At 36.9% G+C, this 115,343-nt stretch carries 116 protein-coding genes, 1 tRNA gene and 1 riboswitch (2 of these 118 cut by a window edge); of the genes, 36 read left to right on the top strand and 81 right to left on the bottom strand.

The features are described from left to right. The 6 genes in view from nqrF to ACZ1GR_RS14450 are tightly spaced (at most 10 nt apart) and all read right to left on the bottom strand, a layout consistent with a single transcriptional unit that may run on beyond the window. Positions 1-547, bottom strand: partial view of an NADH:ubiquinone reductase (Na(+)-transporting) subunit F gene (gene nqrF / locus ACZ1GR_RS14475; protein ID WP_377767143.1) — the start only. The gene continues 761 nt to the left of window position 1, outside the view; the window shows 547 of its 1,308 coding nt (coding positions 1-547); it begins with the start codon at positions 545-547; its stop codon lies off the left edge, out of view. A 3-nt stretch (positions 548-550) separates the two neighbouring features. Further along, positions 551-1,288: an NADH:ubiquinone reductase (Na(+)-transporting) subunit E gene (gene nqrE, locus ACZ1GR_RS14470; protein WP_377767144.1), complete on the bottom strand. Its 738-nt coding sequence runs from the start codon at positions 1,286-1,288 to the stop codon at positions 551-553. Positions 1,289-1,298: 10 nt separating this feature from the next. Further along, positions 1,299-1,946: an NADH:ubiquinone reductase (Na(+)-transporting) subunit D gene (locus tag ACZ1GR_RS14465; RefSeq protein WP_377767145.1), complete on the bottom strand. Its 648-nt coding sequence runs from the start codon at positions 1,944-1,946 to the stop codon at positions 1,299-1,301. Between the two features lies 1 nt (position 1,947). Continuing rightward, a complete protein-coding gene (locus ACZ1GR_RS14460) occupies positions 1,948-2,700 on the bottom strand; it encodes a Na(+)-translocating NADH-quinone reductase subunit C (protein WP_377767146.1) in 753 nt (250 codons plus the stop codon). A gap of 1 nt (position 2,701) precedes the next feature. Beyond that, positions 2,702-3,961 carry an NADH:ubiquinone reductase (Na(+)-transporting) subunit B gene (locus tag ACZ1GR_RS14455; RefSeq protein ID WP_472609617.1) on the bottom strand — a complete coding sequence of 420 codons (1,260 nt, stop codon included), beginning with the start codon at positions 3,959-3,961 and terminating at the stop codon, positions 2,702-2,704. A gap of 2 nt (positions 3,962-3,963) precedes the next feature. Continuing rightward, positions 3,964-5,316: a Na(+)-translocating NADH-quinone reductase subunit A gene (locus tag ACZ1GR_RS14450; RefSeq protein ID WP_472609616.1), complete on the bottom strand. Its 1,353-nt coding sequence runs from the start codon at positions 5,314-5,316 to the stop codon at positions 3,964-3,966. A 152-nt stretch (positions 5,317-5,468) separates the two neighbouring features. On the opposite strand from ACZ1GR_RS14450, the gene ACZ1GR_RS14445 reads away from it, so the two are divergent. The 6 genes from ACZ1GR_RS14445 (at position 5,469) to ACZ1GR_RS14420 (ending at position 11,429) form a co-directional block, all read left to right on the top strand. Beyond that, entirely contained in the window at positions 5,469-6,713 is a 1,245-nt protein-coding gene (locus ACZ1GR_RS14445; RefSeq protein ID WP_472609615.1) for a type IX secretion system plug protein, read from the top strand. A gap of 27 nt (positions 6,714-6,740) precedes the next feature. Further along, positions 6,741-7,952, top strand: coding sequence for a DUF3667 domain-containing protein (locus ACZ1GR_RS14440; protein WP_472609614.1), 1,212 nt, complete (start codon positions 6,741-6,743; stop codon positions 7,950-7,952). Positions 7,953-7,954: 2 nt separating this feature from the next. Beyond that, a complete protein-coding gene (gene apaG, locus ACZ1GR_RS14435; RefSeq protein WP_377767151.1) occupies positions 7,955-8,341 on the top strand; it encodes a Co2+/Mg2+ efflux protein ApaG in 387 nt (128 codons plus the stop codon). 62 nt (positions 8,342-8,403) lie between these two features. Continuing rightward, positions 8,404-10,032: an L-glutamate gamma-semialdehyde dehydrogenase gene (gene pruA, locus ACZ1GR_RS14430; RefSeq protein WP_472609613.1), complete on the top strand. Its 1,629-nt coding sequence runs from the start codon at positions 8,404-8,406 to the stop codon at positions 10,030-10,032. Positions 10,033-10,416: 384 nt separating this feature from the next. Then, positions 10,417-10,929 carry a DinB family protein gene (locus ACZ1GR_RS14425; protein ID WP_472609612.1) on the top strand — a complete coding sequence of 171 codons (513 nt, stop codon included), beginning with the start codon at positions 10,417-10,419 and terminating at the stop codon, positions 10,927-10,929. A 125-nt stretch (positions 10,930-11,054) separates the two neighbouring features. Beyond that, the gene (locus ACZ1GR_RS14420; RefSeq protein WP_472609611.1) at positions 11,055-11,429 is read left to right on the top strand and encodes a hypothetical protein; all 375 of its coding nucleotides are present in this window, start codon (positions 11,055-11,057) and stop codon (positions 11,427-11,429) included. Between the two features lie 24 nt (positions 11,430-11,453). Here ACZ1GR_RS14420 and rsmG read toward each other — a convergent pair whose 3' ends face one another. Next, positions 11,454-12,095 (bottom strand): 16S rRNA (guanine(527)-N(7))-methyltransferase RsmG, encoded by a 642-nt coding sequence (gene rsmG, locus ACZ1GR_RS14415; protein WP_472609610.1) that lies wholly within the window; start codon positions 12,093-12,095, stop codon positions 11,454-11,456. 117 nt (positions 12,096-12,212) lie between these two features. Between rsmG and ACZ1GR_RS14410 the strand changes: the two genes are divergently transcribed. Together ACZ1GR_RS14410 and ACZ1GR_RS14405 are read left to right on the top strand one after the other, a co-directional pair. Beyond that, a complete protein-coding gene (locus ACZ1GR_RS14410) occupies positions 12,213-13,313 on the top strand; it encodes a fatty acid desaturase family protein (protein ID WP_472609609.1) in 1,101 nt (366 codons plus the stop codon). 15 nt (positions 13,314-13,328) lie between these two features. Further along, on the top strand, positions 13,329-14,516 hold the full coding sequence (locus ACZ1GR_RS14405) for a pyridoxal phosphate-dependent aminotransferase (protein WP_472609608.1): 1,188 nt from the start codon (positions 13,329-13,331) through the stop codon (positions 14,514-14,516). A gap of 3 nt (positions 14,517-14,519) precedes the next feature. On the opposite strand, the gene ACZ1GR_RS14400 is transcribed toward ACZ1GR_RS14405, so the two are convergent. Both ACZ1GR_RS14400 and trkA read right to left on the bottom strand, forming a co-directional pair. Next, complete coding sequence (locus tag ACZ1GR_RS14400; protein WP_472609607.1) at positions 14,520-16,010, bottom strand: TrkH family potassium uptake protein; 1,491 nt, start codon at positions 16,008-16,010, stop codon at positions 14,520-14,522. After that, on the bottom strand, positions 16,010-17,359 hold the full coding sequence (gene trkA / locus ACZ1GR_RS14395; protein ID WP_472609606.1) for a Trk system potassium transporter TrkA: 1,350 nt from the start codon (positions 17,357-17,359) through the stop codon (positions 16,010-16,012). Before trkA ends, ACZ1GR_RS14400 begins: the two co-directional genes overlap by 1 nt. A gap of 205 nt (positions 17,360-17,564) precedes the next feature. Between trkA and ubiE the strand changes: the two genes are divergently transcribed. Together ubiE and porT are read left to right on the top strand one after the other, a co-directional pair. Then, entirely contained in the window at positions 17,565-18,293 is a 729-nt protein-coding gene (gene ubiE, locus ACZ1GR_RS14390) for a bifunctional demethylmenaquinone methyltransferase/2-methoxy-6-polyprenyl-1,4-benzoquinol methylase UbiE (RefSeq protein WP_472609605.1), read from the top strand. A gap of 4 nt (positions 18,294-18,297) precedes the next feature. Then, complete coding sequence (gene porT, locus ACZ1GR_RS14385; protein WP_472609604.1) at positions 18,298-18,993, top strand: type IX secretion/gliding motility protein PorT/SprT; 696 nt, start codon at positions 18,298-18,300, stop codon at positions 18,991-18,993. Positions 18,994-19,008: 15 nt separating this feature from the next. On the opposite strand, the gene ACZ1GR_RS14380 is transcribed toward porT, so the two are convergent. Next, positions 19,009-19,734: a TrmH family RNA methyltransferase gene (locus tag ACZ1GR_RS14380; RefSeq protein ID WP_472609603.1), complete on the bottom strand. Its 726-nt coding sequence runs from the start codon at positions 19,732-19,734 to the stop codon at positions 19,009-19,011. Positions 19,735-19,759: 25 nt separating this feature from the next. Between ACZ1GR_RS14380 and tamL the strand changes: the two genes are divergently transcribed. Genes tamL through accD form a run of 3 tightly spaced genes read left to right on the top strand, consistent with a single transcriptional unit; the run spans position 19,760 to position 24,373 of the window. Continuing rightward, a complete protein-coding gene (gene tamL / locus ACZ1GR_RS14375; RefSeq protein ID WP_472609602.1) occupies positions 19,760-22,357 on the top strand; it encodes a translocation and assembly module lipoprotein TamL in 2,598 nt (865 codons plus the stop codon). A gap of 58 nt (positions 22,358-22,415) precedes the next feature. Beyond that, positions 22,416-23,483: a class II fructose-bisphosphate aldolase gene (gene fbaA / locus ACZ1GR_RS14370; RefSeq protein WP_472609601.1), complete on the top strand. Its 1,068-nt coding sequence runs from the start codon at positions 22,416-22,418 to the stop codon at positions 23,481-23,483. An 11-nt stretch (positions 23,484-23,494) separates the two neighbouring features. Continuing rightward, positions 23,495-24,373: an acetyl-CoA carboxylase, carboxyltransferase subunit beta gene (gene accD / locus ACZ1GR_RS14365; RefSeq protein ID WP_472609600.1), complete on the top strand. Its 879-nt coding sequence runs from the start codon at positions 23,495-23,497 to the stop codon at positions 24,371-24,373. Positions 24,374-24,397: 24 nt separating this feature from the next. Here the strand turns inward: accD and ACZ1GR_RS14360 are convergent, their stop codons facing one another. After that, the gene (locus tag ACZ1GR_RS14360; RefSeq protein ID WP_472609599.1) at positions 24,398-25,270 is read right to left on the bottom strand and encodes a hypothetical protein; all 873 of its coding nucleotides are present in this window, start codon (positions 25,268-25,270) and stop codon (positions 24,398-24,400) included. A 234-nt stretch (positions 25,271-25,504) separates the two neighbouring features. Between ACZ1GR_RS14360 and rpsO the strand changes: the two genes are divergently transcribed. The 9 genes from rpsO (at position 25,505) to ACZ1GR_RS14315 (ending at position 33,537) form a co-directional block, all read left to right on the top strand. After that, positions 25,505-25,774, top strand: a complete 270-nt coding sequence (gene rpsO, locus ACZ1GR_RS14355) for a 30S ribosomal protein S15 (RefSeq protein ID WP_377767169.1) — start codon at positions 25,505-25,507, stop codon at positions 25,772-25,774. A 202-nt stretch (positions 25,775-25,976) separates the two neighbouring features. Then, positions 25,977-28,205, top strand: a complete 2,229-nt coding sequence (locus ACZ1GR_RS14350; protein ID WP_472609598.1) for a polyribonucleotide nucleotidyltransferase — start codon at positions 25,977-25,979, stop codon at positions 28,203-28,205. Between the two features lie 169 nt (positions 28,206-28,374). Beyond that, positions 28,375-29,238, top strand: coding sequence for a sigma-70 family RNA polymerase sigma factor (locus ACZ1GR_RS14345; RefSeq protein WP_377767172.1), 864 nt, complete (start codon positions 28,375-28,377; stop codon positions 29,236-29,238). Between the two features lie 213 nt (positions 29,239-29,451). After that, positions 29,452-29,673, top strand: a complete 222-nt coding sequence (locus ACZ1GR_RS14340; RefSeq protein WP_377767173.1) for a VF530 family protein — start codon at positions 29,452-29,454, stop codon at positions 29,671-29,673. Continuing rightward, on the top strand, positions 29,674-30,132 hold the full coding sequence (locus ACZ1GR_RS14335) for a tRNA (cytidine(34)-2'-O)-methyltransferase (protein ID WP_472609597.1): 459 nt from the start codon (positions 29,674-29,676) through the stop codon (positions 30,130-30,132). Between the two features lie 131 nt (positions 30,133-30,263). Next, on the top strand, positions 30,264-31,046 hold the full coding sequence (locus ACZ1GR_RS14330) for a leishmanolysin-related zinc metalloendopeptidase (RefSeq protein ID WP_472609596.1): 783 nt from the start codon (positions 30,264-30,266) through the stop codon (positions 31,044-31,046). Between the two features lie 58 nt (positions 31,047-31,104). Further along, positions 31,105-31,761 carry a ribulose-phosphate 3-epimerase gene (gene rpe / locus ACZ1GR_RS14325; RefSeq protein ID WP_472609595.1) on the top strand — a complete coding sequence of 219 codons (657 nt, stop codon included), beginning with the start codon at positions 31,105-31,107 and terminating at the stop codon, positions 31,759-31,761. Beyond that, on the top strand, positions 31,761-32,729 hold the full coding sequence (locus tag ACZ1GR_RS14320; protein ID WP_472609594.1) for a YpdA family putative bacillithiol disulfide reductase: 969 nt from the start codon (positions 31,761-31,763) through the stop codon (positions 32,727-32,729). The genes rpe and ACZ1GR_RS14320 overlap by 1 nt, the downstream gene beginning before the upstream one ends. Positions 32,730-32,784: 55 nt before the next feature. Beyond that, complete coding sequence (locus ACZ1GR_RS14315) at positions 32,785-33,537, top strand: hypothetical protein (protein WP_472609593.1); 753 nt, start codon at positions 32,785-32,787, stop codon at positions 33,535-33,537. Here the strand turns inward: ACZ1GR_RS14315 and ACZ1GR_RS14310 are convergent. The 18 genes from ACZ1GR_RS14310 to ACZ1GR_RS14225 form a co-directional block, all read right to left on the bottom strand. Continuing rightward, positions 33,534-34,100: a hypothetical protein gene (locus ACZ1GR_RS14310; RefSeq protein ID WP_472609592.1), complete on the bottom strand. Its 567-nt coding sequence runs from the start codon at positions 34,098-34,100 to the stop codon at positions 33,534-33,536. The two genes, ACZ1GR_RS14315 and ACZ1GR_RS14310, sit on opposite strands and share 4 nt — an antisense overlap. Before the next feature lies 1 nt (position 34,101). Beyond that, positions 34,102-35,148: a D-alanine--D-alanine ligase gene (locus ACZ1GR_RS14305; RefSeq protein WP_472609591.1), complete on the bottom strand. Its 1,047-nt coding sequence runs from the start codon at positions 35,146-35,148 to the stop codon at positions 34,102-34,104. Beyond that, entirely contained in the window at positions 35,148-35,870 is a 723-nt protein-coding gene (locus tag ACZ1GR_RS14300) for an NRDE family protein (RefSeq protein ID WP_472609590.1), read from the bottom strand. The genes ACZ1GR_RS14305 and ACZ1GR_RS14300 overlap by 1 nt, the downstream gene beginning before the upstream one ends. Next, the gene (locus ACZ1GR_RS14295; protein WP_377767183.1) at positions 35,858-36,343 is read right to left on the bottom strand and encodes a DinB family protein; all 486 of its coding nucleotides are present in this window, start codon (positions 36,341-36,343) and stop codon (positions 35,858-35,860) included. The genes ACZ1GR_RS14300 and ACZ1GR_RS14295 overlap by 13 nt, the downstream gene beginning before the upstream one ends. Before the next feature lie 3 nt (positions 36,344-36,346). Further along, positions 36,347-37,000, bottom strand: coding sequence for a LysE family transporter (locus ACZ1GR_RS14290; protein WP_472609589.1), 654 nt, complete (start codon positions 36,998-37,000; stop codon positions 36,347-36,349). A gap of 30 nt (positions 37,001-37,030) precedes the next feature. Continuing rightward, positions 37,031-37,474 (bottom strand): YHS domain-containing (seleno)protein, encoded by a 444-nt coding sequence (locus ACZ1GR_RS14285; RefSeq protein WP_472609588.1) that lies wholly within the window; start codon positions 37,472-37,474, stop codon positions 37,031-37,033. Between the two features lies 1 nt (position 37,475). Beyond that, the gene (locus tag ACZ1GR_RS14280; RefSeq protein ID WP_472609587.1) at positions 37,476-38,261 is read right to left on the bottom strand and encodes a hypothetical protein; all 786 of its coding nucleotides are present in this window, start codon (positions 38,259-38,261) and stop codon (positions 37,476-37,478) included. Positions 38,262-38,263: 2 nt separating this feature from the next. Continuing rightward, entirely contained in the window at positions 38,264-39,292 is a 1,029-nt protein-coding gene (locus ACZ1GR_RS14275) for a Rieske 2Fe-2S domain-containing protein (RefSeq protein WP_472609586.1), read from the bottom strand. After that, entirely contained in the window at positions 39,292-39,648 is a 357-nt protein-coding gene (locus tag ACZ1GR_RS14270; protein WP_472609585.1) for a hypothetical protein, read from the bottom strand. Before ACZ1GR_RS14270 ends, ACZ1GR_RS14275 begins: the two co-directional genes overlap by 1 nt. Then, positions 39,645-39,857, bottom strand: a complete 213-nt coding sequence (locus tag ACZ1GR_RS14265; RefSeq protein WP_377767191.1) for a hypothetical protein — start codon at positions 39,855-39,857, stop codon at positions 39,645-39,647. Before ACZ1GR_RS14265 ends, ACZ1GR_RS14270 begins: the two co-directional genes overlap by 4 nt. Position 39,858: 1 nt before the next feature. Next, positions 39,859-41,811 (bottom strand): thiamine pyrophosphate-binding protein, encoded by a 1,953-nt coding sequence (locus ACZ1GR_RS14260; protein WP_472609584.1) that lies wholly within the window; start codon positions 41,809-41,811, stop codon positions 39,859-39,861. Between the two features lie 18 nt (positions 41,812-41,829). Then, entirely contained in the window at positions 41,830-42,372 is a 543-nt protein-coding gene (locus ACZ1GR_RS14255) for a hypothetical protein (protein WP_472609583.1), read from the bottom strand. After that, positions 42,353-43,969, bottom strand: coding sequence for a glutamate synthase-related protein (locus ACZ1GR_RS14250; protein WP_472609582.1), 1,617 nt, complete (start codon positions 43,967-43,969; stop codon positions 42,353-42,355). The genes ACZ1GR_RS14255 and ACZ1GR_RS14250 overlap by 20 nt, the downstream gene beginning before the upstream one ends. An 85-nt stretch (positions 43,970-44,054) precedes the next feature. Next, on the bottom strand, positions 44,055-45,206 hold the full coding sequence (locus ACZ1GR_RS14245; RefSeq protein ID WP_472609581.1) for a glycerate kinase: 1,152 nt from the start codon (positions 45,204-45,206) through the stop codon (positions 44,055-44,057). A 10-nt stretch (positions 45,207-45,216) separates the two neighbouring features. Beyond that, on the bottom strand, positions 45,217-46,821 hold the full coding sequence (locus ACZ1GR_RS14240) for a sodium:solute symporter family protein (protein ID WP_472609580.1): 1,605 nt from the start codon (positions 46,819-46,821) through the stop codon (positions 45,217-45,219). Further along, positions 46,818-47,411 carry a GNAT family N-acetyltransferase gene (locus ACZ1GR_RS14235; protein ID WP_472609579.1) on the bottom strand — a complete coding sequence of 198 codons (594 nt, stop codon included), beginning with the start codon at positions 47,409-47,411 and terminating at the stop codon, positions 46,818-46,820. Before ACZ1GR_RS14235 ends, ACZ1GR_RS14240 begins: the two co-directional genes overlap by 4 nt. A 3-nt stretch (positions 47,412-47,414) precedes the next feature. Beyond that, positions 47,415-48,731 (bottom strand): MGH1-like glycoside hydrolase domain-containing protein, encoded by a 1,317-nt coding sequence (locus ACZ1GR_RS14230; protein WP_472609578.1) that lies wholly within the window; start codon positions 48,729-48,731, stop codon positions 47,415-47,417. Between the two features lie 90 nt (positions 48,732-48,821). After that, a complete protein-coding gene (locus ACZ1GR_RS14225) occupies positions 48,822-51,488 on the bottom strand; it encodes a TonB-dependent receptor (RefSeq protein ID WP_472609577.1) in 2,667 nt (888 codons plus the stop codon). Between the two features lie 183 nt (positions 51,489-51,671). On the opposite strand from ACZ1GR_RS14225, the gene ACZ1GR_RS14220 reads away from it, so the two are divergent. Beyond that, positions 51,672-52,697: a LacI family DNA-binding transcriptional regulator gene (locus tag ACZ1GR_RS14220; protein ID WP_472609576.1), complete on the top strand. Its 1,026-nt coding sequence runs from the start codon at positions 51,672-51,674 to the stop codon at positions 52,695-52,697. A gap of 32 nt (positions 52,698-52,729) precedes the next feature. Here ACZ1GR_RS14220 and ACZ1GR_RS14215 read toward each other — a convergent pair. The 16 genes from ACZ1GR_RS14215 to ACZ1GR_RS14140 all read right to left on the bottom strand — a co-directional run bounded on the left by ACZ1GR_RS14215 (position 52,730) and on the right by ACZ1GR_RS14140 (position 69,097). Then, positions 52,730-52,803 (bottom strand) — tRNA-Arg (locus ACZ1GR_RS14215). Continuing rightward, complete coding sequence (locus tag ACZ1GR_RS14210; protein WP_472609575.1) at positions 52,781-53,047, bottom strand: GIY-YIG nuclease family protein; 267 nt, start codon at positions 53,045-53,047, stop codon at positions 52,781-52,783. Before ACZ1GR_RS14210 ends, ACZ1GR_RS14215 begins: the two co-directional genes overlap by 23 nt. A gap of 68 nt (positions 53,048-53,115) precedes the next feature. Then, complete coding sequence (locus tag ACZ1GR_RS14205) at positions 53,116-53,568, bottom strand: GatB/YqeY domain-containing protein (protein ID WP_472609574.1); 453 nt, start codon at positions 53,566-53,568, stop codon at positions 53,116-53,118. 102 nt (positions 53,569-53,670) lie between these two features. Then, entirely contained in the window at positions 53,671-55,626 is a 1,956-nt protein-coding gene (gene ftsZ / locus ACZ1GR_RS14200; protein ID WP_472609573.1) for a cell division protein FtsZ, read from the bottom strand. A 25-nt stretch (positions 55,627-55,651) separates the two neighbouring features. After that, the gene (gene ftsA / locus ACZ1GR_RS14195) at positions 55,652-56,989 is read right to left on the bottom strand and encodes a cell division protein FtsA (RefSeq protein ID WP_472609572.1); all 1,338 of its coding nucleotides are present in this window, start codon (positions 56,987-56,989) and stop codon (positions 55,652-55,654) included. Positions 56,990-56,992: 3 nt separating this feature from the next. After that, the gene (locus tag ACZ1GR_RS14190; RefSeq protein ID WP_377767222.1) at positions 56,993-57,712 is read right to left on the bottom strand and encodes a cell division protein FtsQ/DivIB; all 720 of its coding nucleotides are present in this window, start codon (positions 57,710-57,712) and stop codon (positions 56,993-56,995) included. Then, a complete protein-coding gene (gene murC, locus ACZ1GR_RS14185) occupies positions 57,702-59,054 on the bottom strand; it encodes a UDP-N-acetylmuramate--L-alanine ligase (RefSeq protein ID WP_472609571.1) in 1,353 nt (450 codons plus the stop codon). The genes ACZ1GR_RS14190 and murC overlap by 11 nt, the downstream gene beginning before the upstream one ends. Further along, on the bottom strand, positions 59,051-60,181 hold the full coding sequence (murG, locus tag ACZ1GR_RS14180; protein WP_472609570.1) for an undecaprenyldiphospho-muramoylpentapeptide beta-N-acetylglucosaminyltransferase: 1,131 nt from the start codon (positions 60,179-60,181) through the stop codon (positions 59,051-59,053). Before murG ends, murC begins: the two co-directional genes overlap by 4 nt. Further along, on the bottom strand, positions 60,168-61,370 hold the full coding sequence (locus ACZ1GR_RS14175; RefSeq protein WP_377767225.1) for an FtsW/RodA/SpoVE family cell cycle protein: 1,203 nt from the start codon (positions 61,368-61,370) through the stop codon (positions 60,168-60,170). The genes murG and ACZ1GR_RS14175 overlap by 14 nt, the downstream gene beginning before the upstream one ends. 6 nt (positions 61,371-61,376) lie before the next feature. Further along, the gene (gene murD / locus ACZ1GR_RS14170) at positions 61,377-62,711 is read right to left on the bottom strand and encodes a UDP-N-acetylmuramoyl-L-alanine--D-glutamate ligase (protein ID WP_472609569.1); all 1,335 of its coding nucleotides are present in this window, start codon (positions 62,709-62,711) and stop codon (positions 61,377-61,379) included. A 1-nt stretch (position 62,712) separates the two neighbouring features. Continuing rightward, complete coding sequence (gene mraY / locus ACZ1GR_RS14165) at positions 62,713-63,933, bottom strand: phospho-N-acetylmuramoyl-pentapeptide-transferase (RefSeq protein ID WP_472609568.1); 1,221 nt, start codon at positions 63,931-63,933, stop codon at positions 62,713-62,715. 7 nt (positions 63,934-63,940) lie between these two features. Further along, positions 63,941-65,404 carry a UDP-N-acetylmuramoyl-L-alanyl-D-glutamate--2,6-diaminopimelate ligase gene (locus ACZ1GR_RS14160; RefSeq protein WP_472609567.1) on the bottom strand — a complete coding sequence of 488 codons (1,464 nt, stop codon included), beginning with the start codon at positions 65,402-65,404 and terminating at the stop codon, positions 63,941-63,943. Beyond that, positions 65,401-67,410 carry a penicillin-binding protein gene (locus ACZ1GR_RS14155; protein WP_472609566.1) on the bottom strand — a complete coding sequence of 670 codons (2,010 nt, stop codon included), beginning with the start codon at positions 67,408-67,410 and terminating at the stop codon, positions 65,401-65,403. The genes ACZ1GR_RS14160 and ACZ1GR_RS14155 overlap by 4 nt, the downstream gene beginning before the upstream one ends. After that, entirely contained in the window at positions 67,411-67,731 is a 321-nt protein-coding gene (locus tag ACZ1GR_RS14150; RefSeq protein ID WP_472609565.1) for an FtsL-like putative cell division protein, read from the bottom strand. Between the two features lie 12 nt (positions 67,732-67,743). Then, positions 67,744-68,652, bottom strand: a complete 909-nt coding sequence (gene rsmH / locus ACZ1GR_RS14145; protein WP_472609564.1) for a 16S rRNA (cytosine(1402)-N(4))-methyltransferase RsmH — start codon at positions 68,650-68,652, stop codon at positions 67,744-67,746. Next, entirely contained in the window at positions 68,639-69,097 is a 459-nt protein-coding gene (locus ACZ1GR_RS14140) for a division/cell wall cluster transcriptional repressor MraZ (RefSeq protein WP_377767232.1), read from the bottom strand. Before ACZ1GR_RS14140 ends, rsmH begins: the two co-directional genes overlap by 14 nt. A 234-nt stretch (positions 69,098-69,331) precedes the next feature. Between ACZ1GR_RS14140 and ACZ1GR_RS14135 the strand changes: the two genes are divergently transcribed. From ACZ1GR_RS14135 to ACZ1GR_RS14120, 4 genes are all read left to right on the top strand, one after another. Beyond that, positions 69,332-70,096, top strand: a complete 765-nt coding sequence (locus tag ACZ1GR_RS14135) for an alpha/beta fold hydrolase (protein WP_472609563.1) — start codon at positions 69,332-69,334, stop codon at positions 70,094-70,096. Between the two features lie 5 nt (positions 70,097-70,101). After that, complete coding sequence (gene yihA, locus ACZ1GR_RS14130; RefSeq protein ID WP_472609562.1) at positions 70,102-70,719, top strand: ribosome biogenesis GTP-binding protein YihA/YsxC; 618 nt, start codon at positions 70,102-70,104, stop codon at positions 70,717-70,719. Between the two features lie 90 nt (positions 70,720-70,809). Beyond that, a complete protein-coding gene (locus ACZ1GR_RS14125; protein ID WP_472609561.1) occupies positions 70,810-71,937 on the top strand; it encodes a helix-turn-helix transcriptional regulator in 1,128 nt (375 codons plus the stop codon). A 115-nt stretch (positions 71,938-72,052) separates the two neighbouring features. Beyond that, entirely contained in the window at positions 72,053-72,442 is a 390-nt protein-coding gene (locus ACZ1GR_RS14120) for a hypothetical protein (RefSeq protein ID WP_472609560.1), read from the top strand. A 48-nt stretch (positions 72,443-72,490) separates the two neighbouring features. Here ACZ1GR_RS14120 and ACZ1GR_RS14115 read toward each other — a convergent pair whose 3' ends face one another. Continuing rightward, positions 72,491-72,865, bottom strand: coding sequence for a GTPase (locus ACZ1GR_RS14115; protein ID WP_472609559.1), 375 nt, complete (start codon positions 72,863-72,865; stop codon positions 72,491-72,493). An 89-nt stretch (positions 72,866-72,954) separates the two neighbouring features. On the opposite strand from ACZ1GR_RS14115, the gene ACZ1GR_RS14110 reads away from it, so the two are divergent. After that, entirely contained in the window at positions 72,955-73,434 is a 480-nt protein-coding gene (locus ACZ1GR_RS14110) for a hypothetical protein (protein ID WP_472609558.1), read from the top strand. A gap of 2 nt (positions 73,435-73,436) precedes the next feature. Beyond that, positions 73,437-74,021: a DUF1287 domain-containing protein gene (locus ACZ1GR_RS14105; protein ID WP_472609557.1), complete on the top strand. Its 585-nt coding sequence runs from the start codon at positions 73,437-73,439 to the stop codon at positions 74,019-74,021. A gap of 1 nt (position 74,022) precedes the next feature. On the opposite strand, the gene gldC is transcribed toward ACZ1GR_RS14105, so the two are convergent. Together gldC and gldB are read right to left on the bottom strand one after the other, a co-directional pair. Further along, positions 74,023-74,358 carry a gliding motility protein GldC gene (gene gldC, locus ACZ1GR_RS14100; protein WP_377767242.1) on the bottom strand — a complete coding sequence of 112 codons (336 nt, stop codon included), beginning with the start codon at positions 74,356-74,358 and terminating at the stop codon, positions 74,023-74,025. Beyond that, positions 74,358-75,329, bottom strand: coding sequence for a gliding motility lipoprotein GldB (gldB, locus tag ACZ1GR_RS14095; protein WP_472609556.1), 972 nt, complete (start codon positions 75,327-75,329; stop codon positions 74,358-74,360). The genes gldC and gldB overlap by 1 nt, the downstream gene beginning before the upstream one ends. A gap of 65 nt (positions 75,330-75,394) precedes the next feature. Between gldB and nadE the strand changes: the two genes are divergently transcribed. After that, positions 75,395-76,198 (top strand): NAD(+) synthase, encoded by an 804-nt coding sequence (nadE, locus tag ACZ1GR_RS14090; protein ID WP_472609555.1) that lies wholly within the window; start codon positions 75,395-75,397, stop codon positions 76,196-76,198. A 151-nt stretch (positions 76,199-76,349) separates the two neighbouring features. Beyond that, positions 76,350-76,979 (top strand): response regulator, encoded by a 630-nt coding sequence (locus ACZ1GR_RS14085; protein ID WP_377767246.1) that lies wholly within the window; start codon positions 76,350-76,352, stop codon positions 76,977-76,979. A 53-nt stretch (positions 76,980-77,032) separates the two neighbouring features. Here ACZ1GR_RS14085 and dnaG read toward each other — a convergent pair whose 3' ends face one another. Beyond that, a complete protein-coding gene (gene dnaG / locus ACZ1GR_RS14080; RefSeq protein ID WP_472611824.1) occupies positions 77,033-79,009 on the bottom strand; it encodes a DNA primase in 1,977 nt (658 codons plus the stop codon). Positions 79,010-79,081: 72 nt separating this feature from the next. Between dnaG and ACZ1GR_RS14075 the strand changes: the two genes are divergently transcribed. After that, positions 79,082-79,324: a zinc-ribbon domain-containing protein gene (locus ACZ1GR_RS14075; RefSeq protein WP_472609554.1), complete on the top strand. Its 243-nt coding sequence runs from the start codon at positions 79,082-79,084 to the stop codon at positions 79,322-79,324. Here the strand turns inward: ACZ1GR_RS14075 and ACZ1GR_RS14070 are convergent, their stop codons facing one another. The 10 genes from ACZ1GR_RS14070 to rsgA all read right to left on the bottom strand — a co-directional run bounded on the left by ACZ1GR_RS14070 (position 79,325) and on the right by rsgA (position 88,287). Next, positions 79,325-80,404 carry a coiled-coil domain-containing protein gene (locus ACZ1GR_RS14070; RefSeq protein ID WP_472609553.1) on the bottom strand — a complete coding sequence of 360 codons (1,080 nt, stop codon included), beginning with the start codon at positions 80,402-80,404 and terminating at the stop codon, positions 79,325-79,327. An 81-nt stretch (positions 80,405-80,485) separates the two neighbouring features. Next, the gene (locus ACZ1GR_RS14065) at positions 80,486-81,226 is read right to left on the bottom strand and encodes a hypothetical protein (RefSeq protein ID WP_472609552.1); all 741 of its coding nucleotides are present in this window, start codon (positions 81,224-81,226) and stop codon (positions 80,486-80,488) included. Between the two features lie 38 nt (positions 81,227-81,264). Then, entirely contained in the window at positions 81,265-81,828 is a 564-nt protein-coding gene (locus ACZ1GR_RS14060; RefSeq protein ID WP_472609551.1) for an RNA polymerase sigma factor, read from the bottom strand. 85 nt (positions 81,829-81,913) lie between these two features. Continuing rightward, positions 81,914-82,891, bottom strand: coding sequence for a polyprenyl synthetase family protein (locus tag ACZ1GR_RS14055; RefSeq protein WP_472609550.1), 978 nt, complete (start codon positions 82,889-82,891; stop codon positions 81,914-81,916). A gap of 135 nt (positions 82,892-83,026) precedes the next feature. After that, entirely contained in the window at positions 83,027-84,067 is a 1,041-nt protein-coding gene (gene rlmN, locus ACZ1GR_RS14050; protein WP_377767254.1) for a dual-specificity RNA methyltransferase RlmN, read from the bottom strand. An 82-nt stretch (positions 84,068-84,149) separates the two neighbouring features. After that, the gene (queA, locus tag ACZ1GR_RS14045) at positions 84,150-85,199 is read right to left on the bottom strand and encodes a tRNA preQ1(34) S-adenosylmethionine ribosyltransferase-isomerase QueA (protein ID WP_472609549.1); all 1,050 of its coding nucleotides are present in this window, start codon (positions 85,197-85,199) and stop codon (positions 84,150-84,152) included. 85 nt (positions 85,200-85,284) lie between these two features. Continuing rightward, positions 85,285-86,514 (bottom strand): 3-phosphoshikimate 1-carboxyvinyltransferase, encoded by a 1,230-nt coding sequence (locus ACZ1GR_RS14040; protein WP_472609548.1) that lies wholly within the window; start codon positions 86,512-86,514, stop codon positions 85,285-85,287. 44 nt (positions 86,515-86,558) lie between these two features. Further along, positions 86,559-86,885: a nucleotide pyrophosphohydrolase gene (locus ACZ1GR_RS14035; protein WP_472609547.1), complete on the bottom strand. Its 327-nt coding sequence runs from the start codon at positions 86,883-86,885 to the stop codon at positions 86,559-86,561. Continuing rightward, complete coding sequence (dtd, locus tag ACZ1GR_RS14030; protein WP_472609546.1) at positions 86,885-87,337, bottom strand: D-aminoacyl-tRNA deacylase; 453 nt, start codon at positions 87,335-87,337, stop codon at positions 86,885-86,887. The genes ACZ1GR_RS14035 and dtd overlap by 1 nt, the downstream gene beginning before the upstream one ends. A 2-nt stretch (positions 87,338-87,339) precedes the next feature. Continuing rightward, positions 87,340-88,287, bottom strand: a complete 948-nt coding sequence (gene rsgA, locus ACZ1GR_RS14025; protein ID WP_472609545.1) for a ribosome small subunit-dependent GTPase A — start codon at positions 88,285-88,287, stop codon at positions 87,340-87,342. Between the two features lie 106 nt (positions 88,288-88,393). On the opposite strand from rsgA, the gene ACZ1GR_RS14020 reads away from it, so the two are divergent. Next, on the top strand, positions 88,394-89,206 hold the full coding sequence (locus tag ACZ1GR_RS14020) for a hypothetical protein (protein ID WP_377767263.1): 813 nt from the start codon (positions 88,394-88,396) through the stop codon (positions 89,204-89,206). Positions 89,207-89,273: 67 nt separating this feature from the next. Here the strand turns inward: ACZ1GR_RS14020 and ACZ1GR_RS14015 are convergent, their stop codons facing one another. The 4 genes from ACZ1GR_RS14015 to ACZ1GR_RS14000 all read right to left on the bottom strand — a co-directional run bounded on the left by ACZ1GR_RS14015 (position 89,274) and on the right by ACZ1GR_RS14000 (position 93,349). Next, entirely contained in the window at positions 89,274-90,356 is a 1,083-nt protein-coding gene (locus ACZ1GR_RS14015) for a chorismate mutase (protein WP_472609544.1), read from the bottom strand. Positions 90,357-90,480: 124 nt separating this feature from the next. Continuing rightward, positions 90,481-91,341 (bottom strand): prephenate dehydrogenase, encoded by an 861-nt coding sequence (locus ACZ1GR_RS14010; protein WP_472609543.1) that lies wholly within the window; start codon positions 91,339-91,341, stop codon positions 90,481-90,483. A gap of 38 nt (positions 91,342-91,379) precedes the next feature. After that, a complete protein-coding gene (locus ACZ1GR_RS14005) occupies positions 91,380-92,525 on the bottom strand; it encodes a pyridoxal phosphate-dependent aminotransferase (protein ID WP_472611823.1) in 1,146 nt (381 codons plus the stop codon). Next, complete coding sequence (locus ACZ1GR_RS14000) at positions 92,522-93,349, bottom strand: prephenate dehydratase (RefSeq protein WP_472609542.1); 828 nt, start codon at positions 93,347-93,349, stop codon at positions 92,522-92,524. The genes ACZ1GR_RS14005 and ACZ1GR_RS14000 overlap by 4 nt, the downstream gene beginning before the upstream one ends. A gap of 327 nt (positions 93,350-93,676) precedes the next feature. On the opposite strand from ACZ1GR_RS14000, the gene ACZ1GR_RS13995 reads away from it, so the two are divergent. Together ACZ1GR_RS13995 and gldA are read left to right on the top strand one after the other, a co-directional pair. Continuing rightward, entirely contained in the window at positions 93,677-94,237 is a 561-nt protein-coding gene (locus tag ACZ1GR_RS13995) for a porin family protein (protein ID WP_472609541.1), read from the top strand. Between the two features lie 58 nt (positions 94,238-94,295). Beyond that, positions 94,296-95,189, top strand: coding sequence for a gliding motility-associated ABC transporter ATP-binding subunit GldA (gldA, locus tag ACZ1GR_RS13990; RefSeq protein ID WP_472609540.1), 894 nt, complete (start codon positions 94,296-94,298; stop codon positions 95,187-95,189). A 240-nt stretch (positions 95,190-95,429) separates the two neighbouring features. Here the strand turns inward: gldA and ACZ1GR_RS13985 are convergent, their stop codons facing one another. From ACZ1GR_RS13985 to ACZ1GR_RS13910, 16 genes are all read right to left on the bottom strand, one after another. Beyond that, positions 95,430-95,837: a group III truncated hemoglobin gene (locus ACZ1GR_RS13985; protein ID WP_472609539.1), complete on the bottom strand. Its 408-nt coding sequence runs from the start codon at positions 95,835-95,837 to the stop codon at positions 95,430-95,432. Position 95,838: 1 nt separating this feature from the next. Next, positions 95,839-96,924: a serine hydrolase domain-containing protein gene (locus ACZ1GR_RS13980; RefSeq protein WP_472609538.1), complete on the bottom strand. Its 1,086-nt coding sequence runs from the start codon at positions 96,922-96,924 to the stop codon at positions 95,839-95,841. A gap of 58 nt (positions 96,925-96,982) precedes the next feature. Beyond that, positions 96,983-97,795, bottom strand: coding sequence for a head GIN domain-containing protein (locus tag ACZ1GR_RS13975; protein ID WP_472609537.1), 813 nt, complete (start codon positions 97,793-97,795; stop codon positions 96,983-96,985). A gap of 8 nt (positions 97,796-97,803) precedes the next feature. Then, entirely contained in the window at positions 97,804-98,904 is a 1,101-nt protein-coding gene (locus ACZ1GR_RS13970) for an acyloxyacyl hydrolase (RefSeq protein WP_472609536.1), read from the bottom strand. Positions 98,905-98,964: 60 nt separating this feature from the next. Next, on the bottom strand, positions 98,965-99,918 hold the full coding sequence (metF, locus tag ACZ1GR_RS13965) for a methylenetetrahydrofolate reductase [NAD(P)H] (RefSeq protein ID WP_472609535.1): 954 nt from the start codon (positions 99,916-99,918) through the stop codon (positions 98,965-98,967). Between the two features lie 160 nt (positions 99,919-100,078). Then, positions 100,079-102,826 carry a methionine synthase gene (metH, locus tag ACZ1GR_RS13960; RefSeq protein ID WP_472609534.1) on the bottom strand — a complete coding sequence of 916 codons (2,748 nt, stop codon included), beginning with the start codon at positions 102,824-102,826 and terminating at the stop codon, positions 100,079-100,081. A gap of 3 nt (positions 102,827-102,829) precedes the next feature. Further along, positions 102,830-103,825, bottom strand: coding sequence for a homocysteine S-methyltransferase family protein (locus tag ACZ1GR_RS13955; RefSeq protein WP_472609533.1), 996 nt, complete (start codon positions 103,823-103,825; stop codon positions 102,830-102,832). A 103-nt stretch (positions 103,826-103,928) separates the two neighbouring features. Continuing rightward, positions 103,929-104,069, bottom strand: a riboswitch (SAM riboswitch). 150 nt (positions 104,070-104,219) lie between these two features. Next, positions 104,220-105,281, bottom strand: coding sequence for an NAD(P)/FAD-dependent oxidoreductase (locus ACZ1GR_RS13950; RefSeq protein WP_472609532.1), 1,062 nt, complete (start codon positions 105,279-105,281; stop codon positions 104,220-104,222). Positions 105,282-105,293: 12 nt separating this feature from the next. Continuing rightward, entirely contained in the window at positions 105,294-105,872 is a 579-nt protein-coding gene (locus ACZ1GR_RS13945; RefSeq protein WP_472609531.1) for a precorrin-2 dehydrogenase/sirohydrochlorin ferrochelatase family protein, read from the bottom strand. After that, entirely contained in the window at positions 105,872-106,639 is a 768-nt protein-coding gene (gene cobA / locus ACZ1GR_RS13940) for a uroporphyrinogen-III C-methyltransferase (RefSeq protein ID WP_472609530.1), read from the bottom strand. The genes ACZ1GR_RS13945 and cobA overlap by 1 nt, the downstream gene beginning before the upstream one ends. Next, positions 106,632-108,722: a nitrite reductase gene (locus tag ACZ1GR_RS13935; RefSeq protein ID WP_472609529.1), complete on the bottom strand. Its 2,091-nt coding sequence runs from the start codon at positions 108,720-108,722 to the stop codon at positions 106,632-106,634. The genes cobA and ACZ1GR_RS13935 overlap by 8 nt, the downstream gene beginning before the upstream one ends. Positions 108,723-108,795: 73 nt before the next feature. Continuing rightward, positions 108,796-110,043, bottom strand: a complete 1,248-nt coding sequence (locus tag ACZ1GR_RS13930; protein WP_472609528.1) for a sulfate adenylyltransferase subunit 1 — start codon at positions 110,041-110,043, stop codon at positions 108,796-108,798. 48 nt (positions 110,044-110,091) lie between these two features. Then, positions 110,092-111,003 (bottom strand): sulfate adenylyltransferase subunit CysD, encoded by a 912-nt coding sequence (cysD, locus tag ACZ1GR_RS13925; protein WP_472611822.1) that lies wholly within the window; start codon positions 111,001-111,003, stop codon positions 110,092-110,094. Between the two features lie 123 nt (positions 111,004-111,126). Further along, a complete protein-coding gene (locus tag ACZ1GR_RS13920; protein WP_472609527.1) occupies positions 111,127-111,744 on the bottom strand; it encodes a phosphoadenosine phosphosulfate reductase domain-containing protein in 618 nt (205 codons plus the stop codon). Positions 111,745-111,750: 6 nt separating this feature from the next. Then, positions 111,751-112,014 (bottom strand): DUF2061 domain-containing protein, encoded by a 264-nt coding sequence (locus ACZ1GR_RS13915; protein ID WP_472609526.1) that lies wholly within the window; start codon positions 112,012-112,014, stop codon positions 111,751-111,753. 162 nt (positions 112,015-112,176) lie between these two features. Next, positions 112,177-112,587, bottom strand: a complete 411-nt coding sequence (locus ACZ1GR_RS13910; RefSeq protein WP_377767285.1) for an RrF2 family transcriptional regulator — start codon at positions 112,585-112,587, stop codon at positions 112,177-112,179. 174 nt (positions 112,588-112,761) lie between these two features. Here ACZ1GR_RS13910 and ACZ1GR_RS13905 point away from each other — a divergent pair, with 174 nt between their 5' ends. Further along, entirely contained in the window at positions 112,762-113,595 is an 834-nt protein-coding gene (locus ACZ1GR_RS13905; protein ID WP_472609525.1) for a sugar phosphate isomerase/epimerase family protein, read from the top strand. A gap of 42 nt (positions 113,596-113,637) precedes the next feature. Here the strand turns inward: ACZ1GR_RS13905 and ACZ1GR_RS13900 are convergent, their stop codons facing one another. Next, positions 113,638-114,804 (bottom strand): trans-sulfuration enzyme family protein, encoded by a 1,167-nt coding sequence (locus ACZ1GR_RS13900; RefSeq protein WP_472609524.1) that lies wholly within the window; start codon positions 114,802-114,804, stop codon positions 113,638-113,640. Positions 114,805-114,896: 92 nt separating this feature from the next. After that, positions 114,897-115,343, bottom strand: the end of a protein-coding gene (gene thrA, locus ACZ1GR_RS13895) for a bifunctional aspartate kinase/homoserine dehydrogenase I (protein ID WP_472609523.1). The gene runs 2,940 nt beyond the window's last position; only the last 447 of its 3,387 coding nucleotides appear in the window; the start codon falls outside the window, past its right edge; it ends in the stop codon at positions 114,897-114,899.

Genomic DNA, 115,343 nt, shown 5'->3' with positions numbered 1-115,343 from the left:
CGAATTTCACTTCACATTTTGGAACTTCAATTTGAATATACCCCCCAGCTTTATAGCCCATATCTTCAGGAATCTCAACAACAAATTCCTTAATAAAAGATGCCACGTTATAATTACGAACAACTTTAGCAGGCCACTTTTTAATACCGAAAACTTCTTCAGGAATGGTAATCTCCATATCCTGCTTTACTTTTACTTGGCAAGCCAAACGCGCTCCGTGCTGTAATTCTTTTCTTGAAAAATGTGGTGTTTCAGTTGGTAAAGCTTCCCCACCTCCAGAAAGCACGTGACACTCGCATTGGATGCAGGTACCCCCTCCTCCACAAGCAGAAGGCAGAAACACTTTTTGATTTCCTAGGGTAGATAATAACGTACCCCCTGAGGAAACCTCTATTTTCTTTTCACCATTGATAGTCAGTGTAACAGGGCCAGATGGTGATAATTTTTCTTTTGTAAACAATAGCAATGCAACTAGCATTAATAATAAAACTAGAAACGCAACTACTGTAATTAGTATAGTACCTCCCGTACTTGTAGCTAAAATCATTTGTTATTTGTTTTTAACCTCGTTATAAGAGATTGCTTTTTCATCTTCAATCTCCTTTTTAATTTCTTTTTCTTCAATTTTTTCTGCTGTAGTAGGGGCTGTTTCTTCAGGTGGCTCATTGTCACCAGTCAACATTCCCCCAAAACTTTGAAAACCGATACCCATTAATCCAGTAATGATAAAGGTGATTCCCAATCCTCTTAAAGGTGCAGGAACATTTGAATATCTAATTTTCTCACGAATAGCGGCGATAGCCAGAATCGCTAAAAACCATCCTATACCTGAACTAACACCATAATTAAAAGCTAAGCCCAAAGTTGGTATTTCTCTTGCCTGCATAAACAAAGAACCTCCAAGAATAGCACAGTTTACAGCAATTAATGGTAAGAAGATACCTAAGGAATTGTATAATGATGGCGAAAACTTCTCTACTACTATTTCTACCAATTGCACCATTGTGGCAATGGTCGCAATAAATAATATGAAAGATAGGAAGCTTAAGTTGTAATCTGCATATTCAGGGCCTAACCAAGCTAATGCACCATCTTGCAACAAATACTGATCAAGCAACCAATTTAAAGGCACCGTAACGGCCAATACAAAGATTACCGCGGCACCTAAGCCGACTGCGGTACTTACTTTTTTGGAAACCGCCAAATAAGAACACATTCCCAAGAAGACAGCAAAAACCATGTTGTCTATGAAAATGGATTTGAAAAATAATTCTACATGCTCTAACATAGTTCTTTATTTATGCTTCTTCGATTAATGCTTTATTTCTTGAACGTTGTACCCAGATAATAATTCCAACTACAATTAAGGCGGCAGGAGGAATAATCATAAAACCATTATTCTCATATCCGGTAGCGTACAATCCTGTTTTGGCAATTGGGTCACCGAAAACGGGATAACCAAGTAAAGTTCCGGTACCGAATAATTCCCTAAAAAAACCAACTATAATTAGTATTACCCCATAACCCAAGGCGTTACCAATACCATCCAAGAATGATTTCCAAGGACCGTTACCTAAAGCGAAAGCCTCAAAACGCCCCATAATAATACAGTTTGTAATTATAAGACCCACAAATACAGAAAGTGTCTTACTTAATTCGTAAGCAAAGGCTTTTAATACCTGGTCTACTATAATTACGAGGGTTGCAACGACGATTAATTGTACAATAATCCTAATTTTTGATGGTATAATGTTGCGCATCAAGGAGATAACAACATTACCTACACCAAGTACGAATATTACCGATATCGCCATTACGATTGAAGCTTTAAGCTCTGCCGTAATTGCTAAAGCCGAACAAATACCTAAAACTTGAATAGTAATTGGGTTATTATCGGCTAGTGGATCTAATATAAGATTTGCATCTTTTTTTGAAAGTAGCGCCATATTAATTGGTTCTAATCGTTTCTAGATAGGGTTTATATATGTTCAGTGTCTCTTTAATCATTGCAGCAACGCCATTACCTGTAATCGTTGCGCCTGCCAAAGCATCGACCTCGTTGTCTTCTTTATCATTATTCAACGGATCGTTGTTTCCTTTGGCAACAGCTATACCAGCGTATCGATTACCGTCTAATACTGATTCACCGATAAAATCATCCATAAAGTAGCGAAGCTTAATATTAGCTCCCAGACCTGGCGTTTCTCCTTTATGGTCAAAATAAGCGCCTTGAACAATCATATTCTCATCAAGGGACATAAAGCCCCAGATGGCATCCCAAAGCCCTTTTCCATACATTGGTAATATATAGAACTTTTTACCATTCTTTTCTCCAACAAATAATGGAAATTGAGCATCTCCACCATTCTTTAAAGCTGATAGTTGCTTTTTCATATCTATCAGATAGGCATCATTTTGCTCTTCTACACTACCATCGGGCGAAACCACCAATTGCTTTGTGATGAACTTCGTGAACTCACCTTCAACCTCGGTTGTAGGGATAAAATTAACACCACTGTCCTCAGTATTCTCGTTTACGCCCATGGCGTAAAGAATATTTTGTTGCTTTTCAAAACGTTCGTTTTCTCCAATCTTATCTTTTAAGCCAGAGGCCAAAAAGGCAAGAATAGACCCAACAACCACAACCATAATTATTGCAAAAATTACGGTATACGTGTTTTTCTCTGTGTTTACTGCCATGTTATACTGTTTCTACTTTTAACTCTTCTGCCTTACCATCAGATGGTTTTGGAAGAATAGTTGCGTTCTTTAATCGTTTCAAACGTTTTTTAACATTACCCTGAACCACGTAGTGGTCAATTGTTGGTGCAAAAACATTCATTAATAATATTGCCAAGAATACTCCTTCTGGATATCCAGGATTAAATACCCTAATCATTACCGAAATTAATCCTATCAAAAATCCATAAATCCATTTTCCTTTATTGGTCTGTGAACCAGTAACCGGATCCGTCGCCATATAAACGATACCGAAAGCGAGCCCCCCCACAATCAAGTGTTTCCAAAAATCGAAACTCATTAAGCCATAGAACTTGCTGTATTCAGGAATCCACTCCCAAGCAACCGCTCCATTAAATACTAGCCCCATAACCAAAGAACCGATAACAGCACTAAGCATAATCCTCCAACTGGCAATTTTGCTAAAGATTAAGAACAAACCTCCAAGAAGTATTAAAAATGTCGATGTCTCGCCAACGGAACCAGGAATAAAGCCAAAGAACATATCTGAAATAGAATATGAAAACTCACTTGTATTACCGGCCGCTAAATACCCTAATATGGTCTCACCAGAAATGGCATCGGGAGTACCTGCGAGATTAACTGCATCGTGTACCCAAACTTTGTCACCACTCATCCATGTTGGGTAAGCAAAGAACAAAAATGCCCTAATGGTCAATGCAGGGTTAAGGATATTCATACCTGTACCCCCAAAAACTTCTTTACCAATTACAACCCCAAAAGCAACGGCTACGGCCAGCATCCAAAGCGGTGTATCTACAGGTATAATAAGTGGCACTAGCATTCCGGTTACCAAATAGCCTTCTTCAACTTCATGTCCTTTTATTACTGCAAATATGAATTCAATCAATAAACCGACACCATATGAAACGACAACTAAGGGTAAAATGGTTATTGCGCCCAACCAGAAATTATCCCAAATAATAAAATGTTCGAATAAGGAAAATTCAGCCGGAAAGCCATTGATTGCCGAGTAATGCTGGTAGCCAGCGTTGAACATACCAAAAAGCAAACATGGCACCAAAGCCAAAATAACGGTATTCATCGTTCTTTTTAAATCATCCACAGCACGAACATGCCCCCCAGAATGGGTGGTTTCGTTCGGTGTGTATAAAAAGGTATGAAGGGCATTAAAGGCCGGAGCCATTTTTTTACCCTGATATTTTAATTTAAGCTGATGTAATTTTTCTTTCATGCCCATTTTTATCCAATTTCTTGATACATTAAATCGAGTCCTTCTCTGATTATCTGCTGGTGCGGTTGTTTAGAAATACAAATGAATTCAGTAAGTGCGAAATCTTCTGGAGCCACTTCATAGAGCCCCAATTGCTCCATTTCATCTAAGTCTTTAACCATACAGGCCTTTAAAAGCTGTAACGGGTAAATATCCAATGGAAAGACTTCCTCATACCTGCCTGTGACCACAAAAGCTCTATGCTCTCCATTGGTATTGGTATCTAAATCGTACTTCTTATTCTTGTTCAACCAAGAGAATGTTAATGCTCTTGTTGATGATATTTTATTAAAAACCGGTTTGTTCCATCCAAAGAATTCGTAGTCGTCACCTTCTGGGATAGCCGTAACCGTATTGTTATAAAAACCTAGGTAACCTTCTGGAGTCGTTTTTGCACCCGTAAGTACGTCTCCGTTTATTAGACGAAATTTATCTTGATTGACACCACTTGCGTACAAGAAGGTAGAAATTTCAGCACCTATTTTAGTGGTATAATATTTTGGCGCTTTTACCGATGAACCTGCAAGAGCGACCGTACGCTCAGCATTGAATTGCCCTGTCAAAAGATACTCTCCGATGATTACCAAATCTTGTGGTGCAACGGTCCAAACCGTTTCTCCTTTATTGATAGGATCGATTTTATTAATTTGGGTTCCTACCAAGCCTGAAGGATGAGGACCAGATACTTTATGTAGCGTAATACCGTTAACATTTGTAAAAGGCGATGTTTCGGTATTGCCAACCGAAACATGAACCTGCCCAGGCGTCATTTTAGCAAGTGCAGTGATTGCCGCTTGTATCTCCTTCTCTTTACCTCTTAGCACATAATCGGTTTCAGCAGCCAATGGTGCAGTTGCGTATCCCGAAATAAAAATTGCTTTTGGAGTAGCATCAGGATTAGCAACAATATCATAAGGACGTTGCTTTACAAATGCCCAACAACCTGATTGAAGCAGCACTTTTTTAATGGATTCGCCATCAACAGCATTCACATCGATGGCAGTGTCTTTTTGAAAGCTCTGTTCTTTATCTGCAAGAATCTTTATTGTCAATATACGCCGTCTAGCACCCCTTACAATCTCAACTATTTCTCCACTAACCGGAGAAACGAAGCGCATGTCTTCAATATTCTTGTTGTAAAAAATAGCTTCGCCAGCCTTTACCTCAGCTCCTTCTTTAACCAACATTTTTGGGGTAACTCCGTGAAAATCTTCTAGATTAAGGGCATAAACGTTGCTTAAAACAGCCTTAGATGTAGTTTGTTCAGCAGCCCCGACGAGGTTGATGTTCAACCCTTTTTTAATTCGGATGTCTTTAGACATATTATTGTGGACCTTTTGTTAACAAAATTGCATGCAAATTTACTACTAAAACAATAATTATTATAATTAATCGGCTATAAAATTGGTATTACATCGACCGAAATTTGTTGGGCATGCTTTTTGTTTACCTTTACCACCAAAATATGCTTTTAATGCGCTTTTTCATTAAACAGCTTTTGCTGATTTTTTTTACTTTAAATCTGGTTGCCCAAGTACAAGAAGAGGTCGAACCTCCCTATAACATCAAAACAATAGTCTTTAAAGGCCCAACAGAGGATCAATTTCCGGTGATTGAGTTGGGGGAACAATTACTTTTAGAGTTTGATGATATTACGGCCAACGAACAAGATTACTATTTTAAAATAGTACATTGCGATTATGATTGGACACCTTCCGAACTTTTAAAATCACAATACCTTATTGGCACCGACAACCAAAGGATCATAGACTATGAAAATAGTTTGACAACATTACAGCCCTACTCCAACTACAGGTTAACATTACCAAACGACCAGCTTAAATTCAGGGTTAGTGGCAATTATCTATTAGAAGTTTATAACATGGTGGGTGAATTACAGTTTTCACGAAGATTCATCATATACCAAAATGCAGTTACGGTCGGGGGTGTTGTAAAACGTTCTAGGGACTTTAATTTTCTGAACGAAAAACAGGTAGTTCAATTCAATATTAATACTTCGGGATTTGAAGTTGTAAACCCAAAAAAAGAGGTGAAAGTTGCTATTATTCAAAATTATTTTTGGCCAACGGCTATTTATAATATTAAACCTCAGTTTACTTTAGGCAATGAGCTTGTGTACAAATACGACCAAGAAACCAGCTTCTATGGCGGTAACGAGTATTTGAATTTCGACACAAAAGACCTAAGAGCTCCGTCAGCAGCGATTTCAAGAATAGATTTCAAAGAGCTGTACAATCATTATCTTTTCACCAATCAATATCGCTATGATAGGGAATATACCTATTTCCCAGATGTTAACGGTGATTTTGTGGTAAGAACCTTGCAGGGTGAAGATGTCTCTAGAGAAGCCGAATATACCAAAGTACATTTTAGTATTCCTTATAACCCAGAATTTGGTTTAGATGATGTCTATGTATTCGGAAAATTCAACAACTATGATTTAAGTGACGAGAATAAGATGGTTTACAATGAGGATACTGGGAATTTAGAACTGATGTATCCTTTTAAACAAGGTTTCTACAACTATAAATATGTTACGAAAAACAAAGAAGGTGTTGTAGACCTAAATAGCATTTCGGGCAACTCGCATTTTACCGAAAATAGTTATCTGATTTTGGTCTACTATCGAAACTTTGGCGATATGTACGATAGCATTATTGGTATTGGCACAGCAAATTCGAGAAATATCAGTAATTAAATTATCTTTAATCCCAGAACCAACCAAATGGACGAAGGGGAAGAAAAAGGCCTAATCAGCAGAGGGCGTTACGAACTGAAATTTAGGGGCACCGAATGTCTTAATTGCGGACATCCGTTGGGCATGAGCGATAAATACTGCCCAAATTGTGCTCAGGCCAATAGCACCAAAAAATTGACCATCAAAGACTTTTTTGACGAGTTTTTGTGCAACCTCATTAATTACGATTCTAAACTTCTTGCAACGCTTTACGCCCTGTTGGTCAAACCTGGCACCATAACACGAGATTATATAAAAGGGAAAAGAGTTTCGTATACCAACCCGTTTCGGTTTCTTTTAAGTTTGGCTTTTCTATATTTTTTAATGGTGAGTTATGGTGGGGCATTCTCGAATTTAGATGACCTAAAATTAGATGAGAAAATAAATCAAACTGGTCCTTTATCTTTTTCTTTTGATGGGGATAAGACGGCAGAAGAACGGAAAAAGGACAGTATTGAATCTGAAGTGAAATTGGATAAGCTTTTTAGGGGCTTAGATTCCATAAAAACAAATAATCCAGAAATCGACAAGGGCATACAGGGTCTGGATACCTTAGAATATTTTATCAAAGCGCAAGAACTAAAAGAAAAACAGAAAGATTCTTTTATGACTGCTGACCCGCGCAGTTATTTTCAAAGACTTAAGGAAGATCCAGATAGTGGCTTTTTAAAAAGAATGGAATTCTTTTTTGTTCAACTTCGTAATGATTCTATAACCAGTTATGCCGAAGCAAAAGCTAAATATGATATAGATGATTCTTGGAAAACAAAATTGGCCTTCAATGCTTCAAAGAGTAGTTTAAGGGCTTGGAGGCAACCCGGAACTTGGTTAAATGATACAATCGCAAAACTACCTTTTGTCATATTTTTCTTTTTACCCATCTTCACAATTTTCATTTCTGTGGTTTACATCCGTAAAAAATATACCTATACCGATCATTTGATCTTCAGTTTTCACAACCAGTCCTTATTATTTATCTTGCTCATCCTTAGTTGGATAATAGATTCAATTTTTGATTGGTCAACAGCGATAATATTCCTTTTAATTTTTGGAGTCTATCTTTTTCAATCAATGCGAAAGTTTTACAACCAAGGATTTTTTAAAACAAGCATCAAGTATTTATTTCTAAACTCGGTATTTACCTTTTTAGCCATAATTACGGTGTTATTATTAGGAATAGGAAGTGTATTTACATATTGAATATGATCACACAAGTAACCAAAGGAATTAAAGTTTCAGTGCAAACAACTTTTGAAGGCACCTTCTTCAAAAATTATAAAATGCACTATGCTTTCGGGTATACCATTACAATTGAAAATCAGAGTAAAGAAAGCGTTCAATTAACAGCACGCCATTGGGATATTTTTGACTCTCTAAAGGAAATGGAAACCGTAGATGGCGAAGGGGTCATTGGCAAAAAACCGGTAATTCAACCAGGTAAAGCGCACACTTATAGTTCTGGTTCACTTTTGGCTTCACCGATAGGTGCGATGAAAGGTTTTTACCAAATGGTAAATTTAAGTTCTACGGAAGAATTTCTAGTTGAAGTACCTACCTTTAAATTCGCTGCTCCTTTCGCGCTTAACTAGTCGCTTTTTAGCTTACCGTTTATTACCTTTGCCGGTATTATTTAATACTTAAATTTTCCGAAATGGGTAAAGGTTTTTTTCAAGTTCCAACCGCAATTAATGAACCGATAAAAAGCTACGCTACAGGAAGTCCTGAGCGCGAAGCTGTTCTTAAACAATACAAAACATATTACAATGGCCAAGTAGAAGTCCCATTATACATTGGCTCAGAGGAGATAAAGACGGGGGCAACAAAACCTATGTCTCCCCCTCATGACCATAAACACATTGTTGGCCATTACCATACTGCCGAAAAAAAACATGCAGAAAAAGCCATCGCCAACTGTTTGGCATCAAGAGAAGCTTGGGCTAACCTAACTTGGGAACAACGGGCGGCCATTTTCTTGAAAGCAGCTGAACTAATCGCAGGACCTTACCGTGCAAAAATAAATGCAGCTACGATGATGGCGCAGTCGAAGACCATTCATCAAGCCGAAATTGATGCCGCATGTGAGTTCATAGACTTTCTACGTTTTAATGTGGAATATATGAGCCAGATTTATGAGGAACAGCCAGATTCTGCAGAAGGTATCTGGAACAGGGTAGAATACCGCCCATTAGAAGGTTTTGTATATGCCATCACTCCTTTTAATTTTACCGCCATTGCTGGGAATTTACCTGCTAGCGCAGCAATGATGGGTAATGTTGTAGTATGGAAGCCAAGTGACAGCCAAGTATTCTCTGCCAAAGTAATTATGGACGTGTTTAAGGAAGCTGGGCTTCCCGATGGTGTTATTAATATGGTTATGGGCGACCCAGTTATGATAACGGATACGGTATTAGCCAGTCCTGATTTTTCAGGACTTCACTTCACAGGTTCTACCCATGTGTTCAAAGAATTATGGAAACAAATCGGAACGAACATCCACAACTATAAAACCTACCCAAGAATAGTTGGTGAAACAGGGGGGAAAGATTTCATCATTGCCCATCCATCTGCAAAACCTGCTCAGGTTGCAACGGCTATCACCAGGGGAGCATTCGAATTTCAAGGACAAAAATGTAGTGCAGCCTCAAGGGTGTATCTTCCAAAATCCACTGCTGACGAGATTCTAGGTCTGGTTAAAAAAGATATTGAAAGCTTCAATAAACCTGGCTCACCAGAAGATATGAGTAACTTTATCACTGCCGTCATACATGAAGGTTCTTTCGATAAGCTAGCGAGTTTTATAGACCAAGCCAAAGCGGACCAAGATGCAACAATATTTGCTGGTGGTAGTTACGACAAATCAAAAGGGTATTTTATAGAACCGACCGTAATCGTTGCAAATGACCCAAAATATACGACCATGTGCACCGAGCTTTTTGGCCCAGTAGTAACGGTTTATGTATATGAAGACAAAGATTGGCCAAAAACGCTACAATTGGTAGATGGCACATCTGAGTACGCACTTACAGGAGCCGTGCTCTCTCAAGACAGATATGCTATCGATGAAGCAACTAAAGCGTTGCAAAATTGTGCCGGCAACTTTTATATCAACGACAAACCTACTGGCGCCGTTGTTGGTCAACAGCCTTTTGGAGGTGCAAGAGCATCAGGAACAAATGATAAAGCTGGTTCTGCACAGAACTTGTTGCGTTGGGTATCGCCCAGATTAATAAAAGAAACTTTTGTAACACCCGTAGATTATAGATATCCGTTTTTAGGATAGTCAATTAAAAATCAACACATTTAAAAGTGCATTTGACACCTAAACCAGAAGGCTGTTAAATGCATTTTTTTTGTTTTTAATTAGGTTAAACACAATTCATATGTAAATTTAACGTTAATTAATTGTTTACTAATTATTATTAACTTAAGTTTATTGCTATTATGACGTCATTGGGAAACATATTTATTGGCCTTGGAAACGCAATCGATAAGCTTTGGTACCGCCTAAAAAACTATGCATACAAGTGCCGATTGGTATATGCCAATGTATTTTTTAGCTAAAACTTCTACCACAGTGAGACACCTGGTGTAATCACTAAAAATTTTCATTACTTTTAAGCTTATGCTAAGTTTTAGATACTTAGTACAACCTTAATCCATAACAATGAAAAAAATAGTAACACTATGTATTTTGATAACAACAGTTATCACGTATGCACAAGACAATTTGGCCCAAAACACCATAAAAGGGGTTTTGGCAGGTAACCAAGGGCAGGTTATACAACTAGCCGAGGCCTTTTCTGAAGAACAATATGATTGGAGGCCTGCTGAAGGTGTAAATTCCGTCGGGGAGGCACTTTTACACGTAGCTGGTGGCAATTATTATCTGGCAATGAAAATGGGCTTTCCACCACCTGAAGATGTAGATATGATGAATTTGGGTAAAATTTCTGGCAAGGAAAATATTATTGCCACGCTTAAGAAATCAAATGAATTTGTTCTTGAAAAGATAATGGAAGTCAAGACCGAAGACTTAACCACAGAGGTAGATTTTGGCTTTGCCAAAATGAACAAAATGGGTGGTCTTTTAGCCATGATGGAACACAATGGAGAACACAAAGGGCAACTTATTGCCTATGCACGTTCAAACGGGGTTGTACCACCTTGGAGCAAATAAAAAACACTACTTAAAATTTTAAAAGCGCTTTACAGCGCTTTTTTTTATGAACTGATTTAACCCTAAAGAAACATAGACACAAGCAACCTATTTCATACAAAACCATCCATTAAAAAAATGGTATCATGAAAAAGGCAATTTTAGTGTTAAGTTTTTTGAGTTTAATAGGATGCGGAGATGACGACAATGATTTTACCATTATTGCAGCTTGTGAGGTAAATAACCCTATTGAAGCGTTACCTTGGTTAAAAAACCAAGTAGATGATATAGAAAATAATGAAGGTGATATCGCAAAATATTTCTTCATTGAAATAGCCGACTATAATAGTCAGACAGTTTTTATTTCAAACAATTGTTGCCCCGTCTGTAATACGGTAGTTCCGGTATTCGATTGTGAAGGGCAATCATTAGGTTTATTAGGCTCAGATATTTTACCAAACGAACTTTCAAATACCCGTATTATTTTTAAACGTGAAGACTTTTCATGCCAAGGCAACTAAAACACAGTACCTCTAAAACTTTTCTCACAAGTTAGCTTTATACTTCTGGGGTAGGTAGACCACTTTTTTGGTTTCAAAAAAATCCTCTTCAAAAAATTCAGTCAGGTCAAAAACCTGTGCGTTCTTGTAGTCTTTCAATTCATCGGTCAAATCACCCCCCTTAAGGTAAAGAATACCGTTTTTTCGCTCATGAAAAGAATCTTTTTTTATTTTGCCCTTGGTCCAATGCACGAATGTAGGCATAGCTGCTACGGCCCTACTAACGATAAAATCAAACTCCCCAGGCAAATCTTCAACTCTTGAATGATGTGCACTTATATTCTCAAGTTGAAGTCCATCTATGACTTCTTGCACCACCTTAATTTTTTTTCCGATTGCATCAACCAGCGTGAACTTGGTTTCTGGGAATAGAATGGCCAACGGTATTCCTGGAAAGCCCCCTCCTGTTCCAACGTCCAAAACCTGAGCACCCTCATTAAATCGTTGAATTTTGGCTATTCCCAAAGAATGAAGTACATGCCTGATATAAAGCTCATCAATATCTTTTCTAGAAACCACATTAATTTTTTGATTCCAATCTTGATAAAGGCTATTTAATCGTATAAATTGCGCTCTTTGGATTTCTGTAAGATCTGTAAAGTATTTAAAGACAATTTCGGCAGTCATCGATGTATGTTAAACTCGGTAAAAATAATACTTTTAAGACCTTAAAAACGTTTTCACAAAACACTAACTTTTCAGACTTTCAATTTAGTTACCTTTGTAATGTAAAATTTTTAGTAAATGGAGAAGGATACAATCAGGTTTTCAAGAAAAGATTCCGCACAATTCTTTAGAACGCTTAATAAAAGAGTCAATCAATATTTCAACGAAAATAAGATCAAGAAAACTGGTAATTGGAGACTTCATTTGAAGACAATCGTGATGTTTTCACTGTTTCTAACACCATATTTTTTAATACTAACCCTTGACCTTCCTTTTTGGGGCTACTTGCTTTTATCCATAGTTATGGGCGTAGGTATGGCCGGTGTTGGAATGAATGTAATGCATGATGGCAACCACGGTGCATATTCGAACAAAAAATGGGTAAATAAGCTGATGGGCAGTAGCATCTATATTCTGGCCGGTAATGTTTACAACTGGCAAGTTCAGCATAATGTTCTGCATCACACGTATACCAATATTCACGAACATGACGAAGATATGGAAGCTGGTAGAATACTGCGATTCTCAAAACATGCAGAGTGGAAAAAACATCATAAATTTCAACACTTCTATTCTATCTTTTTATATGGTTTATTAACCTTTAACTGGGCAATAACAACCGATTTTCAGCAGATGTACCGTTACATGAAACGTAAGCTTTCCTATGGAAAATTACCTAGCCCAGTTATTAATTGGAGTACATTGGTTATTACCAAGATATTATATGTTACGATTTGGATCGTACTTCCGCTAGTTCTTGTTGATATTCCATGGTGGCAAGTCTTATTGGGCTTTTTTATTATGCATTACGTAGCCGGGGTAATTTTGAGCGTTGTATTTCAATTAGCACATATCGTTGACGATGCCCAAACTCCTTTACCAGACGAAAGTGGAACCATGAAAAACACTTGGGCAATTCACCAGTTGTTCACGACAGTAAATTTCGGCACTAAAAATAGAATTATCAATTGGTTTACAGGTGGTTTAAACCATCAAGTCGAACATCATATTTTTCCAAATATCAGCCATGTACATTACACAAAAATCTCTAAAATTGTGAAACAAACGGCTAAGGAGTTCGATTTGCCTTATAATGAATATAAAACTACAAGAAAAGCAATAATTTCGCACTTCAAACATTTGAGAGAACTGGGCAAACAACCTTCTTTACAATATTAGAAATTACATCATATAATGAGCAACCAACTTTCGGACAGGATAAATAGCGTTACTCCTTCCGCTACCCTTGAAATGGCCGCAAAGGCACGTGAATTAAGAGCTTCAGGTAAAGACATAATCGGTTTGAGTTTAGGGGAACCGGACTTTAACACGCCAGATTATATAAAAGATGCGGCTATTCAAGCCGTTAATGATGGGTATAATTCTTATACACCTGTTGATGGTTATGTTGAACTAAAACAAGCTATCATTACAAAGTTCAAAAGAGACAATTCAATAACGTACGAACCTTCGCAAATTGTAGTTTCTACCGGGGCCAAGCAAGCTTTGTACAACGTTGCCCAAGTGAGCTTAAACAAGGGTGATGAAGTTATTCTGCCTTGCCCATACTGGGTAAGTTACAGTGATATTGTAAAATTAGCCGATGGTGTACCCGTTGAAGTGCCAACTTCAATTGAGAACGATTTTAAAATGACCGCTGAACAATTGGAAGGTGCCATCACTCCAAAAACCAAAATGTTATGGTATAGCTCACCATGCAACCCAAGTGGTTCAATTTATAGTAAAGAAGAACTTAGGGCATTGGCCGATGTTCTTCAAAAACATCCACAAATTATAGTGGTAAGTGATGAAATTTATGAGCACATCAATTACGGTGTTACTTCGCATGCTTCAATGGCGCAATTTGAGGATATGTACAATCGAACGGTAACCGTAAACGGTGTCGCAAAAGCCTTCGCTATGACTGGATGGCGTATTGGTTACATTGGCGCACCCTCTTACATCGCTCGTGCTTGTAATAAATTGCAAGGGCAAGTAACCAGTGGGGCTAACTGTATTGCCCAACGTGCCGTAATTACAGCATTGACAGAATCTCCTGACCGTGTTCAATATATGGTAGATGAGTTTAAGGTTAGAAGAAAATTGATTCTTGAATTACTTAATGGCATAGAAGGGTTCAAGTGCAACGAACCGGAAGGGGCGTTTTATGTGTTCCCAGATGTCTCTGCCTATTTCGGAAAAACCTTGAACGGCACTAAAATAAATAATGCTTCTGACTTTGCCATGTATATTCTCGAAAATGCCAATGTAGCTACTGTTACAGGTGATGCATTTGGCAATCCAAAGGGAATACGGATTTCTTACGCAGCGTCACAAGAAGAGATTAAAGAGGCTGTAGCTCGGATCAAAGCTGTGGTATAATACTCAAGTACGCTTCCAAAAGAAAGGCGTAAATAAAATTAGCACGGTAAATAACTCTAACCTTCCTAACAACATAAGGAAGCCGCACCACCATTTTCCGAACGCAGGTAATTCACTAAAATTCACCACTGGGTTTAAGTCACCTAAAGCGGGCCCTACATTCCCAAGAGATGACGCAGCACCTCCGATTGCAGATTCAAAGTCCAAACCTAAAAATGCCAAGACCAGCGCCCCAATGATAAAAAGTAACATATACAGCACAAAAAAGGCAATGATATTGTATACAATATGTTCTGTAACCGTTTTGTTGTTATATCTAACCGGTATAATGGCATTCGTATGAAGTGTTCTCTTAAACTCTAAAATTCCGTTCTTAATAATTAATAAATGACGCATTACTTTTATGCCTCCAGAAGTAGAACCAGCGGAACCCCCTAAAAACATTAAACCAAAGAAAAATACAGTAAGAAAAGGCGTCCAATTGGTGAAATCTGCAGTAACAAAACCTGTGGTAGTGACTATTGCCAACACCTGAAATAGGGCATGCCTAAAAGCACTTTCGGTCTTACCCCAAACTTGTGGATGATATTCTGAAATTTGAACATCTGCCTGAAGCAGTACGATAAAGAAAGCCACTAAAGTAAATCCGATTATAAAAAAAGAATAGACCTTAAACTCTTCATCTTTAATAACACGTTGTATTTTTTTGGTAAAAGCAAAGTAACTTATCACAAAATTAGTGCCCGCCAAAAACATAAATACAATGATAATATATTGAATTATGGGCTGATTGTTCCAGTATGCTACACTTGCATTTTTTGTTGAAAACCCACCTGTCGACAAAGTTGCCAATGCATGGTTCATCGCATCGAAAAAAGACATGCCCGCTAGTTTTAACAGAATAGTCTCCGCAACAGTATAACCAACATAAATAAACCAAAGTCGTTTTGCAGTATCGGTAATTCTAGGATGAAGCTTATCCCCTCCTGGGCCGGGAGCTTCAGCCGCAAATAATTGCATGCCACCAATACCTAATAACGGTAGTATTGCAATGGCCAGCACAATGATACCCATACCTCCTATCCAATGGGTAAGACTTCGCCAAAACAAAATACCTTTTGGCAAGCTCTCTATATCATTCAAAATTGATGCTCCAGTAGTTGTATAACCCGAAATAGTTTCAAAAAAAGCATCTGTAACCGAGGGTATCGCCCCAGAAAAAAGATAAGGTAGTACGCCAGACAATGACATGACCAACCATCCAAAAGTGACGATAATGTATCCTTCTTTACGTTTCACTTCTTTACGATGGCCACGGGTATAGAACATAGCCATTACTCCAACCAGTAAAGTAACAATTGCCGCCATTGCCAAATCTAAGGTTGCGCCATCCATATAAATACCACTTACCAAAGCGGCCACGAGCATAAAACCACCATTACATAGCAGCAATAAACCCATTATATGAACAATAATCCTTAGATTAAGTCCCATTATAAAAACAGTTTTTCAATTTTTGAAATTGCCTTTGGAAGACTACAAACGACTACCTTATCGCCTTGTAAAATCTTGAAATCTCCTAAAGCGATAATTCCTTTTCCATCTCTTATCACACCACCGATAATAGCATCTCTGGGAAAATCTAATTCTTTTATAATTTCTCCATTTACAAGGGATGTCGGCTTTACTTCGAATTCTAAAATTTCAGCATTTAAGTTGATCAACCTAGTCAAGGCCAAGACCTCGCCTCTACGTATGTACCTAAAAATATTGTTTGCGGCCAAAAGCTTTTTATTGATCAAAGTATCAATACCTATTGACTGCGAAAGCTGAAAGTAATCCATGTTTTCTACCAAAGCAATTGTTTTCTTGATCCCTTTGGACTTTGCCACTAGGCAAGACATAATGTTTGTCTCAGAATTACCGGTAACAGCTATAAACGCATCCATCGACTCAATACTCTCTTCGTCCAATAGCTCCACATTTCTACCATCACCGTTAATCACCAAGGCATTGGGCAAACTATCTACTATTTCAAAAGCTTTATCCTTATTTTTTTCGAAGAGCTTTACATTAAATCTTTTATTACAGAGGTAATGTGCGGTTTTACAGCCAACTTTACTGCCCCCAAGAATCATAACGTTTTTTATCTCTTTCTTTTTCATGCCAATGAGTTTGTACAACTCATCTACACCTTCGGCAGAGGTAATAAAATACAATTGGTCACCCTCTTTAAAAATAGTATCTCCTCTTGGTATTACCGTGTATTGCGTGCCCATTCTTTGCAAAGCAATGGGCATAAAATGAAGCTCCGGAAAAATATTGGCAGCCTCCTTCACCATCTTACCAACAAAAGGAGCGTTTTTAGGCAAGAACACGCCCACCATGGTCAATAAACCTTCTTCAAACTCGTACGTATCGTTAAATGCAGATTGGTTCAGCAACAACTGTATCTCCGTTGCTGCCAGTTCTTCTGGTGATATGAGCTCATCTACACCTAACTCATCAAATTTTATAAGCTCTTTATTATCTACAAATTCAGTATTCGAAATTCTAGCAATAGTTTTTTTACTGCCTAATTGTTTGGCCAAAAAACACAAGGTGAGATTGGTTGTCTCAGAAGCCGTAACCCCAATTACCAAATCAGAATTTTCAACATTGGCATCTTGCAATACGGAAACGGAAGTTGCGTCTCCTTTTAAAACTCTAATATCTAGGTGATTATCAGCATAAGAAAGACTTTCTTTATCCGTGTCGATCAAGGTGATGTCTTGAGACTCATAAGACAATAGTTTGGCCAAATGGAAGCCTACTTCTCCAGCACCTGCAATAATTATCTTCATTAACCTAAAATGATTTTTTTAACTATAAACAATTTCAATAAATTGAGCAGTTTGAGGAAAGGAATAGCTTGTTCGTTGGTCAAAACTTTCGCCCATACAGCGGGATAGTTTCAGATTTAAAGGCAAAATTACACATTTTATTTTGCTTCTAAACGATATCGGAGACTCTTCGTTCAAGTTGTATCTTTGCATCTCAATTTTCGAAATGGCAAAAAAAGTAATTCCATATAAAGATTCCGATTTAGACAAAAAGGCACAGGTAACCAAAATGTTCGATGCCATCTCAAAGAATTATGATGGGTTAAACAGGGTTATTTCTTTAGGCATAGATACCAAATGGCGAAAAAGAGTAGTAAAACTTGTCGGTAGTTCCAAACCAAATAGTATTCTCGATATTGCGACCGGTACTGGTGATTTGGCCATTGCAATGGTAAAGACCGGTGCAAAAAAAATAGTAGGCCTAGATATTTCTACCGGGATGTTAGAAGTGGGAATTGATAAAGTGAACGAAAAAAAACTAGATAACACTATTGAAATGGTTGTTGGGGATAGTGAAAATCTAGATTTCAAGGATAATGCTTTCGATGCCATAACAGTCGCCTTTGGAGTACGCAATTTTGAAAATTTAGAAAAAGGACTTCAAGAAATTTATCGCGTTTTGGCCCCAAATGGCACTTTAGCAATTTTAGAAACTTCCGTGCCTACCAAAACACCTTTTAAGCAAGGTTATACCATTTACGCCAAATATATCTTACCTGCCATCGGAAAGTTATTTTCAAAGGACAAAGTTGCCTACAATTATCTTTCAGAATCGGCAGCTATCTTTCCTCATGGTAAAGCTTTCAACAATATTTTGGCAAAAATCGGGTTTATAGGTATAGAGAACAAACCTCAGACATTTGGGGTGGCAACTATATACGTAGCGTCAAAATAAATAGATGAAAAACTTACTTGTCTTGCTGGCCCTAATTCTGGTCACAAACAATCTTCATGCGCAGTTTAAAAAAGACCCCATCATAAATCTTCAAAATGAGGATAAGACGCTATTGAACTGGGGGTACTACCTTGGTGTCAACCAATATGATTTTCAGTTTGAATATGAAAATGACATCGGTCAAGACGTACTTGTAGACAAAACTTTTGGTTTTAATGTAGGACTAATTGGCGAAATGCGCATCAATGAATTTGTTGATGTTAGATTTGAACCAGGTTTACTCTATTCACAGAGAATTCTTGGGTTTCCCGGCTTTACGACTGAGAATGAAGCTATAAGGGAAGTTCGATCCACTTACATTCGATTTCCACTATTACTAAAACTTAGCACAAAGCGTTTTAACAATTTTAAGCCTTTTATCATTGGAGGAGGCTATGCTGCCGTTAATTTAGGCGCCAATGAAGATAGCTTAGATGATAATAGCAGCGGCACTTTTAGAATGAAAAAGAATGTCTACGGTTACGAACTTGGGTTCGGCGTAGATTTTTATACAGAGTTTTTTAAGTTCACTCCATCCATCAGAGGTGTTTTTGCCTTGACCAATGAATTGGTAGCTGATGACGACCCTAACAGCCCATGGACAGGCAACCTTAATGCCGTTAGAACACGCGGAATCTTTATTAACTTTACTTTTGAGTAAGCCTGGCCGAAAAATTTAACTGTTACTCCTGATTTCGCTGAGTACAATTGCGGTCGCGGTGGCTACATTTAAGCTTTCCGTAGTTAGATTACCAAATTGTGGTATCGTTACGCTCTTATCTATACTAGCTTTAAGTTTTGGTGCTATTCCATTAGCCTCATTACCCATAATTAAAACTCCTGCTTTGGGAAAATCTTCTTTATAAATGGAAGCTCCTTGCATGTAAGTTCCGTAAACGGGCAAGCTAGCTTTCGCCAAAAACGGTTCTAAATCTTGATAAACTACATTTACTCGGGCGATTGAACCCATAGTAGCTTGAAGCACTTTAGGGTTAAACACATCTACTGTTTCATTAGAACATACGATATGTTCAATTCCGAACCAATCGCAAAGTCGTATAATGGTCCCGAGATTTCCTGGGTCTCTCACATCATCTAGCACCATCACCCAATTGCCAAAATCCACTTTTCTAGTTTTTGGCATCTGAAAAACTGCCAAAACACCACTCGGCTGGCGCAAAGCACTAATCTTTTTTAAATCGTTTTCAGTTATCTCATGAATATCCAATTCAAGAAAATCTCCACTGTATTGCTTTGTTGCATAAAGTTTAAAAAGGTTTAAATCTGAATTTAGAAGCTCTTTGACAGTCTTTAATCCTTCAACAAAAAAGAGACCGTGTTCATTTCGGTACTTTTTTTGATGTAAGCTCTTAATCAGTTTGAGTTGGTTTTTGCTAACCATGTTAAATCATGTAATTTTACCCCCAATGAAGATAATAAAGGTTCTTGGTCATTTCAGGGCAAAAATAGGAGTATTCTTGCTACTACTTATTTTATCTTCATGCAATGCTATTAAAAAAGTAGGTGAAAATGAATTTCTGCTCACAAAGAACACCATTTATGCAGATAGTATCAAAATAAGTGAAGACCAGGTCAAAAACCTTATTTCGCAAAAACCCAATAGCAGCCTTCTTGGTTATCCTCTTAGATTGAACCTATACAATCTTGCAAAAGAAAATCCTGATTCTTCTTATCAAAATTGGTTGCATAGAAAAGAAAAGCGCGAACAGCGGTTAAATTCTTTTTTATCAAAAAAGCAAGTCAACCGTTTAGGAGAATCTTTCTTTGTAAAAGGTTACAGTAATTTTTTGAAACGTGTTGGTGAGGCACCTGCAATTATAGATACCACTAAAACAAGAAAGTCTACAGAACGCTTACAGGCCTACTATGGCAGTAAAGGTTATTTTAACAACACCGCTTCTTATACCATTCTACCCAAGAAAAAAAGAAAGCGGGCCGAAATTGACTACAATGTTATTCTTGGCAAGCCCTACAGTGTCGATTCGTTATCCACCCGCATTCTGTCATCAGACATAGACTCTTTATATCTAGACAATAAAGAAGGCTCTTTTGTCAAAGAAAAAGAACAGTTTGATTTAGCTAATTTCAACAGAGAGCGCCAACGATTAACATCGGTCTTTAGAAATTCTGGTGTTTATAATTTTCAGGAAAGCTCAATAAGTTTTGACATTTTAAGAGACACTACAAAACTTAGGGATGACCAGAAAATGGATGTTCAGTTGAACATTAAAAACTTTGTCGGCTCCAATGACCAATCAAAATCACAAGAATACAAGGTTCATCGTTTCGAAAAAATAAATATTTACGCAGATTATTTGTTTAATCAAGACATAGACTCAATGCAGTCTATTGAACACGAAGGCTATACTATTTATTACAAAGATCGACTTCGATATAAGCCAAATGCCTTAACAGACGCTACTTTCTTTGAAAAAGATAGCATTTATAGGGATTTGGATAGAATTCGAACCCAAAGACAGATTACCAACCTCAATACCTTTAAGTATCCGAATATCGATTTTGAGCAAGACACAATGCAATCGCGTTTGATCACCAATATCTATTTGGCTGCAAGATCTAAATATTCTTTGGGGCTTGATTTTGATATTTCAAGATCCGACATTCAAGTAGTCGGCACGGCTTTAAGTGGCTCTGTTTTTGCCAGAAACGTCTTTGGAGGCGCAGAAACACTTAGTTTTTCAGTGAGGGGCTCTATTGGTGTTTTAAGTGATCAATCACTTTCTGAAGAAACGTTCACCTCAGAAATCGGAGGAGACATCAACCTTACTTTTCCTAGAATTTGGTTTCCACTGAATACAGAAAAGGTAATTCCATATTACATGTTGCCCCAAACACGATTATCTATCGGAACCAATTTTCAACAAAACATTGGTTTGGACAAACAGGTTTTTAACACTTCACTTGCCTACAATTGGTCACCATCCAACTTTGTAAAAAACACCTTAGAATTAATATCGATTGAGTTTGTTCGTAATACAAATGCCGAAAACTTTTTTAATGTTTACAATAATTCATATCAACAATTAGATGCAATTGCTGATAATTTTGATGACCCAACAGAGTTTCCTGAACTTGCCGATTTTTTTGTAGTCGATGCCGATAATTCTGAAAATCCATTTAGACTGGGCATTCCCAATGGTACAACTGGATTTATAAATTCGGTGACCGCAGCTGGTTTTCCCATTGATAATGAAGACCTTGGCAATGTAAGAAGTATTGAAGAACGCCAAAGGCGTTTAACGGAAAACAACCTTATTTTCTCTTCTAACTTCACTTTTCAGAAGAACAACCGTATCGACACCAATGACAATAGTTTTTATCAATATAGACTTCAACTAGAAAGTGCAGGAAACCTTTTGGCTGCCTTTTCTAGCTTTATTCCTTTTAACGCCGATGATAATGGCCAAAAGCTGGTTTACGGCATACCATTTTCTCAGTATGTCAAAACCGATATGGAATACATAAAACATTGGGACTTGGATAAAGGTAGCGTTTTGGCATTTAGAAGTCTTTTCGGTCTAGCTGTGCCCTATGGCAATTCAAGCAGTATCCCTTTTGTCCGTAGTTATTTCGGAGGAGGTGCAAATGATAATCGTGCATGGCAAGTATATTCTTTAGGACCTGGAAGAACTGAAAATGTAAATGACTTTAATGAAGCTAATTTTAAGCTTGGTTTTAACCTAGAGTACCGTTTCCCTATTGTAGGAGATATCAAAGGTGCTCTTTTTGCAGATGCAGGCAATATTTGGAATGTTTTTGACAATGTAAACGATACAGAAGCCACGTTCAATGGTTTTAGTTCTTTAGGGGATATTGCTTTAGGTACCGGTTTTGGACTTAGATATGACCTAAGCTATTTTGTTTTCAGATTTGATTTAGGCTTTAAGACCCACAACCCGGCGCGCATTGGTTCAGAAAGATGGTTTACCGATTTTAATCTCAATGAGTCCGTCTTCAATATCGGAATTAATTATCCTTTTTAAGCCTAATTATTTTATTACTTTTGTTTCTTACTTAAATCGCTAACTAACAAAAAATCATATGTCCCACAACATAAAACCAGGTGTTGCAACCGGTAAAGAAGTACAGAACATCTTTAATCACGCAAAAGCCAACAACTATGCATTACCTGCCGTTAACGTAATTGGATCAGACACTATAAATGGTGTTCTAGAGACGGCGAGAGATTTAAATGCTCCTGTAATAATTCAATTTTCGAATGGTGGTGCCCAATTCAATGCTGGAAAAGGTTTAAGCAATGATGGTCAAAAAGCAGCTATAGCAGGTGCTGTCGCCGGTGCAAAACATGTTCACACCTTAGCTGAGGCTTATGGTGTTTCAGTGATTCTGCATACCGATCACTGCGCAAAAAAGCTATTACCTTGGATTGATGGTCTATTGGACGCTAGTGAAAAACATTTTGAGGAAACGGGCAAGTCATTGTTCAGCTCACATATGATAGATCTTTCTGAAGAACCAATCGAGGAAAATATAGCTATCTGCAAGCAATATCTTGAGCGTATGAGTAAAATGGATATGACCTTAGAAATTGAATTGGGTATTACAGGTGGGGAAGAAGATGGTGTAGACAATACAGATGTAGATGATTCTAAATTATATACACAACCAGAAGAGGTAGCTTATGCATATGAAGAATTAAGTAAAGTTAGCCCTCAATTTACAATTGCCGCTGCTTTTGGTAATGTTCATGGCGTATACAAGCCAGGTAATGTAAAATTGACTCCAAAGATTCTAAAGAATTCTCAAGAGTTCATTTCTGAAAAATATGGAGTAGAACACAATCATATTGATTTTGTTTTTCATGGCGGGTCGGGTTCTACCGTTGAAGAAATTCGTGAAGGAATAAGTTATGGTGTTATTAAAATGAACATCGATACGGATCTGCAGTACGCTTTTATGAGCGGAATCAGAGATTACATGGGTACAAAATCGGAGTATTTAAAATCTCAAATCGGTAATCCAGATGGTGACGATGCTCCTAACAAAAAACACTATGACCCTAGGGTTTGGTTACGCGAAGGCGAAAAGACATTCGTTGCAAGATTGAAAAAGGCTTTTGAAGATTTAAATAATGTTAACACCCTTTAATATCTAACTTTATGACAGCTTGGTTTAAAAGAAAGGAAAAGGGAATACAAACAGCTACGGAGGAAAAGAAAGACACCCCTAAAGGACTTTGGTACAAGTCCCCTACCGGAAAAATTGTTGAATCTGATGATCTTGCTAAGAACTTTTATGTAAGTCCAGAAGACGATTATCATGTTCGCATCGGGAGTAAAGAATATTTTGAAATTCTTTTTGATGACAATAAATTTCAAGAACTTGATGAGAAACTCAGTTCAAAAGACCCTTTAAAATTCGAGGATACCAAAAAATACTCGGATCGATTAAAAGCGGCAAAAGCTAAAACCGGACTCAATGATGCAGTTCGCGCCGCTATCGGAAAATCTAAGGGTAAAGACTTGGTCGTAGCTTGTATGGACTTCAGCTTTATCGGAGGATCCATGGGAAGTGTTGTTGGTGAAAAAATTGCTCGCGCAATTGATGTTGCAAAAAAGAAGAAAGTGCCTTTTTTGATGATTTCGAAATCGGGCGGAGCACGTATGATGGAGGCAGCACTATCCTTAATGCAATTAGCCAAAACCTCTGCAAAACTAGCGCAGTTGGCTGAAGCCAAAATACCATACATATCGCTGTGCACGGACCCAACTACAGGCGGCACTACTGCTTCATACGCAATGCTTGGAGATATCAATATCTCGGAGCCTGGGGCCTTAATAGGTTTCGCAGGCCCAAGAATTGTCAAAGATACTACTGGTAAAGAATTGCCAGAAGGTTTTCAGACTTCGGAGTTCTTAAAGGAGCATGGTTTCTTAGATTTTATAGCACATCGACGCGATTTAAAGAACAAAGTCAATTTGTACATAGATTTAATTACCAATCAGCCGGTAAGAAAAGAAAAAGAGTTGGCTAGTTAGCCAACTCTTTTTTTTTAATATTTACTAATTTTTCAAAAACCTTCTCAAGAATATTTCTTCACTTGAACCATCTGGCGAGGTAAGAATACCTTTTGCATCGCAACTACCATCCCCAAAATCTAAACTCGCTGTAGCATCATTTCTTGTAATCTCCAATACACCACTTACAATAAATCGGCATGATAACTCTCGTCTTAAAGGAGTGATAATTTCTTTGGTAAAAGAATTTCCGGCTCGATTGGTAAAGGTTCTTTTTCCCGTTATTAAAAAAACATTATCTCCCCAAAATCCGCTACCATAACCTTCTATCCATTCTCGCGTTCTTGTACCTTCAAAAGAAGCTGTTTCCCCATCTGGCCATATAGCATTAAATGAGGCATTTGCAACTGCCTGAGGGTTTCCATTTTGGTTAGACCGCAAACGTAAAACATCGGCACCACCCTCTACGGCAACACCGTTGAATGTAAAATTTTCAAGGGATATTGCCAATGTTTTTTGGGCCAACTCCATATCTTTAGCATAACTCAAATTAATGGTTCCACTTAGAACATTGCCGTTTGGCAATTCGCAACCATCACCAAAATCAATAGTTTTTTCTTTGGTCGCATCTGTTACAACTGTTGTAATCGTAACACAATCGGGTAAGTAATCTGAAGAATAATTGAACTTTGAAGTACTTGAAATTTCATCTGCTGCGTAAACATCTTCCGCTATCGAAGAAATCTCTTCAGAAATCATTTCAGATTCATCACTATACTTTAATTCAACAGCGGTAATTACCGCTTCAGCGACAACTTCTTCTTCTATCGATACTTCATCTTTACTACAAGAAACTATTGTAAATGCAGCTAATACCAACACTTTTGCCAAATGCACTTTTCTACTATTCTTTTTCATCTTTTCTAATTTTAATGTTTGTTAATGAGGCTTAATCTGTAAATTTTAAAACGAACTAGTATTTGCTTAAAACCTACAACAACGCTAACAATTCTTTAACGTTTGTAGTTATGACAATACAAAAGCAAAAAGGTTTAATTTCAGGTTTGATTCTTTCTTTAAAAAAAAGAATTATCTTTGCGCCCTGATTGATAAACAGTCAGATACATAAAAATCATTTAAAATAATATTGGAATGTATTTAACAAAAGAAGTAAAAGCCGAAATCTTTAAGAAACACGGTGGCTCTGAAGGCAACACAGGTTCTACTGAAGGGCAAATCGCGTTATTCACACATCGTATCAACCACTTAACAACGCACTTAAAAAGAAATCACAAAGATTACAACACAGAGCGTTCTTTGGTTAAACTGGTAGGTAAAAGACGTAGTCTTTTAGACTATCTTAAAAAGAAAGATGTTGTAAAATATCGTGAGCTTATTAAAGAGCTGGGTATTAGAAAATAATAATTTACGGGGAAGCTTTTGCTTCCCCTTATTTTTACAAAGTCCTCTACGGAGGCAACACAAAAAGCTAGATTTCGAATCAAGTTCGAAACTATCGGTTTTTCATTGGTCAACACAACAACACAACCCGACCGTCCGGATGACGGTAGACCAAATGTTTAACAAGTCCTTCGCTATTTATTAGAGGGAAACACAAAATTTTATGATTCCAAAAACTTTTAAAGAGGTCATAGACCTCGGTGACGGTAGAGAAATTTCTATCGAAACTGGAAAATTGGCAAAACAGGCACACGGTTCTGTTGTTGTACAATCTGGCAAGTGTATGTTATTATGTACAGTTGTATCTAACTACAAGCAAGCAGACGTAGATTTTCTACCACTAACTGTAGATTACCGTGAAAAATTCGCTGCTGCAGGGCGTTACCCAGGTGGTTTTTTCAAAAGAGAAGCGAGACCAAGCGATGGTGAGGTTTTGACCATGCGTTTAGTAGATCGCGTATTGCGTCCGTTATTCCCAAAAGATTATCATTCTGAAACTCAGGTGATGATTCAATTAATGTCTCATGACGACGATGTTATGCCAGATGCAATGGCAGGTTTAGCCGCTTCAGCTGCTATTCAATTATCAGATTTTCCATTTGAATGCGCTATTTCTGAAGCAAGAGTAGGTCGAGTAAATGGTGAATTCGTTATTAATCCTACAAGAGCGCAATTAGCAGAATCGGATATCGACATGATGATAGGTGCCTCTGCAGACTCTGTGATGATGGTCGAAGGTGAGATGGATGAAATTTCTGAAGAAGAAATGACAGAAGCCATCAAATTCGCCCATGAAGCCATCAAAGTACAATGTGCTGCACAAATACGACTTGCCGAAGCTTTCGGAAAGAAAGAGGTGCGTGAGTACGAGCCAGAACGAGAAGATGAAGATTTGGCTAAAAAAGTACATGACCTTGCTTATGACAAAGTATATGCTGTAGCCAAAGCAGGTTCTGCAAAACATGAGAGAAGTGCTGCTTTCAGTGAAATTAAAGAAGAAATTGTTGCTTCTTTTTCAGAAGAAGAGCAAGAAGAATATGGTGGATTAATATCCAAGTATTTTTACAAGGCTGAAAAAGCGGCCGTTCGTGACCTTACCTTAAATGAAGGTTTGCGTTTAGATGGTCGTAAGACAGACGAAATTCGTCCTATTTGGTGTGAAGTTGATTATTTACCTTCTACACATGGTTCTGCAATTTTTACAAGAGGTGAAACTCAAGCTCTTGCAACGGTTACTCTAGGAACTTCTAGAGAAGCCAATCAAATCGACATGCCATCTTTTGAAGGTGAAGAACGTTTCTACTTACATTATAATTTCCCTCCTTTTTCAACTGGAGAGGCTAGACCTATTCGTGGAACATCTCGTAGAGAAGTTGGTCATGGTAACTTGGCACAACGTGCTTTAAAGGGAATGGTTCCTGAAGATTGTCCGTATACCGTAAGGGTAGTATCAGAAGTATTGGAATCTAATGGTTCTTCTTCTATGGCAACGGTTTGTTCTGGTACAATGGCCTTAATGGATGCCGGTGTACAATTGAAAAAACCAGTTTCTGGTATAGCCATGGGATTGATAACCGATACAGAATCTGGTAAATATGCTGTTTTATCTGATATTTTAGGTGATGAAGATCATTTAGGGGATATGGACTTTAAAGTAACAGGTACTGCAGATGGTATTACTGCTTGTCAAATGGACATTAAAGTAAAAGGGCTTTCTTATGAAATCTTGGTTAATGCTTTAAAACAAGCCCGTGATGGACGTTTACATATCTTAGAAAAACTTACAGATACGATTGCGGCCCCGAATGCAGACGTTAAAGATCATGCGCCAACAATGGTTACAAGACGTATTCCAAATGAATTTATTGGAGCTTTGATCGGACCTGGTGGAAAAGTGATTCAAGAACTTCAAAAAGAAACTGAAACGACCATCGTTATCAACGAAGACCCGGTAACCGAAGAAGGTATTGTTGAAGTACTTGGTGTAGGTAGTAAAGGTATCGACGCGGTAATGGCAAAAATAGATTCTTTACTATTTAAACCGGAAGTTGGTAGCGTTTACGAAGTAAAAGTAATCAAGATGCTAGACTTTGGTGCTGTTGTAGAGTATATAGATGCACCAGGCAACGAAGTATTGCTTCACGTTTCTGAACTGGCTTGGGAACGTACAGAAAATGTTTCCGATGTAGTTAACATGGGAGATGTTTTCGATGTAAAATACTTTGGTATTGATTCTAGAACAAGAAAAGAGAAAGTTTCAAGAAAGGCGCTTTTACCAAAACCAGAAGGTTATGTAGAACGACCACCAAGAAATGATAGAGGTGGAGATAGAAGAGGTGGTGACCGTCGCGGCGGAAGAGATAATCGCGATAGAAAACCAAGAAGAGACTAGTACTGTTCTCTTAAAATATAAAAAGCCCTTGCATGTATTTTTTCATGCAAGGGCTCTTAGTTACAAAAAATAATTGAAATAAATTTTACCAAATTGTAACTTTTTACGTTTTCTTACGTATAAGTATATGAGCGCAAGCTTTTGAACTTAATTTGAAGGAGAAATTTAGATGAGACAGTTAAAAATTACAAAACAGGTAACCAATAGGGAAACCGCATCGTTAGACAAGTATTTACAAGAAATCGGAAAGGTAGATTTAATTACTGCCGATGAAGAAGTAGAATTGGCACAACGAATAAAAGCTGGTGATCAAATTGCCTTAGAGAAGCTAACAAAAGCGAATCTAAGGTTCGTAGTTTCGGTTGCTAAACAATATCAAAATCAAGGATTAACCTTACCAGATTTAATCAACGAAGGTAACCTAGGGCTAATAAAAGCTGCACAACGTTTTGATGAAACAAGAGGTTTTAAATTTATCTCTTATGCCGTTTGGTGGATTCGTCAATCTATTTTGCAGGCATTAGCAGAGCAATCACGTATTGTACGATTACCATTGAACAAAATTGGTTCTATCAATAAAATCAATAAAACTTTTGCCTTTTTAGAGCAAGCGCACGAACGTATGCCTTCTCCTGAAGAAATTGCAAAAGAGTTGGATATGACCGTTGAGGATGTTAAGCAATCTTTGAAGAATTCTGGGCGTCACGTATCGATGGATGCGCCACTTATCGATGGAGAAGATTCTAACCTTTATGACGTACTTCGTAGCGGTGAATCTCCAAATCCCGACAAAGAATTGTTACACGAATCATTACGTACCGAGATAGAACGTGCCTTAGAAACCTTAACACCTCGTGAGGCAGATGTTATTCGTTTATATTTTGGTCTTGCTGGTCAACATTCTATGACTTTGGAAGAAATTGGCGAAACTTTTGATTTAACTAGAGAACGTGTTCGTCAAATCAAGGAAAAAGCAATTAGAAGATTAAAACATACTTCAAGAAGTAAGATTTTAAAGACATATTTAGGTTAAAACCGAATAAATTACAGTTAAATAAAGCTTAAATTTTTTTTTTGGCAAGAATATTGTAATTTAGTATACTACAACAGTTTATCATGACTGTTCGTTTTTTGATTGATGAATAAACTCCGGCTGATTACCGGAGTTTTTCATTTTATAAACTTAGGCTTAGTCCTTACAAGAAAATATTTCTGGGCTATTCACCTTACTCATTTTAAGTAAAAAATGGAACAACCTAACAATCCGCTACATGGGGTTAAACTGGCTACCATACTAGAAGAACTTACTAAGGCTTATTCATGGGAGTATCTGGCCAATCAGATTAATATAAATTGTTTTAAAAGCAATCCATCTATAAAATCGAGCCTAAAATTTTTAAGGAGAACCCCCTGGGCAAGAGAAAAGGTAGAGCAGTTGTATCTTCACTTGAAATCAAAAGAAAGTTAAATGGCTTTTAATGTTGTTCTTGTCGAGCCTGAAATACCAAATAATACAGGTAATATTGGTAGGCTATGCCTTGCCTCTGGTGCTGATTTACATTTAATTAAACCATTCGGGTTCGAATTAAACGATTCAAGGCTTAAAAGGGCCGGATTGGATTATTGGCAGCATCTATCCGTCTTTATTTATGAAGATTTGGCAGCATTTATGACCGAACATACCAATAAAAATCTTGTCTATTTTTCTAGTCATGCGACCAAAAGTCATTGGACAATTCCCTTTGAAAATGATATGTTTCTAGTCTTCGGAAAAGAATCTGTTGGCCTACCCCCTACTCTTACAGAAAACAATACGAATGAGCTATACAAAATCCCTATGTATAGTGAGCATATCCGCAGTTTAAACCTAGCAAATGCCGTGGGCATCATCGTCTATGAAGGATTAAGACAGCTAGATAGTATTTAATACTGAAGGTTATTCTGTTAAAGTTTTAATCTGTTAAAACTTAAATCTATTTTTTACTCGTAAATATTCAGCATTGTTCTATTGTCCGGTAAATATCAGACCTGTAAAATTTAATTTTAAATCGCGTAATTATGAGCTTTACCATTGAAATTCGGTTTTTAGGTGGTCTAACCCCTAGTCAAGAAATAGTATTTGCAGAGGCAAGTACTAGATGGTCAGAGCTGATTGTAGGAGAGCTGCCTAGGGTTCAATTGGCAAATGGTGAAATCATAGAAAATGTACGTATTGATGCCCAAGCGGTTAATATTGATGGTGCTTTGGGAATTTTGGGTCAAGCCGGACCCACCCAACTTAGAGCAGGAAGTTTTTTGCCCGCTACAGGAATCATGCAATTTGATACTTCGGATTTAGCACGATTAGAGGCAGAAAATAGTTTAAAAGATGTGATCATTCATGAAATGGGGCATGTTTTAGGCTTTGGCACCCTCTGGTCATCTCAATTTTTGAATTTGATTTCAGGTTCCGGTTCTGAAAATCCCATTTTTACCGGAACAAATAGTATTCGTGAATATCAACTACTGACCAATGATGAAAGCCTATCAAGTGTTCCGTTAGCCAACACGGGTGGAGCGGGCACACGCGATGGACATTGGAGGGAACAAGTATTTGTCAATGAATTAATGACAGGGTTTATCAATACTGGTACCAACCCCATAAGTCGCTTATCGATAGCTGCTTTTGAGGATATGGGCTATACGGTAGACTATTCTATGGCAGACACTTATAATTTACCAATCCCTTCCACGCTAAAACAGCTAAAGGCCTTAAATGAAAATAACCAATGTAAAATGTGCAGCAGCAAGATATTACGATGCGACCCTATTGTTCTTCCAAAATCTGCGTTTATAGATTAATAAAATTGGGAGACGAGCCAAAATCCATTTCCTTATTTTTGCAGTATACAATGCACTAATGAGTAAAAAAATAGCACCTTCTTTACTAGCCGCAGATTTCGGAAATCTGCAACGGGATGTTGAAATGGTCAATAATAGTCATGCTGACTGGCATCATATTGATGTTATGGATGGCGTTTTTGTACCGAACATATCATATGGTATGCCTGTAGTTAAATCCATTGCCAAACATGCAACAAAACCACTTGACGTACATTTAATGATCGTAGATCCTGACCGCTATATTAAAACTTTTGCCGAACTGGGGGCCAATATTCTTTCTGTTCATTATGAAGCCTGCACACACTTACATAGAAGTTTACAGGCTATAAAGGCAGAAGGAATGAAGGCAGGTGTTGCTTTAAATCCACATACATCTATAAAGCTGCTGGAAGATACCATCCAAGATATCGATATCGTTTGCTTAATGAGCGTAAACCCAGGTTTTGGTGGGCAATCTTTTATTGAAAATACTTATCAGAAAGTTGCTGATTTAAAAGAACTCATTATTAGGAAAAATGCAAACACCCTTATCGAAATCGATGGCGGGGTTAACGCTAACAATGCCAAAAAACTGGTAGATACAGGGGCAGACGTTTTAGTAGCTGGTAGTTTTGTTTTCAAAAGCGAAAACCCAACTGAAACCATTAAAGATTTGAAGCAAATTATAGCTTAATGCAAAGATTTGATGTAATCATAATAGGTGGAGGCCCTATTGGCATAGCTTGTGGGTTGGAAGCCAAAAAAGCTGGACTCTCTTATCTTATTATTGAAAAAGGGCCTATTGTAAATTCCCTCTTCAACTACCCCATAAATATGCAATTTTTTTCCTCTTCGGAAAAGTTGGAGATTGATGAGATTCCGTTCATCAGCAAAGAAGCAAAACCTAAACGAAATGAAGCACTGGAGTACTATCGCAGAATAGTAACTTCGAATAAATTGGCAGTTCATCTTTTTGAAGAAGTAAAAAGAGTGGAACAACGAGATAATAAATTTATTGTAGAAACCACTAAATCTACTTACGAGACTTCAAACGTTATAGTGGCTACCGGGTTTTACGATTTACCCAATAAAATTAATGTGCCCGGCGAAGACCTAGCAAAGGTGTCGCACTATTATAAAGACCCCCATTTTTATGCTAGTCAAAAACTTGCAGTAATCGGGGCTAGTAATTCTGCTATTGATGCTGCTCTGGAATGCTACAGAAAAGGGGCTGAAGTCACCTTGATCATTAGAGGCCCAGAAGTTGGAAAACGCGTTAAATATTGGGTTAGACCTGATATCATTAACCGTATTGAAGAAGGTAGCATTAAGGCTTATTATGATGCAACCGTAAATGAAATTCGAGAAAACAATCTTGACATTAATTCAAGTGAAGGCCTGGTTACCATACCAAATGACTTTGTACTTGCGCTTACAGGGTACATGCCCAATTTTGAATTTCTCAAACGACTAGGTATTCAACTTTCCAGTGATGAAAAGCTATTACCAACGTATAACCCAGATACCATGGAATCGAATATTGAAGGTCTTTACTTGGCCGGCGTTATTTGCGGAGGTATGGAAACCCATAAATGGTTTATAGAAAACTCTAGAATCCACGCGCCGACCATCATTAAACACATCCTTTCTAAAAAAGTCTAAAAGACAATATTTTCATATAGAAATCAAGTACGCTTAAAAAATCATACATTAGAGTATGGATACATTAGCTCAAATACATTTAGCCTCACAATATTTGGCAACAGCGGGGAAAAGTTTTTTAAAGGAGAGGTCAGATGACAGTCATACCAATTTAGGCTTTTTTCCAGAGGATAATACCTTGCGCACTTGGCCCCTAAATGATAAGAACGCATATTTGTCATTGAGGTATGACGATTTTTCTTTGGAGTGGTTGGATAATAATAAGCGAAAGCAAATCTCCATTAATGGCAAATCTCATAATGAGATTACCGCATGGGTAGCAGCGACAGCAGAAGAGTTTGATTTTTCAAAATCGTATCAATACCATCTTCATTATGAATTGCCTTATGAAATAGATGATAATTTCATATTTGATTGTAAATCAAATAAAGAGTTAGAAAAGCTCGCAAAGCTTACAGAACTTGCTCAACACGCCATAGATACATTTTTGAAAAAAGAAGGCTTGACTTCTACTATCCGGGTTTGGCCCCATCATTTCGATATTGGTGCTTTTGCAGAACTAACCGATAATTCTGGCAAATCGATTGGTCTTGGTATGGCCATACCCGATTCAGTTATGGACAAACATTACTTCTACATCAGTGCTTATAAAGGTCATGACAGCTTAGAAACCGATAAATTTTCTGAACTCAGCTATGGTGAATGGCAAAACAATGGCTTTAAAGGTGCCGTTTTAGATGCCATAGCAACTGATGAAAAAACAGCAACCAATTTTTTTCAAGAAGCTTTTGCCTGTTTTAAAACCTAAAGCGCAAACATGTATTGCAGTGAAACACTACCAATAAAACCTTGTTCTACTTCATCACCGCTTGTTATGGCATTTATTTCTCTTCCAAAGCCAACAGTTAGCCCAATCTGAGACTTAGTATTTTTTATGGGCAAAAAATAACCACCTTCTAACCATGGCTGTATAACCAGAGTATACGTACTTCCAGAGGTTGGTGCATCAGTTGGGCCAATATCCGTCCAATCAATAGTTAAACTCCAAATATCAAGGTTTATCCCGGCTATAAACTTCCCTTTTCCTGAAGGAAAATGCTTTCTATATCCTATCGAACCCCCGAAACCAGTACCCATCTCAGTTTGATTAAAATCACTAAAATCCTTTCGATCAACAATATTCAAACCTGCTCTTAAAAGCAACGAAGATTTTTTATCAAAATAATGTTCCAAATTTAACGTAGGAATTATACCTGCAGGGTATAGTTGTAGCGATACTCCTAAATCCGTTCTACTATCTTGATCATCTTGTGCGTTCAACGAAATAAAGCCAAATGCTACTACCAAAAAAAGTGTTATATATATCTTCATTCTATACCAATTTTAATTGTTCTTCTAACAAACTATTTGCTTTTAACATAGCACGACCATCTTTAAAACTCAAATAGGGATAGCCTCTCTTATGGTTTATAATACTGATTTTGCACAAATAATTCCAGTGTTTAAAAATTTCTTTCCAAGCAAAAAACAAAGAATGCTTGGGGTCATATATGTGTGTAGCTTCACCACCGGCGCCATTTATTTCAATTATTTTAAAGTTTTCCCCCTTAGAAAGTCCATCAAAATCAGCATATAACACATCTAACCTACCATAATAAAATTCCGGTATCTGAGTACAGATGCCATCAATTAAATTTTCTAAATCTTTATTGTTCTGATTACTTCTATCAATAAACTTTGCACCTCTGGTATGGCTACCGTAAGGAACCAAAATAAACTTCTCACCATCCTTTAGAACAGTATCTAACTTGTTTCCAAACTTTTTGACCAAAGCTTTCAGTTGCAAATGACTTCTAGGATTTTGTTTTATCAGTTGTAAAATACTACTGTAGCCATCACCTGTTACGGAGAGGAATTCTTTAGCGACAATACCCGTAATCTTTCCTTTTTCTTCACCCGGAACTCGCACATAAAAAATACCAACCTCATCCGGGTAAGCTATAAACTCTTGAATCAAAAAATCTTCAGGAGTTCTATTTATGTAGGATTCTAAATCTGATTTACTTTTAATTTTATCCACGCCAAAAGCCTTCATTCCAATATCGGGCTTCGCTATTAGCGGATATTGCAGGTTCATTTCACTTAAAAGCTTTTCTACGCTATCGGTAGTAACGGTTTCCTTTTCAATCAAAACTGTTTTTGGTATGTATTCTTCTGGAATCATATCATAGATTTCTTTTTTTGACTCCATGGCCATACCCCCATTTTTCATTAATGGGTTGGCTGCGTTAAAAAAGAAGAAAGAACGTGCTTTAAGGGAAAAAAAGAGCCAAACCGGAAATAGAGGATAATATACTGCCCAAAGCGGCCAATATTCCCAATGGGTAAGTTTGTGCCATTTTAGTTTAAAAGAGCTCATCAGAATTGACTAATCAATTGACTGGTAATCATTTCTAACTCATTGGTCTCTTGCTTCAACAAATCAATATGTTTTAGAGCGACTCTCCCCTTTTCAAGAACCGCTTGAGTAACACTAAAGGTTTTCAAACCTGTCTGCCTATCGATTATAAACCCGTTCTGCGAATCCTGATGATTGTTCGAATGAAAGTCAATGATAGACTTTGCATCTACATCTGCTTTATTCATAAAATTGAAGAAAAGTTCTTCTCGCTTTTGAATTATCTCTTTGTGGTAAAGTGTGGCTGAGGACCAGATATAAGCTTGGTCACTTTTTAGCGTTTTCAGGTGCTTATTTTTCCCATCCCATCGTAATTCTACCAATTTTTCTTTCTCAAAAACCAGAACCGTGAACGGTTCAATTTTGATAAGGTCGATTTCTTTCAAATAATCTTGGGGATTATTGTGACACACGATGTCTAAAACAACTAGTCCTCTGCTTTTGGCATAATTATCTTTGGGTACATGCTTTTCAAAAGCACCATTTAATAAAATTACTACAGCCCCGCTTTCACTAATGGCAAACCATGTACCACCAGCTTTCGGATCTTTGGGAAAGACGATTCTTTTATTATTTACTATTTCTTTTTTTGGAAAAAATGCCGATGGTCTAGAAATATGTTCATCTCTATTCGATGTAAAGACAAAGGCATTTCCTTTGGGAATGAAACTTACTGTACACATACCTTTCTATACTGAATTGTAGAAGGCGCAACACCAAAAGAATCTGGCAGTTCTATATTGGTCATTGTCTTAATTCCAACCTTAATCAAAGCATGATGATGGATTACATGCTCTAAATTATACATTACTTCTCTGTAATAATTTGATGTAAGACAGATTTCTTCTTCACCCAACTCATAGCGAATTTGAAGCTCTTTATTAGGCTTCTCGAGGTTTTCTTGAATATTTTCCAGTAGCGTTACGGCATAACCAATCTCCTCTTCGATTCTTTTATTCCGTTCTCTTTTGTCATAGCAAACATCAGCTTCACCATAACCGTTAATCAAACATTGGTATAATTCTATAATATGTCTTGTATGCTGACCTATAGTTGCATGAGAAAGTGATTCACAAGGCTCTGCGTAGCAATCTTTCGAGAGCTGAGATAATATTTCTTTGAATTGCTCAATTGTTTGAATTGAGGAGTTAAACATAGCCTATTGTATTTTTAGTTGATGATGCTTTTTGTATAATAAAAATAAAAGATAGAAAGAAAAACCGAGGTAAAGTAAACCCAATATTAAATTACTGATTTGGGCATACTGTGTGTAATTATCCACAATTAATTTTCCTGCATAAATGAACACTAATAATCCTATTAAGGTACCAGCACCAATACCAAACATATAACCGATGAATGATACTGTATTGTCTTCAAGAATTTTCTTTGACTCCAGAACCTTGTTCCATGTTAACCAAAAAGGTATTTGTAATGGATTCAATGCACTAAGCAATAAACCCAGTAATATAGGGGACGTAATTTTAGGTAAAACTGATTTCGTTGGAGTTACATCATTAAAATATAAAGCCGTTGTCAGACTAGAAAATGCCAAATATAATAGCAAAAAAAATGCCAGTGGAAGTGCAATGTATATCCATTTACCCTCGAGCTTGACCCTTTGATTGCCCCAAAGGGTGAGGCGAACATAAGCCAGCTCAACAAAAATAGCTGCGAAAGCAAATAACAAAGCGTTGTTAATGCTTTGGGTAGCAGAAATATCAAAAGCAGTTATGTTTAGACTTCCTAGAGGTAATGCTCCAAGAAAACTAATCAAAAGACCGGCAACCCAAACTTTCAAAATTTTAAACATAAACTACATTTCAAATCAAGAAGAAAGTTCTTAATTCTTGATTTTTTCCCAGTTCTTATCCGCCTTAATTTTTAGTACTTCTGGAGACTCATTGTTCCAAAGCGCCAAAGTATTTGTTTTACCAGAATTATAAAACAGCAGTAATTCTCCATCTCGTATTTCAAAAGTCTCAGGGTTAACGGAAACCTTTTTACTTGAGACAGCAACCGCATATGCACAATAACCTCCATATTTGGGAAGATACTTTTTTGGATTACCCTTAAACTTTTCAAGATTCTCTTGACTTGAAAACTTAAACTTTACATTATCATATTCCGCGGTGTATTTCTCATCGCCAACAGTAGCCTTATTATCAAAATAGGCAACTACATCATAGCCCTTAGTAACATAACCCTTCTTTGTATTATAATCTATAGATTGGGCAATACTGTTAAACCCAATTAAAAAAGCTACAACAACAACTATTCTACTCATCTTAATAAATTAAAGATTTTTTGTCTAATTTTTCAATTTGGCCAACATCGATGCGCATCACTTTCCAATCGCCAATTTCATCTGCCACACCAGAAATAACGGATGGTTCACCTATATATGGTAGTATGTCTTTATGAATAGGATTTCCTTTCAAATCAGTTAACAAAAAATAGTCTTCAATACCATTTTCATCACTTGAGACCAAAACAGGTGGCACTCCACCCGAAATACAAAGAGAAGCACAACTTCTGTGAATTTTACCAAAACCCGGCTTCATTACCCCAAAATAGCATTTTGGGTCTATAATTTCCCCTTCAATTTTTAACCATCCTAGTGAATTGGGCGAAATATTTATTGAACTCCTGCGATTACCTATACTCACTTTTTGACTATCATCAATTTCCAATAAGGTTTTACCATTATAGTAAATCAATTGACCTTCGATATTTAGGTGTTTTCCGTTTAGGTTACCCTCTTTCTCTCGAAGGTCTTTTAAATAGGCATTTGGTCCAAATTTGCCAAAACCTAATAAGACCAAGTCTTTAAATTCACTACCTGAAAGGGAAACACGGAGCATTGGATAAGGCGATTCATGGTAAATACCAGAAAGTTTGGTAGGATTACCAAAGTCGAAAGCACTATTCACAGCTAATTCTTGAAAAAATCCGAACAAAAATGCTCCACCAGCAAGAATCATTAAGGATGCGATAACAAATCTTTTTAACGACTTTTTCGTTTTTGAACCGACCTCATCTACATAACCGATATAAAACTCGTCATTCTTCATAGCTAACAGGTAATTGGGGTTACTTCGGCCCCTTCGGCAAATGCTTCTGGGTTAATATGAACCATATCATTCTCAATTTTTAATTCATAGGTTTTTACCTTTTCGGCAAATGGAGGTGGCGACTGCCCATTATGCGCCAAGTATTGATATCCGTGCCAAGGACAAGTAATACACCCATCAACAATTTTACCTTCTCCTAAAGGACCTCCTTGATGTTTACAAACATTATGAACTGCAGAAAGTTTTCCTTCATTTTTAAAAATAGCCACACGCTCATTTTCTACGGTAAATATCTTAGCTCTACTTTCTTCAATCTCATTAGGGTGACAAACTTCTAACCAGCCATCTTTTTGAACAGCAATACATCTATCTACTTTTGATTCTTTAAAGGCGGTCTTAAGATGTAATCCGCAAATCACTACAAAACCAACCAACAAGACACTAATAGTAAAAGGTGATGTTTCTTGTTGAAAAGCTCCTAAAAAAACATGCATGATTAACAATGCATAAGCTAAATAAACCATCATATGTAGTCGTTTCCAGATTTTTGCCGATAGATTGTGCAAAAAGAAATCATGGCTTGTTGATGCCATCACAAATAAAATCAACAATGCTAAAAAGCCAAGTACTTGAAATGGAAAATTGGTCAATGACCCATAATCCATGTTCGAAGTAAAAATGGCGTAAATAGGATTTACATTGCCAAGTGCATGAAATTGAATAGTCGCAAACACACCGTGTATTGACGCTGCTAAAAACATACTGACCCCAAAATGCCTGCGATTATAGAGCAACGGCATAAACTGAGAATTCAATCTTGTTAGCGGGCCAATGACTAAAATGAGATGCAGCATTAGAATCGCCAAAGACCCAAAAGCTCGAATAATTATAGTCTCTGCAGTCATTTCAGGATTGGTCACAAAACTCAATACAAAAAATATTACCAAATACATCACCATTGCTATGGCAATCCATTTATCGTAGACTTTCTTATGCTTATTCCAGAGTACTAGTTTATAATCGAGTCCCATTAAAATTCAATTTTAAAAAGTTCTTCTTTCCTGATTCCATCTATAACCACTACTCCCTTGGTTGATTCAGAAATCGAAAATTCATATTTTCCTATTCCTCTTAACTGCCCTAATAACCTTCCTGAATATCCCTGAGTATCTAATTCATAAACCAGAGGAGAAGGACTCTGAAATGGTTGTTTTAGTTCTATTTGAACTACATTACTTTTTAACGCAGCCGTGAGCTGTTCGGTATTGACACTTCCAGATGTTGAAGGAAAATTTAAATCTTTCAATGCCATAGTCAGAAGCATTGGTATTACCAGTACTATGACCAACCATATATACTTATGGGATTTTCTTTGACTTGAAATCATCTTGTTCTTGATTTAAGAAGTTTTCCCATTAAAAAAGGCCATGTAGCGATTGTTCCTGGAAGTAATAACAACCGAACTTTCTTTTTGCTTTCTTTTAATAGGGGGTCTATTTTAACTGCTCCTGCAAAAACAAAATACAGTCCAAAAAGCAACCCAATACTAAAGTAAATACCTAATACCGCTAAAAAAATAGAAATAATTATCTGCATCTTAAATAAGGTTTACATCGGTCATTATTTCTAGTACTGCAGCACCATCTTGTTCAAACATATTCTTCATTTCTTTTTCTAAATCATTCTGATTTTCAACACGTTTGCCCCAAGCACCACATGAACTTGCAAATTCTGCAAAATTAGGATTAGAAAGTGACGTTTTCCAAACATCAAACTCGCCGGCCCTTTGTTCTTTGGAAATTTTACCTAGTTCATGATTATTCAAAACAATTAACTTTACAGGCATATTGTATTTAACAAGGGTAGTTATTTCTGCCAAGTATTGACATAAACCCCCATCACCGGCAACCGCGATGACCGGTCTTGAATTGCCAACCGCCGACCAAGCCCCAATGGCTGCTGGTAAGGCAAAACCAATAGACCCTAGATAACCTGACATTAAAAAATCTTGGTTTGTAGGTTCAAAATATCGTCCAAAAGAATAGGCATTATTACCAACATCTACGCACATAACAGCATTCTTAGGAGTTAACTTATTCATTGTTTCAAAAACGGCAATTGAACTAATTCCCTTATCTGAAGTTTCTAAAAGGCGTTTTGCTTTTTCTTCCTTCCATATCTTCCATCTCGCTGCAATTTCCTCGGTTTGATTCAGTATATTTACTTTTCCTTTTAGTTCCTTATTAAAAATCTCAAGAGTTCTTGAAATTTCACCCCAAACGGCTACCTCAACCTTATGGAACTTGCTTAAGGCCATTGGGTCAAAATCAATTTGAATTATTGGTTTTTTGGGTGTTATGCCTGTATGGTTTGAAAAAGAGGCACCAAATACTAATAACAAATCAGCTTCGTTCATAAACCAAGAAGCAATTGGGGTTCCGCTGCGCCCTAGAACACCACCACCTAAAGGATGACTGTCTGCAATAAGTCCTTTTCCCTTAAATGTAGTAACTACTGCCGCATTTAAACTTTCAGCAAATTTTACAACTTCTTTTTTATGCGCCCTAGCCCCGTGCCCCATGATGATTACCGGACGTTTCGATTTTTTGATTAATTCAATCGCATCATTTACCGCATCCTTTGGCGGTGCAATCTCCATCTGGGTAATTCTCTTATCTGGTGTTTGGGCAATAGCATTGGGCTTCGCTAATTTCTCTTGTACCTCATCAGGAAAAGTTAAATGCGAAACATCACGTTTTAGAATGGCACTTTTCACTGCTAAAGACATTAATTCTGCATGTTTACTATCGCTTTGTACCCTTTGATTAAATTCAGCTACGGTACTAAAACCTCTAACCAAATCTACCTCCTGAAAATTACCGGTTCCAACCACTTGTGTGGCAACCTGACCGGTAAGTGCTAAAAGTGGGGCTCTATCGACCTTAGCATCCCACATACCGGTGTACATATTGGTTGCTCCGGGGCCAGCAATTGAAAAACAAGCCGCAGGTTTGCCAGTCAATTTACCATAAGCTGAGGCAGCAAAAGCTGCAGCACCTTCATGACGTATACCATAAAAGCTTAAGTTTCCTTTTTGTTCTTGGCGTTTCATAGCATCGGCAAAACCCAAATTAGAATGCCCTACCATACCAAATACTTTTGTTACTCCCCAATTGACCATAGTTTCTACCATAATATCAGAAACTGTGGCTTGATGGTCTGCTTCCTCTTCAACCCCAACATAAATTGCATTATCTTCTTCCTTAACTTCAAAAGTTTCTATACCATCATCAAAACCGCCTGGTGAATTTCCTGTGCAAGGATGATAGTCCCACCCGTGCCAAGGACAACGTAGCATTCCATTTTCAATAGAACCTTCTCCTAAAGGACCCCCTTGATGAGGACATTTATTATCTAAAGCAGAAAATTTACCTTCAAAATGGGTGAGACAAATGCCTTTATGGGCAGCAGTTACCGTTTTAACGCGACCTTCTGGAAGTTCGCTCTTATTATTTAGTACTTTATGCCAAATGATTTTCTTTTTCTGCATGTGATTAATACTTATTTACTAGTTATGCTGTTTAGAACCACCTTTTTTAGCCAGAGAAAAATTCAACAATGCGCCTGCTGTAAAAAAGTGATCTTCTAAGGTACTTATTACATATTTATACTCTGTAAAAAAGAGAATTCTTCCTACGGTGTAATGAAATCCAGCACCAATATTTAGTCCGAAAGCATTTTCCGAAAATTTTTCTTCTTCAAAACCCAGGTTCTCAATTTCGGTTTCAATAGTGTAATTAATTCCTGTTAATGGATAAAACCCTAGACCTTTATTTAAATCAATGATGTAATGAAGGTTTGCATTTGCTTCAAATAGGGACACTTCATTATCCTCATGAGATTTTCTAAAATACGAGATTTCAGGACCAAAACAATACGTATGATCTATGCCATAATATACCCTGGCATTTATTCCTGTGGTTTCTAAATTACTCGAATAAGTGGCTGCAACTCCTGGCAAAAGAAACGGAGGCTCCATTTGCGCCCTTAGCTCAGATGTAATCACAAAAAAAATTAGAACAAATGCTATTTTAAATTTTAACCCCTGCATAATTAATACCTGTTAAATGGTGTATATCCCTATCAAAAGTTGATAAATCATTAGGGTTAAATTTTGAAACATCATCATAACCGCAAGAACGTGCTACTACCTTTATTAAATCGTTTGTAGCACTAAAAAAATTATATAATTGTTTTGCAGAAGAGTCAATAATCAGCCTGTTACGCAAAGATTCTTTTTGGGTGGCAATGCCTACTGGGCAATTATTAGAACCACAAGCTCGCATCCCTAAACATCCTATGGCCTGTAAAGCAGAATTAGAAACCGCAATAGCATCAGCACCCATCATCAAGGCCTTCGCAAAATCTTCCGCTATTCTTAAACCACCTGTAATTATTAAAGTTACATCTTTAGCACCAACCTTGTCCAAATATTTTCTTGCTCTCGCTAGCGCAGGTATTGTGGGCACATTAATATTATCTCTAAGAATAGTAGGTGCAGAACCTGTACCTCCACCTCTACCGTCTAAAATGATATAATCAACGCCAACGTCTAATGCAAATTGAATATCTTTTTCGATATGACTGGCGGCTATTTTAAAACCAATAGGAATACCACCTGTATGCTTCCTTACCTTTTTAGCAAAGTTTTTAAAATCTTCTACTCCGTGAAAATCTGGAAAAGTAGCTGGACTAATTGCGGTCTCTCCTTCATTTAATCCGCGAACTTCTGCAATCTCCTTACTCACTTTACTACCAGGCAAATGACCTCCAGTACCTGTTTTTGCCCCCTGCCCTCCTTTAAAGTGGAAAGCTTGTACATTATCCAATTTATCCCAGCTGAATCCGAATTGCGCTGATGCTAGTTCATAAAAATATTTTGAATTATTTTTTTGTTCTTCGGGTAGCATTCCTCCTTCCCCAGAACATATTCCAGTTCCAGCCATTTCAGCCCCTTTTGACAAAGCGATTTTAGCTTCGCGTGATAAGGCGCCAAAACTCATATCACTAACAAAAATTGGAATATCTAACGCTAAAGGTTTCTTTGCTTTTGGGCCAATGGTAACTTTAGTCACTACCTCTTCATCATCTAAAAATGGTCTAGAAGCTAATTGTGCTGGAAGAAATTGAATATCGCTCCATTTGGGGAGCGTATTTCTATCAACTCCCATAGAAGCAGAAAAACCATGATGTCCTAGGTTTTTTAATCCATTTACTGCCAATTCTTTAATATACCCTGTATAAGGCTCGGTTTCTTCTGGATGGGTATCTGCATAAGTACCTAAATAGGCATCTCTATCAAAAGGCTGCGGATGATTAGTTTCAAAAGCAGTAATCTCATTTTCATCTACTTGAAGCGAATCTCCTTCAATATATTCTTGAAATTTATGAAGTTGCTCATCATTATTATATTCACTTATTCCAGTATCATAGCGATAATCCCAACCATGAACACCACAAATTAAATTATGACCATCAATATGACCATCAGCTAATAAAGCTCCTCTATGATGACATCTTCCATAAAGAACTGAAATACCAGTCTCATGTTTTATAATAACTAAATCTGTGTTTTTAACTAGTGCGTACTTAGGTACCTTTTGTTGAAGTTCTGAAATCTTGGCAATTTCAATTCGTTTTTGAGCCATAAGATGGTTTGCGATTTTGATTGTTAGATTTTAAAAATTGGTTTCGTCTCTTAAGTTACGTTATATTAAGAATAAGAGCGTTATTTTACCAAAAAGTGGAGATTTTTTCTTCTCTAAGGAGCATCTTAGCAAAATCATTAGCTGCTTGCTCGAGGTTTTTTGAAGCATCCCGGTAAGCCAAATTGATATCGGTAATACCTTCGGATATCCCAATGGCATATGAAATACCAGAGTTCTGGAGGTCTCTTTTCGGAATATCTAAAATACCACATAAAGCTGCCACAGGAATATTCTCTTTTTTTGCCGATCTAAGTATACCTGCTATCGTTTTGCCTGATAAAGTTTGCATATCCAGTTTACCTTCTCCGGTAATAATCCAATCTGCGTCTTTAATACTAGTATCAAAATCAGCAATTTCTTTAACCAACTCAATTCCTGATTTTAGTTCTGCATTTAAAAAAGCTATAGCTCCGCCTCCCAAACCTCCGGCAGCACCAGAACCTTTTATATTTTGAACATCAATGCCTAGTTCGGCTTTTATTACTCTAGCAAAATTTTTAAGCCCCTCATCTAAACTTTTAATCTCATTTTTTGCAGCTCCTTTCTGTTCCGCATAAATATGAGCTGCTCCATTAGGCCCATAAAAAGGATTGGAAACATCACAAGCCACTTTTACCTTAACATTAGCTAGTCTTTTATGAATACCTGTTTTATTTATCTGCCTAACTTTAATGAGATTCTCACCTATTGGTTTTAAGGACTCCCTATTTTCATTCAAAAAATCGTATCCTAACGCACAAGCAACACCCATACCTCCATCATTGGTAGCACTGCCCCCAATACCTAAAATGATTTTTTCGACCCCATTATTCAAGGCATCAACTACTAATTCACCTGTACCCAATGTTGTGGTTTTAGATGCATTTAATTCGTTCTTTTGAAGTAACTTAAACCCAGAAGCTTCAGACATTTCTATAAAAGCTGTTTTACGGTCTCTGGAAAGTAAGTAGCTAGCCTGTGTTGGACGAAATAAAGGGTCGGTAATACTTAATTCGATTAAATCAGCGTTCAAATAGTTCTTAATCACCTCAATAGTGCCATCACCACCATCGGCCAAGGGCAACCTCATAATATCTGCCTTTGAAAAAACCTGTTTAATTCCTTTGGCAACGGCATCACAAAACTCCAACCCAGTTAACGAGCCTTTGTATTTATCAGGTGCAAGTACAAATTTCATTTAAAAAAAATTAACCAAAGAAATTGGGCATAAATATACTTAGGGTAATTATTAAGATAAAAAAGCTTACTAAGATGAAAACTTCCTTTCTGCCAGCATAATAAACCACTTCTAAACCTTCATTAGCTTTTTGTTTCACAAGAAAACTAACTGCCATCGCTACAACCATGGTAACCAAACAACCAATTGCATTCCACCAAAACCAAAATACTTCTGGTACATAAAGCCATAAATACATATTAAATAACACGCCTACAACAATACCAATATTAGCCCCTAAAGCATGAGTCTTTTTAGTCAGAATAGCTAGAATGAAAGCAGCTAGAATAGGTCCGTAAAAGACAGAGCTTATTTTATTAATCACCTCTATAACAGTTCCTTCTATATTACCTGCAAAAAAAGCTAAACCTAAACACACTAGACCCCAAAAAAGTGATATCAATCGAGAGTTCATTACGTATTTAGCATCACTCATATTAGGTTTAAATCGTTTTACAAAATCTTCCATAGAAACTGCTGAAAGTGAATTTACCGTAGAACTTAACGTTGACATTGCCGCGGACATAATGGCCACTATTAAAATACCTATAACCCCATTAGGTAAATAATTAATTATAAACACAGGTACCATAAGGTCTGCTTTTTTACCTTCTAAAGAACCTATATTAGCTTGATAAGTAGTGTCCATCATTTCTTGAAATCCTAAATCGTGAAGTAATAAAGTTCCTAACACCAATCCCATGACACAGTAGGTTAGCGTTAGTGGAAATCTAAAAAGTCCATTTGCCAGTAGCAATTTTTTAATCGTTGGCATACCTTTAGATGATAGTAATCTTTGTGATTGGGTTTGATCTGTCCCATAATATGAGGCGTACAAGAAAAATCCTCCAATTACCATTGGCCAAAATCCAAATTCATCATCACCATTAGCGTTATCAAATCCCCATTTATTAAAGTCAACCGCCGTTAGCCTATCTTGGTCTACATTAGTGAGAAAATTTTCAAACCCACCCAATTCACTAATACCATAAATTAAGCAAATTATAATCCCTAAAAACAAAATAACCATTTGAATAACATCTCCCCAGATTACCGCTTTCATCCCACCTTGAAAAGAGTATACTAAAGTAATTACTCCTATAATCAAAATAGAAATCCAAAAATCTACTCCCGCTGTTGCCTGTAATATTAATGCCATAGTATAAACCATTACACCAGTAGCTACGGATCGACTTATTTGAAAAACAAAACTTATTAATAAACGTGAAGAAGCATCAAAACGTTTCTCTAAATATTCATAAACACTAACAATTCCTGATTTATATAGAGTAGGTATCACAGCAATTAAAAGAAAGGCCATAGCTAGAGGAACACCAAATTCATAAGTTAACCATTGAAGTCCTCCTCCTTCTTTTAATCCAACAAACGCTGGTGCAGAAATAAAACTGATAGCAGACAATTGAGTTGCCATTGTAGATAAGCTTAACGGAAACCAGCTCAAACTTCTACCTCCTAAAAAATAATCCCCAGAACTTTTATTCTCCTTAAAGAAATACCCAATTCCTAAAAAACCAATTAGGTAAACTACAATTATGATATAATCTAAGTAATTCATAATCTATTCTTTAAATTATTTTTAATGTTGTTTTTCCATTCATCTTTAAGAATTCCAAAGAGAACGGCATCTGCTCTCCCATCGCTAAGTATTGATGGAAAGATATTGCGAATAACACCTTCCTGTTTACATCCTAAACTCTTCATAGCAGCTATACTTAAACTATTTTCAGAATGTGCTCCTAAACCAATTCTTTCAAAACCAATACTATCAAATGCAAACTCAAATAATAAATATTTACAATTTTTATTTAAACCAGTACCCCAAAAATTTTGACCAATCCAAGTATATCCCACCCTAACTGTATTAAATTCTTCAGAAAAATCAAAGAAACGAGTACTTCCTACATATTCCATTTGTTTCTTATCATAAATAGCAAAAGCATAATCTTTCATATTTTCGCGCTTTTGTATTGCTTGAGCTATATATCTATCGATATTTTGGTATCCATTAGATTCTCCTAAAAAATATTTCCAGATTAACTCTTCTTCGGAAAAAAAATTTAAATCATTTATGTGAGCTAGATTAAGAGGAGTTAATATTACCCTATCATTCTCTAAAACGTAATTATGGGTAAAATCAAAAAACATTTATTAGGTTTTCTCTTTTAAAAAATCTATAAATAGAGCGGCACTCCATGAAAAGTTATCTCCTCCATAACCGCTATTATCAGAATCAGGATTTGTTTTTCTAGAGTCGAAATACTCGAAAAAACCATATTTTTCAATAAGCTCTAAGGAATCCTTCTTTACTCTATTGGCAACTGTTATGAATCCATAATCCTTTAGTCCATTATACAACATCCAATTTAAATTTATCCAAACTGGGCCTCTCCAATATTTTCTGGGGTTGAATCTTTCATGTGTTGGGTCAAATGAAGCACATAAATATCTATCATCACCGCCAAACTTCGTCATCATAGTATCTACGAGACGAATAGCTTTTTCCTTATCAGGAGCTCCAGAAAACAATGGCGAAAAAGAGGATGAAGAAACATAGGGTATCTGCATATTTTTTCTTAAATCAAAATGAACATAAGCACCTAGCTCATCATTGTATAATTTATCATTTAAAGACTTTACACTTTTACTTTGCTGTTTCTTTAGATATTTTATTTTTTCTTCATTGTCACCTAACTTTTCATACAGTTGTATTAAAGCCTCATTAGATTTTATTAGGATAGCATTAAATAAAGGATCTTGAACTAAAAATGGAGAATACTCAGCAATCTTAGCATCATCATACAAATATTTTTTTGCAATATCTATGATATGTAAATAATGATCATACTCTCTTTTGGAAGGCCTTTGAGAAGCATCTACATGAGAAGTATCTCTCCTTTCAAAGGTATATTCTGGTGGATTCATAGTGGCCCAAATATCATCCCACATAGGAGAGTTATCTGTACCTGACTCCCAGTTATGATAGATATAAACCAAGCCTTCATTATTTATATCTCGATTTTTATAGAAATAAACATGATTATTAAATACACTATCTATTTTAGATTCAATAAATTTTAAAGCGTCTTCTTTATCTTCTGCTATCTCGAATAGTTTTTGCAGTATAAAGCCAAATACAGGAGGTTGTGTCATCCCCGTAGAACGAATCTTTTTTGATGCTTGAGGATGTAAGCTTGATTGATGAAAATCGGGTCCTGGAAAATAGGTATCACTATCAGTATGAAATATAATATGAGGTATAAAACCATTTTCCCATTGCGCATTCAATAAAGTTTCAATTTCCTTTTTCGCGCGATCCATATTATAATGTGCAAATCCCAAAGCAATAAATCCAGAATCCCATTTCCATTGAAATGGATATAATCCTTTACTAGGAATGGTAAATCCTCCTTCCTGAAAGTTATTGTCTAAAACCGTAATAGCCCTTTTTAATAATTGCTCTTGCATTGTATACTATTATGTTATATAAAAACACATTGGCGACTTCCACCGCCAATGTGTTTATGAACTAAACTAACTTAAACTAACTTTTTACAATTAAAAATTAAATGTTGCTGTTAAAAATAGCCTTCTTGGTAAAATTGGTCGACCAAAAAAGAAATCTCCATCTGCAGATTGACCAGCAATTCCTGCTCTTGGGTTCCCTTCAGTAAGGCCAACACTATCAAAAAGATTAAAAACAGAAAGACCTAATCTCAACGCATTTACTTCTTGTGTTTTAAAAGTATAACCTGCTCCTAAACGAGCTATTGTAATTGCATCCAATTCTACATTATTAGAATCATCAGTAAATTTGCTCCCAGTGTGATTTAATGTAAAATTAGCATCGAATTTTCTATCATCATAATTAAAACTAAGACTACCTAAAAAATTCGGTTGTCTTCCTATTTCGTTGCCTTCATTAATTGTAGAAGTTGTGTTTACAATTAAATCCGTTGTTTCATTTTTAGAAATTTCATGATTTTGATATGTTAGGGTACCATTAATATTAAAAGCATCCGAAACAATAAATTTACCTGTAGCCTCTAAACCGAAAGTTCTTGTAGTTTGTTCGCTTCTAGCTTGATCTACTAACTGACCTCCAGAAATTGCCTGATCAATTCTAATACGATCGCTTAGGTTCACAAAATAACCTGCAACAGATCCTGAAAAGCTTGAGGTGCCAAACTTTGCACCTAACTCTCCCTGTACTATAGTTTCTCCTTCATAATTAGACTCTCTAATTCCAGGTGTTGGAGCAAATCCTCTTTGTTGAGGAAAAAAGAATCCTCTCGAGAAATTTGCATATAAGTTGGTTGCCTCTGTTAACTCGTATAAACCTGCTAGGGAAATTGCCCAATCAGTAGCATCAATTGTTGCAGTTGTAAAACTACCATCTGCAAATCTCACATTTCTTAAATTATCCGTTAATTCCGTATTGTCATAAACTGTTGACTCTTCCAAACCTCCATTATTAAAAGTACCGGAAGTATTTTCTATTCGCAAACCAACATCAAATCTCCAACGATCTAATACCATTTCATCTGTAATATAAAAAGCTGTTCTGCTTTGCTCTAAGAATCTATTTGAAGTCATACCTATTCTATTGTATAAACCACCATCTGAATAAATAACGTTAGCACCATCTGCATCAGTGTAACTTAAATTAACTAATCTTGGATTGTTATTAAACTCTGAAAGCACTCTATATTGATAGTTGATATCCTCAGCCTCAGTTCTAGCCATATATGTCCCTAAGGTAAATGTATGTACATTATCATTCGATCTAAAAATAAGGTTTGCTTCACCAGAATAATCTGTCATTGGTCTTAAACGATCTACATGTAAGTTTTCAACTACCAAATCACTACCATTAATTTGGCTACCTGCTCCACCTTGATACTGAGCATCAAAAGCAGTATTGCCAGGTGCAACTGCAGCTACATAATCATTAAGCGTAATTGGATTTCCAAAAGAACCATTACCCCCAACATATAATGCAAAATTATGTTGGTAATCAGCATATTTAACTTTAGCCTTAAAAGTGGTATTTTCAGATAAGTTGTATATAAAATCACCCATTAGATAGCCTCCTTTGGTAAAAACACCATCTTCTATTGGGCTTTTGTATACTCCTCCAGGAGTTAAAAATGAAGTCTCTGCTAATTCACCACTCAATAATTGTTCTACATCTTCTCCATCATTTCCAGCTATACGCTCACGTGAACCTCCTTGCAATGGTAATGGTAAAAAGAATTGGGCTTTATCATTAATAAAGTGACCATGTAAGGTAAAAGAACCATTTTCAAAACGCTTTTTAATATTACCTCTAAACTGAACACCACGAGTATCAAGACCAGTCTCAATGGGTCCATTATCTTTTCGTACAAAACCTGTAAATGCGTAGAAGGTGTTGGAATCTTCATCTCCTAGTTTACCCCCAGAATAAAAATCAGTCTTTAATCTACCTCGGCTACCGTATTCCACATTTATAATATTACCTGGGTTTGTATCACCTGTTTTACTCGTGTAGTTAATGATACCAGCTACTGAACCAGAACCATAAAGCACTGCTGCCCCACCTCGAACAAATTCAACCCCTTTGAATCCAATATCTGGTCTTGCATAAACATCATGTGCTGATGAATTAAGACCAAATGTGCTCATTAAAGGCATACCATCGTATTGTAATGGATTAAATACGTATTGCCCACCGGATGGTAGACCTCTTACAAATAGATTTGTAGCTGTTTCACCACCACCACCTTCTGCAGTGATTCCTGGAACATCCCTTAGAATATCTGCCTGGCTATTTGCTGAGAGTTTTGTTATTGCTGCCATTTTCTTAGAACTGATTGATAATGGAGCCTGTTTCTGTGATCTAAAAGTACTGGATGCAGTAATTACGACCTCATCTAACTGTTGGCCACTTTCGTTTAAAACTACATTTAGAATAACCGGTGACCCGTTTAACTCTACACTTTGTTCATAGGGAGTAAAACCAATAAAAGAAATACGAATGGTTTTAGATCCTGACTGGTTTGTTGAAAGCAAAAAATTTCCATCAAAATCAGTTGTAGTACCTTCAGTAGTTCCATTAATTAATACGTTAGCACCAAGTATGGGAATACCGGAAGCGTCTTTGACATTTCCTTTAATTTCGGTTTGTGCTAATGCCGAGCTCAAACCAAAAACTGCGATTATCGCAAAAAGTAAATTTTTCATAATTATTTAGTTAATTAGTTAAACATGCTTAAGAACTATAATGACATATTTGTAATATTTAGGTAAACATATTTTATTATTCATATTTATTTATCATAATTTATGCGTAATCTTAACGCAAACGTTTGCGATAACGTTTGCGAAAAAGAATATTTTTATATTCATCAATTGATTAAATGAATAATGACTAAAAAGAAAAACACCACCTTAAAAGAATTAGCAAAAGAGCTTAATTTATCTATATCAACAGTTTCGAGAGCTTTAAACAATCATGCAGATATTAGTATACCAACCCAAGAAAGGGTTAAAGAATTAGCTAGCAAACTACATTATTCTCCCAATCTTTTTGCTAAAGGTTTTCGGAGCCATAGAACTCATATTGTAGGAGTAATTGTCCCTAATATTTCTCATTATTTTACTTCAACTGTAATAAAAGGAATTCTTGATGAAGGTGAAGCTTTGGGATATAGAGTAATAATTTCGGAATCTAAAAATGATGAGTCTAAGCAATCCGAAATGTTACAAACTATGATTCAATTTGGAGTTGATGGTATTCTAATGGCTTTGGCGAGAAAAACAAAGTCTTTTGATTCAATTTTACAGGTTGCTTCTAGAATTCCTTTAGTATTATTCGATAAAGTTTCTGATAAAATACCTTGTACCCAAGTAGTAATTAACGAAGAAGAGGCTGCCTATAACGCAGTAGAGCACTTAATTAACACCGGGAAAACAAGGATTGCTATTATAAAAGAAACCGAACAATCTTTTAATTCCAAAAAAAGATTTCAAGGATATTTAAGAGCCTTAAAAGAACATAATTTACCGATTGATGAAAAAATAATTTTAAGCACGGAAGACATTTCATTAAGCAAGGGAAGAATATTAGCTAATATTCTTTTAAGCCTTAAAAACAGACCAGATGCTATTTTTGCTATTACAGATAGCGCTGCAATAGGAGCAATAAAAGCATTAAATAAATTTAAGGTTTCAATACCTGATGAAATTGCTGTTGTTGGATTCAGCAATTCTGTACATTCTACGATTATCAGTCCATCATTGTCTACGGTAGATCAGCCTGGAGAAAAAATTGGTCGTACTGCAGTTAAATATTTAATAGAAGAAATCGAAAACCCTAAAGATGATTTAATTACTAAAACAATTGAGATAAAAACGAATCTTATTGTTAGAGATTCCTCATACCAACCATAAAAAAGCAGGCAATTGCCTGCTTAAAATACTTGTGACCACGAAGGGATTCAAACCCCCGACCGCTGGAGCCGAAATCCAGTGCTCTATTCAGCTGAGCTACGTGGCCATTGTCTTATTAACTCTTTTAATTTCTCTCTACCTATACCAGATTTATAATATTTCTCCTTTCTAAGCGCATCTTCGATGCTTTCAATTTTTTCCGTATAAACTAGTACCCAAGGAATATAACCTTTAGTTGATTTAGTTTTACCCTTATTATGCCACAGTAATCGTTGATTGACATCTTTGGATATTCCTTTATAAATCCGTCCATCTTTTTCACTTCTGATAGCATAAAAATAATACTCCATCTTTATCTAGTTGCTCCCTGCCTGCCGGCAGGCAGGTATTCAGCTGAGCTACGTGGCCTTTTTACCTATTAAGAACTTAGTTTATCTTTTACTATCGTAGAAATGGTTTTGCCATCAGCCTGACCAGCCAATTCTTTAGAAACAATGCCCATTACCTTACCCATATCTTGCATACCGGACGCACCGATACTATCAATTGTTTGCACCACAACTTTTTCAATTTCTTCTTCTGTAAGTTGCTCCGGTAAAAACTTTTCGATTACGGCAACTTGGGCTAATTCAGGCTCCGCTAGATCGCTGCGCCCTTGCTCTGTAAAAATAGCAGCACTATCCTTACGTTGTTTTACCAATTTTTGTACCAATTTCACTTCATCTTCCTCAGAAAGTTCTGCTCCTGCTCCTTTATCTGTCTGAGCCAATAAAATTGCGGATTTAATAGCACGTAACGACTCTAAAGCTACCGTATCTTTAGCTTTCATAGCGGCTTTCATCTCTGTCATTACCTTTTCTTGCAAACTCATCTTAAACTTATTTAGGGCAGCGAAGATAAAAAATAAACCCGAAAGTATGTTTCATCTTTCGGGTTTAAACGTTCCATTAAAATGGAAGCAAACTAAACACTACTAATCAACATTGTCATGTAAAAATGAGTTATTCGAACGTAATTGAATTTCATCATTACTATCTTCTCCTAAACTCATTCTAGACACTTTTTGTTCTTTTGGTGCGTCATTTAAATCAACACCTTGTCTCTTGTATGCAGGCTGCTTTTCAATTTCATCGATACTGTTTCGATTGTTTTGAAACTTATAATTGAAATTCTTCAGCTTCTTTCTACGCTCGTCTGCCCTGTCTTTTAATAAATCGTTTATTGAACTATTAAAAGGATCTACTTGTTTTGAACTATCTCCTTCTTCGGAAGCCTCTGCTTTAATGGTCTTTTTTTCAAAAACCAATTCGTCTTCAACTAACTTAGGCTCATGAGTTTCAGCTACTGATCGAGCTCCTGTTAGCTTCGTCTCTAGCTCCATATATTCCTCAAGATTATAGCGTGTCTCTCCTTCCTTATTATAGTCTATTACCTGACTAACCTCTACGTATTCATTAACATCGATATCTTTTACTTCTTCGCCTAAATCAAAGGTAATTGTGTTTTCTTTCTCGTCTTCTTCGCCACTGTTGATAGGCATGTCGAAAGTTAAGGCGAATTGGTCTTCCTCCTCCTTGGCAGAAACTACCTCAGGGTCTACGACGTCAATATCGTTTAAAATATTTTTGGCTTCAATTATGATAAAATCCTCATCATGATTTTCAGCAATAGTCTCTTTAACTGGTTGTGCCACAACTTCCTCATAAAAGACGTTAAAATTTCTGATGTAATTTGTAGTTTCAATTAAATCAGATTCGGGCATTTTAATTTCCGGTTCTTCAACTTCTTCTACAAGTTGATGTTTGATAACCGGCTCTTCAAGAGAAACATTAATGTCGAAATTTGGTTTTGTCTTTTCAGCAGTTAAATCGTGAACCGCCTTTTGCTCATCTTCCAGTGTGTGTATAATACGTTTAGACTCCGTATTTACGATATCATCTTGTTGATCGCTTGCAAAACCTGTTGCAATAATAGTTACCGCTATTGCGTCTCCTAAGGCTTCATCTTCACCGATACCCATAATAATATTTGCACCATGCCCCGCCTCTAACTGAATAAAATCATTGATTTCACCAATTTCGTCAATTGTAATTTCTTGACTACCAGAAACAATAAGCAACAATACGTTTTTGGCACCCGTAATCTTATTATCATTAAGCAATGGTGAATCTAAGGCCTTTGAAATAGCTTCATTCGCCCGTGCCGACCCAGAAGCGTTCGCAGAACCCATAATGGCCGTACCACTATCGGACAACACGGTTTTAGCATCTCTGAGGTCAATGTTTTGTGTGTAGTGATGTGTAATTACCTCGGCAATACCTTTCGCAGCTGTAGAAAGTACTTCATCAGCTTTTGAGAAACCAGCTTTATACCCTAAGTTTCCATAAATATCACGTAGCTTATTGTTATTGATAACAATTAAAGAATCAACATTATCACGCAACTTTTCAATACCCATTTGGGCTTGCTTACAACGAGGCATTCCTTCGAACTGAAAAGGAGTTGTTACAATACCGACGGTAAGCACACCCATTTCTTTTGCTGCTTTGGCAATAATCGGAGCGGCACCCGTACCAGTTCCTCCGCCCATACCTGCAGTAATAAATACCATTTTAGTCGTATGTTCTAGCATGCTTTTAATATCTTCCATGCTTTCCATTGCTGCCTGCTCGCCAACTTCTGGGTTTGCCCCTGCTCCTAAACCTTCGGTCAAGGATACCCCTAATTGAATCTTATTAGGTACAGGGCTGTTCTCTAAAGCCTGTGCATCTGTATTACAGATGATAAAATCGACTCCGTTGATACCGGCTTGAAACATATGGTTGATAGCATTGCTACCTCCCCCGCCTACACCGATTACCTTTATCACGTTGCTCTTGTTCTTGGGTAAATCAAAAGCGATATTGTCAAATTCGTTGCTTTTACTCATGGGTGCTCTATTTATTGATGATATTTTATTCTGCGTTATCTAAAAAGTCTTTCAGTTTTTCAGACCACTTGTCAAAAATCGACTTTCGTTCTTTCTGTAATGTATTTGTACCTCCCGAAACTGCTGCTTGTGCATTCTCTTCTACCAAAACACCTTCAAACTCTTGCTCTTGAGGCTCTAATTCTGGTGCAGTATTCTTTGAGCTGGTTTCCAATGCATTCATTAACAAACCAACAGCCGTAGCATATAATGGACTGGCAATTTCTTCATCGGAATCTCCAGCTAAATGTTCATTTGGATAGCCAATTCTGGTATCCATACCCGTAATGTACTCCACCAATTGCTTTAAGTGTTTCAACTGACTTCCACCTCCGGTAAGAACGATACCCGCTATTAATTTTTTCTTTTGTTCTTCGTGGCCGTAATTTTTGATTTCCACATAAACCTGCTCTACAATCTCAACAACCCTCGCGTGAATAATCTTCGAAAGGTTTTTTAATGTAATTTCTTTTGGCTCACGACCTCTTAAACCTGGTATTGAAACAATCTCATTATCCTTATTCTCCCCTGGCCACGCAGACCCGAATTTCATCTTTAAAAGTTCGGCCTGTTTTTCTATTATTGAACAACCCTCTTTGATATCCTCTGTAATCACATTACCACCAAACGGAATAACTGAGGTATGGCGAATGATACCATCTTTGAAAATGGCCAAATCAGTTGTTCCACCACCTATATCTATAAGGGCTACGCCTGCTTCTTTCTCTTCTTGACTTAAAACAGCTTCGGCCGAAGCCAAAGGTTCAAGGGTTATATTTGCTAAATCCAACCCAGCACTTTTGATACAACGACCAATATTTTTTATGGATGATACTTGACCCACTACTACGTGAAAGTTAGCTTCTAAACGGCCTCCATACATGCCTATAGGTTGCTTAATCTCACTTTGGCCATCTACCTTATATTCTTGTGGCAGTACATGGATAATTTCTTCCCCTGGAAGCATTACCAACTTATAAACCTGATTACAGAGTTTATCCAAGTCTTCATCATTAATCACCTCTTCTGCGTTGGGTCGTGTGATATAATCACTGTGTTGTAAACTTCTAATGTGCTGACCTGCAATACCAACAACTACAGAACCTATTTTTAACCCCGCATTTACCTCGGCCTGTTCAACGGCTTGTTGAATTGAAGAAATGGTTTGTGTAATGTTATTTACTACCCCACGGTGAACACCTAAGCTTTTAGACCTACCAGTACCCAAAATCTCAATTTTGCCGTACTCGTTTTCTCTTCCTATAATGGCTACAATTTTAGTTGTACCAATATCTAATCCAACTGAATAATTACCTTGTTCCATAATTTATATTTTGGTGCAAACCACTTGATTATCAAATTCTAAACTAACTACTGCGTACTTTGTCAATGTTTTATCTTTTGCTGCTTTTACATAAAAAGCCATAAAGTTTTTGAACTTTTCATCAAGATTCTCCACACCGCCCAAATTCACTACAAAATTTTCGACTCTTAGCTTTAACTGGTACTTATTTTCATCTTCTATGTGAATACCAATTACATTTTTTCTAAGAAAATCATCCTCATTTACAAATTCTAAAATGACATAAGCGTCCTCAAGGGTTTTACCCGTAATTTTGCCTGTGATGATAGGCACTCTTGCCGAATGATGCCTTGATAGCGGCATGCGATTTCCCGTATCATCTAAATAGAATTTAGAGATTCCCTCAACCCTTCCAATAGGTTTACGCTGAACAATTTTAGAAATAAGTTCCCCCTCAATTGAGAGATAGACTTGGGCACTTTTCACCATAGGATTAGACTTAATTACCGTCTCTATGGAGTTCAAAACTACTTGTTCTTTTGCCCTATTTTTTAAGCTTCCATAATTTTGTATTAACAATTTATTAACCGAATCTTCGGTCAGGTATAAATTGTTGTCTCCCAAAAACTTAATGTTAATATCATCTACTTTTTTCTGCTTACTTCTATGATCGGCAAAACCATAAAGGCCTCCAATTGCCAAAAGCAGACTTACAATTTTTATATAATTCCAATTAACTCGCATAAGTCAATTCTTTTTTTAATCTAGAAACCTCAAGACCAATATCACCCGCACCCATTGTCACCAAAACCTCGGGCTCGGTATTTGCAATGGCAGATACCAATTCTGACTTTTCTACTAATTTTTTATTTTGATTCTCTATTTTATCCAATAACCAAGAAGATGTTACCCCTTCTATAGGTTCTTCTCTTGCCGGGTAGATATCCAACAACAAAATCGCATCAAATCTTGCTAAGCTTGAAGCAAAACCATCTACAAAATCTTGAGTTCTAGAATACAAATGCGGTTGAAAGACTACCGTTACTTTTTTATTAGGATGCATCTCTGAAACAGCCTGATGCACCGCATCTATTTCCGTAGGATGATGAGCATAATCATCGATGAAAACAAAGTTGTTTTCTTTGATTTGATACGAAAACCTTCGTTGCACACCTTTAAAAGATGCTAATGCCTCAGCTAGGCGGCGTGGCTGGGAAATGGCCTGCGCCGCCATTGCAAAAGCTGCTAATCCATTAAGCAAATTGTGCTTACCCGGTTTATTAAAACGAACATTTTTCAATATTTCTTCCGGGGTTTTCAAATCAAATATGTAGGTGCCATGTTCAATTACAATGTTCGTGATGCAATAATCAGATTCATCATCCAATCCGTACGTGATACCTTTTAGCGGTAATCCATTTCGGACCAATAACTTTCCATTAGGATTTATCTTTTTAACAAAATCATTGAAAGACTTTTTTATTTCCTCGTCTGAACCATAAATATCTAAATGGTCTGCATCCATTGAGGTAATGCAAGCGACATCTGGCGAAAGTTGCAGAAAAGAGCGATCATACTCATCGGCCTCTACCACGGAATACTCCGTTCCTTCTAAAACAAAATTGCTGTTGAAGTCCTCAGAAATACCTCCTAAAAATGCGACTAAAGGTGTTTGCGTTTCCTTCAACAAATGCGCTAGTATACTAGATATGGTTGTTTTGCCATGTGTTCCGGCTACCGCAAAACAAAATGTATCCTTGGTTATGATACCTAAAACTTCTGAACGCTTTTTTACCTGAAACCCATTTTCCATAAAAAAACATAGTTCTTTATGGCTATTTGGAACAGCAGGAGTATAAACAACTAGAGTGTTTTCGATAGACTTAAAATCTTGCAAAATCAAATCAACGCTGTCCTCAAAATGTATATCAATGCCTAAGTCAATTAAATCATCAACCAGTGGCGTTTTGGTTTTATCATAACCGGCTACATTCTTATCAATAAACTTGAAATAACGTGCTAAAGCAGACATACCGATGCCTCCAATACCTATAAAATATACGTTATGTATGTCTTTCAAATTCATAGCCCTCTCTGAATCTCCCCCGAGAGGGGAGACTTTTTACTAATTATTTTTTCAATTTCATCCACGATATCTGATGTTGCTTTTGGCAAGGCCAACTTTTTGATATTAGTTGCTAAATTCTCTTGCTTTGCTGCCGAAGAAATTAGCTCCTTAAAGACCCGCTCAAAGTCAGTCTCTAAATCTTTTTCTTTTAATAAAATTGCCGCATCTTCATTAGCCAGTGCCTGAGCATTTTTTGTTTGATGGTCTTCTGCCACATTTGGCGAAGGAATAAAAATGGTTGGTTTGCTTACCAAACATAATTCCGATACAGAACCTGCACCTGCCCTAGAAATGATGATATCCGCTGCGGCATAGGCAAAATCCATTTTATTTAAAAAGGCTTTTACTTTTACATTTTCAGAATCATATTTTTTATATTCCTCATAATAGAGTTTGCCGCATTGCCACAATACTTGAATACCCAATCCTTTGAAAAAATCGAGCTCTTTTTCTATTAATTGGTTGATACGCCTTGCACCCAAACTGCCCCCTAAAACCAATAGGATTGGTTGCCTGGCTTGGAGTCCAAAAAAGGCAGATGCTTCGTCCTTACCAACTTTAATGTCTATCAAATCAGAACGTACTGGGTTTCCGGTTTTTGCAACTACGGTTCCTTTAGGGAAAAAGCGTTCCATGTTATCATAAGCGACGCAAATAACTTTGGCGTTTTTGGCCAAAACTTTATTGGTTATTCCCGCAAATGAGTTTTGTTCTTGTAAAACGCAGGGTACATTGGCACTTGCGGCCATTTTTAATAATGGGCCACTTGCAAACCCCCCAGTACCTATTGCAACATGAGGTTGAAACTGTTTTACTATTTTACGTGCTCTCAACAAACTACTTATCAATTTTAAAGGAAACAGTACATTTTTTACTGTCAGCCTTCTTTGTATTCCGCTTATCCAAAGTCCTTCAATCTTATACCCAGCTTGAGGTACTTTTTCCATCTCCATTTTATCTTTTGCCCCAACAAACAAAAACTCAGCATCAGGATATCTTTGCTTTAATTCATTTGCTATTGCAATGGCAGGATAAATATGTCCGCCTGTTCCACCTCCAGAAAGTATGAACCTATAATTGCCCACTTAAAACTTCTAAAGGATTTGTATCATCAATTTCAGAGGACATAATTTCCTCTTGTTTTTTATCGCTTGCACTTAATACAATACCTATTGCCAAACAGGTCATCCAAATTGATGTGCCTCCCATACTAATTAATGGCAAGGGTTGGCCCGTAGTAGGAAATAATTGTACTACCACCGCCATGTTTATAAAGGCCTGAAATACGATAGGCAAACCAACACCTATGACCAATAGTTTTGCAAAAACCGTTTTTGCAGAATTCGCGACCACCACAATTCTAAATAGCAAGAGCAAATAGAAAAACAACAATCCCAATCCTCCAATCAATCCATATTCTTCTATAATTATGGCAAATATGAAATCTGACTCGCTTTGGGATAGACTATTCTTCATCACACTTTTACCCGCACCCTTTCCGAAGAGTCCGCCTTGAGCCACGGCCATTTTTGCATCATTAGCTTGTCGGGTTGCATCGGCACTCGCATCTTCTGGATGCATAAACGTCTCTATTCTTGTTTTCCAAGTACCGGCCCTATCAGGCAAAGCTTCTGTAGCATTGAACAATACGAATAGAAACATACTGGCCATTACGATACCCGTACCTGTAATTACAAAAAGATATTTTAGAGGATACCCACCTAAAAAGCACATCAACAGCGCCAAAAAACCAACAATAGCCGCGGTCGAAAAGTTAGCTGGAAGTATTAAGCCTACTACTAAACAAACGGGCAACCATAAGGGCAGGATGCTTTCTGTAAATGTGATTTCAGTTTCCCTTATTTTACTAAGATATCTGGCAATCCAAATCATTAATACTACCGTAGCCAAAGTCGAAGTTTGAAATTTGACCCCCACAAAAGGTATAGGTATCCATCGATTGGCACTAACGCCACCAATATTGGTCTCTACGGTTAAAGTATAGCCTAAAAGCACCAAGATTATTGGCATTGCAATCAATACCAACCCCTTAAAATAATGCGTAGGTATACGATGTACCGCATATACGATCATGAAACCTAAGAAAAGTAATACACCATGTTTTATTAAATGGCTTATAGTAGTCCCACTGTCTTTTACATAGACCAAATTGGTACTGGCACTGTAAACCGGCAAGAATGAAAACAAAGCCAAAAGAGCAACAATTGCCCAAATCGCTTTATCTCCCCTTAAGTTTTTCAAAAGTGCCAACATTACTCCTTATAATTTTTTAATTGCCGCTTTAAACTGATTGCCTCTATCCTCATAATTTTCGAAAAGGTCAAAACTTGCGCAAGCAGGTGATAACAGCACGGTATCTCCGCGCTCCGAAATTTTATATGCTACTTTAATAGCCTCTTCCATTGAAAAAGTTTCTACCAATGGCTCAACGACATTACCGAAGGCCTCAATCAATTTTGAATTATCTACCCCCAGACAAATAATTGCCTTAACCTTTTCACGGACCATGGGCATTAACTCGCTATAATCGTTTCCTTTATCCACACCACCAACAATCCAAACAATAGGCTTTTTAATACCCTCTAATGCGTAATATGTTGCGTTAATATTGGTTGCCTTTGAATCGTTCACGTATTCAACATGGTTGATTTTCAATACCTTTTCCAAACGGTGTGGAGCTCCCTGAAAATTTTGTATACTTTGTAGAATAGTCTCTTTACGAACATTCACCAAAAGTGAAGCAAGACTTGCAGCCATAGCGTTTTTTACATTGTGTTGCCCTTCTAAGGCTAAAAAATCTGTGCTCATTTTCAAAGTTTTGTGTTCTATGTTTATTCTAATAATATTTTTATCTAACCAAGCCCCGTACTCTTGTTCTCTTTTGAGTGAAAAAGGGACTAATTTGGATTTAACAGGATGTTCTTTTAACCAATCAACTATAACTTCATAATCAGCATCATAAATCAGATAATCTGTTTCATCTTGATTCATTGCAATACGAAATTTAGAAGCGATATAGTTTTCAAATCGATATTCATACCGATCTAAATGATCTGGTGTAATGTTGGTTATAATGGCGACTTTAGGTTTAAATTCCAGTATCCCATCTAATTGAAAGCTGCTTATTTCCAACACGTAGTGGCTAAAATCATTTTCGGCGACCATTTTTGCATAACTATCACCAATATTGCCTGCCATACCAACATGTAAACCACCTTCTTTCAAAAGGTGATTAGCCAGCATTGTCGTAGTGGTCTTGCCATTACTCCCAGTAATTCCTATAATTATTGCATCGGTATATTTTGATGCAAACTCGATTTCAGAAATAACGGGGATACAATTATTTACCAAGCGTTCCACCAAAGGAACCTTATCGGGTATACCAGGGCTTTTCATTACCACATCGGCCTTTAAAACTTCAGCTTCCGTATGCCTATTTTCTTCCCATTCAATCTCAAAATGTTCAAGAACTTTTTTGTATTCTTCTTTTATCTTTCCTTTGTCGGAAACAAAAACCTCAAAGCCTTTTTGTTTCCCCAAGATGGCCGTACCTACTCCACTTTCTCCTCCACCAAGAACCACCAATCGTTGCATCTTATCGTATTTTTAATGTGACAATACTCACAATTGCGAGCATAATCCCAATAATCCAAAAGCGGGTTACTATTTTGCTTTCGTGATAAGATTTCTTTTGATAATGATGGTGTAAGGGTGCCATTAAGAATATTCTTTTACCCTCGCCATATTTTTTCTTTGTATGCTTAAAGTACCCTACTTGCAACATCACCGAAATTGATTCTGCAAAGAAGATTCCGCATAATATTGGAATAAGCAATTCTTTTCTTACGATTATGGCAATCACTGCGATTACCCCACCAATGGTCAAGCTGCCCGTATCTCCCATAAAAACCTGCGCAGGAAAGGTATTATACCATAAAAAACCAACTAAGGCTCCCACAAAAGCCGCAATAAAAACTAGTAACTCGCCAACCTTTGGGATATAAAAAATATCGAGATAAGAGGAGAATTCTATATTACCGGACACCAATGTAAAAATGCCAAGTGTAAGTACAATTATCGCCGAAGAACCCGCTGCAAGTCCATCAATACCATCTGTAAGGTTTGCGCCATTAGAAACCGCCGTCACTATTAAAATCACTACAGGAATAAATATTAACCAAGCATAATCTTTCATTCCTTCACCGGCCCACGAAATAAAGTCTGCATAATCCAATTCGTTATTCTTAAAAAAGGGAACATTGGTTTTTGTTGATTTTTTCTCTTTGCCAATTACCTTTTCTACTTTAAAGTCTTTAGTAATCATGGTACCATCTTTCTCTTTCATGGTGACCCCTGGGTGAAAATAAAGTGTAGCCCCTACTATCAATCCTAGAACTACTTGGCCTAAAACTTTAAACCTACCTTTTAAACCTTTTTTATTTTTCTTGAAGATTTTAATATAATCATCGATAAACCCAATGATTCCCATCCATACGGTAGTAACAATCAACAAAATGATGTAGATATTCTTTATATCGGCAAATAGAATAACTGGAATCAATGTAGACATAATGATGATCAAACCACCCATGGTAGGTGTACCCGCTTTTTCTTTTTGACCTTCTAAACCTAAATCACGAACACTTTCACCTATTTGTTTTGCCTGTAGAAAAACAATAATACGCTTACCATAAATCATAGCAATAAGCAATGACAATAGCACAGCCATACCTGCCCTAAAAGTCTGAAACTGAAATAAGGAAGCCCCAGGCAATTGGTATTGTTGTTCTAAAAATTCAAAAAGGTAGTATAGCATTACTACATTATTTATTTAAACTGTTGAGCGCAGCTTTAACTTCTTTAAAATCGTCAAAGTCAATGCGCTTTCCATTGGTTTCTTGATAATTCTCATGACCCTTGCCGGCCACAAGTATGATATCGTTGGCCGAAGCCAATTTACAAGCCGTTTTTATAGCCTGTTTTCTATTCTCGATTGCTAAAATCTTTTTTATATTCTGAGGTTCTACACCAGCTTCCATCTCTTCAATGATTACTTCTGGCGATTCAGTTCTTGGGTTGTCTGAAGTAAAGATGGCCTGATTGCTCATTTCTGAAGCGATATGACCCATAACCGGACGCTTAGACTTATCACGGTCACCACCACACCCCACTACGGTGATGACGTTTTCATTTCCAGTCCTCAATGCATTGATAGTAACCAACACATTTTTAAGTGCATCCGGCGTATGGGCATAATCAACTATAGCCGTAATTTTCTCTTTCGATATAAAATATTGAAACCTTCCATCTACGTTTTCCAATTCACTGATAAGTCTTAGAATCTCAAGCTTTTCCAATCCTAGAATATCAGCGGTGGCGTAGATTGCCAAGAGGTTATATGCGTTAAAATCACCTATTAATTTTGACCAAAGTTGGTTGTCGTCAATCTTTAATAATTGGCCGTTTATTTGGTTTTCTAAAATTTGTGCCCTGTAATCAGCGAATGATTTTAATGCATAGGTATATTTTCTGGCTTTGGTATTTTGAAGCATTACCATGCCATTTTTATCATCAAAATTAGTAAGTGCAAATGCCGTTTTTGAAAGGCCGTCGAACAACTGCTTTTTAGTGTCTCTATACTCGGCAAAAGTTTTATGATAGTCTAAATGGTCATGCGACAAATTGGTAAATATCGCTCCTTCAAAATGCAAGCCCTCCGCTCTTTTTTGATGAATACCATGTGAACTTACCTCCATAAAGCAGAACTCCACACCTTCTTGATTCATTAAATGCAAATGCCAATTTATGGTCATCGCATCTGGGGTGGTATGGGTAGTCGGGTATTCTTTTTCGTCTACCATAATCTTAATGGTAGATATCAAGCCCACTTTATAACCAGCCTTTTTAAATAGACTGTACAATAATGAACTTACAGTAGTCTTACCGTTAGTGCCGGTAACGCCGACCAGTTTTAAGTTTTTAGAAGGATTCTCATAAAAATTGGAAGCCATTATAGCCAAGGCCTTGTTGCCATTATCCACTTCTAGATAGGTCACCCCGCTTACTAGTATTTTGGGGAGCTTCTCACAAACAATTGCCTTTGCACCTTGATTGATAGCGGTTTGTATGTATTTATGGCCATCGGTAATCAAACCTTTTATAGCAACAAATACATCATCCATCTCGACTTTTCTAGAATCAAAATGTAGATGATTTACCATAACATTGGTATCACCACTTACTGCAGTAAGACTAACACCGTACAATATGTCTTTTAGTAACTTCATGACAATTGCAAGACTATTTTAGTGACATCGTTAATATTTGTTCCTTCCGCTACGGATTGTGTTTTTACTTTTCCATTACCACTTACTTCAACTTGCAATCCTAAATTTTCAAGAATCGCAATAGCATCCATTCCGCTCATTCCTTTTAAATTCGGAACTTTATGGTACTCTTTTTGAGCATGGGCATAAAACTTTTCATAAGCCTTTTCTAATGGTCCGTATTCTATTTTTACAGGTAAAACTTCATCTACAACCGGCGAAATTGTATGTATTTTTTGGGCCATATCTTTAAATACAGGTCCGGCCACATCAGCGCCATAAATACCTACCTCCCTATCAGGTTCATGAATAATTACAATGCAAGAATATTTTGGGTTATCAGCAGGAAAGTAGCCTACAAAAGATGAGATGTACTGAAGTTTATCCGGGTCTTTTGCAACATAATTTTTCTGCGCAGTACCGGTTTTACCTGCCATGGAAAAATTCTTTGCGTAAAGTCCATTTCCTGTACCATAATCCTGTTCAACAACATCTTTTAAGAGCTGACGAACTTTTTTTACCGTTTCTTTTGAGCAGATAGAAGGATTTATGACTTCCTTACCGAATTCTTTGAGCACCTTATTCCCGACTCTCGCCTCTTTGATGAATCGAGGTCGAACCAGTTCACCATCATTGGCAATTGCATTGTAAAAAGCTAAGGTTTGCATCGGCGTCATTGCAACTTCATATCCATGAGACATCCAGGCCAAAGAAATTCCAGACCATCCTTTATCACCAGGGTATCGTATTACAGGTTGACCTTCACCAACTATGGGCAAACCTAAATCTTCATGCAAGCCCATATTCATGAGCCTATCTACGTATCTCTTAGGGTTTTCTTTATAATTCTCATGGATCATTTTAGCAAAAGCTGTATTCGACGACAAGGCAAAAGCCTTTGCCATTGAAATTTTACCATAACCTCCCCACTTAGAATCTCTCACCGTTCTATCATAAATTCTCCACCGTCCTTTTTCAGTATCAAAAACGGTACTTGTGTCTACTACTTTATCTTCTAAAGCGGCGACCATAGACATTAATTTAAACGTAGACCCTGGTTCATGAGATTCCCCAACAGCATAGTTCAACCGCTCATAATATTTTCCCTCTTTGGTCCTTCCTAAATTTGAAATGGCTTTTACCTCTCCTGTTTTTGTTTCCATTACTACTACACATCCATGATCTGCTTTGTAATACTCCAATTGCTTTAGCAGAGCATGATGAGCGATGTCCTGAATATTGGTATTAATGGTTGTTACAATATCTCTACCATCTTGTGGCTCAACGATATTATCGAACCCAACTGGTTTCCATTGGCTTCCTGCACTTTTTTGTTTTAGCCGTTTTCCTTCATTACCTCTTAAGAAATCCTTTCCAAAAGCTCCGTCTAAACCAACTCTGGTAAAATGCCCTTCATTATCTATTTTTTCATAACCAATACTACGTGCTGCCATTCCGCCAAGTGGATATTCACGCACTACGCGATGCGACTCCATGAAACCTCCACGATTAGGACCATATCGAAATAAAGGAAACTTACGCATACGCGCATAGTCTAAATATTCAACATTTCTTGCGATTAACTTATAGCCATTTCTATTTGCACGTGCTTTACGCAGTAATTGTTTGTAATATGAAGAAGGCCTATTAAAAAGTACGCCCAATGAATCACATAAAGGACCTATGTTAGCTTTCCAGTCTTTTTCAGTGACTGTATTTGCATCAAAACGTATTTCATACTTGGCTACAGATGCAGCAAGAAGACTTCCGTCGTCCGCATAGATGTTACCGCGATTTGGCTGAATGGTAAACATTTTCTCGGTCTTGGCCATTGCCATATCCTTATAGGTCTGACCCTTGACCATTTGTATATCCACCAATTTCACCACTACAGCAACGGCAAAGAGAAGAAGACCCCCTGCGATGAGGTAGAGTCTATTCATTATATTTTTCTCTTTTATTGCCACTTAGTTTTCTGTTTTGACTATTATTTTTTGAGGTGGATTTGTCGATGGCCTCAAACCTTTTGCAACAACTTCATTTTTCAATGAAGATTCTAGTTTTAACTGCTGAAGATCTCTTCGATTTTTAACAAATTCGCTACTAAGCGCCCGCACCTCTTCATTCAATTGCGAAATCTCATGAACTTTTTTGTCAGCCTGATGGCTACTAGAAATCATCATAGCTGCCAAAAAGGAAGCGAAGAGCAGAAAAAGCCAGTTCTTAGGCGCAGCATCCGCTCCGACCAAAAACTTACCTTTAAGTATGTCCAATAATCCCTTTCTCATTTTCAACTATTCTTATCTACGTTCTGCTATACGCAGCTTTGCACTTCTTGCTCTATTATTCTTTGCAATCTCCTTTGCCGACGGAACTATTAATCCACCAACTTTTTTTAAGGGCACATTGGTGTTTCCATAAAAATCCTTTTCCGCTTCGCCTTCAAATCGACCATCTCTAATAAATCTTTTTACAAGTCTATCTTCTAAAGAGTGGTAACTCATCAAACTCAATCGTCCTCCTTTATCCAACATTTCAGGGGTTTGCAACAAAAACTCCTTTAATACTTCAATTTCTTGGTTAACCTCAATTCGAATAGCCTGATAGATTTGTGCCAAAATTTTGTTCTCTTTCATCTTTGCCAAAAAGGGCTTCAAAACAGTCTTTAATTGATCTGTTGTTTTGATTCGATTTTCGTTTCTTGAATCGACTATCGTTTTAGAAATAGCCGCTGCGTTACGCAGCTCGCCATATTCGAACAGCACTCTTGCCAGTTCTTCTTGTGGGTAGTTGTTAACCACATCATAAGCTGAACGTCTGTTGTTTTTACTCATCCGCATATCCAAATCAGCATCAAACCGTATTGAAAATCCACGTTTAGCCTCATCGAATTGATGCGAAGACACCCCAAAATCTGCCAAAATTCCATCAACTTTTAGAATGCCATAGAACTTTAAAAACTGTCGTAGAAACCTAAAATTCTCATTAATCAATACGAATCTGTCATCATCAATCGCATTCTCTAGTGCATCTTCGTCTTGATCAAAAGCATATAGCTTTCCTTTTTCGCCCAGTCTTTTTAATATTTCTTTGGAGTGACCGCCACCCCCGAAGGTGACATCAACATACACTCCATTTTCTTTTATATTCAACCCATCTACCGACTCTACAAGTAGAACAGGATTATGGTACGATTCACTCGTCGACATCAAAAATGTTTTCGGCCAATGCCTCGTAATCTTCATCTGACATTGACTCTAGTGTTGCCTCATATTGCGCCTTATCCCAAATCTCAATCTTATCATGAGAGGCATTTAAAACCACTTCTTTTTTAATACCGGCGTACTCGAAAAGATTTTTCGGAATTTGCAATCGCCCTGTATCTTCATCGACAGGCACTTCTTTTAAACCTGCGGTAAATCGCATTAAGAACAATTCAAATTGCTTGCCTCTACCACCCTTTTTCATCACTTTTTGCATCACCTCGTCAAACTTTACCCTTGGATGAAGTTCTAGGCAGGTTTTGAATACGGCACGCTTGATAACAAACTCATCCTTGATATAAGGGAAGAGCTTATTTTTTAACGAGGTAGGAAGGTTAATTCTCCCTTTCGCATCAGCTTTGCATTCGTATTGTCCGACGATTGAAGTCAACTAAAAGTGTGTTAATTATAATTAATAACTCAAATATATAGATTTTATTTGCAGATATTTCCACAAAAATCCACTTTGTTAATAAATTTTCCACTCCGAAATAAATAAATTCCACCTTTTCAAAATAAAAAATGGTCATCTTAGACAGATTTCACGACTTTTAAGAACTGCGGAACGAAAGATTTTGAATGATATGAAATGCCTATATTTGCCGTTCTTGACCAACTAACTTAGATGGAAGACCAAATTATTTCTGAAGGCAAATACAGATACATAGAAATTGGTGAAGGCACCCCTATAATTATACTTCACGGACTAATGGGTGGGCTCAGCAATTTTCATGGTGTCACCGATTATTTTCCTAAAAAAGGATATAAAGTTTTGGTGCCAGAGCTACCCATCTATGACATGCCAATGTTGAAGACCACAGTCAAGAATTTTGCGAAGTTCTTAGAAGGTTTTATAGAATTCAAGGGCTTAAAAAATGTCATTCTTCTTGGAAACTCATTGGGGGGCCATATTGGTTTACTTCACACTAAAATGTTTCCTGAAATGGTCAAGGCCTTAGTGATTACGGGAAGTTCTGGACTCTATGAAAGCGCAATGGGCGACGGTTACCCAAAAAGAGGAGATTATGAGTTTATAAAGAAAAAAGCGCAAGATGTTTTTTACGACCCTGAAGTTGCGACAAAAGAAATTGTTGATGAAGTTTTTGCAACGGTAAACGACCGTATGAAATTGGTCAAAACCTTGGCGATTGCCAAAAGTGCCATAAGACATAATATGTCTAAAGATTTACCTAAAATGAAAACCCCTACCTGTATTATTTGGGGAGAAAATGATAGCGTTACGCCACCAAACGTTGCCAAAGAGTTTCATGAGCTTCTACCTGATTCAGATCTTTTTTGGATAGAAAAATGTGGTCATGCCCCAATGATGGAACACCCAAATGAATTCAATACGATTTTAGAATCTTGGTTGAACCAACGTAATTTCTAGCCAAAATGAAAATTACCTCAGCTGAATTTGTAATGAGTAATTCAGATGTGGCCAAATGCCCTAAGGAGCCGCTGCCTGAATATGCTTTTATCGGACGTTCTAACGTAGGTAAATCATCACTCATTAATATGTTGGTTGACCGCAAGAGTCTTGCTAAAACATCGGGCAGACCAGGAAAAACACAATTGATCAATCATTTTAAAATCAACCAAAATTGGTTTTTGGTCGATTTGCCCGGTTATGGTTACGCACGGGTCAGTAAAAAGGATAAAAAAGTATTTCAGAAATATATCACAGCCTATTTTGAAAAGCGAAAACAACTTGTATGCTCTTTTGTACTGGTAGACATTCGTCATGAACCCCAACCCATTGATTTAGAATTTATGGAATGGTTGGGCGCTAACGGGGTCCCATTTGCCATAATATTTACCAAGGCTGACAAACTAAAACCAGGGGCAATAGAAAGACACGTAAACACTTATCTAAACTTGCTTCTAGAAACCGCATGGGAAGAGGCCCCGCCTCACTTTGTGACCTCATCTTCAAATCGCATGGGAAAAGAAGCTTTATTGTCATATATCAACGATATTAACGAGAGTTTTTTTGGTAAAAAAAATAGCTAAATCCTTTTTATTGCAACAGACATTATCCATTTCTCTGTTTTTAAATTGATTAGTTTTAGATTTCTTTTTTGAAATGCTTATTTTCAATTAATGATGGATACTACAACGACCCTAATCATAATTTTACTATCAATTGGTTGTGTACAAGGGGTCATTTATGGAGGCATCTTACTTAAAAGCACCAAAGAGAACGCGCAAGCAAATAGATTGCTTGCGACAATTTTATTTTTTCTCTCTTATCGTCTGTTGGTTCAAATACTGCGATTGTTTGGTTTAGGGCGTTATGATATCTGGTATTATTTCATGCTAGATTTTAGTTGGATACATGGTCCCCTATTATATTTTTATTTAAAATCGCATATTGCCCCGAACTTCAAGTTTCAAAAGAAAGACCTATTACATTTTATTCCTTTCGTAGTTCAAATTGGCTTTAGCATCTTCGTACGTTTACAAAACCTATATTGGGAGGGCTCCAGAGAGAGCCTTTCTTGGCTGGGCTACTGGGGCTATGTAGTTTGGATGAACCTTTCAACTATTTATTTTGTCGCTAGTATTTTAATTATCATTTATACCACCAAAGCGCAACGACTAATGAAATCAACAGACCTAAAAGCAGCTATATCCAGCGGCAATATGGACTGGCTTAAAAGGGTTTTAATGGCATTCAAAGTTTATTTTTCGCTGGTATTGGGCATTCTTTTGGTAGACTTCATCTTTATAAATAATGCTCGGTTTACTTCATATTTTTATTTTACCCAATTTTATTATTATCCATTTTTCATAGGAATTGCAGGTCTCACCTATTGGTTGGGCCTTGAAGGTTATAAAAGAAAAGACTTTAAAAATTTAAAAGCTAGAATCTCCAACGAAGAACTAGCACAGTTAACACTTATCGAAAAAGAGTTAGAGCTTACCATGAAAAAAAACAAATGGTTCAAAGATCCAGAACTAACTTTAAGTGTTTTGGCGTCAAAAATGAATATTAAACCCTACTTATTAACCAAATGTCTGAACACCGTAAAGCAAAAAAAATTCGCGGATTATATCAATCAGTTGAGGGTAGAAGAATTACAACTTTTATTGCAACGACCAGAAAATTCCAAATACACACTTTTAAGCTTGGCTTATGAAGCTGGCTTCAATTCCAAGTCCTCCTTTAATAGAGCGGTTAAAAAACATTTGGGCATTTCACCTAGTGAATTAAAAACATCTTTTTAAGGTTCAATTTTTTATTTGACACCCCTACCTGTTTTTAAAATGGTTTCAATTTTAAAATTGGAGCGCTATCTCCTGTACGATAACCTAGGTTTGATCAAACAAAAAAATATATATCATGAAAACAACAGTAGTAGCAATCATTTTTTTCTCTTTAATGAATTCAGCTTTTTCGCAAAAAGCCATGGACGCAAACACTAATGTTCTCTTAGGAGAATGGAAATTAGATATGAGCCCGCAAGATAAAAGTGACTCTAATTTTGCCATTATGCGTATTACAAGTGTCGACAATAAAGAGATGAAGGGTACTTTTTATCGAAAAGGTGTTGCACTTAAAAATGGCAAAATTAATACGCAACTGGGCATTATCTATGGCGCATTAACCTCTGGTGATAATTCTGGGCAGTACAATACAGCATTCTACTTTGAAAATGGCAAGCTATATGGCACGACTCACGCATTAAACAGGGGGTTTTTATCAGTTTGGGTAGCAGAAAAAGTAGAATAAGAGACTCTATTAAGATTAGCTCCTCTTTTCCCTGATCGGAATGGGGAGCTATGTTCGTTCTTTTAGTAATCTAATTAAGCCATATGAGGTTTTTAAACCATCCATTTCTTCTTTTGAAATTAATACTTCGAGACCATTACCACCTTCAATGAGTACAATCGGAAACTCGAATTTATAGCCGAATTTACTGGCATATTGCTTAGCAAATTCATCTTTATGGAGAAATACCATTTTATGTTGGTAATTCTGTCTAAACTTTTTCCATGTTCGATTTTCAGAAACTACTCCGTATATAATATCACATAACTTACAATCATAAGTTGAAGGACTAAAAACCTTTTGCATACTATCCATGAACGCATTTCTTGCACCCGAATTGGCGTTATACACAAAAACGAGTTTTTGTTGGGTTTTCTTTTTCATCGAATAAAAATACATTGGTTTATTCTCAATTTAACATCTAAAGCTTTAATTTCCATCAAGTAAATCCAAATTAGAAAACTAACAGGCAAATGACAGCGACTTCTCCAAGAAAAATAATCAAAACCCATTCAATCATTCATTTTGGCATGTTGGCCGGTCCACTTCTAGCTGGAATTTTTTTTTACCTAAATACAGAAGTAAATGCTAATGGCTCTCAAGAAGATATTTTTATTTATATATTCCCGCTTATTGCCCTGGTAGGAATTTTTACAAGTAAAGTTGTCTACCGCACTTTTTTAAAACCGCTAAAACAAAAAGAACATCTACGTGACAAATTAGCCGGACTACAATCAGCTTCACTCATTCAATATGCTTTAATTGAAGGGCCTGCATTTCTTAATATTATATGGTTTGGTCAGACAGGTAATCTTTTGTATTTGACTATCGGCGGGGTCTTATTAATTTATCTTTTTATCCTTCGGCCCACAAAAACTAAGATTGAAAATGACCTAGAACTAAAAGGTGAGCATAAAAGACAGTTCGATAGATTTGACGAAGCCATATCATAAAAATGAAAAAACAGAAGATACTCGCTTTATTATTTTTTATACACTGCTGCTTTATGTTTGGCCAAGAGCTTTTCTATGAAAAACTGGCCGATTCTGCATACATACTTACCAAAGACAAAGTAATCTATGACCCGAGTTATTTTTCTATTTCATATCCGAATGGAGATATTCCTGCCGCAAAAGGTGTTTGTACAGATGTCATCATTAGGGCCTATCGAAAATTGAATATCGACCTTCAAAAAGAGGTTCATGAAGATATGCGTGCAAACTTTAATGCATATCCTAAAATCTGGGGCCTAAAACGTACCGATACAAACATAGACCATAGGCGGGTACCCAACTTAATGGTTTTCTTTGAACGCTTTGGGAAAACAAAACCTATCTCAAATAAAGGAGAAGATTACCAACCTGGCGATATTGTATGTTGGAATTTAGGTGGAGCAATAACCCATATTGGGCTAGTAAGCAACCAGAAATCAAGTGATAGAAAGCGATACTTGATCGTTCACAATATCGGAGCTGGCCAAGTGTTACAAGACTGCCTTTTTGATTATAAGATTATTGGGCATTACCGTTATTCAAAGTAACTCAACTCTTAAGCTCAAGTTTTTCAGCGAAATAATCACAGAAATCCTTCATAGTAGCAGTCATCTTTTCGTCTTGCGTGGCTTTCATAAAAGTGTCTGCCATGGTTACCAAAGTTTGATGAAAAAAGGTTTTCATTTCATCGACGGGCATATCTTTTGTCCATAAATCAATCTTTAAAGACTCTTGATTTTTGCTATCCCAAACCGAAAGCATCATCGCTTTTGCACTTTCGTTATCTATACCGCCATCTTCCGCCGACCATGTGAGTTGTTCTGGAACCCTGTTTTCGTCAAGCCCGACTTTTAATCTTATTTCTGAAGTATGTGCTACTGCCATTATCTTTTTGGTTTGTAATTTGATTTTTTAAAAATATCATCCGCTGGTAAGCTAAGTAATTGTGTTGGGCTAATATTCGGGTTTTTGTCCATAAACGCCCTAACAATCTGCCATCCCATATAACGCCCTAATCTGCCCGGTGATTCGCTATCCAATTCTAATCCAAATTTAGAAAAGGGTGCTGGGTCTAAAAACCTGCGGTCTAGTTTAGCATCGGTACTATATAACAACTCTTCTTCAATAAAATGCCGCCAAATCTGCTCCTCATTAATTCGTGCCCAATCTAGCTCCTCTTTGGTATATCCGATTTTTTGATAGTCCTCCGTATTTGGTATGAGCCTATCAATTAAATACAACTCTTTACCATAGTATACCATTCTAGATAGAAAAGAACGGTTTCTAGGATATTTGTTTACACGCTTGGCTAAAGCATTTGCAATATTTGATGTTAAATAGTCTTTATCCAATCCTTTTGCGACATAATTCGGTAAACCGGAATAGAAATAATGTTCTTCACCCAAATAGTTATCTAGCCCCAAAAGCAACAAAGAATCTGCCAAAATCACCCGATCATTATAGTTTACATCAGAAATTACAGTAATCACCTTTGGAGGATAAAACCTTGGAAAATAGTATTTAAAGTGTTTAAAAAGCGACTCGATATCTTCTGACTCGTCTTCAAAACTTCTGAATACCTTATTTACCTCTTCTTCCAGCTCTATTTGTAGAGTATCGGTTAATTTGGCAATCCAAACACTGTCTGAGTATTGCTTAGGAAACAAATAAGGGTAGCTGGCTTTAAGTTCTGGGATATCCTCCGACGTGGCACCTGCGAACAACCTATCGAAGCGAATAAGCTCAACATCCATAGCTATGGCATTAATCGCCTTTTCGTTTTTATCTTCCTCTTTACACGAAAAAAATAGCCCAATAGTGATAAGAATTAGAAAGTATTTTTGAAACAACTTCATTTTTTACCTTTCAGGGTTTAATTTTACAAGGCACAAAGGTAAATTTTTGACTTTAAAAGAGAACTATGCAAACTGAAAAGGTAATAGAACATATTGTTAATTGGCTAAAAGAATATGCAGTAAACGCAAAATGTAAAGGATTTGTCATTGGGGTTTCAGGGGGTATCGACTCTGCAGTAACCTCAACCCTTTGCGCCAAAACAGGGCTTGACCTTTTATGTTTAGAGATGCCCATACATCAGGGTAAAAACCAAGTGACCAGAGCTGACCGGCATATTGCTTGGTTAATAAAAAATTTTAATAGCGTAAATAGGCAAAAGGTCGAACTCACTCCCGTATTTGATAGTCTGGTCGATGCATTTCCAAAAGTTGAAAAAGAAGAAGACCGATTTATGTCATTAGCAAATACACGTGCACGACTACGAATGACCTCACTTTACTATTTTGCGGCACTAAAGGGTTACCTAGTAGCAGGTACAGGCAATAAAGTAGAGGATTTTGGCGTTGGGTTCTATACCAAATATGGTGATGGCGGAGTAGATTTAAGCCCCATTGCAGATTTACTGAAGTCTGAAGTTTACGAAATAGCAAAGGTGTTAGGAGTTAACCAAGAAATTATAGAAGCGGCACCCACAGATGGCCTTTGGGGTGATAGTAGAACCGATGAAGATCAAATAGGCGCAAGTTACCCAGAATTAGAATGGGCGATGGCGATGGATGACCAAGGAAAAACGGCCGATGATTTTTCCGACAGGGAAAAAGTAGTCTTCACAATCTATAAAAAACTAAATACTGCCAACCAACATAAGATGATTCCTATACCTGTTTGTGAGATTCCGGAAACGTTAAAAACAACCACTCAACTATAAATCAGCGTAGTAAAACGAATAAAAACCATAAAATTTTATGGTTTTAATAAAAAAAATGAATCTTTGTTCGACTATTTTAGCTATATTGCCCTGCCTTTGTTGTAAGGAATTGATTACTAAAAAGTTTTAACAAAAAATAAAACCTACTATAATGATTAAAGTTTTAATTGCAGACAGTCACCCTGTAGTAAGATTAGGAGTAAAGCAAGTTCTGGAAGCTGCTTCTGGTTTTGATGTGGTTGCCGATGTGTCTTCGACTTCTGAACTTTTTGAAACTTTAGAAAAAGTTTCTCCCGATGTCGTAATGCTAGAAATGGATATTCCCGATATCAATGGTATTGCCACTTTAAGAAAAATGAAACAAGAATTTCCTGAAGCCAAAGTACTGATGTTCAGTGGACAATCTGAAGATGTTTACGCTTTAAGTAGTATTCGTGCCGGGGCGTTCGGTTACCTTTCAAAAGCTGCCGACATAGAGTACATTGTGTCGGCCATCAAAAAAGTTGCTGAAGGAAATATGTTTATTACAAACGAATTAGCACAGCGCTTAGCTTTTGACGAAGGCTCACAAAAGCCAAGAAGATTCTTTAGAAAATTATCTACCAGAGAGATTGAAGTATTAAAACTTCTTGCAAGTGGAAAACGTAATAAAGAAGTTGCCGAAGGTTTAAACCTTAACGAAAAAACAGTTAGTACGTACAAGGCAAGGTTAATGCGTAAGTTAAACGTAGACAACTTGGTTGATTTACTTCAGCAAGCAAAAGCGTTGGAATTGTACTAAGAAAATAGCATTCAAGATGTACAAAAACCCCAACTTACTGGGGTTTTTCTTGTTTAAGAAAGTACTCTATTCAGCTTTGCATTCAACAGTTTATTTAGCTGCAAATAATTCATAATTTCTTCTACGACTTCTTTGTGTTCATAACCTCTATTTTCTTCCGTATCTTTTTGTAAGTGAGCAATTCGGTTTTTGATAAGATTGCACCTTAACGTAAGAATGGTTTCTCCAACCAATTGTGCAATACTATTTTTCTTATCCTTTGGATAAATATCTTTGCGCTCCCAATCATGCAATATATATCGCTCTTCATCCATAAGAATTGAGGATACTTCTTGCACTATATCTTGATCGAGCTCTGACAAAAAAGAATTGATAGAAAAATCCTCGTTTTCATTTAAACCTTCTATCAGTTTATAATAGACCGTTCTAAAACTATCATTGGTAAGTTCTATTTCATCTTCTTGAAGATCTAAATACACTTTTTCGTAAACCTTTGCCTCTATAACTTCGGGGGCCAAGATTAAATCACCTTCTTCATTTTCTTTTAACACCAAATCTTCGAATTCTTCCTTTTGGCTTCCGTACAATAATAAAAGTTCTATTATTTTTCGCTCCAATTCATATTGCACATCTACTTTTTCGACCACCCGGTCATTTTTGACCACTTCAAAGGCTCTTTGCTCTTGCTTGTTTTTTTTATTCGCATCTGCAGCTCCTTTTTTGTCAATCTGCGCTAGTGTATTATACAAGACTTCTTCAGAAATTTGCATAATCTTGGCACATTCTTGAATGTAGATTTCTTTTTGAATCTGATCCGGAATCTTAGAAATGCTATTTACGATGTCACGTACAGTATCCGCTCTTTTTATTGGGTCGTTAGCAGCCTCTTCGGCCAGTAGCGATGTTTTAAATTGAATAAAATCCTTAGCATTTTCTTCCAAATAAAGAACTACATCTTCATAAGCATTGTTTTTGGCAAAACTATCAGGATCCTCACCTTCTGGAAAAGAACAAACCTTTACGTTCATCCCTTGCTCTAAAATCAAATCGATACCACGGAGTGAAGCTCTTAGCCCAGCTGCATCGCCATCAAAAAGAACCGTAATATTCTTGGTTAGCCTATTTATCAAGCGAATCTGCTCAGGGGTCAAAGCTGTACCACTAGATGAGACAACGTTTTCGATTCCCCTTTGATGCATTTGAATAACATCGGTATACCCCTCGACCAAATAACACCTATCTTCTTTTGCGATGGCTTTCTTGGCATAGTAAATACCATAGAGCACCTTGCTTTTATGATAAATATCACTTTCTGGGGAGTTTAAATATTTAGCGGCCTTTTTATCATTGGTAAGTATTCGACCTCCAAAACCCAGAACACGCCCGCTCATCGAATGGATGGGAAACATTACCCTACCTTTAAATCTATCAAATTTTTTGGTTTCGCCTTCAGCGTGTTCTTTTACAATAGTAAGTCCGGTTTTTACCAAGTACTCTAATTGATAACCATTGTCAAGAGCACTTTTTGTAAAAGCTTCCCATTCATTAGGGTTAAACCCAAGACCAAACTTCTTTATGGTTTCATCCGTAAATCCGCGCTCCTTAAAATACGAAAGGGCAATTGCCTTACCAGGCTCGGTTTCCCATAAGGTTTTTATAAAATATGTATTGGCATATTCAGAAACCAAGAACATACTTTCGCGCTCGTTGGCCTGTTCTTTCTGTTCATCGGTCTGCTCCGTCTCCTCGATTTCAATATTATACTTTTTAGCCAAGTATTTAATTGCCTCGGGGTAGGTGAAGTGCTCATGTTCCATTAAAAACGCCACCACATTGCCACCTTTTCCGCTACTAAAGTCTTTCCAGATCTGCTTAACTGGCGACACCATGAAACTAGGTGTTCTTTCATCTGAAAATGGACTCAGCCCTTTGAAGTTAGAACCTGATTTTTTTAATTGTACAAAATCACCAATGACCTCCTCTAAACGAGCGGTTTCATATACTTGGTCAATGGTGGTTTTTGAAATCATAAGGCTTCCGCTAGTCCCTCGCATGGAGGGAAGTTTTAATTCTGTAAATTACAAACTCAAATGTAATGAAAAATGATTCTTTTCTTTGGCACAAAAACTGGAAAGCCATCTACTAAAATATTACAAAACACCACATGTCCTCACTGTTCTCAGATTAAGACTTTAACGGTAACAGTGCGACCCAACCTGTTTCACTTGTTCTGGATACCCTTATTTAAAATAGGAACATCCCGCTATGCGGAATGCTCCCATTGTAAACGTGTATATTATAATAAGGAATTTAGTACCGAGATGCTAGAAGAAATCTCAAATTAGTTATAAATCAAATCGAAGTCCTAAAGAAATGTTCCGTTGCTTTACAGCTGCATCTTTAAATATCGGGTTTAAATCATACTTAACATAAAGTAACGTTCCACCAACCCCGGTATAAGCACTTAACCCATATATTAAATCGCTTGTATTGTAATCTCTCTTAAATTTATCTTTGACCCGCTCCCCATTAAAATCATACTTTAATTTTTGACGCGTACCAATATTGAATCCACCATAAGCCCCTATACCAAAGCGAAATTGTTTATATATCGAATACCGTATTGTTTTCTCAGTTTCCTTAAACTTTGATGGCCCAAATTCAAAATGTACTGGAAAGACCAAGTTATCCATCCGTAGTTTAGACTTCCTCAATTGTAAATCAAATTCTTGTAGTTCAGTTTGGTCTCCATTTTCTACAAAAAATTGGTTATCATTTGGTTTTAGACCATTAAACTGGAATGAAAAACCATAGTTCAATCTCATAAAATTAGAATTCTTAAAAACTCTTGTGCGCCATTGCACGCCCAATTCAAAAAACCGACTACCTCCAATTTTATATGGTGAATCGTCTAAAGACTGGCCATCAATTAAAGCATTATTAAGACCAATCGCCATTACAAAGTCAGAATAGGTTCGTCGATCATATTTAAGCTCTCGTTTCCAGTTTTTAGTACTAAAAAAGATTTCTTCAAATGGTTTTCCATTCACGTCGATGCCTATTCTTATCTGATCTTCTACATTTGGATCTCCACTTGTATCGCTCAAAACATCCCCGTCATTTCTTTCTAACAATGCGATTTTATTATCAATAATGGCCAATCTATTATCAATATTCAATGCCCTTTTTTTAGCTGCCTCAGCTTTTAAGGTTTCTGCTTCTGAACTTGAAATAGAACCACGTTCAACCCGCTTATTGATTTCTTCCACCTCTAATTTAAGCGCTTTCTTTTCTTGTTGGGTGATTTTTTCTTTTTGTGCCTTTAGAGTTTCTATTTTCTTTTGATAATCACTGCTTTGAGCTACCACACTCTGGATTAGAAAAAATAACAGCAAGCTTACTAAAATGGTTGTAACGTTTTTCATGATGATTTTGATTTTATGCCCCCTCATAACCTCCCCCAAAAGGGGAGGAATTTAATTGGGAGTTTTTGATTGATGAATAATTTATTGGTTTCGGTCAGCTACTGCGGTGCGTGCCTTAAAAAAACCTTGTTTTAATTTTTCAAAGATTTTATTTCTAAAAGATTGGTCTAACTCAATCTCAACTTCATTGAGTAAGGCCATGGCATCTACTTTACCATCTTGTTGAAACAAGCGTTCTTTTAAAACATCTTGTTGAGCGCTTCTTAAAAGGGAGTCAATCTCTGCATCTGTAACCTGGTTGGCCATACTTTCGAGATTAATTACCGTAGCAAGTACTTCCTCAACTTTTTTATTGATAATCAAATCTTCGGCTTTTGTACTCACAAAATTGTCTTTAACTACTTTCTCTTTGTCAGATAAAGGTTCCACAACAGCTAAACCCTTGTCACTTTGAATGACTTCTTCCTTAATAGGACTAGTCACCGGATTCGCTCGGTTACTTTCTTCGACAATTTGAATGTTATTCTTCTCGTTACTGGTCACTACAATATCAGTTTGTTCATTACTTTCAGAATTACTATCCTTTTCGCTTTCAACATTTACTATTTGAGTAGCAGATTCATTATTCTGTGTATTAAAGAATACCACCGAGATTACCAGAAGACCTATTAAACATGCCGCAATAGCATACCAATAGCCATCTCTGCTACTTTTTTGAACGTCAGCGCCCAGAGAAGACTCCACACGCTCCCAGGCTGTGGTGCTTGGCGAAATCTCACGTTGCTCCAACTTTTCTTTTATATGTTTTTCTAATTTTTCCATATTATTTTATAATACTTCGACGGGCTCTGCATGGCATCTCAGTATGATACTTTTTTTGTTATTCCTTTTAATCTTAAATTTTCTTGAAGCAATTTTCTTGCTTTGAATAATTGCGACTTTGAAGTTCCTTCTGAAATTTCTAACATCTTGGCAATTTCATGATGTTTATACCCTTCAACAGCATAGAGCACAAAAACCATTTTATATCCTTCAGGCAAAGCATCTATGAGTTGCTGTACCCCTTCAACATCGATTATAGAAGCTGAATTACTCTCAAATCGCTCATTTTTATCCACTATTTCGTCATCAAAAACCACAAACTGTTGTTTTCTCAAGTACGATATGCTTTCACGAACCATTATTCTACGGATCCAACCTTCAAAACTTCCTCTATGTTCAAAAGCGCTCAAATTTTTAAAGACCTTTACAAAACCGTTTACCATGACATCTTCTGCAAAATGCACATCCTTGATGTACTGCCTACAAACACTTAACATTTTAGGAGCAAATTTTTCATAAATAGTGCGTTGTGCATCTCTATTGCCAGAGATTGCCTTTTTAAGCAATTGCTTTTCATTACTATAAAATGAAATAATTTTCAAAAGTTCTCGGTTTGTATTGTACGTGCTAAATGGACGCTTCTATAAATATAGACGCAGGAAGATTTAAAAAGGTTGCCCTGGGTAGTTATTTTTTTCTATCCACCACGTAATTCACCATTAACATAAGTGCTCTCTTATATTCGGAGTCTTCGTAGTTATTCAACAAAGACAAGGCTTCATCCTTAAATTGAAGCATTTTTACCACGGCATAATCCAGCCCACCTTTTTCCTTCACGTAAGCAATGACCTCTTTGACGCGTTTCTTGTCTTTGTTATGATTTTTTATGGAGTTGATCAACCAACGCTTTTTATCTTTAGAACTATTGTTCAAAGCGTATATCAAAGGAAGTGTCATTTTTTGCTCCTTTATATCTATACCAGTAGGCTTGCCAATACGTTCGCTGCCATAATCGAATAGATCATCTTTTATCTGAAATGCCATACCGCACAATTGCCCGAATTTTCTAAAAACAGCAACCTCTTCTGAATCTGGTTTTACCGAAGCTGCCCCCATACTGCAACAAGCAGCGATAAGTGTAGCAGTTTTTTGCTTAATGATATCATAATAAACTTCTTCGGTAATATCAAGGCGTCTGGCTTTTTCAATTTGCAGCAGCTCGCCTTCGCTCATTTCTTTTACCGAATTGGAGATAATCTGCAATAAGTCATAATCGCCCTTTTCTAAAGCTACCAGTAATCCTTTTGAAAAAAGATAATCGCCCACCAAAACAGCGATTTTATTTTTCCAAAGTGCATTAATAGAGAAAAAGCCGCGGCGCTTGTTGCTGTCATCTACGACATCGTCATGAACCAAACTAGCTGTATGTATCAATTCAATAATTGAAGCTCCGGTATAAGTTCGCTCAGAGACTTGGCCCTTGTTCAAAAGCTTGGCCGTTAAAAAAACGAACATGGGGCGCATCTGCTTCCCTTTTCTATTTACGATGTAGTAGGTAATTCTATTAAAAAGTGCAACTTTAGAGGACATTGAGCCACGAAACTTTTCTTCAAAAAGTTCCATCTCATTTTCAATGGGCTCACGTATTTGCGCTACAATTTTCAATTATGGAGTCGGACTGGACTGCTTTGGTTTGTACATCAAAAGTAGCGAAAAAGGTAGAGCTGTATGCAGTTGGATTGTAGTTTTAAGACGAATAACAAAAACTAGCGTCAAGAATTTAGGCAATCGATCAAAAACTCAAGATTTATTGGCCAATTGACCACATGCCGCATCAATATCTTTACCACGAGAACGTCGTATCGTAACAGTAATTCCATTAGCCTCTAAAGTTTTTTGATACATTTCAATAGCACTACTTGATGCCTGTTGAAATTCACCATCGTCAATAGGGTTATATTCTATAATGTTCACTTTAGAAGGGGCAAAACGACAAAACTTAACCAATGCATTTACATCTGCTTGAGTGTCATTAATTCCGTTCCAAACTACATATTCATAAGTAATTCTATTTTTGGTCTTAGCATACCAATATTCAAGGGCTTCCCGTAAATCTTTAAGAGGAAAGGTTTCGTTAAAGGGCATAATCGAAGTTCTCACCTCATCTATAGCTGAATGTAAGGAAACCGCAAGGTTGAATTTCACCCCATCATCGGCCATTTTTCTAATCATTTTGGGCACCCCTGACGTTGAAACCGTAATTCGCTTAGGAGACATACCCAAACCTTCTTTTGAAGTAATTTTTTCTATGGATTTAAGAACATTATTGTAATTCATTAAGGGTTCTCCCATGCCCATAAAAACGATATTGCTCAACGGCCTATCAAAATACAATCTGCTTTCATTGTCAATGACTACAACTTGATCATAAATTTCATCAGGATTTAGATTGCGCATTCGTTTTAATCTAGATGTGGCACAAAATTTACAATCTAAACTACAACCTACTTGACTAGAAACACATGCCGTAGTTCTGGTAGCTGTTGGTATTAAAACGGACTCTACAATTAAACTATCGTGAAGGCGTACCGCATTTTTTATGGTACCATCAGAACTTCGTTGCATTTGATCAACCTTAATATGATTGATGACAAAGTTTGCCGCTAACATATCTCTCGTTTCTTTAGAAACATTGGTCATCACATCAAAAGAATGAGCAGCTTTTTGCCATAACCATTCGTAGACCTGATTACCACGAAAAGCCTTATCCCCTTGGGAAACAAAAAAATCTCTCAACTGATCTTTTGTAAGTGCGCGTATGTCTTTTTTATCTTGTTTCACTTTAACAAAGGTAGGAAATGAAAAATCCCGACTACATCGGGATTTTTCTAAATTCTCACTCTCGTGGGAATGTTAGTATTATTTAGATGATTAACATCGCATCTCCATAAGAGTAAAAACGATACCCTTCTAAAATAGCCTGTTTGTATGCTTTTTTCATCAAATCATGACCCACAAAAGCTGAAACCATCATTAACAAAGTTGATTTCGGCAAATGGAAATTGGTAATCATAGCATTTGCAATACTAAAATCGTACGGAGGGAATATAAATTTGTTTGTCCACCCCTCAAATGTATTCAATGTATGGTCAGAAGACACGGCACTTTCCAGTCCGCGCATTACTGTAGTGCCAACCGCGCAAACGCGTTTTTTTCTTTTCTTGGCATTATTAACAACCTCCGTGGCTTTTTCGTCAATCACCAATTCTTCACTATCCATTTTATGCTTTGACAAATCTTCGACCTCAACTGGATTAAAAGTTCCCAAACCTACGTGAAGCGTAACTTCGGCAAAATCAAGTCCTTTAATTTCCAATCTTTTTAAAAGATGTTTTGAGAAATGTAAGCCGGCGGTAGGTGCAGCAACTGCACCTTCATGCTTAGCGTAAATAGTTTGGTACCGCTCCTCATCTTCTGGGGTAACATCTCTTTTGATATATTTTGGTAGGGGTGTCTCACCTAACTGTCTTAATTTTCTTCTAAAATCCAAGTAAGAACCATCATATAAAAAACGGAGGGTACGGCCTCTTGAAGTTGTATTATCGATAACTTCAGCCACTAGGCTTTCATCATCTCCGAAATACAATTTATTACCAATTCTTATTTTACGCGCTGGATCCACAAGCACATCCCAAAGGCGCTGTTCTTCGTTTAATTCGCGTAGCAAAAACACCTCAATACGTGCTCCTGTTTTTTCTTTATTCCCGTAAAGTCTTGCAGGAAAAACTTTTGTATTATTCAACACCATTACATCACCCTCATCAAAATAATCAATCATATCCTTGAACATTTTATGTTCAATTTTACCGGTTTCGCGGTGAATGACCATCAATTTAGATTCATCTCTGTTTTCTGCAGGATATTCGGCCAATAATTCTTTTGGAAGGTCAAAATTAAAGTTTGATAATTTCATGAAGTTCTATTTGGATTTTTCAAAGATGGCAAATATACAATCTAGAGGCAGGGGTTGTCAAGCAATTACCCAATTAATTCAAAAATTAGATTTCTCGCACTTCCATTCCAATAGCTTTCATATCCTTCCAGAAATCCGGATAGGATTTGGACACCACCTCGGCTTCGTTAATACAAAGATTAATTTTCAAAGCAATTGGAGCAAAAGCCATGGCCATTCTATGGTCATTATAGGTGTCAATGGCAACATCAGGAGTTAAATTTTCACTAGCTGTTAAATTTAAACTTTCAGCTGTCAATGCAACTTTTCCGCCTAATTTTTCCAACTCGGTTTTCATAGCGGCCAATCTATCTGTTTCTTTAATGGGGAGTGTATGCAAACCTGTAAGATGGCAGTCCACGTTTAAACCAAGACAAGTTACAGCGATTGTCTGTGCGATATCGGGCGCATTTTCAAGTGCAAATGCCACTTTCTTTTTTACAACTTCCCTTACTTTTTTAAGTACAATCTGATTTTCTAAAAATTCGGTTTCTACGCCAAACTCTTTATAGATTTCACTAAGAATACTATCTCCTTGCAAAGAGTTTTTTTTATAGGCGGATAGCTTGATTTCGCTCCCCACTTTCGACAATGCCGCAATACTGTAAAAATAACTAGCTGCACTCCAGTCTGATTCTACAACCAAATTGGCTTTTTCAACTTTGGTCTTAGGTTTCACTCGAATTATATTCTCAGTAAATTTGGTTTCTATGCCCACCCCATTAAGTAAAGCCAAGGTCATATTAATATAGGGGACAGAGGTTATTTTACCTATCAATTCAACTTCAAGACCATTTTTTAAGCTTGGAGCAATGAGTAACAATGAGGATATATATTGGCTACTTATATTCGCAGGCAAGCTTACTTTAGAGCTTGTAATAGCAGTACCTGTAATTCGTAATGGTGGGTAACCTTCGTTATTAACATATTCGATTTTTGCGCCTAAACTTCTTAAGGCATCTACAAGTACTTTAATGGGGCGCTCTTGCATTCTTTTTGAACCAGTAAGCACTACATTTTTCTGCTCTTGTGATGCAAAATAGGATGTAAGAAACCGCATTGCGGTCCCGGCATGATGAATATCTACTTCTCCATCAGCTATTTTTAAGCCTTTAGCCATGACTAGAGCATCATCTGAATTGGAAAGATTGTCTATGTTAATATTTGAGAAAAGAGCCTGAAGCAGAAGTAATCTGTTGGTTTCACTTTTAGACCCTGTAATCTCAATTGCAGACTTTAATAGATTATCCGAAGGAGCGGAAAGATGAAGTTTCAAAATTGTCTTGTTAGATTGGTAAAACTAAAAGCTCAAATATAGGTTTATTTGAGCTTTTCGTTGTTGTGATGACGGTCGTGATCACGTTTTGTTTTTAAATCTAACTTTTTATCAAATGCCTGTTGTAAATCTACCCCCGTTTGATTGGCAAGGCATAAAACAACAAAGAGCACATCTGCCAATTCTTCGCCTAGATCTTTGTTCTTATCAGATTCTTTTTCACTTTGCTCACCATACCTACGGGCAATGATACGAGCTACTTCACCGACCTCTTCGGTTAGTTGCGCCATATTCGTAAGCTCGTTAAAATAACGAACGCCATGTTCCTTAATCCAAATATCGACTGCTTTTTGAGCGTTTTCTATGTTCATTATTCTCTGTTTTTGGTATCAATTATAATAGTCACCGGACCGTCATTTAATAAATCTACTTTCATATCTGCACCAAAAACACCGTTGCCGACTTTCTTCTTTAAATCTTGTTCTATTTGTGCTATAAAACTTTCATATAATGGAACTGCTAGCGCTGGTTTTGAAGCTTTTAAATATGAAGGTCGATTTCCCTTTTTAGTGCTCGCATGTAAGGTAAATTGACTGACCACAATGGCATCTCCGTTTACGGCTAAAAGAGAATTGTTCATCACCCCATCTTCATCGTTAAAAATTCTAAGGTTTACAATTTTATTGGATAGCCATTTTACATCATCTACAGAGTCGGCGTCTTCAATGCCTATTAAGATTAATAATCCCGTAGCAATTTCTGACACTAAATCTTTGTTCACGGTCACACTCGCCTTAGAAACTCGCTGTATAACTGCACGCATTCTTATTCTTTATAAATATCAACTCGATAATTCTCATCTTCACCGTTCACCATTTGCACATAACTACGATACCTGCTCCAAGTCAATTTATTCTCATCTAGGGCATCTTTTACAGCACATTTGGGCTCATCTATATGCATACAATTATTGAACTTACATTCTGATTTAAGTTCAAAAAATTCAGGAAAATAATCACCGATTTCCTCCTTCTCCATATCAACGATTCCAAATCCTCTGATACCAGGGGTATCTATAATTTGAGCTCCAAAAGAAAGGTCATACATCTCAGCAAATGTCGTCGTATGCTGACCTTGTAAATGTTGTTCTGAAATTTCGGCCGTTTTTAGATGAAGACCCGGTTCTATAGAATTGACCAAAGTGGACTTACCAACCCCGGAATGACCTGAGAACATACTTGTTTTATCCATCATCATTGCTTTTACTTCTTCAACACCTTTACCTTCTTTAGCAGAAATTGAAATGCATTTGTAACCAATCGCTTCATAGGTTTTCATCAGAAAATTAATTTCAGCTAGTTCTTCTTCATTGTAAGCATCGATTTTATTGAACAGTAAAATCGCAGGTATTTCATACGCTTCTGCCGTGACCAAAAAGCGGTCTATAAAGCTGGTAAATGTTGTCGGGTTGTTGAGGGTTACCATCAAAAAAACCTGATCTAGATTAACCGCAATGATATGTGTTTGTTTAGATAAATTTACCGACTTTCTTATAATGTAATTCTTGCGTTCACGAATCTCATGAATAACACCTATCGTTTCGTCTCCCTTTTTTTCCAATTCAAAAAGAACATCGTCACCTACGGCAATCGGATTGGTACTTTTAATACCCTTTATACGAAACTTTCCTTTAATTCTACATTCGTAAAAATCACCATCAATAGACTTGACGGTGTACCAACTTCCTGTAGACTTATACACAGTTCCGCGCATTAAACACTTTATTATTAACAATACATACAATAACAAAGAAACGACTTTCTTTTTATTCCTTTTTATAGTATTATTGAATACTAAATAATTCAAAATCAGCTTTACAATGAAACTTAAAAATCTATTTTTTACTTTTTTACTCTGTGCCTTTTCCAATTTTATTAGTGCACAAGAGGTTATTACCAATGAAAGCATTATTCAAATGATGGAGCTTGGTTTTGACGATTCTATGATCATAGACAAAATATACACCTCAGATGTAAAGTTTGATGCTTCAATAGCTGGATTAGGAGCTTTGAAGAAAGCGGGCGCGTCTTCAGAGGTACTTTCTCTTGTTATGGAAAAGTCAAAACAAAACACAAAATCTAAAACCGGTATTTATTTTGTAAACCAAGATGGAGAAAATGAGTTGATACAACCTGCCGTTTTTTCCGGAAAAAACAGTAATCAAGTAGCTCAGAAATTAGTTTCGGGCTTTATTAACGCCAAACAAAAGGCACGATTGCCAAGAACTAAGAGCAATAACGTTATTAAAACCAATAGACCAGAATTTACTTTTAAATTTAATCCTGCAACGACAGAGGTTGATAATCTTCAAAACACCCAAGGTAACCAGGCTGGGCTTTTAAATTGGTGGTTTAGAGTTGCAAGTAACCCTAATGAGTTTGTTTTAGTACAACTTAAGGTTAGGGAAAAGCAAAATCTTAGAGAGGTAATTACTGGAAAAAGCAATTGGCTTTCTAGCAATGAAGGTGTTGACCCTAAGCTCGCCATAGGTTTTGATATTGAAGAAATTGAAGGGAATGTATTTAAAGTAACACCAACCTCTCTTGAGCCAGGAGAGTATGCTTTCTTGTATCAAGGACAAGTACCTCAAGGAAGACAGAATCAATCTGTTTTTGATTTTTCGATACAATAGACAAAATATTTATAACTAAAAAAAGCCTCGGTAATTCCGGGGCTTTTTACATAAACTCAAGTTTTGGCTAGGCCTTAACTATCTTTTCTTGATGGTTAATCGATTCTTGGTGAATCGCTTTGAACATTCGAAGTACGAACTCTTCACTCAGTCCTTTGCTTTCACCTTCTAAAATCATAGCGCCCAAAATTTGATTCCAGCGATTCGATTGCAAAACTGCTACATTTTTCTCCTTTTTAAGCTTTCCTATGCTATCGGCAATTTTCATTCGCTTTCCTAAAGTTTCTATGAGTTGATTATCAACCACGTCTATCTGGGCTCTTAAATTGCTCAGTTTTGTATTGTATTCCGCCTCTTCATCGGTTTCTTTTCTAATTCTCAAATCTTTCATAATCTGAACCAATTTAGTTGGGGTCACTTGTTGCGCTGCATCACTCCATGCATTGTCAGGGTCGTGATGTGTCTCGATCATCAACCCGTCAAAGTTTAAATCCAGAGCAGTTTGCGAAACATCAAAGATCATGTCGCGCTTCCCTGTTATGTGAGAAGGATCGTTAATTAGCGGTAGGTCAGGAAATCTATTCTGAAATTCAATCGCCAGTTGCCATTCCGGAATGTTACGATATTTAGTTTTCTCGTAAGTAGAAAAACCTCTATGGATAGCCCCCAACTTTTTAATTCCTGCTGTATGCAAACGTTCTATACCGCCCAACCACAAGGCCAAATCTGGATTTACAGGATTCTTTACCAATACAATCTTATCGGTACCTTCAAGAGCATCTGCCAATTCTTGCATAATAAAAGGACTCACTGTTGATCTTGCGCCAATCCATAATAAATCGATGTCATGCTCTAAAGCCAATTCTACATGATTGCGGTTAGCGACTTCGGTAGCTGTTTTCAAACCAGTCTCCGCTTTTACTTTTTGAAGCCACTTTAAACCCAAAGCACCAACACCTTCAAAATTACCAGGTCGCGTTCTGGGCTTCCATATTCCTGCGCGGTAATAGTTAACATCGGTATCTTTTAAATCATTTGCAATACGCAATACTTGCTCTTCAGTTTCCGCACTACATGGCCCTGCTATCACTAGTGGATGGTCTAAACCCATATCATCCAACCATGTTCTCATTTCTTTAGTATTCTCCATTACTTCTTTTTTTGATGAAGGTTAAAAAAAGGTGAAGGGTAAAGGTTTTATTTAATTCACCAATTGTAATCTTCTGCTTTTAATTAATTGTTTTTATTACTAGACTGATTATACTTGTTTGAAATCACTTTTTGTTCAAAGGAATTCCGTTTAAGATTTGTTTTATTTTATTAGTGCTATTCATTTCATTGTAGATTCCATCAAAATCATTCTCTAAAAGCATTTGCTTGAACTTCTCTAGATTTTGAATATACTCATCAAGGGTCTCAACAACATTTTCCTTGTTCTGCTCGAAGATGGGTGTCCACATCGCCGGCGAACTCTTTGCCAAACGTACCGTGCTTTCAAAACCCGATCCTGCCATGTCAAAAATATCACGTTCATTTTTTTCTTTTTCAATGACAGTCTTTCCTAACATAAATGAACTGATGTGTGACAAATGGGATACATAGGCAATATGCTTATCATGTGCGTCAGAATTCATATAGCGTATGCGCATACCCATATCTTGAAAAAGTTTCAAGGCAGTTTCTTGAAGTTTAAAAGCAGTCTTTTCAACCTCACATATGATATTTGTTTTTCCATCATATAAATTTTCAATAGCTGCTTCGGGCCCTGAGTATTCAGTTCCGGCAATGGGGTGACATGCTAAAAAGTTTCTTCGCTTCGGATGATTCTCTACCACCTTACAAATCAAAGATTTTGTAGAACCAGCATCGAAAACGACGGTTTCTTCACCTACCCCATCTAAAATTTTTGGTAGTTCGGTTACCAAAGCATCCACAGGAATAGCAATAATTACCATATCTGCGTTTGGCAAATCACTATAGTCAGACTTCTCATCTATCAACCCCAAGGATAGTGCCGTTTCTAGATGTGTTGAATTAACATCTATTCCATAAATTTGACTTCCTGGACGGAGTTTTTTAAGGTCTTTGGCAAAAGACCCTCCTATTAACCCAACACCAATTATTACTACTTTCATATTTCTTGGTCTCGACTCCGCTCGACCTGACAGTTTAATTAAAACCTACTTATTGCCTCTCTAATTTTTTCTTCTTTCACGCAAAGCGAAAAACGAATATATCCTTCTCCATTACTACCAAATATGGTACCTGGAGCAATAAAAATATTTTTCTTGTGCAACAACTCATCGATATACGCTTCTGATGATTTTGAACCCTTTGGTAGTTTTGCCCAAACAAACATACCTGCAGCTTTACTGTCATATGTTGCACCTAATTTATCTACCAATTCAAACATTAAATTTCTTCGTTTTTTATAAACAGTATCTAATTGATCAAACCAATCACTATTACTTTTTAAAGCTGCGATTGCTCCTTTTTGAATTCCATAAAACATGCCAGAATCCATATTGCTTTTTACCTTTAAAACAGCATTGATATTTTCTGAATTTCCTAATAACATACCTACGCGCCAACCGGCCATATTAAAGGTTTTGCTTAAACTATTTAGTTCTAAACAATAATCTTTCGCACCATTAATACTTAAAATACTCGTAGGATTTTTGGTCAACACAAAACTATAAGGGTTATCATTGACCAACAAAATATCATGTGCTTTTGCAAATGCCACCAGAGTCGCTAGTTTTTCTTTGGATGCAACTGCACCAGTTGGCATGTGTGGATAACTGACCCACATCAGTTTTACTTTTGATAAATCTTTTCTAGAGAGTTCCTCTATATTAGGAAACCAGTTATTTTCTTCCTTTAAATCATAAGTGCGCGGTATTGCCTGCACTAACTTGGTTACTGCAGCATAAGTCGGATAACCTGGGTTCGGCAATAGTACCTCATCGCCAGCATTTAAAAAAGCCATACTAATGTGCATGATTCCTTCTTTTGAACCCATTAAGGGCAGAACCTCACTTGTAGGATTAGGACTAAAACCAAACTTGTTTTTATAAAACTCCGCCATTGCATCTCTCAGTTCTGGAAGTCCTTGATAACTCTGATATTGACTAGCACCTGGCTCTGAAATAGCTTCTTTTAAGGCATCTAAAACTTCTGGGGAAGGAGGCAAATCTGGACTGCCAATTCCCATATTAATGATAGGTTTGCCCTGTGCAATCAGACTTCTTACCTCTCTTAGTTTTTTAGAGAAATAATATTCTTGAACCGATTTTAATCTATCTGCCGTAATCATTATTTCAAAGCATTTCTGTACTCGCCCAAAACCCTAAAATCTTCGGACATGATTTTTAATAATGCTTTACCCTTTTCAAAATCTGTGTAGGTATCAAACGTAACATCCACAAAAAATGCATATTTCCAAGGTGTTTCTATCACAGGTAAAGATTGAATTTTTGTTAAGTTCATATTACAATCACTCATAACATTTAACACTGCCGCCAAACTGCCTCTTTTGTGGTCAGTGATAAAACGAAGAGAAGCTTTGTTAATCGCCTCTTTGGGCAGTACCTTGTTCTGCTTTTTTAGGATTATGAAGCGAGTGGCATTATTTTTTATCGTTTGAATGGCGGATGCTATAATGTCTAAATTATACAAGTCAGCTGCCACTTTCGGGGCAATAGCCCCTACGGTTCTCAATTCTTTTTCTTCTATCCGTTTTGCCGTTTCAGCTGTATCAACATCTTCGACCAATTTAATTTTTGGATAAGCCTTAAAAAAGTCTTTGCACTGTAAAAGAGCCATCGGGTGTGAATGCACCTCGGTAATGTCTTCAATAGTCAGCCCTGGTTTAACCATTAAATTATGGTCAATGTTCAAATAGTGCTCTCCAATAATATGTATCTGGTTATGGTAAATTAAATTATAGTTTGGAATAATACTTCCTGCAATTGAATTTTCGATAGCCATTACGGCTTTGTCAGCAGTGCCATTGAGCAACTCTTCAATTAGTTTATCAAAAGACAAACACTCTACCAAATCAAAAGGCTCCGTAAAAAACTCTTTAGCGACTTGATGATGATTGCTTCCTTTAATTCCTTGTATGGCTATTTTTAAATTCATTCCAAAAAAAAAGCCCTGATTTATATCAGGACTTCAAATGTTTTTTATACTAAAGGTATACTACAACAGTCCTGTATTTCTTTTAAGAAAGAAATAAAAATAAAAACCGTTCCAGAAATACGTTCTTTTCATTTTGCTAAAATTCTCGGCTAAGATTAAGCATTCTATGTTAATATCAAAAGAATTATTCCATTTTTAGCCATTATTAAGTATTTGATTAAAATTTTAATCAATAATTACACTTTTATCAAAAAAACGCTATATAAAATTTTTTATCTCTAATTTCGTTATACACTGAATTTATATAAACCCTAAAATTATTCAACCATGAAAAACACAATTTACTTATCATTTGCACTGCTTTTATGTTTTAGCAATTTAAGCGCCCAAGATTTTTCTTTTGGTGCCAAGGCTGGTGCCAATTTCGCTAATGTGACCGGAGATGATGTGGAAAACTCAAGTTCAAGAACGGGATTTCACCTTGGAGCAGTGGCCAGAATAGGTATCTCAGAAAAATTTGGCATACAGCCCGAGCTAATTTATTCGCAACAGGGTGCAAAAGACGATGAATTTGATGTTACCTTAAAATTAGATTACCTTAATGTACCAGTTTTAGCTGATATTGTTGTAGCTCAAGGATTTAGCTTACAAGTTGGACCTCAATTTGGCATCAATATCAATAGCGGTGTTGAAGATGATAATGGTAACGAAGGTGATGTTGATGATATAAACAGTCTTGACCTTGGTGCCGCTCTTGGAGCGCAATACAAACTTGATTCAGGACTATTCTTTCAGGCTAGGTATAATCTAGGACTGAGCGATATTGCCGAAGATTCTGATGTTAAAAATGCTAACATTACTATTTCGATAGGATATTTCTTTCTGTAACTAATTTTATGAAATGGACATATGATAGTGTACTTTTATATAGTTCAAACACTTTTGTATGTCCATTTCTGTTAAAAACATTACCAAATTTTTTGGTAATCAAAAAGCGCTAAATAATATTTCATTTTCCATTCAGAAAGGTGAAATCGTTGGTTTTCTAGGTCCTAACGGTGCAGGAAAATCTACAATGATGCGTGTTTTGACCACTTACCACAATGCAGATTCAGGTCAAGCTGAAGTTAACGGTTTTGATGTTTTAAAATCGAAACTTGACGTTCAAAAGAGCATTGGCTATCTACCAGAGCACAATCCGCTTTATTTAGAAATGTACATTAAAGAATATTTGGCTTTTAACGCTGAAATCTATAAGGTTTCAAAGGAACGCGTAAATGAAGTTATTGAACAAACTGGATTAACCCTAGAGGCACATAAGACGATAGGACAACTATCAAAAGGCTATCGCCAGCGTGTGGGTCTAGCAGCAGCACTATTACATAACCCCGACGTTCTAATTTTAGACGAGCCAACCACAGGTCTTGATCCTAACCAACTGATTGAAATACGCAAATTGATTCGTGAGATTGGCAAAGAAAAGACCATTCTACTTTCCACACATATTATGAAGGAGGTTGAAGCTGTTTGTGACCGCGTAATTATTATCAATAAAGGAGAATTGGTAGCGGACAAAAAATTGGAGGAATTACGCGAAGCCGAGCAACAAATTATTGAGGTAGAATTTGATTACCGGGTAGAAGAAGTATTGCTAAATAAAATGTCGAATGTTTCTTCTGTTAAGAATACAGGTGGTTTTGTCTATGAAATTGTTTTTAATACTTCAAAAGATATGAGACCAGCCGTATTTGATTTTGCACACGATAATGAGCTGAAAACCTTACAGCTAAGTAGAAAAAATAAAAATTTAGAAAGTTTGTTTACCGAACTAACGACCTAGTGTTAGATGCTGTTAGTTTGTAACTAAGCCTTCGTTTTCAGGAGACGTTAATTCTTTTGAGATATTCTGATCTAGCGATTCCTCGTTATTATCAGTGTTAGCTTTAAACAAGATTATGGCTACAAGAAGAAAAATAAAAAGCACTGCACACTTTCGCATTGTGAATCATATTTGACATGAAATTATATTTTTTGCTTCATGAAACACCTCCTTTTTCTATGAACGACTTAAAAATATGGTTTAAGTGTTCTTATTTACCCTTTGCCGTTGTTCGAAAATGGCCATAAACATGCGTACACTTATATTTCGTGCCCTTTGTTTTGCCTTTTCTGCATTCTCGCCTATAAAATGGGCATCTATGGTTTCAATCCAATGGCGAAGCCAAATCCCAAAGTGGTAGTTTGAAATGGTATAGCCCATTTCTTTGTCTAAATCTGCGTGTACCTGTAGTGGATTTGCTTTATACTTTTGAACAAAGAACAAATTGGTTTCCCAGAAATCGGTAAGCTTTTCAATGTGCTCTGGCCAATCTTGAACTGTTCTATTAAAAAAATGGCCTATCTCATTATCTTGGCGAACTTTCTCGTAGAACTTAACGACCAGTAAATGAACTTCTTCACGACCCAAAATTTTTATTCTTTTTTTCATGCTATCCAAGATGAACAAGAGTATTAATGGCACTATCCAAACTATTCTGCACCTTAGAATCTGTACAATTGATAAGAATAGATACTACCAGTTTCTCATTTGGATAAACAAATAGGTTAGAGTACGCTCCAACACTACTCCCTACATGACCTACAAAATTTCTGCCTAAGTTATCTTCGCTTACTTGAAAACCAAGCCCATAATAAATAGACTCTTGATCAATTAGTTGCGCAGTGAGCAGTTCTTGATAGGTCTCTTGCTCTAATAAGTTTTTATCGAGTAGCTCTTGACCGAGTTTAGCCACATCGTCGCTTGTAGACAGATAGCCCCCACCTGCCAGTTTATAAAAATTATTTACTTCAATGGCTTTCTTAAAACCGATTGGTGTTTTGGTATAAAATTTAGCTTGATTCTCAACTCCGCTCGAACTGATAGTTGGGTTTTGTAACGGAGGAATGGTATTTCTCATTCCAAGTGGATCCAAAACCTTTTCTTTCACATATTGCTCAAAAGGCATTCCACCTGCTTCTTGCATTGCCAATGAGAGTAACACAAAATCAAAACTGTTATAAAGGTAACCTTTGCCTGGCTTAAACATCAACGGATCATCTTTAAAAACTTCGAGGCTATCTGCAATTGAAAATGATTGGTTTAGACCAAATTCCTTCCCTTGGTATACCCTTATACCTGCGGTATGACTCGCCAATTGGCGAAGCGTAAAGTCATATGCTTTCTTTGGGTAATTAGGAACATATTTATAAAATGAATCATCAAATTCTAATAGCCCCTCCTCCACCATTTTACCTAGGGCCAACCCAGTGATACATTTTGAAATACTGGCAATTCTAAAAATTGTTTCTTTTGGGTTAACTGGTATTTTATTTTCAATATCACAGTAGCCAAATCCTTTTTGAAACAGTATTTCATCTCGTTTTGTTATGGTAATGGCCAGACCAGGAATACTTTTCTCAACACATAAGTTATGAAGAATGGCATCAGATTTTTTAAGACCAGAAAGCCCTTTCAAAGACTTTACTTTGACCTGATGGGTAAAAATATTGCTTAAGTATGTGATGAATGAATTCACTTAATAATGAGTAATTATAAAATTGGTAAAGCTGCTTTTTTATTAACCCTAATCGCAATCAATTTCTAAAAATCAATCGACCCTCGAAAATCTCATCGACCGATACCTCTGGTGGCCTATTAAGGCTTATTACATTACCATAACCACGGATTACTCCACTTATTCGCTGTTGCGGATTAACCAAAACATCATTGGAACCACGATGGTTAACACCTATATTTTGTGCAACTAAATCTTCGGCTTCTATTCTAGAATCTCCTGCTGCTATCGTTACATTAAAATTATTGGTTATCCCCGACAGTTTAAAAAAGGCGATTCCATTTACAACAATTGCGACAGTTTCTGAAGCCAATTCTAAATCAAATGAACCATCTGTTGTTTCCGTTTCAGGACTATTAAAACTTTCAGATACTAAACTGAGGTTTGGATAATTTAATACACCGTCACTAGAAATTAAAAGGCCCGTACTACTCCTTATTTCAGAAATGTTTGGTGAAGTAACATATATTGTTGTTAAACCATAATCACGAACGTAATTACAGTTATTTTCATTTCTAAGTATCAAACGGTTTTCTTCTACTTTTGCGGTAACCTCATTCAATAAAAATTCACCAGTTTCAATCTCTATCTGTTGCTCATCTCCTTGTTTTAAAACTAAGTTCAAGTTTTCAAAAACGGTAATTGTTGTAAACTGAGGAACTTCAACCTGAACTCGAACGATGTCTCCGGCATTTTGAAAACAATCTGGGGCTTTTTCAGAGTTACAGCTTAAAATAAAAAGAGAATTGACCAATACTAGAAATACCCAGAAAAGGTCTCGACTCCGCTCGACCTGACCGTCACTTTCGATTAAAAATTTATTAGCTGACATACGTATATCTATAATCGTATTCCTATTCCAAATTCAACAGCTTCCGCAGCGGCCGCATGTGATTTTAGTGTAATGCTGCCAAATACCTTATCACCAAAATAACGTTTCAATCCCATTCTATTATACACCTTTCCTTCAAAATCAAAGGGATAATACACATAATAACCTAATTGAGTGACCACACTTAGCTTATTGATAAAAAGCTCATGGCCTAAAAATACCCCCACACGTTTAAAATCGGTGTCAGGAGCTACGTCAAGCTCAGGAAAAGAAATGCTTTGAAAACGAATCAAATCTTTTAAAAAATTAGAAAAGAAAACATCCGCTCCGAATTGAACAGCACTTTTTCGACCTAATCTTTTATCCGCATAAGCAGAGAAAATCGCAAATCCGTATTGCCTTGAATTGATAACATCACTCTCGTTAACGCCCCCTCTTAAAGCAAGATTGTAGCGAATAGGTTCCGAAATTTTTTCTTTAAATTGTTTTGGCTTAAAATCATATTCGACACCTCCATCTAAATCATAGGTTATGCCAAAATTCAAAGCTGCGGTATTTGTAGATGTATTGGGGGCCCTAAAATTAGCATTTGAGTAATGTATTAACGAAAGCCCAGCTTTAAAACCTAAACCAGCAATTAAATTCTCTTTATGATAATTCAACATCAACATTGTAGAACTAAGCAAGTGAGAACCATAAGCATTATTTCTAAAATTAGTTTCCCTATCATATGGGTTGGTATTATACGCAACACCCTGCGCTATTCGTAACTGAACATTACGTTTTAAAAAGTAAAAATTATAATGGGCATAAAGTCCGAAATGCTTACCCAAAACAGGATTCTTCATATCTTGATAAGCAAAGGTAAACCCACTATCAGGGTATCCAAACTCAGACTCCCAAGCTTCATCTCCATACCGTTTTCTATTAAAACCCAATATAAACCCGACCGGGTGTTCGGTTATCAAGTGAGATATATCAGTATTGTGCAATAGAATTGAGCCGTTAAACTGGCTAAGATCTAAAACAAATTTCTTTGGTATTTCAGGACCCTGAGAAAAACCAAAGACAAAAAATCCTAAAAATAGGAGTGATAGTAGGTGCTTCATGAAGCGTAAAAGTACCAATTAGATTCGAGAGTAGTAAAGTCTAATTCTTTAGAACAACCATTAAAATACCTCTTTTGCAATGGCGGCGATATTGTCCGATTTGCCCATCGAATAATAGTGCAGAACGGGAACACCGGCATTTTTTAGCTCCTTAGATTGCTCAATTGCCCAATCAATACCCACCTTTCGCACCTCTTTATTCGTTTTACAATCGTCAACCGCATCAATTAAATCTTGAGGCAGGTCTATTCTAAAAACTTGCGGCAATAGTTGTAAATGTCGCTTGACCGCAATGGGTTTTATGCCTGGGATAATAGGAATAGTTATTCCAATTTCTTTTGCGGCCTCTACAAATTCAAAATACTTTTTATTGTCAAAAAACATTTGCGTAACCACATAATCGGCTCCGGCATCTACTTTTTCTTTCAGTCTTTTTAAATCTGATTTTAAAGAAGGAGCTTCTAAATGCTTTTCAGGATAACCTGCGACCCCAATACAGAAATCTGCACAATCATCGGTTTCAATAACTTCATGTAAATATTTCCCACAGTTTAAATCTTGAATCTGTTTTACCAAACTTATTGCGTAAGGATGGCCTCCTTTTGTTGGTTCAAAATACTTCTCTTCACGCATGGCATCACCTCTCAAAGCCATAACGTTATCAATACCCAAATAATGACAATCTACCAACAGGTACTCCGTTTCTTCTTTAGTAAAACCTCCACAAAGCACATGCGGAACCGTGTCAACATCATACTTGTGTTTTATAGATGCACAAATACCTACAGTGCCTGGCCGCATGCGAGTCAATTTTTTGTCCAATAAACCATCCCTATCAATATAAACGTACTCTTCACGTGAGGTAGTTACATCAATAAATGGAGGCTTAAACTCCATCAATGGGTCAATGTTATTATACAATTCTTGAATATTGCGCCCCTTTACCGGTGGGATAATTTCAAAACTAAAAAGGGTTTCCCCTTTGGCTTTTTTTAAATGGTCTGTTACTTTCATATATGCTGAACTTGTTTCAGTATCTATTTTACTTTCGTAAAGGGCGTTACCTAAAGGTCGGGCTTTCGGTAGTCGCTCTTTCTTTTAACTCGACTTCGCTTGATATGACAGAAAAGAAGCTTCAACAAAACCTCGAATCCTAACGCATCTTTATCTTAAATCAATCATCCACAATATTTGGAGCAAGCCATTTTTTAGCTTTTTCCAATGCAATTCCTTTTCTCTTTGCAAAATCTGCTACTTGGTCTTGTTTAATTTTACCTAGCCCAAAATACTTAGCCTGTGGATTAGCAAAATAATATCCGCTTACACTAGCGGCTGGCCACATGGCCAAACTTTCTGTTAGTTGCACACCAATGGTTTCTTCTACTTGAAGCAATTGCCATATGGTCAACTTTTCTAAATGGTCTGGACAAGCAGGATAACCTGGTGCAGGGCGTATGCCTTTGTACGATTCATTAATTAAATCTTCGTTACTTAAATCTTCATTGGCCGCATAGCCCCAATGTGTCGTTCTAACTTCTTTGTGTAAGTATTCCGCAAAAGCTTCCGCCAAACGATCAGCTAAGGCTTTAACCATAATTGCATTATAGTCATCTAGATTTTTTTCATATTCGGCAGCTAGTTCTGCAGTACCAAAACCAGTGGTTACACAAAAACAACCTATATAATCTTGTTTTCCACTTTCTCTGGGAGCAATAAAATCTGCTAAAGCGTAATCTGCTACGCCCGCCTTTCTTTGTAATTGCTGGCGGAGGGTTCTGAATACAAAGGCTTCATTCTTTTCTTTGTTCTCGACTCCTCCTTCGACAAGCTCAAGATGACAGCTCGAACTGACAGAAAGATTTATTTCAATATCATCCTCATCAATTGTATTTGCAGGAAACAGCCCAAAAACCGCTTTTGCTTTTAACTGTTTTTCTTTAATTATTTTACTGAGCATTTCTTGGGCATCAGCATAAAGTTCAGTTGCTTGTTTACCCACAATTTCGTCCGATAAAATATCAGGATATTTTCCATGTAAATCCCAGCTTCTAAAGAAAGGTGACCAATCTATAAAGTCTACAAGTTTTCCTAAATCAAAATTCTCAATTACTTGAATGCCTAATTTTTTGGGCTTTACAATTTCCGCAGTATTCCAATCTATTTTAAACTTATTGGCACGAGCCAACTGCAAAGATTTGTATTCCTTTTTCTTAGTACGCTTTAAAAACTTATCTCTAAACGCTTCATAATCTAGTTTTAGATTTTCTTTATAAGCATCTGAACTTTCTTTTTGTAATAAATCGCCGACCACAGTTACCGCTCTAGATGCGTCATTAACATGCACTACTGCACTTTTATATTGAGGGTCTATCTTTACTGCTGTATGGGCTTTGCTGGTCGTTGCACCGCCTATTAATAAGGGCACTTGAAAATTCTGACGCTGCATCTCCTTTGCCAAAAAAACCATTTCATCTAGCGAAGGAGTTATTAGTCCACTTAAACCAATAATATCTACATTATGTTCGATAGCGGCATTAATAATTTTTTCTGGAGGCACCATTACCCCCAAATCCACAATTTCATAGTTGTTACAGGCTAATACCACACTCACGATATTTTTTCCAATATCATGCACATCGCCTTTAACTGTTGCCATTAGAATTTTACCTGCTCCTTTTGCATCAGTTAACTGAGGGTTTTTAAGTTTTTCTTCTTCAATAAATGGTTCTAAATACGCCACAGCCTTTTTCATGACTCTTGCAGATTTTACCACCTGTGGTAAGAACATTTTTCCGCTGCCAAACAAGTCGCCAACTACGTTCATACCAGTCATTAAATTACCCTCAATAACTTCAAGGGGTTTTGTAGCTTTTTGGCGTGCCTCTTCAATATCTTCAATTATGTATTGGTCTATACCTTTAACCAAGGCTCTTGTTATTCGGTTTTGCAAGGGCTCTTCGCGCCAAGACAAATCAACCGTACTTTCTTTGGTCTTACCAACTACGGTCTCTGCAAAATCTAGCAAACGTTCGGTAGCATCATCCCTTCTATTCAAGATAACATCCTCTACGTGCTCCAATAAATCTTTTGGAATATCATCATAAACTTCTAACATGGCCGGATTAACGATACCTATATTCATTCCTGCTTTTATGGCATGATATAAAAAGACGGAATGCATGGCTTCGCGCACCGGATTGTTCCCTCTAAAAGAAAAGGAAACATTACTCACACCACCACTTACGCTGCAATGCGGAAGATTATTGCGAACCCAGCGTGTACCCTCGATAAAATCGATGGCATTACGTCTATGTTCCTCCATTCCCGTAGCCACCGGAAAAATATTAAGGTCAAAAATGATATCTTCTGGTGCAAATTTCACCTTATCTACTAAAAGTCTATAAGAGCGTTCTGCAATCTCTATACGTCGCTCCAAGTTATCTGCTTGACCAACCTCATCAAAAGCCATTACAATGACCGCAGCTCCATATCTTTTAATCAATTTCGCCTGACGTATAAATTCTTCTTCCCCTTCTTTTAAACTAATGGAGTTTACCACACATTTGCCTTGTACCACTTGCAAACCTGCTTCAATAATCTCCCATTTAGAACTATCTATCATAATAGGAACACGGGCAATATCGGGTTCTGCAATAACTAAATTTAGAAATTTAACCATGGCATGTTTACCATCAATTAAACCATCATCCATATTAATGTCGATGATTTGTGCACCACCTTCAACTTGATGACGTGCCACTTCTAAGGCTTCATCAAACTTTTCTTCTTTAATAAGCCTTAAAAACTTCTTTGAACCAGCAACATTGGTACGTTCACCTACGTTAATGAAGTTGCTATCTGGTGTAACAAGTAAAGGTTCTAAACCAGAAAGTTTTAAATATTTTGGTTTTGCTTCTTTCATTAATTAGATTTCTATAGTCAATTTTCTTGGCTCAAATTGCTTAACCACCTCGGCAATAGCAGTAATATGTTCCGGTGTTGTTCCGCAGCAACCCCCAACGATATTAACTAATCCTTTTTCTACATACTCTTTAATTTGAGAAGCCATCTGTTCTGGGGTTTCATCGTATTCACCAAAAGCATTTGGCAAACCTGCATTAGGGTGGGCACTAGTAGCGTAATCAGATTTTGCTGATATTACTTCTAAATGCGGTACGAGCTGTTTAGCACCTAAGGCGCAATTGAATCCCACAGAAAGAATGGGTATATGTGAAATTGATATTAAAAACGCTTCAGCCGTTTGACCAGATAATGTTCTCCCAGAAGCATCAGTGATAGTCCCGCTCACCATAATAGGCACTTCGATACCACGTTCTTCTTTTACCTCTTCAATAGCAAAAAGGGCTGCTTTAGCATTTAAGGTGTCAAAAATAGTTTCAACCAACAATATATCTGCACCGCCATCTAATAAGGCCTCTACTTGTTGTTTATAAGCTATCCTCAATTCATCAAAAGAAACCGCTCTATAGCCAGGGTCGTTTACATCTGGAGACATGCTTGCCGTTTTATTGGTTGGACCAATACTCCCTGCCACAAAGCGCGGTTTGTTTGGTTCTTTAGCAGTAAAGTCATCTGCAACTTTTTTGGCAATTCTGGCGGACTCATAGTTAAGCTCATAGACCAATTCTTCCATATGGTAGTCTGCCATGGCTATAGTCGTACCTGAAAAAGTATTGGTCTCCACAATATCTGCTCCCGCAGCAAAATATTTGCGATGTACCTCAGCAATGGCCTCTGGCTGGGTTAACGATAATAGATCATTATTCCCTTGCAAGGGGTGCTCCCAATCTTTAAAGCGTTCTCCTCTAAAATCTTCCTCGGTGAATTTATAGCGTTGAAGCATAGTGCCCATAGCGCCATCTAAAATCAATATTCTTTTCTTTAGTAAATCCTTAATCATAACACAATGCAACGCCTACAGCGTGAATATAAAATTGTAAGTATCAAGTAAGGAAAAGGAAAGACCAGCTTTCATTTAGGTTATCTATTCCTGAGCATGGTCGGTTTTATACGCCAAGAGATTCTGAAACAAGTTCAGAACAGGGTAGAATGTAGCACCTTCTTAGATACTGATTGGCATCAGTACAAGCTAAGGGTTGCTAAGGCTTCATAGGGTCTATTCCCTCCGCCTTTCTTGATAACAAATCAGTTTTTTAATGAACTAAGTACAAATTAAAGCCACAGATTATTCTTAAACAAATTAATACCCCTTTTTTATTGTTCTTTTAAACAAAAACCCTCTAATCAGAAAATCGATTAAAGGGCTAATAGCTAATAAAAATTAGGAACAAAACTTATACTATACTTTGAACAACTTCTTTTTTTGCTTCTCTTTTAGAACCATCAAAACCTTCCACACCGCCAACAGTAGTGTATTTCATCACAAAGCGTTTATTAGGATGTATAATTTGATATGCGTATTGACACATTACAGCAGCCTCATGAAAACCTGATAAAATCAGCTTTAATTTACCTTCGTACGTGTTTACATCTCCAATAGCAAATACCCCTGGAATATTGGTCTGATAATCTTTGGCATTGTTGACCTTAATAGCGTTCTTTTCTATTTCTAATCCCCAATTACCAATAGGGCCGAGTTTTGGAGATAGGCCGAAGAGCGGAATAAAATTATCTACCTCTAAATAGGTCTCTCCTTTATCCGCGTCATTATGTTTGATTACTACAGCTTCCAATTTCTCATCTCCATAAAGCTTCTTGACTTGCGCTTCGGTAAACAATTTTACTTTACCAAGCTTTGCTAACTCAGAGGCTTTTTCAACAGAATCCAAGGCCCCTCTAAATTCGTTTCTACGGTGTACCAATGAAACTTCTGAAGCCACATCAGCTAAAAATATAGCCCAATCCAAGGCAGAATCACCGCCACCTGCAATGACCACTTTTTTATCTCGATATACCTCAGGATCTTTTATGATATAAGCTACCCCGTTATCTTCGAATTCACTGATATTATCAATAGGTGGTTTGCGCGGCTCAAAAGAGCCTAATCCGCCCGCAATTACAACTACCGGTGCCTGATGTTGTGTTCCTTTATTGGTAGTAACTATATACGAACCATCCTCTTGTTTATCTAAAGTTTCTGCTCTTTCTCCCAAGGTAAAACTAGGTTCAAAAGGCTTTATTTGTTCCATTAGATTATCTACCAAATCACCAGCAAGAATTTCAGGAAAAGCAGGAATATCGTAAATTGGTTTTTTAGGATAAATTTCTGAACATTGCCCCCCTGGTTGTGGCAAGGCATCAATTAAGTGGCATTTTAATTTTAATAAGCCTGCTTCAAAAACGGTGAATAATCCTGTTGGACCAGCACCTACAATAAGTATATCTGTTTTAATCATTTTCGCTTCTTTTTATGCACTTTTTACTAATTTTTCTGTGATTTCATTCATTTTATCTACTTTTTCTTCAAAATCTCCCTTAATCGTTTTTCTATAATCATTCAAGTTTTGAACCATTCTATGGATGTCATCAGGGATAACTTCTTCAAAAAATTGACGTAATCGTTTTGCGGTTGTTGGAGATTTACCGTTAGTTGAAATCGCCACTTTTACATTTCCTTTGGTGACAATTCCACCCATATAAAAATCACATAGCGGAGGGTTATCGGCTACATTCACCAATTTGTTTTGTTTTCGACAATCATTGTAAATCTTTTCGTTGATATAAGGACTATCTGTAGTGGCTACTACGATGTGCTTTCCTTTTAAATACTTTCTATGATACTTTTTCAATAGTACTCTGACTCCGAACTTCTTGGCCAAGTCCAAGGTATTCTTTCTTATCATTGGGGTAACAATGGTAACTTTTGCGTCTGGACTGGATTTGGTTAAAAAGTGTAATTTTTCTTCAGCCACATAGCCTCCACCAACAATCAAAACCTCCAGTTGAGCTGTCTTCAAAAAAATAGGATATAGATTATTTCTTTCCATTATACCAAAATAGCTTCTTGTTCGTGCTTCTTTTTTAGGTTCAGTAGTTCTGTTCTGTGATGTACCACTTCTCCAATTACTATAATTGCAGGATTGGACAGCTGTTGCTCCCTTGCCTTGGATTCAATCGAAGCAACAGTGCCAATTCCTATTTTTTCTCTTTCTGTTGTACCTTCTTGAATTATGGCTACTGGAGTTTCTGATTTTCCTTCCCCTTTGAATAAGGTCATAATTTCATGAAGTTTCGACATTCCCATTAGAATGACAATAGTCGCACTTGACTTAGCTGCTAGGGCAATATCATTTGATAGTTTATGCTCTTTTGTAGTGCCTGTTATTACCCAAAAACTCTCAGAAAAACCTCTTTTAGTTACTGGGATGTGCTGATTTGCAGGAACTGAAAGTGATGATGAAATACCTGGTACTACAGCGACATCGATTCCATATTCCGCGGCATATTGCATCTCTTCGGCTCCTCGTCCGAAAACGAACGAATCGCCCCCTTTTAATCGAACTACATGTTTTCTTAACTGACCTCTTTGTACAATTAGCTCGTTAATTTGCTCTTGTTGATAGGAATAACATCCTTTGCGTTTACCAACAAATATCTTTTCTGCGTTTGGGGCATAATTCAACAACTCAGTATTGATCAATGCATCATACAAAACAACATCTGCACTTTGCAATGCCTTTATTGCTTTTAAAGTAATTAGTTCTGCATCTCCAGGACCTGCTCCAACAACAGTTAATTTCCCTTTCTTAAGCATGTGTCAATTCTAATTTTCTAAACTCCGTCACCTGATTCAAATAGGTTTTTGCATCGGCTAAATAGCTTTTTGCAAATGCCTCGGTAGGCTCATTTTTATTTAATTGAAGTACTAATGTTTCAAAACCACCATGAATATCGAACCTACCCGATTGAACAAATTTTTCATCAAAATCTCTAATGATACTTGCATGCGTATTTACTTTGGTCTTCTCTGCAGTAAGTAATGCCTTTGCAGAGTTGACCATAGATGAGTATGAGTGATAAATACTAGCCGCCCATCTACCTTCACCAAGTGTTTCGGAGGCTTTTTGTATTTTCTCTTCGCTTTCAAAGAGTAGGGTTGCTATTAAATCGATAACCACACCAGCACATTCACCAATACCAATAGCTTTTTCATATTTTTCTGTATTGCCCCAATCGATGAAATCTTCTTGAGTGAGGTTTTCAATATCCGTCAACGGTTTTAGGAAATCGTAGAAATAATGTTCTCCTTTTGACCGATAATAATCAGCATAAGACAAGCCATTTCCATTAGTTTCAAAATCATCTAAAATTAACCTTAGTGCTTCTGGGCCTCTCTTACTGGGTATCTTAACTACCTTATCGGCAAAACGCCCTTCACCATTGCCAATGTTACCGCCACCTAATAAAACTTGTAATGCCGGTGCCACTAATTTGTCTTTTGTGCGTATCGACATTCCTTGAAAACCAATATTGGCCATATTATGCTGACCGCAGGCATTCATACAACCACTGATTTTGATGACAACATCTGAATTACTGATATACTGTGGATACTCTTGCTTTATAATTCGTTCCAATTCTACAGCAATGCCAGTACTACTTGAAATACCCAAATTACAGGTATCTGTTCCTGGGCAGGCGGTGATATCCAATGCTTTATTGTAACCAGCTTCCACAAAACCTAATTTCTCCAACTCCACATAGAAAAAAGGAACTAATTCTTTCTTCACAAAAGGGATCAATATATTTTGCCGAAGAGATAATCGAAATTCCCCGGCGGCATAGTTTGCTACTAAGTCTGCTAATAGTCTTGCTTTATCCGTATAAAAATCTCCCAGCAAAACTTTAATTCCAATGCCCACATAACCATCTTGTTTTTGAGGGACTAAATTGGTCTGCTTCCATCGCTCAAAGGCTGATTCATCTGCAATTTGCACATGAGGAACATTCACATCTGCCACTGTAACCTTTGGATAAGCCAATGCATCAATTGGCACTGTAGTGTTCGGAAGAGCCTTCTGTTCTTTAGCCAATAATTCTTTAAAACCTTCTAGACCTAAATCTTTAAGCAAAAACTTCATTCTAGCTTTGGCCCTGCTCTTTCTTTCACCATATCTATCAAAAACGCGAATGACCCCATCCATTAAGGGAATAATTCTATCGGATGGCAAAAATTCAAAAAGCACATCGGCATGACGGGGTTGAGAGCCCAGACCTCCTCCCAACATTACCTTAAAACCTTTTTCACCATCCTTTGTTTTTGCAATAAAGCCCAAATCGTGCATATACGATAATCCAGTATCCGCATCACTTGCTGAAAAAGAAACTTTGAATTTTCTACCCATTTCTTGGCTGATGGGGTTTCTAAGAAAGTAGCGAAATAAGGCGTTTGCGTATGGAGAAACATCAAATGGTTCGTTTACATCTATACCAGCAGTTTCACTAGCTGTTACGTTGCGTACCGTATTGCCACATGCTTCACGCAAGGTAACTTCATCACGTTCTAATTCTGCCCATAATTCTGGTGTGCGATTTAAATCTACATAATGAATCTGTAAATCTTGTCGTGTGGTAATATGTAAACGACCCGTAGAATATTCATCGGAGACATCACAAATACGTTTTAGTTGTTTTGAAGTAACTTTACCATAAGGCAGTTTAATACGAATCATCTGAACTCCTTGCTGGCGCTGACCATAGACCCCTCGAGCTAAACGTAGACTACGAAATTTCTCTTCGTCTAATTTACCTTCTTGAAATTCATGTATTTTACGTTCCAATTCTAGAATATCTTTTTCTACAATAGGATTTTCTATTTCTGTTCTAAAGCTTTGCATTATTCTATTTTACCTATCTATTTAATAGATTATTAAAAATTAGTATTTGTAATTCATTTACGATGGCACGAAACTAATTAATGAAGCCTACTCCTGCGGTCGCATTTGTTTGCTCATCTATCAAAATAAAGGAGCCATTCGATTTATTCTCAGTAAAAGAATCGTAGAAAATAGGTTTACTTAGTTTTATTTCGACCTCACCAATTTCATTTAAGCTTAGTTTTCCATCAGAAAGTTTACTTCCAGAGTAATCCGTTGCTATTGTATTCTTAACAGCAGAAATTTTAGACAAAACACGATTTGTGCTATGCTGCACGAAATATTTACTTCCTGGCAGTAATTGCTTATTGTCCATCCAACACACGGTAGCACGTAACTCTTTCTTTATTGTAGGTAATTCGTCATCTTTTACCAACATATCACCTCGGGTGATGTTTACCTCATCTTCTAAACAAATTGTTACGGAACTTCCTGCTGTGGCCTCATCAAAAGTTTTATCGTAAAAATAGATTTCCTTAATTCTTGACTTTGTTAAAGAGGGCAGTACCGTAACGGCATCACCTACTTTTAAATTTCCCCCATATAGTTTACCGGCAAAACCCCTAAAATCGTGATACTCTTCTGTTTTTGGCCTAATCACTGTTTGTACAGGAAAACGGACCAAACCCTTATTACCATTAGCTGAAGCATCTATTTTTTCAAGGTGCTCCAATATTGTGTCACCTTGATACCATGGCATCTCATTACTTCTATCGGCAACATTATCTCCTTTTAATGCACTAACAGGAACATAACTTACTTGCTGCTCTTTATACGTACTATTATCGTTTAGTTTTTCAAAGTTTGCTTTGATATCTTCAAAGATGGCTTCATCATAATCTACTAAATCCATCTTATTTACGACAACAATTACTTCTTTGACACGAAGCAAATTATTTATGAAAAAGTGACGATAAGTCTGCTCGATCACTCCTTTTCTAGCATCAATTAAGATTAATGCCACTTGCGAGGTAGATGCCCCTGTAACCATGTTACGCGTGTATTCTATATGCCCTGGAGTATCAGCAATAATATAACTTTTTCTAGGGGTTGAAAAATAAATATGCGCAACATCAATGGTAATGCCTTGTTCTCGTTCGGCAACCAAACCGTCGGTCGCCAATGAAAAATCAAGATAGTCATATCCCTTTTTTACACTGCTATTTCTGATAGCTTCAAGTTTATCATCCGTTAAGGATTTGGTATCATACAATAATCGTCCTATTAAAGTACTCTTTCCATCGTCTACACTGCCTGCGGTAGCTATTTTCAATACTTCCATGCTCTTATTTTAGATTCCTGCATTCGCAGGAATGACAATCAATTAATTTTAAAAATAACCTTGTTGTTTTCTTTTTTCCATAGCTGCCTCAGAACGTTTGTCATCGATACGTGCCCCACGTTCAGAGATTTTTGAATCACGAATTTCCGATACTACTTTTTCAATAGTATCAGCATACGACTCAACTGCCGCCGTGCATGACATATCGCCAACGGTTCTAAAACGAACCGTTCGCTCTTCCACCACCTCATCTTCAGCTCTAAAAACCACTTCATCCTCGGCCGACCAAATCAAACCATCCCGTACAAAGGTTTTACGTTTATGAGCAAAATAGATTGATGGAATTTCTATTGCCTCTTTTTCGATATAACTCCAAACATCAAGTTCTGTCCAATTACTTATTGGAAATACACGAACATTCTGGCCCAACTCAATTTTACCATTTAGCAAATCGAATAACTCGGGCCTTTGGTTTTTTTCATCCCATTGCCCAAAATCATCACGTACCGAAAAAACCCGCTCTTTGGCACGTGCTTTCTCTTCATCCCTTCGAGCACCTCCAATACATGCATCAAACTTAAATTCTTCTATAGCATCTAACAGGGTGGTGGTTTGAAGCATGTTACGGCTTGCGTATTTACCAGTCTCTTCTATTACTTTTCCTTCATCAATGGAGTCTTGCACATTACGAACAATAAGTTCAACACCTAGTTCTTTGACCAATTTATCGCGAAAAGCAATAGTTTCAGGAAAGTTATGGCCTGTATCAATATGCATTAAAGGAAAAGGAATTTTGGCAGGCCAGAAGGCTTTTTGAGCCAATCGCACTAGCGTAATGGAATCTTTACCCCCAGAAAATAATAGCACCGGTCTTTCGAACTGCGCCACAACTTCCCTAAAAATGTAAATGGCCTCGCTTTCCAAGGCATTTGCCTTTAACGTATTGAGGCTCTTATTCACTATTGGTTTCTTTATTTCTTGTATCGTATTATTCAATGCTCTTTGTTTTTATAAAACCTTCTCCTATACTTAATTCTTTAACGGTATTTTTAAGAGAAGGTTTTACTCCGTTTTCTGATTAGGCTATATATGCAGACCACATTCGCGATTTTCTAAAACCTTGGTCGGGTCAAAATATTTGTGCTCGTTTGGCAAATTATATTCTTCTAAATAGGCATCAAGTTGTGCGTCGCTCCAATAATAAAATGGACTCACTTTAAGAACGCCGTCAGCACCTAAGCTCAAGATATCTAAAGAATTTCTATGCGCAGTCTGACCCTTTCTCAGGTTGGTGAACCATACGTCCGGTTTGTGTTCTTCCATCGCCCTTCTAAAAGGCTCCAATTTCACTTGTTCTGTAAATTCTTTATGCAATGGACTTTCTACATTAGGAATCCCCATCACGGCATCTCGATGTGATGATGTTTGTTTCGGGACATAAAGTTCTATGTTCAATGCTAACCTTGAAATGATATCTTCGGCATGTTTATAGGTTTGTGGTGTATTGTAACCTGTATCGCACCATATTACAGGAATTCGAGAGCTAACATCGGTAACTGCATGCAAAATAGCTACTTCGTAAGGCCTAAAATTAGTGGTAACAACAGGTTTATTTCCATGCTGTATGGCCCAAGCAATAATCTCTTGAGGAGGTATTCCCTTCAGTTGTGTGTTCCATAATGGCAACTGTTCTTCAGACATAGCTTATTATTTACCCCAGTTAATATTATTCCAAATTCTTTCATGAAAAAAGTAGAGCACCATTTTGGTTACTAGTTCAATAAATCCTATTGAAAAAGCCAAACTAAGCGTGCCGGTCACTATCCAAGATATTATGATGGTGTCTAAGGTTCCTATTGCCCTCCAACTAATTGACTTTGCAATACTCCTTTTTGGGCTCTCTGAATTCTTATCTTTAGAATAGGTAGTTTTCTCCTCTTTTGAACTTAAAATCAATTGTTCCGTTATCATAATTTATTATCCTATAGATTTAATAGGAATTACAAACATAAAACAAATTTCCAATCTTGAAATATAAATTCAAATTAAATTTATGTTAACCCTATGGTTTTTGTAGATTAATAAAATTGCAGACACTTTTTTAGGAAAATTAAAAAATAGAATTCGAAAAATTTAAGAAATTAAGTCAGCTAGAGTTGTATTCCGGTAGACCTCCAAATTGGCATCGCGTACCTTAAGCATTAACTTATTCACCGAACAAACACCCTCATTAGGGCAATCATCACATTTTTCATAGAAGTTGAGACTTACACAGGGTACCATAGCGATAGGTCCTTCCAACACCCGCATGACAGAAGTCATTTGAATGTCTTTCGGTTCTTTAATTAAATAATACCCACCGCCTTTTCCTTTTTTTGAGCCTAAAAAACCATTTCTACGCAACGTTAGTAAAATACTTTCTAAAAATTTTTGGGAAATATTTTCTTGTTTTGCAACTTCAGCAATCTGCACAGGTTCCCTATCTGGTTGTGAAGCCAAGAATGTCAGTGCTTTAAGTCCGTATTTCGTCTTCTTAGAGAGCATAAGACGAAGATAGGAAAATTTGACAAAGCCATGCCATGGTAATAGCTAACACTGCGCCTCTTGGTTTGGGTTTAGTACGCACAACTCAAAAAATACTATTTTTAAAACCTAAACAAACTAATTTCTCATTTAATGAAAATTTTTAACCGTAATTTTTCAAAAAGTACCTTTTTAATGATATCATTAATCTTTACCGTTTTATCCTGTACCACAAAATCAAAAATGGGCGGGTTAGCATTATACACCGTTAGGGATGCTATGACAGAAGATGCTAAAAAGACATTAAAAACCGTATCTGAAACAGGTTATGCCTACGTAGAAGCAGCGGGTTATAAAGACGGAAAATATTACGGTATGACTCCTGCGAATTTTAAAGCTTTTCTTAAAGAACAAAACCTAATACCCGTTAGCACCCACCAAAGCAGTGTGACTTTAGACAATGCCGATATTGAAATGGCGCATGCAAAAGCCGCTGGTTTTGAATATTTTGTGGTGCCGATTCCGCCAATGGGCTTGTTTAATTATGATACTACCACTAATACGATGAGTATGACCGGTGGTGCGGAAAACTTGGCTAATATTCTTGATGAACTGGGCAAAAAAGCGGCTAAAGCTGGACTCAAACTATTATACCACAATCACGACTTTGAATTCGTTAGAGATGCCGATGGTATTGTTCCTATTGACTACTTATTAGAAAACTGCGACCCAAAATATGTGAATTTTCAAATGGACCTCTTTTGGGTGACCAAAGCAAAGGCCGATCCCCTAGCCTACTTCGAAAAGTATCCTGGACGCTTTAAGATATGGCATGTAAAAGACATGGATAAAGAAGGTAAGTTTGCCCCAGTAGGTAATGGCACTATTGACTTTGCCCGCATTTTGGCCGAAAAAGATAAGTCGGGAATGGAATACTATATGGTTGAACAAGACAAAACCTTTACCATGAAACCTTTGGAAGCTATTAAAGTAAGTCATAAGGGTATAAAATCATTTGGGTTTGAGTAAAAGTATCCTTTAGGGTCAAACCCATCTAAAGTCAAAATGAATTTAAGGTAATGCTTGTTGTATATCAGCAATGATATCATCGCTATGCTCTAGGCCCACTGAAATGCGCACCATACCATCGGTTATTCCAGATGCTAGACGCTCTTCATTAGTAAGTTTGCTATGTGTTGTAGATGCTGGATGTGTTACAATACTCCTCGAATCGCCCAAGTTAGCAGAGAGTGACAATAGCTTGATGGAGTCGAAGAATTTTTGACCTGCCTTTAATCCACCTTTTAGCTCAAAAGCGACCACACAACCCCCAGCTTTCATTTGTTTTTTTGCAACTTCATATTTAGGGTGCGATTTTAGAAAAGGATATTTTACCCAATTCACTTTCTCATGACTTTCAAGAAACTCCGCCACTTTTAATGCATTTTCACAATGCCTATCTACACGAATTGCCAAAGTCTCCAAACTTTTTGAAAGTACCCAAGCATTAAAGGGAGAAAGTGCAGGACCCGTAATACGCGAAAAGCGATACACTTTATCAATTAATTCTGAACTACCGACTGTAATTCCGGCCAACACGCGTCCTTGGCCATCCATTAATTTGGTGCCTGAGTGAATCACCAAATCAGCACCAAATCGTATGGGTTGTTGTAGATAAGGAGAAGCAAAACAATTATCAATAACCAAAATGAGGTTGTGCTTTTTAGCTATGCCTCCTAAAACCTCCAAATCTAGAACATCAACACCCGGATTCGTTGGTGATTCAGCATAGATTAACTTGGTATTCGGGGTAATCAAACCTTCTATAACATCAAAATCATCAATAGGAAAATAACTGTGGGAGATATTCCATTTCGGAAAGAAGTTATTGAACAAGGAATGTGTCGAGCCAAAAATATTACCTGCGGAGAGAATATGGTCGCCGCTATTCAATAATGCGGCCAAGGTTGAAAAAACCGCTGCCATGCCAGAAGCAAATGCAAAGCCTGCTTCAGCACCTTCCATTTCGCAAACTTTTTCCACAAACTCATTTGAATTAGGATTGGAATAACGAGAATAAATATTCCGGTCTTTTTCCTCAGCAAACGAAGCTCGCATGTCTTCGGCATCTTCAAAGACAAAACTTGAAGTTAGATATAAAGGACTTGAATGCTCTAGAAACTGTGTACGCTCTATTTGCGTTCTTATTGCTTTGGTCTCGAATTTTTTGTTATCCATTTTGTATCAGTCCTACAAAGGCAGGAATCTATTATTAGTTTTAATTACACCCCTAAAGCCCCCTAAGGGGACAATCTCTAGATTAAACTTTATTACAATTTCTCCGCTATTCGTAAAACATCACCAAAAACGCCTCTGGCAGTAACCGCAGCTCCTGCCCCGGCTCCTTGAATGACAATCGGATTTTCTCCATAAGACTCCGTAAAAATTTCAATAATAGAGTCTGAACCCGATATTTGGCCCAAAGCACTGCCCTTAGGTACCGAAATCAACTTCACCTCTAAAATACCTTTATCTTTCTGCAAATCACCATATAAATCACCCACATATCGCAATACATGATTTTCTTGCTGTGCTTTTTTTATGCTCTCAAACTTTTGATTTAAAACAGTTGATTTACCAAGGAACTCTTCTTTACTTACTTTTCGTAATTCTGGAGGAATTAAGCTTTCAATATTGATGTCGGCAAACTCATTCTTAAGTTCTAATTCACGGGCCAAAATCAATAGCTTTCGGGCCACATCATTCCCAGACAAGTC

This window comes from Croceitalea sp. W27 (genome assembly GCF_055693185.1).
Note: the sequence above shows the minus strand (reverse complement) of the source record. Positions and strands in the feature narration are given on the sequence as shown.

Coding starts and splice junctions, on each gene's coding strand:
- nqrE (WP_377767144.1), bottom strand. CDS start 1,288: ATGTTAGAGCATGTAGAATTATTTTTCAAATCCATTTTCATAGACAAC.
- ACZ1GR_RS14465 (WP_377767145.1), bottom strand. CDS start 1,946: ATGGCGCTACTTTCAAAAAAAGATGCAAATCTTATATTAGATCCACTA.
- ACZ1GR_RS14460 (WP_377767146.1), bottom strand. CDS start 2,700: ATGGCAGTAAACACAGAGAAAAACACGTATACCGTAATTTTTGCAATA.
- ACZ1GR_RS14455 (WP_472609617.1), bottom strand. CDS start 3,961: ATGGGCATGAAAGAAAAATTACATCAGCTTAAATTAAAATATCAGGGT.
- ACZ1GR_RS14450 (WP_472609616.1), bottom strand. CDS start 5,316: ATGTCTAAAGACATCCGAATTAAAAAAGGGTTGAACATCAACCTCGTC.
- ACZ1GR_RS14445 (WP_472609615.1), top strand. CDS start 5,469: ATGCGCTTTTTCATTAAACAGCTTTTGCTGATTTTTTTTACTTTAAAT.
- ACZ1GR_RS14440 (WP_472609614.1), top strand. CDS start 6,741: ATGGACGAAGGGGAAGAAAAAGGCCTAATCAGCAGAGGGCGTTACGAA.
- apaG (WP_377767151.1), top strand. CDS start 7,955: ATGATCACACAAGTAACCAAAGGAATTAAAGTTTCAGTGCAAACAACT.
- pruA (WP_472609613.1), top strand. CDS start 8,404: ATGGGTAAAGGTTTTTTTCAAGTTCCAACCGCAATTAATGAACCGATA.
- ACZ1GR_RS14425 (WP_472609612.1), top strand. CDS start 10,417: ATGAAAAAAATAGTAACACTATGTATTTTGATAACAACAGTTATCACG.
- ACZ1GR_RS14420 (WP_472609611.1), top strand. CDS start 11,055: ATGAAAAAGGCAATTTTAGTGTTAAGTTTTTTGAGTTTAATAGGATGC.
- rsmG (WP_472609610.1), bottom strand. CDS start 12,095: ATGACTGCCGAAATTGTCTTTAAATACTTTACAGATCTTACAGAAATC.
- ACZ1GR_RS14410 (WP_472609609.1), top strand. CDS start 12,213: ATGGAGAAGGATACAATCAGGTTTTCAAGAAAAGATTCCGCACAATTC.
- ACZ1GR_RS14405 (WP_472609608.1), top strand. CDS start 13,329: ATGAGCAACCAACTTTCGGACAGGATAAATAGCGTTACTCCTTCCGCT.
- ACZ1GR_RS14400 (WP_472609607.1), bottom strand. CDS start 16,010: ATGGGACTTAATCTAAGGATTATTGTTCATATAATGGGTTTATTGCTG.
- trkA (WP_472609606.1), bottom strand. CDS start 17,359: ATGAAGATAATTATTGCAGGTGCTGGAGAAGTAGGCTTCCATTTGGCC.
- ubiE (WP_472609605.1), top strand. CDS start 17,565: ATGGCAAAAAAAGTAATTCCATATAAAGATTCCGATTTAGACAAAAAG.
- porT (WP_472609604.1), top strand. CDS start 18,298: ATGAAAAACTTACTTGTCTTGCTGGCCCTAATTCTGGTCACAAACAAT.
- ACZ1GR_RS14380 (WP_472609603.1), bottom strand. CDS start 19,734: ATGGTTAGCAAAAACCAACTCAAACTGATTAAGAGCTTACATCAAAAA.
- tamL (WP_472609602.1), top strand. CDS start 19,760: ATGAAGATAATAAAGGTTCTTGGTCATTTCAGGGCAAAAATAGGAGTA.
- fbaA (WP_472609601.1), top strand. CDS start 22,416: ATGTCCCACAACATAAAACCAGGTGTTGCAACCGGTAAAGAAGTACAG.
- accD (WP_472609600.1), top strand. CDS start 23,495: ATGACAGCTTGGTTTAAAAGAAAGGAAAAGGGAATACAAACAGCTACG.
- ACZ1GR_RS14360 (WP_472609599.1), bottom strand. CDS start 25,270: ATGAAAAAGAATAGTAGAAAAGTGCATTTGGCAAAAGTGTTGGTATTA.
- rpsO (WP_377767169.1), top strand. CDS start 25,505: ATGTATTTAACAAAAGAAGTAAAAGCCGAAATCTTTAAGAAACACGGT.
- ACZ1GR_RS14350 (WP_472609598.1), top strand. CDS start 25,977: ATGATTCCAAAAACTTTTAAAGAGGTCATAGACCTCGGTGACGGTAGA.
- ACZ1GR_RS14345 (WP_377767172.1), top strand. CDS start 28,375: ATGAGACAGTTAAAAATTACAAAACAGGTAACCAATAGGGAAACCGCA.
- ACZ1GR_RS14340 (WP_377767173.1), top strand. CDS start 29,452: ATGGAACAACCTAACAATCCGCTACATGGGGTTAAACTGGCTACCATA.
- ACZ1GR_RS14335 (WP_472609597.1), top strand. CDS start 29,674: ATGGCTTTTAATGTTGTTCTTGTCGAGCCTGAAATACCAAATAATACA.
- ACZ1GR_RS14330 (WP_472609596.1), top strand. CDS start 30,264: ATGAGCTTTACCATTGAAATTCGGTTTTTAGGTGGTCTAACCCCTAGT.
- rpe (WP_472609595.1), top strand. CDS start 31,105: ATGAGTAAAAAAATAGCACCTTCTTTACTAGCCGCAGATTTCGGAAAT.
- ACZ1GR_RS14320 (WP_472609594.1), top strand. CDS start 31,761: ATGCAAAGATTTGATGTAATCATAATAGGTGGAGGCCCTATTGGCATA.
- ACZ1GR_RS14315 (WP_472609593.1), top strand. CDS start 32,785: ATGGATACATTAGCTCAAATACATTTAGCCTCACAATATTTGGCAACA.
- ACZ1GR_RS14310 (WP_472609592.1), bottom strand. CDS start 34,100: ATGAAGATATATATAACACTTTTTTTGGTAGTAGCATTTGGCTTTATT.
- ACZ1GR_RS14305 (WP_472609591.1), bottom strand. CDS start 35,148: ATGAGCTCTTTTAAACTAAAATGGCACAAACTTACCCATTGGGAATAT.
- ACZ1GR_RS14300 (WP_472609590.1), bottom strand. CDS start 35,870: ATGTGTACAGTAAGTTTCATTCCCAAAGGAAATGCCTTTGTCTTTACA.
- ACZ1GR_RS14295 (WP_377767183.1), bottom strand. CDS start 36,343: ATGTTTAACTCCTCAATTCAAACAATTGAGCAATTCAAAGAAATATTA.
- ACZ1GR_RS14290 (WP_472609589.1), bottom strand. CDS start 37,000: ATGTTTAAAATTTTGAAAGTTTGGGTTGCCGGTCTTTTGATTAGTTTT.
- ACZ1GR_RS14285 (WP_472609588.1), bottom strand. CDS start 37,474: ATGAGTAGAATAGTTGTTGTTGTAGCTTTTTTAATTGGGTTTAACAGT.
- ACZ1GR_RS14280 (WP_472609587.1), bottom strand. CDS start 38,261: ATGAAGAATGACGAGTTTTATATCGGTTATGTAGATGAGGTCGGTTCA.
- ACZ1GR_RS14275 (WP_472609586.1), bottom strand. CDS start 39,292: ATGGGACTCGATTATAAACTAGTACTCTGGAATAAGCATAAGAAAGTC.
- ACZ1GR_RS14270 (WP_472609585.1), bottom strand. CDS start 39,648: ATGATTTCAAGTCAAAGAAAATCCCATAAGTATATATGGTTGGTCATA.
- ACZ1GR_RS14265 (WP_377767191.1), bottom strand. CDS start 39,857: ATGCAGATAATTATTTCTATTTTTTTAGCGGTATTAGGTATTTACTTT.
- ACZ1GR_RS14260 (WP_472609584.1), bottom strand. CDS start 41,811: ATGCAGAAAAAGAAAATCATTTGGCATAAAGTACTAAATAATAAGAGC.
- ACZ1GR_RS14255 (WP_472609583.1), bottom strand. CDS start 42,372: ATGCAGGGGTTAAAATTTAAAATAGCATTTGTTCTAATTTTTTTTGTG.
- ACZ1GR_RS14250 (WP_472609582.1), bottom strand. CDS start 43,969: ATGGCTCAAAAACGAATTGAAATTGCCAAGATTTCAGAACTTCAACAA.
- ACZ1GR_RS14245 (WP_472609581.1), bottom strand. CDS start 45,206: ATGAAATTTGTACTTGCACCTGATAAATACAAAGGCTCGTTAACTGGG.
- ACZ1GR_RS14240 (WP_472609580.1), bottom strand. CDS start 46,821: ATGAATTACTTAGATTATATCATAATTGTAGTTTACCTAATTGGTTTT.
- ACZ1GR_RS14235 (WP_472609579.1), bottom strand. CDS start 47,411: ATGTTTTTTGATTTTACCCATAATTACGTTTTAGAGAATGATAGGGTA.
- ACZ1GR_RS14230 (WP_472609578.1), bottom strand. CDS start 48,731: ATGCAAGAGCAATTATTAAAAAGGGCTATTACGGTTTTAGACAATAAC.
- ACZ1GR_RS14225 (WP_472609577.1), bottom strand. CDS start 51,488: ATGAAAAATTTACTTTTTGCGATAATCGCAGTTTTTGGTTTGAGCTCG.
- ACZ1GR_RS14220 (WP_472609576.1), top strand. CDS start 51,672: ATGACTAAAAAGAAAAACACCACCTTAAAAGAATTAGCAAAAGAGCTT.
- ACZ1GR_RS14210 (WP_472609575.1), bottom strand. CDS start 53,047: ATGGAGTATTATTTTTATGCTATCAGAAGTGAAAAAGATGGACGGATT.
- ACZ1GR_RS14205 (WP_472609574.1), bottom strand. CDS start 53,568: ATGAGTTTGCAAGAAAAGGTAATGACAGAGATGAAAGCCGCTATGAAA.
- ftsZ (WP_472609573.1), bottom strand. CDS start 55,626: ATGAGTAAAAGCAACGAATTTGACAATATCGCTTTTGATTTACCCAAG.
- ftsA (WP_472609572.1), bottom strand. CDS start 56,989: ATGGAACAAGGTAATTATTCAGTTGGATTAGATATTGGTACAACTAAA.
- ACZ1GR_RS14190 (WP_377767222.1), bottom strand. CDS start 57,712: ATGCGAGTTAATTGGAATTATATAAAAATTGTAAGTCTGCTTTTGGCA.
- murC (WP_472609571.1), bottom strand. CDS start 59,054: ATGAATTTGAAAGACATACATAACGTATATTTTATAGGTATTGGAGGC.
- ACZ1GR_RS14175 (WP_377767225.1), bottom strand. CDS start 61,370: ATGTTGGCACTTTTGAAAAACTTAAGGGGAGATAAAGCGATTTGGGCA.
- murD (WP_472609569.1), bottom strand. CDS start 62,711: ATGCAACGATTGGTGGTTCTTGGTGGAGGAGAAAGTGGAGTAGGTACG.
- mraY (WP_472609568.1), bottom strand. CDS start 63,933: ATGCTATACTACCTTTTTGAATTTTTAGAACAACAATACCAATTGCCT.
- ACZ1GR_RS14160 (WP_472609567.1), bottom strand. CDS start 65,404: ATGAAGTTACTAAAAGACATATTGTACGGTGTTAGTCTTACTGCAGTA.
- ACZ1GR_RS14150 (WP_472609565.1), bottom strand. CDS start 67,731: ATGAGAAAGGGATTATTGGACATACTTAAAGGTAAGTTTTTGGTCGGA.
- rsmH (WP_472609564.1), bottom strand. CDS start 68,652: ATGTCGACGAGTGAATCGTACCATAATCCTGTTCTACTTGTAGAGTCG.
- ACZ1GR_RS14135 (WP_472609563.1), top strand. CDS start 69,332: ATGGAAGACCAAATTATTTCTGAAGGCAAATACAGATACATAGAAATT.
- yihA (WP_472609562.1), top strand. CDS start 70,102: ATGAAAATTACCTCAGCTGAATTTGTAATGAGTAATTCAGATGTGGCC.
- ACZ1GR_RS14125 (WP_472609561.1), top strand. CDS start 70,810: ATGATGGATACTACAACGACCCTAATCATAATTTTACTATCAATTGGT.
- ACZ1GR_RS14120 (WP_472609560.1), top strand. CDS start 72,053: ATGAAAACAACAGTAGTAGCAATCATTTTTTTCTCTTTAATGAATTCA.
- ACZ1GR_RS14115 (WP_472609559.1), bottom strand. CDS start 72,865: ATGAAAAAGAAAACCCAACAAAAACTCGTTTTTGTGTATAACGCCAAT.
- ACZ1GR_RS14110 (WP_472609558.1), top strand. CDS start 72,955: ATGACAGCGACTTCTCCAAGAAAAATAATCAAAACCCATTCAATCATT.
- ACZ1GR_RS14105 (WP_472609557.1), top strand. CDS start 73,437: ATGAAAAAACAGAAGATACTCGCTTTATTATTTTTTATACACTGCTGC.
- gldC (WP_377767242.1), bottom strand. CDS start 74,358: ATGGCAGTAGCACATACTTCAGAAATAAGATTAAAAGTCGGGCTTGAC.
- gldB (WP_472609556.1), bottom strand. CDS start 75,329: ATGAAGTTGTTTCAAAAATACTTTCTAATTCTTATCACTATTGGGCTA.
- nadE (WP_472609555.1), top strand. CDS start 75,395: ATGCAAACTGAAAAGGTAATAGAACATATTGTTAATTGGCTAAAAGAA.
- ACZ1GR_RS14085 (WP_377767246.1), top strand. CDS start 76,350: ATGATTAAAGTTTTAATTGCAGACAGTCACCCTGTAGTAAGATTAGGA.
- dnaG (WP_472611824.1), bottom strand. CDS start 79,009: ATGATTTCAAAAACCACCATTGACCAAGTATATGAAACCGCTCGTTTA.
- ACZ1GR_RS14075 (WP_472609554.1), top strand. CDS start 79,082: ATGATTCTTTTCTTTGGCACAAAAACTGGAAAGCCATCTACTAAAATA.
- ACZ1GR_RS14070 (WP_472609553.1), bottom strand. CDS start 80,404: ATGAAAAACGTTACAACCATTTTAGTAAGCTTGCTGTTATTTTTTCTA.
- ACZ1GR_RS14065 (WP_472609552.1), bottom strand. CDS start 81,226: ATGGAAAAATTAGAAAAACATATAAAAGAAAAGTTGGAGCAACGTGAG.
- queA (WP_472609549.1), bottom strand. CDS start 85,199: ATGAAATTATCAAACTTTAATTTTGACCTTCCAAAAGAATTATTGGCC.
- ACZ1GR_RS14035 (WP_472609547.1), bottom strand. CDS start 86,885: ATGAACATAGAAAACGCTCAAAAAGCAGTCGATATTTGGATTAAGGAA.
- dtd (WP_472609546.1), bottom strand. CDS start 87,337: ATGCGTGCAGTTATACAGCGAGTTTCTAAGGCGAGTGTGACCGTGAAC.
- rsgA (WP_472609545.1), bottom strand. CDS start 88,287: ATGCGCGGAACTGTGTATAAGTCTACAGGAAGTTGGTACACCGTCAAG.
- ACZ1GR_RS14020 (WP_377767263.1), top strand. CDS start 88,394: ATGAAACTTAAAAATCTATTTTTTACTTTTTTACTCTGTGCCTTTTCC.
- ACZ1GR_RS14015 (WP_472609544.1), bottom strand. CDS start 90,356: ATGGAGAATACTAAAGAAATGAGAACATGGTTGGATGATATGGGTTTA.
- ACZ1GR_RS14010 (WP_472609543.1), bottom strand. CDS start 91,341: ATGAAAGTAGTAATAATTGGTGTTGGGTTAATAGGAGGGTCTTTTGCC.
- ACZ1GR_RS14000 (WP_472609542.1), bottom strand. CDS start 93,349: ATGAATTTAAAAATAGCCATACAAGGAATTAAAGGAAGCAATCATCAT.
- ACZ1GR_RS13995 (WP_472609541.1), top strand. CDS start 93,677: ATGAAAAACACAATTTACTTATCATTTGCACTGCTTTTATGTTTTAGC.
- gldA (WP_472609540.1), top strand. CDS start 94,296: ATGTCCATTTCTGTTAAAAACATTACCAAATTTTTTGGTAATCAAAAA.
- ACZ1GR_RS13985 (WP_472609539.1), bottom strand. CDS start 95,837: ATGAAAAAAAGAATAAAAATTTTGGGTCGTGAAGAAGTTCATTTACTG.
- ACZ1GR_RS13975 (WP_472609537.1), bottom strand. CDS start 97,795: ATGTCAGCTAATAAATTTTTAATCGAAAGTGACGGTCAGGTCGAGCGG.
- ACZ1GR_RS13970 (WP_472609536.1), bottom strand. CDS start 98,904: ATGAAGCACCTACTATCACTCCTATTTTTAGGATTTTTTGTCTTTGGT.
- metF (WP_472609535.1), bottom strand. CDS start 99,918: ATGAAAGTAACAGACCATTTAAAAAAAGCCAAAGGGGAAACCCTTTTT.
- metH (WP_472609534.1), bottom strand. CDS start 102,826: ATGAAAGAAGCAAAACCAAAATATTTAAAACTTTCTGGTTTAGAACCT.
- ACZ1GR_RS13955 (WP_472609533.1), bottom strand. CDS start 103,825: ATGATTAAGGATTTACTAAAGAAAAGAATATTGATTTTAGATGGCGCT.
- ACZ1GR_RS13950 (WP_472609532.1), bottom strand. CDS start 105,281: ATGATTAAAACAGATATACTTATTGTAGGTGCTGGTCCAACAGGATTA.
- ACZ1GR_RS13945 (WP_472609531.1), bottom strand. CDS start 105,872: ATGGAAAGAAATAATCTATATCCTATTTTTTTGAAGACAGCTCAACTG.
- cobA (WP_472609530.1), bottom strand. CDS start 106,639: ATGCTTAAGAAAGGGAAATTAACTGTTGTTGGAGCAGGTCCTGGAGAT.
- ACZ1GR_RS13935 (WP_472609529.1), bottom strand. CDS start 108,722: ATGCAAAGCTTTAGAACAGAAATAGAAAATCCTATTGTAGAAAAAGAT.
- ACZ1GR_RS13930 (WP_472609528.1), bottom strand. CDS start 110,043: ATGGAAGTATTGAAAATAGCTACCGCAGGCAGTGTAGACGATGGAAAG.
- ACZ1GR_RS13920 (WP_472609527.1), bottom strand. CDS start 111,744: ATGTCTGAAGAACAGTTGCCATTATGGAACACACAACTGAAGGGAATA.
- ACZ1GR_RS13915 (WP_472609526.1), bottom strand. CDS start 112,014: ATGATAACGGAACAATTGATTTTAAGTTCAAAAGAGGAGAAAACTACC.
- ACZ1GR_RS13910 (WP_377767285.1), bottom strand. CDS start 112,587: ATGCTCTCTAAGAAGACGAAATACGGACTTAAAGCACTGACATTCTTG.
- ACZ1GR_RS13905 (WP_472609525.1), top strand. CDS start 112,762: ATGATATCATTAATCTTTACCGTTTTATCCTGTACCACAAAATCAAAA.
- ACZ1GR_RS13900 (WP_472609524.1), bottom strand. CDS start 114,804: ATGGATAACAAAAAATTCGAGACCAAAGCAATAAGAACGCAAATAGAG.